Annotated in this window: 97 protein-coding genes, 1 tRNA gene and 2 pseudogenes (1 of these 100 cut by a window edge); 55 read left to right on the top strand and 45 right to left on the bottom strand. The window is 65.1% G+C overall.

Going from position 1 to position 105,698, the window contains the following annotated elements; all coding sequences use genetic code 11:
- A pseudogene (locus tag AC5RT4_RS07800) lies at positions 1-715 on the bottom strand (pyruvate dehydrogenase (acetyl-transferring), homodimeric type); the annotation flags it as partial.
- 305 nt (positions 716-1,020) lie between these two features.
- On the opposite strand from AC5RT4_RS07800, the gene AC5RT4_RS07795 reads away from it, so the two are divergent.
- The 3 genes from AC5RT4_RS07795 to AC5RT4_RS07785 are packed head-to-tail and all read left to right on the top strand — an operon-like array spanning position 1,021 to position 4,166.
- The gene (locus AC5RT4_RS07795) at positions 1,021-2,589 is read left to right on the top strand and encodes an NCS1 family nucleobase:cation symporter-1 (RefSeq protein ID WP_494105377.1); all 1,569 of its coding nucleotides are present in this window, start codon (positions 1,021-1,023) and stop codon (positions 2,587-2,589) included.
- 14 nt (positions 2,590-2,603) lie between these two features.
- Positions 2,604-3,347, top strand: coding sequence for an aspartate/glutamate racemase family protein (locus AC5RT4_RS07790; RefSeq protein WP_494105376.1), 744 nt, complete (start codon positions 2,604-2,606; stop codon positions 3,345-3,347).
- Positions 3,348-3,404: 57 nt separating this feature from the next.
- On the top strand, positions 3,405-4,166 hold the full coding sequence (locus AC5RT4_RS07785) for an SDR family oxidoreductase (protein WP_494105375.1): 762 nt from the start codon (positions 3,405-3,407) through the stop codon (positions 4,164-4,166).
- 3 nt (positions 4,167-4,169) lie between these two features.
- On the opposite strand, the gene AC5RT4_RS07780 is transcribed toward AC5RT4_RS07785, so the two are convergent.
- The 3 genes from AC5RT4_RS07780 to AC5RT4_RS07770 all read right to left on the bottom strand — a co-directional run bounded on the left by AC5RT4_RS07780 (position 4,170) and on the right by AC5RT4_RS07770 (position 7,282).
- Complete coding sequence (locus AC5RT4_RS07780) at positions 4,170-4,547, bottom strand: sterol carrier family protein (RefSeq protein WP_494105374.1); 378 nt, start codon at positions 4,545-4,547, stop codon at positions 4,170-4,172.
- A 113-nt stretch (positions 4,548-4,660) separates the two neighbouring features.
- Entirely contained in the window at positions 4,661-5,677 is a 1,017-nt protein-coding gene (locus AC5RT4_RS07775) for an asparaginase (RefSeq protein ID WP_494105373.1), read from the bottom strand.
- A 36-nt stretch (positions 5,678-5,713) separates the two neighbouring features.
- Positions 5,714-7,282 (bottom strand): molybdopterin-dependent oxidoreductase, encoded by a 1,569-nt coding sequence (locus AC5RT4_RS07770; protein WP_494105372.1) that lies wholly within the window; start codon positions 7,280-7,282, stop codon positions 5,714-5,716.
- A 94-nt stretch (positions 7,283-7,376) separates the two neighbouring features.
- Between AC5RT4_RS07770 and purD the strand changes: the two genes are divergently transcribed.
- A complete protein-coding gene (purD, locus tag AC5RT4_RS07765) occupies positions 7,377-8,693 on the top strand; it encodes a phosphoribosylamine--glycine ligase (protein WP_494041736.1) in 1,317 nt (438 codons plus the stop codon).
- A gap of 1 nt (position 8,694) precedes the next feature.
- A complete protein-coding gene (locus tag AC5RT4_RS07760) occupies positions 8,695-9,633 on the top strand; it encodes a phosphoribosylaminoimidazolesuccinocarboxamide synthase (RefSeq protein WP_494041430.1) in 939 nt (312 codons plus the stop codon).
- 46 nt (positions 9,634-9,679) lie between these two features.
- On the opposite strand, the gene AC5RT4_RS07755 is transcribed toward AC5RT4_RS07760, so the two are convergent.
- The 6 genes from AC5RT4_RS07755 to AC5RT4_RS07730 form a co-directional block, all read right to left on the bottom strand.
- Positions 9,680-10,945, bottom strand: a complete 1,266-nt coding sequence (locus AC5RT4_RS07755; RefSeq protein WP_494041431.1) for a helix-turn-helix domain-containing protein — start codon at positions 10,943-10,945, stop codon at positions 9,680-9,682.
- Between the two features lie 490 nt (positions 10,946-11,435).
- Positions 11,436-11,512 (bottom strand) — tRNA-Pro (locus tag AC5RT4_RS07750).
- A 75-nt stretch (positions 11,513-11,587) separates the two neighbouring features.
- Complete coding sequence (locus AC5RT4_RS07745; RefSeq protein ID WP_494041432.1) at positions 11,588-13,414, bottom strand: ABC transporter ATP-binding protein; 1,827 nt, start codon at positions 13,412-13,414, stop codon at positions 11,588-11,590.
- Complete coding sequence (locus AC5RT4_RS07740) at positions 13,411-15,228, bottom strand: ABC transporter ATP-binding protein (protein WP_494041433.1); 1,818 nt, start codon at positions 15,226-15,228, stop codon at positions 13,411-13,413. The genes AC5RT4_RS07745 and AC5RT4_RS07740 overlap by 4 nt, the downstream gene beginning before the upstream one ends.
- Positions 15,229-15,357: 129 nt before the next feature.
- On the bottom strand, positions 15,358-16,305 hold the full coding sequence (locus tag AC5RT4_RS07735; protein WP_494041434.1) for a metallophosphoesterase: 948 nt from the start codon (positions 16,303-16,305) through the stop codon (positions 15,358-15,360).
- 4 nt (positions 16,306-16,309) lie between these two features.
- Positions 16,310-18,628: a transglycosylase domain-containing protein gene (locus AC5RT4_RS07730; RefSeq protein WP_494105371.1), complete on the bottom strand. Its 2,319-nt coding sequence runs from the start codon at positions 18,626-18,628 to the stop codon at positions 16,310-16,312.
- A gap of 37 nt (positions 18,629-18,665) precedes the next feature.
- Between AC5RT4_RS07730 and sp36 the strand changes: the two genes are divergently transcribed.
- Genes sp36 through AC5RT4_RS07715 form a run of 3 tightly spaced genes read left to right on the top strand, consistent with a single transcriptional unit; the run spans position 18,666 to position 20,283 of the window.
- Positions 18,666-18,821: a Sp36 family protein gene (gene sp36, locus AC5RT4_RS07725; RefSeq protein ID WP_003797879.1), complete on the top strand. Its 156-nt coding sequence runs from the start codon at positions 18,666-18,668 to the stop codon at positions 18,819-18,821.
- A gap of 1 nt (position 18,822) precedes the next feature.
- Positions 18,823-19,356, top strand: coding sequence for a RidA family protein (locus AC5RT4_RS07720; protein ID WP_494041436.1), 534 nt, complete (start codon positions 18,823-18,825; stop codon positions 19,354-19,356).
- 15 nt (positions 19,357-19,371) lie between these two features.
- A complete protein-coding gene (locus tag AC5RT4_RS07715) occupies positions 19,372-20,283 on the top strand; it encodes an NUDIX hydrolase (RefSeq protein ID WP_494041437.1) in 912 nt (303 codons plus the stop codon).
- Here the strand turns inward: AC5RT4_RS07715 and AC5RT4_RS07710 are convergent.
- The 4 genes from AC5RT4_RS07710 to AC5RT4_RS07695 all read right to left on the bottom strand — a co-directional run bounded on the left by AC5RT4_RS07710 (position 20,280) and on the right by AC5RT4_RS07695 (position 22,994).
- Entirely contained in the window at positions 20,280-20,462 is a 183-nt protein-coding gene (locus AC5RT4_RS07710; protein ID WP_494041438.1) for a hypothetical protein, read from the bottom strand. The genes AC5RT4_RS07715 and AC5RT4_RS07710 overlap by 4 nt on opposite strands.
- Before the next feature lie 152 nt (positions 20,463-20,614).
- Positions 20,615-21,415, bottom strand: coding sequence for an IS3 family transposase (locus tag AC5RT4_RS07705; RefSeq protein ID WP_494105387.1), 801 nt, complete (start codon positions 21,413-21,415; stop codon positions 20,615-20,617).
- A 50-nt stretch (positions 21,416-21,465) separates the two neighbouring features.
- On the bottom strand, positions 21,466-21,792 hold the full coding sequence (locus AC5RT4_RS07700; RefSeq protein ID WP_494041439.1) for a transposase: 327 nt from the start codon (positions 21,790-21,792) through the stop codon (positions 21,466-21,468).
- A gap of 524 nt (positions 21,793-22,316) precedes the next feature.
- Positions 22,317-22,994: a Crp/Fnr family transcriptional regulator gene (locus AC5RT4_RS07695; RefSeq protein WP_009359192.1), complete on the bottom strand. Its 678-nt coding sequence runs from the start codon at positions 22,992-22,994 to the stop codon at positions 22,317-22,319.
- A 184-nt stretch (positions 22,995-23,178) separates the two neighbouring features.
- On the opposite strand from AC5RT4_RS07695, the gene AC5RT4_RS07690 reads away from it, so the two are divergent.
- Entirely contained in the window at positions 23,179-24,363 is a 1,185-nt protein-coding gene (locus AC5RT4_RS07690) for a MarP family serine protease (protein ID WP_494041440.1), read from the top strand.
- A 4-nt stretch (positions 24,364-24,367) separates the two neighbouring features.
- On the opposite strand, the gene aroQ is transcribed toward AC5RT4_RS07690, so the two are convergent.
- The 4 genes from aroQ to AC5RT4_RS07670 all read right to left on the bottom strand — a co-directional run bounded on the left by aroQ (position 24,368) and on the right by AC5RT4_RS07670 (position 27,989).
- Positions 24,368-24,826 (bottom strand): type II 3-dehydroquinate dehydratase, encoded by a 459-nt coding sequence (gene aroQ, locus AC5RT4_RS07685; RefSeq protein WP_494041441.1) that lies wholly within the window; start codon positions 24,824-24,826, stop codon positions 24,368-24,370.
- 106 nt (positions 24,827-24,932) lie between these two features.
- Entirely contained in the window at positions 24,933-25,721 is a 789-nt protein-coding gene (locus AC5RT4_RS07680; RefSeq protein WP_494041442.1) for a DeoR/GlpR family DNA-binding transcription regulator, read from the bottom strand.
- Between the two features lie 95 nt (positions 25,722-25,816).
- Positions 25,817-27,826, bottom strand: a complete 2,010-nt coding sequence (gene acs / locus AC5RT4_RS07675; protein ID WP_494105386.1) for an acetate--CoA ligase — start codon at positions 27,824-27,826, stop codon at positions 25,817-25,819.
- 10 nt (positions 27,827-27,836) lie between these two features.
- A complete protein-coding gene (locus AC5RT4_RS07670; RefSeq protein WP_494041443.1) occupies positions 27,837-27,989 on the bottom strand; it encodes a hypothetical protein in 153 nt (50 codons plus the stop codon).
- Positions 27,990-28,234: 245 nt separating this feature from the next.
- Here AC5RT4_RS07670 and AC5RT4_RS07665 point away from each other — a divergent pair, with 245 nt between their 5' ends.
- The 3 genes from AC5RT4_RS07665 to AC5RT4_RS07655 all read left to right on the top strand — a co-directional run bounded on the left by AC5RT4_RS07665 (position 28,235) and on the right by AC5RT4_RS07655 (position 31,092).
- On the top strand, positions 28,235-29,557 hold the full coding sequence (locus AC5RT4_RS07665) for a reticulon family protein (protein ID WP_494105370.1): 1,323 nt from the start codon (positions 28,235-28,237) through the stop codon (positions 29,555-29,557).
- 66 nt (positions 29,558-29,623) lie between these two features.
- On the top strand, positions 29,624-30,418 hold the full coding sequence (gene nth, locus AC5RT4_RS07660) for an endonuclease III (RefSeq protein WP_494105385.1): 795 nt from the start codon (positions 29,624-29,626) through the stop codon (positions 30,416-30,418).
- On the top strand, positions 30,415-31,092 hold the full coding sequence (locus tag AC5RT4_RS07655) for an NUDIX hydrolase (RefSeq protein ID WP_494105369.1): 678 nt from the start codon (positions 30,415-30,417) through the stop codon (positions 31,090-31,092). The genes nth and AC5RT4_RS07655 overlap by 4 nt, the downstream gene beginning before the upstream one ends.
- Before the next feature lie 66 nt (positions 31,093-31,158).
- Here AC5RT4_RS07655 and AC5RT4_RS07650 read toward each other — a convergent pair whose 3' ends face one another.
- Both AC5RT4_RS07650 and AC5RT4_RS07645 read right to left on the bottom strand, forming a co-directional pair.
- Complete coding sequence (locus tag AC5RT4_RS07650; RefSeq protein WP_494041446.1) at positions 31,159-31,350, bottom strand: YegP family protein; 192 nt, start codon at positions 31,348-31,350, stop codon at positions 31,159-31,161.
- Between the two features lie 173 nt (positions 31,351-31,523).
- The gene (locus AC5RT4_RS07645; RefSeq protein ID WP_494105368.1) at positions 31,524-33,242 is read right to left on the bottom strand and encodes a bifunctional 3'-5' exonuclease/DNA polymerase; all 1,719 of its coding nucleotides are present in this window, start codon (positions 33,240-33,242) and stop codon (positions 31,524-31,526) included.
- A gap of 271 nt (positions 33,243-33,513) precedes the next feature.
- On the opposite strand from AC5RT4_RS07645, the gene ssd reads away from it, so the two are divergent.
- The 7 genes from ssd (at position 33,514) to AC5RT4_RS07610 (ending at position 38,880) form a co-directional block, all read left to right on the top strand.
- The gene (gene ssd / locus AC5RT4_RS07640; protein ID WP_494105384.1) at positions 33,514-34,578 is read left to right on the top strand and encodes a septum site-determining protein Ssd; all 1,065 of its coding nucleotides are present in this window, start codon (positions 33,514-33,516) and stop codon (positions 34,576-34,578) included.
- Entirely contained in the window at positions 34,575-35,840 is a 1,266-nt protein-coding gene (locus tag AC5RT4_RS07635; RefSeq protein ID WP_494105367.1) for a TadA family conjugal transfer-associated ATPase, read from the top strand. Before ssd ends, AC5RT4_RS07635 begins: the two co-directional genes overlap by 4 nt.
- Positions 35,837-36,697: a hypothetical protein gene (locus tag AC5RT4_RS07630; protein ID WP_494041450.1), complete on the top strand. Its 861-nt coding sequence runs from the start codon at positions 35,837-35,839 to the stop codon at positions 36,695-36,697. The genes AC5RT4_RS07635 and AC5RT4_RS07630 overlap by 4 nt, the downstream gene beginning before the upstream one ends.
- A complete protein-coding gene (locus tag AC5RT4_RS07625) occupies positions 36,694-37,314 on the top strand; it encodes a type II secretion system F family protein (protein ID WP_494041451.1) in 621 nt (206 codons plus the stop codon). Before AC5RT4_RS07630 ends, AC5RT4_RS07625 begins: the two co-directional genes overlap by 4 nt.
- A gap of 278 nt (positions 37,315-37,592) precedes the next feature.
- Positions 37,593-37,943: a DUF4244 domain-containing protein gene (locus AC5RT4_RS07620; RefSeq protein ID WP_494041452.1), complete on the top strand. Its 351-nt coding sequence runs from the start codon at positions 37,593-37,595 to the stop codon at positions 37,941-37,943.
- Positions 37,940-38,515: a TadE family type IV pilus minor pilin gene (locus AC5RT4_RS07615; RefSeq protein WP_494041453.1), complete on the top strand. Its 576-nt coding sequence runs from the start codon at positions 37,940-37,942 to the stop codon at positions 38,513-38,515. The genes AC5RT4_RS07620 and AC5RT4_RS07615 overlap by 4 nt, the downstream gene beginning before the upstream one ends.
- On the top strand, positions 38,512-38,880 hold the full coding sequence (locus tag AC5RT4_RS07610) for an Rv3654c family TadE-like protein (protein WP_494041454.1): 369 nt from the start codon (positions 38,512-38,514) through the stop codon (positions 38,878-38,880). Before AC5RT4_RS07615 ends, AC5RT4_RS07610 begins: the two co-directional genes overlap by 4 nt.
- A 65-nt stretch (positions 38,881-38,945) precedes the next feature.
- Here AC5RT4_RS07610 and AC5RT4_RS07605 read toward each other — a convergent pair whose 3' ends face one another.
- Positions 38,946-41,321, bottom strand: coding sequence for a DEAD/DEAH box helicase (locus AC5RT4_RS07605; protein WP_494105366.1), 2,376 nt, complete (start codon positions 41,319-41,321; stop codon positions 38,946-38,948).
- Between the two features lie 82 nt (positions 41,322-41,403).
- On the bottom strand, positions 41,404-42,096 hold the full coding sequence (locus tag AC5RT4_RS07600) for a GNAT family N-acetyltransferase (protein ID WP_494041456.1): 693 nt from the start codon (positions 42,094-42,096) through the stop codon (positions 41,404-41,406).
- A 170-nt stretch (positions 42,097-42,266) separates the two neighbouring features.
- On the opposite strand from AC5RT4_RS07600, the gene trhO reads away from it, so the two are divergent.
- Positions 42,267-43,160 carry an oxygen-dependent tRNA uridine(34) hydroxylase TrhO gene (gene trhO, locus AC5RT4_RS07595; protein ID WP_494105365.1) on the top strand — a complete coding sequence of 298 codons (894 nt, stop codon included), beginning with the start codon at positions 42,267-42,269 and terminating at the stop codon, positions 43,158-43,160.
- A 67-nt stretch (positions 43,161-43,227) separates the two neighbouring features.
- Here trhO and AC5RT4_RS07590 read toward each other — a convergent pair whose 3' ends face one another.
- Both AC5RT4_RS07590 and AC5RT4_RS07585 read right to left on the bottom strand, forming a co-directional pair.
- Positions 43,228-43,776, bottom strand: coding sequence for a DUF6023 family protein (locus tag AC5RT4_RS07590; protein WP_494105364.1), 549 nt, complete (start codon positions 43,774-43,776; stop codon positions 43,228-43,230).
- 62 nt (positions 43,777-43,838) lie between these two features.
- Positions 43,839-44,315, bottom strand: coding sequence for a DUF6023 family protein (locus AC5RT4_RS07585; protein ID WP_494105363.1), 477 nt, complete (start codon positions 44,313-44,315; stop codon positions 43,839-43,841).
- A 67-nt stretch (positions 44,316-44,382) separates the two neighbouring features.
- On the opposite strand from AC5RT4_RS07585, the gene AC5RT4_RS07580 reads away from it, so the two are divergent.
- From AC5RT4_RS07580 to proC, 5 genes are all read left to right on the top strand, one after another.
- Positions 44,383-46,044, top strand: coding sequence for a DUF7059 domain-containing protein (locus tag AC5RT4_RS07580; RefSeq protein WP_494105362.1), 1,662 nt, complete (start codon positions 44,383-44,385; stop codon positions 46,042-46,044).
- Between the two features lie 124 nt (positions 46,045-46,168).
- Positions 46,169-48,895, top strand: coding sequence for a type I DNA topoisomerase (gene topA / locus AC5RT4_RS07575; protein WP_494105361.1), 2,727 nt, complete (start codon positions 46,169-46,171; stop codon positions 48,893-48,895).
- Between the two features lie 61 nt (positions 48,896-48,956).
- Positions 48,957-49,409 (top strand): SseB family protein, encoded by a 453-nt coding sequence (locus AC5RT4_RS07570; protein ID WP_494105360.1) that lies wholly within the window; start codon positions 48,957-48,959, stop codon positions 49,407-49,409.
- A 71-nt stretch (positions 49,410-49,480) separates the two neighbouring features.
- Positions 49,481-50,467, top strand: a complete 987-nt coding sequence (locus AC5RT4_RS07565; RefSeq protein WP_494105359.1) for a Ppx/GppA phosphatase family protein — start codon at positions 49,481-49,483, stop codon at positions 50,465-50,467.
- 288 nt (positions 50,468-50,755) lie between these two features.
- On the top strand, positions 50,756-51,589 hold the full coding sequence (gene proC, locus AC5RT4_RS07560; RefSeq protein WP_494105358.1) for a pyrroline-5-carboxylate reductase: 834 nt from the start codon (positions 50,756-50,758) through the stop codon (positions 51,587-51,589).
- Here proC and AC5RT4_RS07555 read toward each other — a convergent pair.
- Together AC5RT4_RS07555 and AC5RT4_RS07550 are read right to left on the bottom strand one after the other, a co-directional pair.
- Entirely contained in the window at positions 51,586-52,224 is a 639-nt protein-coding gene (locus tag AC5RT4_RS07555; RefSeq protein ID WP_172801511.1) for a potassium channel family protein, read from the bottom strand. The genes proC and AC5RT4_RS07555 overlap by 4 nt on opposite strands.
- Positions 52,225-52,264: 40 nt before the next feature.
- Positions 52,265-53,695 carry a TrkH family potassium uptake protein gene (locus AC5RT4_RS07550; RefSeq protein ID WP_494041465.1) on the bottom strand — a complete coding sequence of 477 codons (1,431 nt, stop codon included), beginning with the start codon at positions 53,693-53,695 and terminating at the stop codon, positions 52,265-52,267.
- A gap of 104 nt (positions 53,696-53,799) precedes the next feature.
- Between AC5RT4_RS07550 and AC5RT4_RS07545 the strand changes: the two genes are divergently transcribed.
- Together AC5RT4_RS07545 and AC5RT4_RS07540 are read left to right on the top strand one after the other, a co-directional pair.
- Positions 53,800-55,011 (top strand): acetoin utilization protein AcuC, encoded by a 1,212-nt coding sequence (locus AC5RT4_RS07545; RefSeq protein ID WP_494105357.1) that lies wholly within the window; start codon positions 53,800-53,802, stop codon positions 55,009-55,011.
- Positions 55,012-55,089: 78 nt separating this feature from the next.
- Positions 55,090-55,680: an ArsR/SmtB family transcription factor gene (locus tag AC5RT4_RS07540; RefSeq protein WP_494041467.1), complete on the top strand. Its 591-nt coding sequence runs from the start codon at positions 55,090-55,092 to the stop codon at positions 55,678-55,680.
- Positions 55,681-55,704: 24 nt separating this feature from the next.
- Here the strand turns inward: AC5RT4_RS07540 and AC5RT4_RS07535 are convergent, their stop codons facing one another.
- On the bottom strand, positions 55,705-57,048 hold the full coding sequence (locus tag AC5RT4_RS07535) for an alpha-hydroxy acid oxidase (protein WP_494041468.1): 1,344 nt from the start codon (positions 57,046-57,048) through the stop codon (positions 55,705-55,707).
- A gap of 107 nt (positions 57,049-57,155) precedes the next feature.
- Here AC5RT4_RS07535 and AC5RT4_RS07530 point away from each other — a divergent pair, with 107 nt between their 5' ends.
- Positions 57,156-57,866, top strand: a complete 711-nt coding sequence (locus tag AC5RT4_RS07530; RefSeq protein ID WP_494105356.1) for a FadR/GntR family transcriptional regulator — start codon at positions 57,156-57,158, stop codon at positions 57,864-57,866.
- Between the two features lie 24 nt (positions 57,867-57,890).
- Here AC5RT4_RS07530 and AC5RT4_RS07525 read toward each other — a convergent pair whose 3' ends face one another.
- Positions 57,891-60,389, bottom strand: coding sequence for a beta-glucosidase family protein (locus AC5RT4_RS07525; RefSeq protein WP_494105355.1), 2,499 nt, complete (start codon positions 60,387-60,389; stop codon positions 57,891-57,893).
- Positions 60,390-61,694 (bottom strand): MFS transporter, encoded by a 1,305-nt coding sequence (locus AC5RT4_RS07520; RefSeq protein ID WP_494105354.1) that lies wholly within the window; start codon positions 61,692-61,694, stop codon positions 60,390-60,392. It lies immediately after the preceding gene.
- Positions 61,695-61,803: 109 nt separating this feature from the next.
- Between AC5RT4_RS07520 and AC5RT4_RS07515 the strand changes: the two genes are divergently transcribed.
- Positions 61,804-62,409: a TetR/AcrR family transcriptional regulator gene (locus AC5RT4_RS07515; RefSeq protein ID WP_494105353.1), complete on the top strand. Its 606-nt coding sequence runs from the start codon at positions 61,804-61,806 to the stop codon at positions 62,407-62,409.
- Here the strand turns inward: AC5RT4_RS07515 and AC5RT4_RS07510 are convergent.
- Complete coding sequence (locus tag AC5RT4_RS07510) at positions 62,406-63,440, bottom strand: LacI family DNA-binding transcriptional regulator (protein WP_494105352.1); 1,035 nt, start codon at positions 63,438-63,440, stop codon at positions 62,406-62,408. The genes AC5RT4_RS07515 and AC5RT4_RS07510 overlap by 4 nt on opposite strands.
- A gap of 364 nt (positions 63,441-63,804) precedes the next feature.
- On the opposite strand from AC5RT4_RS07510, the gene AC5RT4_RS07505 reads away from it, so the two are divergent.
- The 5 genes from AC5RT4_RS07505 (at position 63,805) to AC5RT4_RS07485 (ending at position 69,784) form a co-directional block, all read left to right on the top strand.
- A complete protein-coding gene (locus AC5RT4_RS07505) occupies positions 63,805-65,244 on the top strand; it encodes a Gfo/Idh/MocA family oxidoreductase (RefSeq protein ID WP_494105351.1) in 1,440 nt (479 codons plus the stop codon).
- Between the two features lie 34 nt (positions 65,245-65,278).
- Positions 65,279-66,244 (top strand): NAD-dependent epimerase/dehydratase family protein, encoded by a 966-nt coding sequence (locus tag AC5RT4_RS07500; protein ID WP_494105350.1) that lies wholly within the window; start codon positions 65,279-65,281, stop codon positions 66,242-66,244.
- Complete coding sequence (locus AC5RT4_RS07495) at positions 66,241-67,146, top strand: 5-dehydro-4-deoxyglucarate dehydratase (protein WP_494105349.1); 906 nt, start codon at positions 66,241-66,243, stop codon at positions 67,144-67,146. Before AC5RT4_RS07500 ends, AC5RT4_RS07495 begins: the two co-directional genes overlap by 4 nt.
- Positions 67,146-68,249, top strand: a complete 1,104-nt coding sequence (locus AC5RT4_RS07490; protein WP_494105348.1) for a mandelate racemase/muconate lactonizing enzyme family protein — start codon at positions 67,146-67,148, stop codon at positions 68,247-68,249. The genes AC5RT4_RS07495 and AC5RT4_RS07490 overlap by 1 nt, the downstream gene beginning before the upstream one ends.
- Before the next feature lie 80 nt (positions 68,250-68,329).
- Entirely contained in the window at positions 68,330-69,784 is a 1,455-nt protein-coding gene (locus tag AC5RT4_RS07485; protein WP_494105347.1) for an aldehyde dehydrogenase (NADP(+)), read from the top strand.
- Between the two features lie 114 nt (positions 69,785-69,898).
- On the opposite strand, the gene AC5RT4_RS07480 is transcribed toward AC5RT4_RS07485, so the two are convergent.
- From AC5RT4_RS07480 to AC5RT4_RS07470, 3 genes are read right to left on the bottom strand one after another with little or no spacing between them, the layout of a single operon-like run.
- Positions 69,899-71,020, bottom strand: a complete 1,122-nt coding sequence (locus AC5RT4_RS07480; RefSeq protein ID WP_494105383.1) for a M24 family metallopeptidase — start codon at positions 71,018-71,020, stop codon at positions 69,899-69,901.
- A gap of 53 nt (positions 71,021-71,073) precedes the next feature.
- On the bottom strand, positions 71,074-73,203 hold the full coding sequence (locus AC5RT4_RS07475; protein ID WP_494105346.1) for a DUF6807 family protein: 2,130 nt from the start codon (positions 73,201-73,203) through the stop codon (positions 71,074-71,076).
- Positions 73,203-74,426 carry an acetylxylan esterase gene (locus AC5RT4_RS07470; protein WP_494105345.1) on the bottom strand — a complete coding sequence of 408 codons (1,224 nt, stop codon included), beginning with the start codon at positions 74,424-74,426 and terminating at the stop codon, positions 73,203-73,205. The genes AC5RT4_RS07475 and AC5RT4_RS07470 overlap by 1 nt, the downstream gene beginning before the upstream one ends.
- A 512-nt stretch (positions 74,427-74,938) precedes the next feature.
- Between AC5RT4_RS07470 and AC5RT4_RS07465 the strand changes: the two genes are divergently transcribed.
- From AC5RT4_RS07465 to AC5RT4_RS07455, 3 genes are all read left to right on the top strand, one after another.
- Entirely contained in the window at positions 74,939-75,883 is a 945-nt protein-coding gene (locus AC5RT4_RS07465; RefSeq protein WP_494041477.1) for a carbohydrate ABC transporter permease, read from the top strand.
- Entirely contained in the window at positions 75,873-76,820 is a 948-nt protein-coding gene (locus AC5RT4_RS07460; RefSeq protein ID WP_494105344.1) for a carbohydrate ABC transporter permease, read from the top strand. The genes AC5RT4_RS07465 and AC5RT4_RS07460 overlap by 11 nt, the downstream gene beginning before the upstream one ends.
- 254 nt (positions 76,821-77,074) lie before the next feature.
- The gene (locus tag AC5RT4_RS07455; RefSeq protein ID WP_494105343.1) at positions 77,075-78,433 is read left to right on the top strand and encodes an ABC transporter substrate-binding protein; all 1,359 of its coding nucleotides are present in this window, start codon (positions 77,075-77,077) and stop codon (positions 78,431-78,433) included.
- A 363-nt stretch (positions 78,434-78,796) separates the two neighbouring features.
- Here the strand turns inward: AC5RT4_RS07455 and AC5RT4_RS07450 are convergent, their stop codons facing one another.
- Entirely contained in the window at positions 78,797-80,812 is a 2,016-nt protein-coding gene (locus AC5RT4_RS07450; protein WP_494105342.1) for a beta-galactosidase, read from the bottom strand.
- A 176-nt stretch (positions 80,813-80,988) separates the two neighbouring features.
- Here AC5RT4_RS07450 and AC5RT4_RS07445 point away from each other — a divergent pair, with 176 nt between their 5' ends.
- Genes AC5RT4_RS07445 through AC5RT4_RS07425 form a run of 5 tightly spaced genes read left to right on the top strand, consistent with a single transcriptional unit; the run spans position 80,989 to position 86,178 of the window.
- Positions 80,989-82,281, top strand: a complete 1,293-nt coding sequence (locus AC5RT4_RS07445; protein WP_494041481.1) for an ABC transporter substrate-binding protein — start codon at positions 80,989-80,991, stop codon at positions 82,279-82,281.
- A gap of 46 nt (positions 82,282-82,327) precedes the next feature.
- Positions 82,328-83,281 (top strand): carbohydrate ABC transporter permease, encoded by a 954-nt coding sequence (locus tag AC5RT4_RS07440; RefSeq protein ID WP_494041482.1) that lies wholly within the window; start codon positions 82,328-82,330, stop codon positions 83,279-83,281.
- Positions 83,278-84,195: a carbohydrate ABC transporter permease gene (locus AC5RT4_RS07435; RefSeq protein WP_494041483.1), complete on the top strand. Its 918-nt coding sequence runs from the start codon at positions 83,278-83,280 to the stop codon at positions 84,193-84,195. Before AC5RT4_RS07440 ends, AC5RT4_RS07435 begins: the two co-directional genes overlap by 4 nt.
- Before the next feature lie 18 nt (positions 84,196-84,213).
- Positions 84,214-84,843, top strand: a complete 630-nt coding sequence (locus AC5RT4_RS07430; protein WP_494105341.1) for a Poxvirus protein I5 — start codon at positions 84,214-84,216, stop codon at positions 84,841-84,843.
- Positions 84,844-84,894: 51 nt separating this feature from the next.
- Positions 84,895-86,178 (top strand): MFS transporter, encoded by a 1,284-nt coding sequence (locus tag AC5RT4_RS07425; RefSeq protein ID WP_494105340.1) that lies wholly within the window; start codon positions 84,895-84,897, stop codon positions 86,176-86,178.
- A gap of 47 nt (positions 86,179-86,225) precedes the next feature.
- Here AC5RT4_RS07425 and AC5RT4_RS07420 read toward each other — a convergent pair whose 3' ends face one another.
- The 6 genes and pseudogenes from AC5RT4_RS07420 to AC5RT4_RS07395 all read right to left on the bottom strand — a co-directional run bounded on the left by AC5RT4_RS07420 (position 86,226) and on the right by AC5RT4_RS07395 (position 89,946).
- Positions 86,226-87,491 (bottom strand): Gfo/Idh/MocA family protein, encoded by a 1,266-nt coding sequence (locus tag AC5RT4_RS07420; protein ID WP_494105339.1) that lies wholly within the window; start codon positions 87,489-87,491, stop codon positions 86,226-86,228.
- A gap of 168 nt (positions 87,492-87,659) precedes the next feature.
- Complete coding sequence (locus AC5RT4_RS07415; protein ID WP_494105382.1) at positions 87,660-88,355, bottom strand: alpha/beta hydrolase; 696 nt, start codon at positions 88,353-88,355, stop codon at positions 87,660-87,662.
- 21 nt (positions 88,356-88,376) lie between these two features.
- A pseudogene (locus tag AC5RT4_RS07410) lies at positions 88,377-88,436 on the bottom strand (twin-arginine translocation signal domain-containing protein); the annotation flags it as partial.
- Between the two features lie 19 nt (positions 88,437-88,455).
- Positions 88,456-88,953: a hypothetical protein gene (locus AC5RT4_RS07405; protein ID WP_494041487.1), complete on the bottom strand. Its 498-nt coding sequence runs from the start codon at positions 88,951-88,953 to the stop codon at positions 88,456-88,458.
- Between the two features lie 91 nt (positions 88,954-89,044).
- Positions 89,045-89,254, bottom strand: a complete 210-nt coding sequence (locus tag AC5RT4_RS07400; protein WP_494105338.1) for a hypothetical protein — start codon at positions 89,252-89,254, stop codon at positions 89,045-89,047.
- Positions 89,255-89,331: 77 nt separating this feature from the next.
- Entirely contained in the window at positions 89,332-89,946 is a 615-nt protein-coding gene (locus AC5RT4_RS07395; protein WP_494041489.1) for an AAA family ATPase, read from the bottom strand.
- Between the two features lie 131 nt (positions 89,947-90,077).
- Here AC5RT4_RS07395 and AC5RT4_RS07390 point away from each other — a divergent pair, with 131 nt between their 5' ends.
- The gene (locus tag AC5RT4_RS07390) at positions 90,078-90,461 is read left to right on the top strand and encodes a DUF7793 family protein (RefSeq protein ID WP_494105337.1); all 384 of its coding nucleotides are present in this window, start codon (positions 90,078-90,080) and stop codon (positions 90,459-90,461) included.
- A 24-nt stretch (positions 90,462-90,485) separates the two neighbouring features.
- Here AC5RT4_RS07390 and AC5RT4_RS07385 read toward each other — a convergent pair whose 3' ends face one another.
- Positions 90,486-91,508, bottom strand: a complete 1,023-nt coding sequence (locus AC5RT4_RS07385) for a LacI family DNA-binding transcriptional regulator (RefSeq protein WP_494105336.1) — start codon at positions 91,506-91,508, stop codon at positions 90,486-90,488.
- 150 nt (positions 91,509-91,658) lie between these two features.
- On the opposite strand from AC5RT4_RS07385, the gene AC5RT4_RS07380 reads away from it, so the two are divergent.
- The 8 genes from AC5RT4_RS07380 to AC5RT4_RS07345 all read left to right on the top strand — a co-directional run bounded on the left by AC5RT4_RS07380 (position 91,659) and on the right by AC5RT4_RS07345 (position 100,363).
- Positions 91,659-92,006, top strand: a complete 348-nt coding sequence (locus AC5RT4_RS07380) for an L-rhamnose mutarotase (protein ID WP_494041492.1) — start codon at positions 91,659-91,661, stop codon at positions 92,004-92,006.
- 108 nt (positions 92,007-92,114) lie between these two features.
- Entirely contained in the window at positions 92,115-93,281 is a 1,167-nt protein-coding gene (gene rhaI, locus AC5RT4_RS07375; protein WP_494105335.1) for an L-rhamnose isomerase, read from the top strand.
- A 2-nt stretch (positions 93,282-93,283) separates the two neighbouring features.
- Complete coding sequence (locus AC5RT4_RS07370) at positions 93,284-95,335, top strand: bifunctional aldolase/short-chain dehydrogenase (RefSeq protein ID WP_494041494.1); 2,052 nt, start codon at positions 93,284-93,286, stop codon at positions 95,333-95,335.
- Positions 95,332-96,801: a rhamnulokinase gene (locus AC5RT4_RS07365; RefSeq protein WP_494105334.1), complete on the top strand. Its 1,470-nt coding sequence runs from the start codon at positions 95,332-95,334 to the stop codon at positions 96,799-96,801. Before AC5RT4_RS07370 ends, AC5RT4_RS07365 begins: the two co-directional genes overlap by 4 nt.
- A gap of 234 nt (positions 96,802-97,035) precedes the next feature.
- A complete protein-coding gene (locus AC5RT4_RS07360; protein WP_494041496.1) occupies positions 97,036-98,364 on the top strand; it encodes a glycoside-pentoside-hexuronide (GPH):cation symporter in 1,329 nt (442 codons plus the stop codon).
- Between the two features lie 212 nt (positions 98,365-98,576).
- The gene (locus AC5RT4_RS07355; protein ID WP_494105333.1) at positions 98,577-99,701 is read left to right on the top strand and encodes a 3-deoxy-7-phosphoheptulonate synthase; all 1,125 of its coding nucleotides are present in this window, start codon (positions 98,577-98,579) and stop codon (positions 99,699-99,701) included.
- A gap of 159 nt (positions 99,702-99,860) precedes the next feature.
- Complete coding sequence (locus AC5RT4_RS07350) at positions 99,861-100,073, top strand: helix-turn-helix domain-containing protein (RefSeq protein WP_494041498.1); 213 nt, start codon at positions 99,861-99,863, stop codon at positions 100,071-100,073.
- 191 nt (positions 100,074-100,264) lie between these two features.
- Complete coding sequence (locus AC5RT4_RS07345) at positions 100,265-100,363, top strand: 30S ribosomal protein bS22 (protein ID WP_003792170.1); 99 nt, start codon at positions 100,265-100,267, stop codon at positions 100,361-100,363.
- 76 nt (positions 100,364-100,439) lie between these two features.
- Here AC5RT4_RS07345 and AC5RT4_RS07340 read toward each other — a convergent pair whose 3' ends face one another.
- Positions 100,440-101,258, bottom strand: coding sequence for an HAD family hydrolase (locus AC5RT4_RS07340; protein WP_494105332.1), 819 nt, complete (start codon positions 101,256-101,258; stop codon positions 100,440-100,442).
- Between the two features lie 83 nt (positions 101,259-101,341).
- Here AC5RT4_RS07340 and AC5RT4_RS07335 point away from each other — a divergent pair, with 83 nt between their 5' ends.
- Together AC5RT4_RS07335 and AC5RT4_RS07330 are read left to right on the top strand one after the other, a co-directional pair.
- Positions 101,342-101,596, top strand: a complete 255-nt coding sequence (locus tag AC5RT4_RS07335) for a glutaredoxin family protein (RefSeq protein WP_494041500.1) — start codon at positions 101,342-101,344, stop codon at positions 101,594-101,596.
- A gap of 103 nt (positions 101,597-101,699) precedes the next feature.
- Positions 101,700-102,404 (top strand): redox-sensing transcriptional repressor Rex, encoded by a 705-nt coding sequence (locus AC5RT4_RS07330; RefSeq protein WP_494041501.1) that lies wholly within the window; start codon positions 101,700-101,702, stop codon positions 102,402-102,404.
- A 50-nt stretch (positions 102,405-102,454) separates the two neighbouring features.
- Here the strand turns inward: AC5RT4_RS07330 and AC5RT4_RS07325 are convergent, their stop codons facing one another.
- The 3 genes from AC5RT4_RS07325 to AC5RT4_RS07315 all read right to left on the bottom strand — a co-directional run bounded on the left by AC5RT4_RS07325 (position 102,455) and on the right by AC5RT4_RS07315 (position 104,491).
- The gene (locus tag AC5RT4_RS07325; protein ID WP_494041502.1) at positions 102,455-103,234 is read right to left on the bottom strand and encodes a hypothetical protein; all 780 of its coding nucleotides are present in this window, start codon (positions 103,232-103,234) and stop codon (positions 102,455-102,457) included.
- Positions 103,235-103,369: 135 nt separating this feature from the next.
- Entirely contained in the window at positions 103,370-103,840 is a 471-nt protein-coding gene (locus AC5RT4_RS07320) for a hypothetical protein (protein WP_494041503.1), read from the bottom strand.
- A 102-nt stretch (positions 103,841-103,942) separates the two neighbouring features.
- Positions 103,943-104,491 carry a YceI family protein gene (locus tag AC5RT4_RS07315; RefSeq protein WP_494105331.1) on the bottom strand — a complete coding sequence of 183 codons (549 nt, stop codon included), beginning with the start codon at positions 104,489-104,491 and terminating at the stop codon, positions 103,943-103,945.
- 210 nt (positions 104,492-104,701) lie between these two features.
- Between AC5RT4_RS07315 and AC5RT4_RS07310 the strand changes: the two genes are divergently transcribed.
- Positions 104,702-105,382, top strand: a complete 681-nt coding sequence (locus tag AC5RT4_RS07310) for a histidine phosphatase family protein (RefSeq protein ID WP_494105330.1) — start codon at positions 104,702-104,704, stop codon at positions 105,380-105,382.
- Positions 105,383-105,384: 2 nt separating this feature from the next.
- A protein-coding gene (locus AC5RT4_RS07305) for a TlpA family protein disulfide reductase (protein ID WP_494105329.1) crosses the window boundary here: on the top strand, positions 105,385-105,698 show its 5' end (the start). 325 nt of this gene lie beyond the right edge of the window; only the first 314 of its 639 coding nucleotides appear in the window; the start codon lies at positions 105,385-105,387; its stop codon lies off the right edge, out of view.

Here is a 105,698-nt window from a genome sequence, read left to right as displayed (position 1 = left end):
AGACCTGCTGGTCACTGGTGTCCTTCAGGCCCCGGTTGTGCAGGTACCGGTTGGACTGGGCCTGGTAGATCGCGTTCATCGGCCCGATGCCCATGGAAACGGTGGGGAATTCCCAGAAGTCCGGCATCAGGCGCGGGTGCGGGTAGGAGGACAGGGCGTGCCCGGCCCGGGACTTTTCCTGCCGGAACCCGTCCAGGTCCTCCTCCGAAAGCCGGCCTTCCATGAACGCCCTGGCGTACATGCCGGGGGAGGCGTGGCCCTGGAAGAAGACCTGGTCCCCGCCGCCGGGGTGGTCCTTGCCACGGAAGAAGTGGTTAAACCCGACCTCGTACAGGGTCGCGGCCCCGGCGTAGGTGGAAATGTGCCCGCCCACGCCGATGTTCGCCCGCTGCGCACGGTGAACCATCACCGCAGCGTTCCAGCGCATGTACGCCCGGTAGCGGCGCTCGAACTCCTCATTGCCCGGGAACTCCGCTTCCTGGTCCACCGGGATCGTGTTCACATAATCGGTAGTGGTCACCATCGGCACCCCGACGCTCTGCGCACCGGCACGCTGCAACAGGCTCCGCATGATGTATTGGGCACGCTCGGTACCCTGTTCCCTGATCAATGAATCCAGGGACTCAACCCACTCGGCGGTCTCTTCCGGATCACGATCAGGCAGCTGGTTAGTCAACCCGCTGAGGATATGGGAGGTATCTTCTCCTGCAGCCACGGGAGCCTCATTTCATCATCGAATGGCCCTTGTTTTCATATTGTGAGAAAACAATCTTGCAATACGAGATTAGGACGGTTGGGGATGCGCGGTCAACACGACAGGGCCTCCCAATGCCGCGCGGATAACAAAGAACCGCTGCCAACCAATTGTGACCGGCGCGGAGGTCGGGGCATCTTGACCAAGGGTGACCCAGGTCATACTCTTATTTCACCATTCAATATCTCGATTCCGCAATGTGGAATAGAAGACTGGCCCCTAGCGCCGTCCTTACCACTGCGGATCCTCCCAGAATTGAGACCCTTATGCAGACCCCTCCGCCGGTCGGCGTCGACGCAGCTCCACACCTGACAGCGCCGTCAGTTGCCTCCGCCCACCCTTCCCTTAGCGTTGAAGCTCTCTGCGACTCAGCCAGCGCAGCATCCGGCCAAGCCATCAGCCCCACCCTTTATAACGTAGATCTTGCTCCCACTAAGCGCGCCGGCCGCAGCTGGTCGGGCTACAGCATCTTCACCCTCTGGGCCAACGACGTGCACAGCCTTGGCAACTATGCCTTCGCCATTGGGCTCTTCGCCCTGGGCCTGGGGGGATGGCAGATCCTCCTGGCACTCGCCATTGGTGCAGCACTGCTGTTCGGCCTCCTGAATCTATCCGGCTTCATGGGCGTGAAAACCGGCGTTCCGTTCCCGGTGATGAGCCGGATCAGTTTCGGAATCAGGGGCGCCCAAATCGCCGCCCTCCTGCGCGGCGCCGTGGCTATTGCCTGGTTCGGCATCCAGACCTACCTCGCCTCGGTCGTCTTCCGCGTCATGCTTGTAGCGATGTTTCCGCCCCTTGCCGCCATGGACAAGGACTCCATACTGGGCCTCTCCACCCTGGGCTGGATTGCGTTCGTCATCCTTTGGGTCGTCCAGCTGGTCATCGTCAGTTTCGGCATGGAAATGATCCGCAAGTACGAGGCGTTCGCGGGTCCCGTCATCCTGGCCACCATGGCAGCCATCGCTGTCTGGATATTCATCGAGGCCGGCGGTGCCATCGCGTGGTCCTCCAACAACGCCCTCGAAGGGCCCGAGATGTGGCTCACCATCTTTGCCGGCGGCTCCCTATGGGTTTCCATCTACGGCACCTTTGTCCTGAACTTCTGTGACTTCACCCGCTCCGCCGTCTCGAAAAAGGCTGTTGTGCGCGGAAATTTTTGGGGCATCCCCATCAACATGCTCGTCTTCGGCGCCATCGTAGTGGTGATGGCCGGAGGGCAGTTCAAAATCAACGGCACCATCATCCAAAGCCCGTCCGACATCGTCCAGACCATTCCCAATACGTTTTTCCTTGTGCTGGCCTGCCTCGCCCTGCTGATCCTGACCATCGCGGTTAATCTCATGGCGAACTTCGTGGCCCCGGTCTACGCCCTGACCAACCTGTTCCCCAGACGGCTGAACTTCCGTAAGGCGGCCATCGTCAGCGCCGTTATAGGCCTGGTCATCCTGCCTTGGAACCTCTACAACAACCCCTTGGTCATCGTGTACTTCCTGGGCGGCCTCGGCGCCCTCCTCGGCCCGCTGTTCGGCGTCGTTATGGCTGATTACTGGCTGATCCGCCGCGGCAGGGTCAACGTTCCGGAGCTCTACACTGCCTCGCCGGCCGGAACCTACTACTACAGGAACGGCGTGAACCCCCGCGCCATCATCGCCATGGTGCCGGCAGCCGTCGTGGCGCTGCTGATTGCGTTTGTCCCGGCGCTGGCGGCAGCGGCACCCTTCGCGTGGTTCTTTGCGGCAGGGATCGCAGCAGCTGTGTATTTCTTCATCGCGGACCGCTCCCAGCGGCTGGAAGACCGCGACGGCGAGGCCATTGCCATCGCCAGCACCCACTGACTAAGGAAACTTCGATGCGCATACTCGTTGCGAACGTCAACACCACCGCGTCCATGACGGACTCCATCGCTGCCTCAGCCCGGAACATCGCCGCCCCCGGCACGGAAATCGTTGGCATAACGCCACGGTTCGGCGCGGACTCCTGCGAAGGAAACTTTGAAAGCTACCTGGCCGCCATCGCCGTAATGGATGCCGTGACCCGTTACCCGGAACCGTTCGACGCTGTAGTACAGGCAGGGTACGGGGAGCACGGACGTGAAGGGCTGCAGGAGTTGCTGGACGTTCCGGTGGTGGACATCACCGAGGCAGCAGCCAGCACCGCCATGTTCCTGGGCCACAAGTACTCCGTGGTCACCACCCTGGACCGGACCGTTCCGCTCATCGAGGACCGACTCAAGCTTGCCGGGCTGGATGCCCGCTGCGCCTCGGTGCGGGCCAGCGGCATGGCAGTCCTGGAACTTGAGGAAGAACCCGAACGGGCAGTGGAAGCCATCATCAACCAGGCGATGCTGGCCGTGAGCCAGGACAAAGCGGAAGTTATTGTGCTTGGCTGCGGCGGCATGGCCGGCTTGGACGAACAGATCAGGCAACGTGCGGGCGTCCCGGTGGTGGACGGCGTGGCGTCCGCCGTAGCCATCGCCGAATCCCTCGTCCGCATGCGCTTGTCCACATCCAAAGTCCGGACCTACGCTGCACCGCGGCCCAAGACCGTCATAGGCTGGCCGCTCAACAACACAGGCGTGCCGGCTTCGCTGTAGGCGGCAACCCCTTACATTGGGGCAAAGGTGCTGCGCAGCGGCCAGGAGGAGAAGAGCTTGAACCAACCCCAGCCCCCCGAACGCGTTGCCGTGGTCACTGGAGCAGGATCCGGCATCGGCCGGGCAGTGGCCCGCCTCCTCCTGGCTGATGGTTTCGCCGTCGCCCTTGCCGGGCGGCGCGAACAGCAACTGGTGGAGACGGCCGACGGCCACCGAAACGCACTTCCGGTGACCTGCGACGTCACCCGGCCCGACGACGTCGAGCAGCTTTTCGAGGCCACCCGCCGGCAGTGGGGCCGGGTGGACCTGCTGTTCAACAACGCCGGCATCTTTGGGCCGGCGGCCAGCGTGGACGAGATTTCGCTGGCCGACTGGGATGCCACCGTGGCGGTGAACCTCACCGGCTCGATGCTGTGTGCTGCGGCCGCCGTGCGGGCCATGAAGTCGCAGGATCCGCAGGGCGGCCGGATCATCAACAACGGTTCCATCTCCGCGCACTCGCCCCGGCCCCGGACAGTGGCTTATGCCGTCACGAAGCACGCCCTGACCGGACTGACTAAAAGCATCGAGCTGGACGGCCGGGACTACGGCATCACCTGCGGGCAGATCGACATCGGCAACACGGCCACGGAGATCATGGACACCATCGGTGTGGGGGACGGGGCGCTCCAGGCGGATGGCAGCCGCCGGGTTGAACCCACTTTTCCCGTTGAGGATGCAGCCCGGGCAGTGCTGATGATGGCCAACATGCCGGCCTCTGCCAGCGTGGGGTCAGTAGTGGTGACGGCTGCGGGCATGCCGTTTATCGGCCGCGGCTGAACCCTAGAGGGGGAAGAGCGCCGAAAGGTCCGCGCGCAGGCCTGAAGCGGCCACCTTGCCCGCCGCCACTGCCTCGCCCCAGCTCAACTCGCCGGTCACCATCGCAAGCCAGGTGGCGGCGTCGCACTCAATCACGTTCGGCGGGGTGCCGCGCGTGTGCCGCGGCCCCTCCACGCACTGCGTAACGCCGAAGGGCGGGACCCGCACCTCCACCGAATTGCCCGGCGCCCGCGCGGTGACTTCCTCAAGCGTGTACCTCACTGCCGTGGCCAAAAGTGCCCGCGGGACCTGAACGTTCGACGACGGCTCCGCGGCCTTACGCCACGCCTCCACCGCAGCGGCGCCCTCTTCGATATCGATCCGACGGCGGGCAACAGGCATGTTTCCGGCTTTCTTACGGTGCGGGTTATCTGGGGACGGCCATCAGGCTACCGCGCCAAGGCTTTGCGACAGAATCAGCGCGGGTACCACGGGAAAATCTGTGGGTACTTTCCTCAATCCAGCAGCGCCGAAACCGCCGGGCCCAGCCTGATCTGCCCCACGGGACGGCCGCCGCCCAGCACCGGCTCCACCACTTTCTCCAAAACGCTAGCAACCCCCGGGATTTCCACGGCGCCGGCCGCTGCGAGAAGCGTCAGGGCCACCAGGGAAGTGGCCCTGGTATTCCCGTCCAGTATCTTGACGGCCACGGAAACACCCTGCGGCGTGGCCATGGCGAGGACACCTTCGGCACCCACCTTGGCGATGACCTCCAGCTCGTCCATCACCAGGGTGTTGGCCTCACCCAGGCCCTGGACCGCCCACGGGTAATCAAGCATCGACGTCGCGATGGTGGCGGCACGGGCGCTGAAACTTTGGTCGCCGGGCGCCTTGGCCAACTGGGAGAAACCCCGTGCCAGCCCCTTGAGGGAAACCGCCGCCACAGGCGCACCGCAGCCGTCGATCCCTAGGTGCGCGATCTTCTCGCCCGTGTACTCCTCGATAACCGTGCGGACCCGCTGCTGCAGAGGGTGGTTGGGCTCCAGGTAGCTGTCGGTGTCCCAGCCGTTTTCCGTGCAGGCCCACAGGAAAGCTGCGTGTTTGCCGGAACAGTTGAACGCCAGCCTGGACTTGCCGCGCTCGGAGCGCACCAGCCAGTTGCGCGCCGTTTCATCCTGCGGCCAGGCCTCGGGGCACTGCAGTTGGTCCTCCCGTACACCGGCGGCCTTGAGCATCCCGGACACCACGTCCATATGGTCCAGGGAACCCACATGGCTCGCGCAGGCGAGGGCAACCTGGGCGCCGCGGAGGGGCACCCCGGACTGCATCGAGGCCAGTGCCTGGAATGGCTTCAGGGCTGACCTGGCGAAAATAGGGGTGTTGATGTCGCCAAGCTCCGTGACCACTGTCCCGTCCGCCGCCAGAAGGACGGCGGAGCCGATGTGGCGGGACTCCACGAAGCCGCTGCGCTCAATCACGGCCAGTTCGACGGCGGAGTCCACGGTGAAGGTGGCGTGCGGATTATGCGGCATGGTGCCAGTCTATGGGCCTGCCTGCCGGTTGGCGGGCTACTCCACGGTGACCATGACCGACTGCCAGCCGGAGGCACCGTCCGGAACGGGATCCGCCCGCTGGTCCGTCTGCACCTCACCGGACCCGTCCGTGGCACGGACTTTGATGTAATGGGGCCCGGGTGTGGCGTCCCACTCATAGGACCACTGGCGCCACGTCACCAGGGATGCCTCGGTGGACAGGTCAGCTGCCACCCAGTCCCCGTTGTCGATCTGGATCTCCACCTTGGTAATACCGCGCGTTTGGGCCCAGGCCGTGCCGCCGACGGCGACCTTTCCGGCCGGGACTTTCGCGAAGGACTTGGGGACGTCCACGCGGGCCATGGTCTTGATGGGTCCGCGCTCCGACCATCCGCGCTCGGTCCAGTAGGCCCTGTTGTCTGCGAACCTGGTGACTTCGAGGTCCACCACCCACTTGGTCGCGGAGACGAACCCGTACAGTCCCGGAACCACCATCCGTACCGGGTAGCCGTGTTCGAGCGGGAGCGGCTCGTCGTTCATGCCGATGGCCAGCATGGCGTCACGGTCGTCCTGCAGGACCTCGAGCGGGGTGGAGGCGCTGAAGCCGTCGATGGAGGTTGAAAGCACCATGTCCGCCCCATCCTTCGGCTTTGCCCGCTTCAACACCTCGCGGATGGGCAGGCCCAGCCATTTGGCATTGCCCGCGAGATTCCCGCCCACGGGGTTGGATACACAGGTGAGCGTGACGTGCGATTCGATGAGCTCGGCGTCGAGCAGGTCCTGGAACGTGAGCCGGACTTCTTCCTCCACCAGCCCGTGCACGCGAAGCTCCCACTCGTCCGCATTGATCTCCGGGACGCTGAGCGCCGTGTCAATGCGGTAGAACTCGCCGTTGGGCGTCACCCACGGGGCCACGCCCGGCACCGGTGACTGGACTCCGGCCGAAACCGCTGCAGCGGGCTTTGCCGGTGCGGGAAGCTGCAAGGCGTCCCGCGCCTGCGCGATGTTGCTGCGGGCTGCACTCAGGAGGCGGCCGCCGGCAGCGGCAATTCCGGCCGCGGCTGCGGTAATCCCCGCTGCGGCGAAGAAGCGACGGCGGCTGGTCCCGGCGACGTCCCTGGCAAGGTCAGCGTCAACCCCCGGCCGAACCGCCGGCTTCCGCAGCAGCACAATCAGGAACCGCAGGGCGGCCAGGCCGGCGAGTGTCCCCACCAGCGAAGGGACAGCATCAGCAGGCCCCACGCCTGCCCGGGTCAGCACACTGGCAATAATCACCGCACCCATGAACAGGACCCCCAAAACCCCCAACGCCCACCGCCTGTATGCCACCACGCCCAGCACGCACGCCAGGACGGCGATAGTCAGGCCCATGCCCACGAAGAGCGCGGCCTTGTCATTAGTGCCGAATGTGGCGATCGCAAAATCCTTCAGCCAGGACGGCGTGAAGTCAATGAACGTCGAACCCAGCGCGAACAAGGGTGTGGCGCGCGCGGTGAAGAAGGCTCCCACGAGCTCAGCCACGGCCAGGACGACGGCGGCAGACACCATACCTGCCAGCGCTGCCATGGTGGTGGGATTTTTGAGCCGGTTCCGAAGCTTTTCCATGGCATAGGTTCGGAGCGGACCGGCCTGGGGATTGTTTTTCCGGGACTGACACAGCTTAGGACCGGGCAGGGTGCACAAAGTACCCTTGGAGACTGTGAAGGTACTCGTCATCGGCCCCGGAGGCCGCGAACACGCTATTGTCCGCTCCCTGCTCGCCGATCCCAACGTGTCCGAGGTCCACGCAGCTCCCGGCAATGCGGGTATCAGCAAGTTGGTTCCCACCTACAACATCAACAGCAACGATCCCGACGCCGTCGCCGCCCTTGCCACCAGGCTGGCCGTGGACCTCGTGGTGGTCGGCCCGGAAGCGCCGCTGGCAGCTGGAGTCTCCGACGCCGTCCGTGAAGCCGGCATTCCGGTCTTCGGTCCCAGCAAGGCGGCCGCGCAGCTCGAAGCGTCAAAGGCGTTTGCCAAGGAAATCATGGCGGAGGCCGGCGTGCCCACAGCCATGGCGATGGTGGCCACGAACACTGAGGAAGCGGCTTCTGCCCTGGACACCTTCGGCGCACCCTACGTGGTGAAGGACGACGGACTCGCTGCCGGCAAGGGTGTGGTGGTCACCAGGAACCGGGACGAAGCCATGGCGCACGCGCAGTCCTGCTTCGACGCCGGCGGCTCGGTGGTCATCGAGGAGTTCCTGGACGGTCCCGAGGTCTCCCTCTTTGTCTTCTGCGACGGCCACAACACGGTGGCGCTGTCACCGGCCCAGGACTTCAAGCGGATCTTCGACAATGACGAAGGGCCCAACACCGGTGGAATGGGCGCGTACACCCCCTTGGAGTGGGCCCCTGAAGGCCTTGTCCAGGAGGTCATCGACCGGGTAGCCCAACCCACGGTCAACGAGATGGCCAGCCGCGGCACCCCGTTCGTGGGCGTGCTGTTCGTGGGGCTCGCGCTGACTTCGCGCGGCACCCGCGTCATCGAATTCAACGTCCGTTTCGGCGATCCCGAAACCCAGGCCGTGCTGGCCCGGCTCAAGACGCCCCTCGGCGCCCTGCTGCTCGCAGCCGCTAAGGGCGAACTGGACAAGGCGGAAGAGCTGCGCTGGGCAAAGGAGACAGCCGTCGCAGTCGTCGTCGCATCGGAGAACTACCCTGGCACCCCACGCACCGGCGACCGGATCCGCGGGCTGAAAAAGGTGGAAGAGCTGGAAGGCGTGCACGTGATCCACGCAGGCACCTCCTTTGACGAGTACGGCAAAGTGGTTTCAGCCGGGGGCCGCGTGCTCGCTGTCGTCGCGCTGGGCAGCGACCTGGTGGAAGCGCGTGAAAGAGCATACGACGGTGTGGAGCTGGTTCAGCTGGAAGGCTCGCAGTTCCGGACGGACATCGGTGGCAAGGCTGCCCGTGGCGAGATCAAGGTCCCGTCCGCGTCGACCAGATCCCTGCCTGTAACGAAAGCGAAGGCTTAGCATGAGCGACAATCCTGCAGCACGCGGATTCAAAACTACTGCCCTGGACCTGCCGGGCTGGACGCACGTCTACTCCGGCAAAGTCCGTGACCTCTACGAACCGGCCGACGATTCGGTCCGGCAGCGGGTGGGCCGGGACTGCGTGCTGGTGGTGGCCAGTGACCGGATCAGTGCCTTCGACCATGTCCTCACCAGCGAGATTCCGGACAAGGGGCGGATCCTTACCCAGCTGAGCCTGTGGTGGTTCGACCAGCTGGACGTTGAGCACCACGTCCTGGCCTCAACAGTGGAGGACGGTGTGCCGGCCGCCGTGGAGGGCCGCGCAATGATCTGCAAGAAGCTGGACATGTTCCCGGTGGAGTGCATTGCCCGCGGCTACCTCACGGGCTCGGGCCTGCTGGAGTACAACGCCGCCGGGACAGTGTGCGGCATCCCGCTGCCCGAAGGCCTGGTGGACGGTTCGCGCCTGGAGCGGGCCATCTTCACCCCGTCAGCCAAGGCCGAGGTGGGCGAGCATGACGAGAACATCACGTATGACGCCGTCGTGGCCATGGTGGGCGACGACATCGCCGGGCGGCTGAGCCAGCTCACCCTGGAGATTTACACCAAGGCCGAGGAGATTGCGCGCGAACGGGGCATCATCCTCGCCGACACCAAGGTGGAGTTCGGTTACGACGCCGTCTCCGGCTCCATCACCCTGGGCGATGAGGTCCTGACGCCTGATTCATCACGGTTCTGGGACGCTGCTACGTACCAGCCGGGACAGGCGCAGCCGTCCTATGACAAGCAGTACGTCCGGGACTGGCTGACATCGGTTGAATCCGGCTGGGACAAGGCTTCCGATACCGTTCCGCCGGCGCTGCCTGCTGACGTTGTTGACCGGACGCGCAGCCGCTACGTGGAGGCCTTCGAGAAACTGACCGGGCGGACGTTCGCCTGATCCCTTCGCCGGACGGAGCCCAGCTGCTCCCGGCGGATGGTGCTGCCTAACTGGCCTTGGCGCCTGCCGCCGCCCTTTCTTGAGTCAGCCTTATCTCCAGGATCGCGTCTAGGGCTTGTTGGACGAGGTCCTGGGCTCCGGCTGAACTGAAGGCTTTTTGCGCTTCATGAAGGAAGGTCATTGCTTCGTTCAACTCACCGGCCGCCTTGAGTGATTTGCCGAGCAAGAGCGAAACCTCGCCCGCTGTGTGCTTGGCGAGGGCATCAGGCTGCCCGTGAATTTCACGGAGCTTTTCGATAGCCGCAACGATGTCGCCCGTCAGGTAGAGCCACCGCGCTCGGATGAACGCAACCTCCAACTCATCGCTTTTTGTACCACCCACTATGGAGAACGCTAGTTCGGCGCGCTCGATTGCTGACAGTGTCTCGGGTTCAACAATCCCGGACTGAAGGCGTACCGCAGCGGACGCTTTATTGAACCTGGCCCACATTTCGATGTCGTTGGCCGGGGAGAGGAGCTTCGCTGCCCGTTCATGTTGCTTGACGCCCTCGGTGTAGTCGTGCCGCATGAAGGCGACATTGCCCACGACCCAGGCTACTTCGCCGGCAAGCTGCGCCATGGCATGTTCATCTACCTGGGAGATGAGCTGGCGGCAGTATTTCCAGGCCTCATCCAGCCGGCCGCTTTCTGCCAAGACGCCGATAAGGACCCGCAAAGCGCCCGTGACGACTGTGGAACTCGTTGGCATTTGCTCCGCCAGCTTCGTTGCTTCCATTGCCTGGTCCACAGCGGCTGAGAGTTGGCCCTTCCGTTGCAGCACGGCGGACAGCATCTGCAATGCACGGACGCCCAGTCCTACAGACTCCCTGGCCATAGGATGCTCCACCAGGCGCTCGACAATCTGCTGGCAGTCCTGCAAGTCACCGTGTCTTAACAAACATTCGGCCTGCATGTAAGTCATATTCCACCAGGCGCTGGTGTTGCGGCCCTCAAGCGCCAATTTTGCTGCGGTTGCTGCATGGCTTGCTGCCAATGGATAGTCCCTGAGGTCCCAAGCCTGCCGGGCGTAGAGGCCCGCAAGGACGTACTCAGCGTCACTGGCGGTGACGGGTTGACTCCAGGCTTCCAGCGCCTTAGGTGCAAGCTCAAGCCGCCGGGCCAATTCCTCGATAACCTCGGCCGTGGGTTCCCGCCGGCCTGTCTCGAGCAGTGAGATATAGCTGGGTGAATACAGGTCCTTGCCCAGTTCGGCCTGTGTCAGTCCTCGTTCGAGCCGCTCCGCGCGCAGCTTCTCGCCGAATCCGTTGCCCACGGGATTCCTCCTCTTCTGCACAGCCTTTTTAAATCACGTGCTTGACAGTCCCTGTGGAAAACATTTTACAATGGGTGTCAACAAGGACAGTGCTGGCTTTGTAACGAATCCGACTCGTATAGAGGAACTAATATGTTGAAGAAGATTGCAGCCGCCGCCGCTTTAGCTGGGGCTCTGGCTTTCTCTGCTGCGGCTCCGGCCGTACTGTCAGCCGGTTCCCCGGCGGATGGCACAAGCATCAGTGCACGCACCGGCAACTGGCCCAACCCGGTGTCAGAGCCGGTCAAAAAGGATAAGAGCACGGACACCGCGTACATTACGTACACGGGCAACTGGCCTAACCCAGTCTAATAGCTTTCCTCATAACAGGAGGCGAGGGAAGGCCCTGGAGCATCTGCTCCGGGGCCTTTCCCTTTACCGCAAAGTTACCGTCGCGCCGGGCAGTCGCCGATGCAAAAAGAGGGCCTCCGTGTGGAGACCCTCTTCTGTTTGGTCGGGATGACAGGATTTGAACCTGCGACCTCTTCGTCCCGAACGAAGCGCGCTACCAAGCTGCGCTACATCCCGATCCGCTGCAAAAGCAACTTTACAAGGATAGCCGATGCGGGTCCCTGATGCGAAATCCGCAGCAGCCGCTGCCGGTCAGACCAGCGAGTCCTTCCAGGCGCCGTGCAGGTCGGCGAAGCGTCCGCCGCCGTCGATGAGTTCTGCCGGCGAACCGTCTTCAACAATCCGGCCGTCATGTACCACCAGCACCCGGTCCGCCGTCTCGACGGTGGAGAGCCGGTGCGCGATGATCAGCGCGGTCCTTCTGGCAGCATCTGTATTAGCCAGGAGCCGGGCCAGGCCGGTCTGCACCAGTCTCTCCGAAGGAATGTCCAGCGAGGACGTTGCCTCATCCAGGATAAGCACGGCCGGGCGGGCCAGGAACGCCCTGGCGAAGCTGATGAGCTGGCGCTGGCCCGAGGACACCCGGCCGCCGCGCTTGTTGACATCCGTGTCGTAGCCCTTCGGGAGCTCAAGGATGAACTCGTGCGCGCCGACTGCCTTGGCTGCTTCCTCAATTTCGGCCCGGGACGCTTCCGGCCGGCCCAGGGCAATGTTGTCTGCCACCGAACCGCTGAACAGGAAAGCCTCCTGGGTGACCATGACGACGTTCCGCCTCAGGTCTGTGGTGCTAAGGCTGCGGAGATCCACGCCATCAAGGGTGAGGGAACCGGAGGACACATCGTAAAACCGGGCGATCAACTTCGCCAGCGTGGATTTTCCGGCTCCCGTCTGGCCCACGAGGGCAACGGTTTGGCCCGCCGGGATGTGCAGGTTCAGCTGGGGGACGATCAACGGCCCGTCCCCGTAGCGGAATTCCACATCCTTGAAGGCGATAGCCCCTTGGGCACTCTTCAGTGCCACAGGATTCTCGGGCGGCCGGACCGTGGGAATCTCCTCAAGGAGTCCGGACACCTTTTCCAGCGCTGCCTGTGCGCTCTGGAACGAGTTGTAAAACATGGCCATCTGGTCCACGGGCTGGAAAAATCTTTTGGTGGAGAGGATGAGCGCCAGCAGCACACCCACCGCAAGATCGCCGGTGAGGACGCGGAATCCGCCGAAGAGCAGCACCACGGCAACGCAGACGTTGCCGATCAGCACCAGTCCCGGCTGGAAAATCCCGTTGAGGTTGATGGAGCGGACGGTAGCGAGGCGGTAGTCCTCCGCGAGCTTCCCGTAGCTCTGGGCATTCTCCCGCTCCTTGCGGAACGCCTTCACTGCCCGGATGCCGGTCATAGTTTCCACGAAGTGCACGATCAGCCGGGCGGACACCACCCGGGATTCACGGAACGCGATCTGGGAGTGCTTCTGGTACCAGCGGGCCAGGAAAAACATCGGCACCCCCGCGGCCAGCACCAGCAGGCCGCTGCGCCAGTCAAGGGCGAACACGGTAATCGCGGTGAAGATCATAAACAGCAGGCCGGACGCCAGTGAGCTGACTCCGGAATCCAGAAGCTCACGGAGGGCTTCCAGGTCTGAGGTCTGCCGGGCAATGATCCGGCCGGACGTGTATTTCTCGTGGAACTCAAGGCTCAGCCGCTGGGTGTGCCGGAAGACCCGGAGGCGCAGGTCCAGCAGCATGGCCTGGCTCAACCTCGCCGTGGACGTCACGTACAGGGCGGTGAGTCCCGCCGTCGCAATTGCGGCAAGCAGGTAGGCGACGCCGGTGAGCACCAGGGGCAGGTTGTCACCGGCCCGCAGGGCGGGCAGTGCGTGGTCAATGCCAAAGGCGATCAGTGCCGGACCTGCCACCCGGGCCGCCTGGGAGAGGACCACCGTGGCTATGGTCAGCCAGAACCGCAGCCGTACAGGGCGGATGAGGGAACGCAGCAGTGCCAGCGACCGTCGTCGTACGGCTTTGCTGTCGCTTTTGCTCAGGTGCGCGTTGTCTTCGTTGGCGGTACCGAAGGTTGCCGTGCTCATCGGGTCACTTCCTCTGCCTGGATTCCGGCATCTTTGAGTTCCGACAGCTCGGAGTCCAGGTCTCGCGGTTCCTGGTCAAGGCTTGCGATGACGTAGCGGTAGTGGTCGTTGTCCGCCAGAAGCTCTGTATGGGTACCCACGGCAGTGATGCGGCCTTCTTCCAGCAGGGCCACCCGGTCTGCCAACGCCACCGTGGACGGCCGATGGGCCACGATCAGAGTGGTGGTGTCTTTCAGCACGGCGCGGAGCCGTGTTTCGACAAGTTCCTCGGTGTGGACATCCAGGGCGGACAGCGGATCGTCCAGCACCAGCACACGCGGGCGTGCGGCGATGGCCCGGGCCAGGGCGATGCGCTGCCGCTGCCCGCCGGACAGGCTGAGGCCTTCCTCGCCGATGAGGGTGTCCAGGCCCTCGGGCAAGGAGTAGGCGAAGTGCGCCTGGGCCACGTCCAGCGCCTCCTCGAGGACCGCCTCGGTGCGGACCGGGGCGCCCAGGAGGACGTTGTCGCGGACCGAACTGGAGAACAGGGTGGTGTCCTCGAAGGCGACTCCGACGATGCGGCGGAGTTCCTCCACGTCGAATTCCCGCAGGTCCACGCCGTCGATGGTGATGGAGCCGTCCGTGACGTCATACAGGCGGGGGACGAGCTGGATCAGGGCGCTCTTGCCGCTTCCGGTGATGCCTACCAGGGCCATGGTTTCGCCGGGCCGGAGGTTAAGGTTGATCTCCTTCAGGATCGGCTTGTCCGGAGCGTCTTCAAAGGCGAAGGTGGCGCTGTTGAAGCGGAGGGCGCCGGCGAGCTGGCTGGGCCGCCGGGGCTCCGGGGGACTGGTGATGCTGTTGGCCGTGTCCATGACTTCGAAGTGACGGTCGACGGCGCTTTTGGCGGTCAGGGCCATGGCCAGCAGCATGCCGGAGAACTCAACGGGGGAGGCGATGACGGCTGCCGTAGCAAAGAAAGCCACCAGCGCGCCGATGCTCAGCTGGCCGCTGGCGCACAGCATCACGCCCACTACCAGTCCGGCGCCAAGGGCGAGTTCGGGCAGCAGGGTGACCACCAGGGTGAAGGTTGCCTGCTGTCGCGCCTTGTCGATCTCCGTTTGGCGCAGTTCTTCTGCTTGTTCCTCGAAGTTCTCAAGGGCTTCCCGGCTGCGTCCGAAGGCCTTGAGGACGCGAATCCCGTGGACGGACTCCTCAACGGTGGTGGCAAGGTCGCCGGCCTGGTCCTGGCCGCGGCGCGCCACCCTGCTGAAGCGGGTCCGGAACCGGAAGCTGTAAGCCATGATGGGCACGGCGGCGGCCAGGAAAATGAGGGCCAGCTGCCAGCTCATGGCGAACATGACCCCGATGCCGATAATGACCGTAAGGGTGGTGACCACCAGCATGATCGCACCGAAGGCCATCCAGCGGCGCAGCAAGTTCAGGTCCGTCATGGCACGGGAGAGCAGTTGGCCGGACCCCCAGCGGTCGTGGAAGGAGACGGTCAGGTCCTGCAGGTGGTCATACAGCGAAACCCGCAGCCCGGTCTCCACCGAAGTGGCAGGGTTGATGACGAACTGCCGGCGAAGGGCCACCAGCCCGGCTTCCGCCACACCGAGCACCAGGATGACGGCGGCCGGAATCCAGACCGCTTCTGGGGTGCCTCCCGGCTGGAGGGATTCATTGATGAGGACCCGCAGCACCTGGGGGATGGCCAGGGCAACAACGCTGGCCAGGAGTGCGCACAGAAGCCCCAGAAGAAGCCGGGGGATGATCGGCCGGACATGGGGGTAGAGACGGCTGATGGATCGAAAAAATGAAGTTTGCTTGGCCATGCCCGCTTCTCGGCTCTAAAACGAATGTAGTTTCCCGTAGCAACTACCCTATGTCATGGCGTGAGCTGATTCACAGGCACGTGCGCTGCGCTCAGGGGTTGGCCATTCACAGCGCTGCGCGGTAAGCAGTCAGTTGGGCGAGGTAAGGGTGAGCAGGACCGCTTCGGGCTTGCATGCGATGCGGACCGGGGCGAAGCGGGAGGTACCGATACCGCCCGAGACGTTCACCGGCGTCGTACTTCCGTTGCTCTGCCAGTCATTGAGTCCCTTGGCGCGCCAGGTGGGAAGGTCGCAGTTGGAGACGATGGCGCCGTAGCCGGGGAGGCACAGCTGGCCGCCGTGGGTGTGGCCGGCGAGCAGGAGGTCCGCGCCGTCCTCGGTGAAGTGGTCCAGCACGCGCTGGTAGGGGGCGTGGACGACGGCGACCTTCAGGTGGGGCGTGGCGTTTTGGTTGACAGTGCCCCGGGGCCAGCCCGCGTAGCGTTCGCGATCCAGGTGGGGATCATCCACGCCCGAGAAATCAAAGCGTATGCCCTTCAGGACCACGGACTGGTGACGGTTGGTCAGATCCACCCAGCCACCCATGCCAAAGCCCGAACGCAGCCGTGGCCAGTCCAGCACCACGGGCTTTGGCTTTGCCTTCGACGGCCCCCGGAGGTACGCAGCGGGGTTCTTCAGGCTGGGGGCGAAGTAGTCATTCGAGCCGGGGACAAAGACGCCGGGGAATTCCAGGAGGGGGCGGAGGGCCTGCAAAAGCGGATCCACGGCCTTGGCGTGGCTGAGGTTGTCCCCGGTGTTGACCACCAAATCGGGTTCAAGGCCGGCCAGGGATTCCAGCCAGGCGGCCTTCTTCTTTTGCCCGGGGACAAAGTGGATGTCGCTCAGGTGGAGGACGCGGAACGGCGCCTGCCCGGCGGGGAGGATGTCCAGCGTCTCTTCGCGGAGGACGAACTGGTTCTTCTCCCACAGGCCATACCCGAAGGCGGCCATTCCCGCCGCGGTCCCGGCTCCTGCGGTTACGGCAAAGCCGCGCCCGATGCTCCGGGCGCGGCTGGCCAATGCACTGGTTGAGGTCATCGGGCTAATCGTCATTGTTTTCGTTTCCGTTGCCGTTCCCATTGTTGCTCGGGGCGGGAGCGGGGACCGGCTGTGTGGCGGCCGGCGCCGGAGCAGGCGCCTGGGGGGCCTGCGGGGCAGTGGTTGCGGGAGTCCGCGCAGTGGTACCGCCGCCGCCTCCGTTCAAGAGGTTGCCGGGCGGTGCGGGGAAGGGCTCGGTACCGAACGCAGGTGCAACCCGGGACATGAAGTTGGAGAACATGGGCCCGGCGATCATGTAACCGTCGATGCCCTTGTAGAACTTCCCGTTGACTGTGATGTTCTGGCCAGAGCGGTCCTGGGCACCCAGTGCGTCACCGAACCAGGCAGCCGTGGCCAAACCGGTGGTGTGTCCAACAACCCAGGTGGATCCGTTGTTGTTGGACGTACCGGTCTTCGCGCCGATCGGGAAATTGGTGCGGGTGGAGATCCGGGGTTGGATCAACGAACCGGATCCACGGTTGAGGACTTCCTGCAGGGCATAGTTCACGCCGCGGGCAACTTCCGGCTTTACCGCGTCCCGGCAGCTGGTGGACTGTGCCGGGAGTTGCTTCCCGGTCTGGTCCGTGACGGATGTGATGGCGATGGCCTCGCAGAATTTGCCGTCGTTCGCAAAGGTGGCAAAGGCGCTGGCCATGGTCAGCGGCGCGGTCTGGGTGGAACCCAGCAGGTTGGCCAGCGTGGACATGTTGATCTTCGGGTTCGGGTCACCGTCGGCCGGAAGCCCGCCGTGGAGACCTGTTGCGTCAACAATCTTCTGGATGCCGCAGAAGTCCAGCTGCGAGGCCGAAGCGAAGGTGACGGTGTTGATGGAGTTGTAGAGGCCCTCGAGGACAGACAGGGGCCGGTACCACTGCGGCTCGGCGTTCTGCAGGTCATCGGCAGCACCCAGGGTTTTCTGCGCGGTGTTGTAGGCACCGGTGACCTGGCCGCAGGAGTTGCGCCACGGGAAGTTCAACGGGTACCGGCGCTGGGCTGCGTTGACCACGGTGTTCATGGACTTGCCCTCGTTGAGCCACTCCGCGAACGTGAACGGCTTCATGGTGGAGCCAGGCTGTGCGCCGCCCAGGCCGTTAAGGTCGTTGCCGTCCTTGTCCAGCTTGTCCACGTTGAAGTTCACCTGCGAATCGAAGGAGCCTTCTGCCGGCAGGAACGTGGTGTTCTGGGCCATCGAGACAATTTTGCCGCTGTTGGGCTGCACGGAAACCATGGCCGCGCCCCACTTGTCCGGGTTGGCGCCGGCGGAAGCGTTGACCTGCTCCTGGGCTACTGCCTGTGCGTTGGGGTCCAGTGTGGTGGTAATGGTCAGGCCGCCACCGTAGATGAGGCGCTTCCGCTCATCGAGTTCTGCGCCGTAAGCAGGGTTGTTCTCCAGCAAGTGGAGGACGTAGTCACAGAAGTAGGGAGCGGTGGAAGCGTACGCGCAGCCCTGCTTGGGCTGGGTCACCTTGGTTTCCACGGGAGTGGCGACAGCGGCGTCGTGGTCGGCCTGGGTGATCTTTCCCTGGCTCAGCATCAGGCTCAACACCAGGTCGCGGCGCTGCTTGGCGTTCTCGGGGTTGTTGATGGGGTCGAATGCAGAAGGGCTGTTGACCAGCCCGGCCAGGAGCGCGGCCTGGGGCAGGTTAAGGTCCTTGGCGGTGGTGCTGAAGAAAAAGCGGGACGCGGCTTCGATGCCGTAGGCGTCACGGTTGAAGAAGACGATGTTCAGGTAGCCCTCAAGGATCTGCTCCTTGCTGAACTCCTTTTCCAGGGCGATGGCGAGCTTCATTTCGCGAAGCTTGTCGCCCACACCCTTGTTCACGCCATTGAGTTTGATGTCCTCGTCCCGGCCCTCTGCGGCGAGGTTGGAGTTGAGGACGTTGTTTACGTACTGCTGCGTAATGGTTGAGGCGCCCTGCCGGTTACCGCGTGCGGTGCTGACCACTGCGCGGAGGATACCCGTGGTGTCCACCCCGCCGTGCTCATAAAAACGGCTGTCCTCGACGGCGATGACAGCCTCTTTAACGAAGGGCGAGATCTGGTCCAAGGCAACCTTGGTGCGGTTTTCCTTGTAGACGCTGGCGATCTCGCTGCCGTCCGCGGCCAGGATGCGGGTGGTCTGGTTGGGCGGATCAACCTTCAGCTCCGCCGGGAGGGTGTCGAAGAACTCGATCGAACCGCTGGCTGCGCTGCCTGAAACCGCTGCCGCGGGGACCAGCAGGCCAGCTACCAGGACACCGCAAATAGCACTCACGCCAAGGAAGACTAGGATCTTTCCAAGGGTGGTGGCAGTGTCGAATAATGGGTTCTTACGAGTCGCCATGTTTTCCACTTTACCGGCAAGGACTAGTCTTTCTCTCATGACCAAATGGGAGTACGCCACGATTCCGCTCATCATCCATGCCACAAAGCAGATTCTGGACCAGTGGGGAGATGACGGCTGGGAGCTTGTCCAGGTAGTCCCCGGGCCAGACGGAAACGGCCTTGTTGCCTACCTGAAGAGGGAGAAGCAGTAGCATGAGCGCCTCTGCAGAAGCCCATTCCGGCACCTCCGCCGCTCCAGTTTCGGCCGTTGAGCAGCGCCTCGCCGAGCTGGGAATCACACTTCCTGAAGTTGCCGCACCGGTAGCCTCCTACGTCCCGGCAGTTATTTCCGGCAGCCACGTCTACACCTCCGGCCAGCTGCCCTTCGTCAACGGCAAGCTCGAAGCCACCGGCAAGGTCTCCGTCGGTACCGAAGGCTTTGCGGACGAACCCACCGTTTCCCCTGAGGATGCGCAGCGGTTCGCCGGAATCTGTGCCGTGAACGCGCTGGCGGCTGTGAAAAGCGTCATCGGGGACCTGGACCGGATTACGCGCATCGTCAAGGTTGTGGGATTCGTCTCCTCCGACCCCTCCTTCACCGGGCAGCCCGGTGTCATCAACGGTGCCTCGGAACTGCTGGGCCGCGTCCTCGGTGACGCAGGCCAGCACGCCCGCTCCGCCGTCGGCGTTTCAGTCCTGCCGCTCGACTCTCCGGTGGAAGTCGAACTGATCGCAGAATTCAGCTAGGACCGGTCGCTTCCTTTGCCTCAGCTCGCCCGACGACTGTTTGCCCTGCCCCAGGATCTTGAAGGGGCAGCGCAGAGCTGGCTCGAACACGGCGAACGGACCCCGCGGGCCGCACGGCTCGCCTCCTCCGTTGTCCTGCTGCGTGATTCCCCCACCGGCCTGGAAACATGGCTGGGCTACCGGCCCGGCTCCTCGCCGCTGGGGGTTCTCGCGTTCCCCGGCGGGTCCCTCGACGCTGCCGACGACGACCCCGTCGGCTGGCTGGGCCCCTCGCCGCAGCAGTGGGCTGAGCAAATGGGAACGGACGACGTCGGGCTGGCGCGGCGCCACGTGCTGGGCGCCATCCGGGAACTGTTCGAGGAAACCGGCCTACTGCTGGCCGGTGCCGACATGGCAAGCACTGTCGAGGCCACGTCCACGCCGGAGTACATGCGCGCGCGCCTTGCTGTCGCCGAGCAGGAAAAGACCTTTCCGGAGGTCCTGGCCAAGCGCGGGCTTTCTGTCCGGACAGACCTGCTCAAGTCCCTCGTGAACTGGCGCAGCCCGGATTTCGCACACCGCAGGTTCGACACCCGCTACTTTGCCGCCACTGTGCCCCTGAACCAGCAGCCCACGCTGCTGGAAGGCAAAGGCGTGTGGGGCAGATGGGTGAACGCGGCCAGCGTCATCGCCGGGCGTAACACCACAGAACTCGGCGACGAGGTGGAACAGGAAAACACCGTGGGCCGCACCCTCGGCGAGCTCCTGGTGCCCGGTTCCGAAATCATGCTGGAAAAGATGGCTGCGGCCAACGGTTGCATTGCTTATCTCAGCTACAAACGCAAGGCCCACGTGTACCAGCCGCGGCTCGTGGAAGAAGACGGAAGGCTGCAGCTCGAAGTCGAAGCCGCGAAGACCGTCGCGGGGGACCCCCAGCGCGAACGCTAGATCCGGCGGAGCGTGGAGTACGGGCGGCTGGGAAGGTTTCCGGCGGTCCACGGCTGGATGGACGGTTCGAGCGGGATCTGCCCACGGCCGTCCTTGACCACCAGGACCACCGTGCCGACCACCGCGGCAACTGACGCCAGGGCCAACACGATCAGCACAACAGCCATAGCTACGGACATCGCCATGCACCTCTAGGCCCAATTTTACCGCTCAAGAACCACGGTGGTCCTCGTAGCCGTAGCTAATGTCCGCCGTCGCAGCCCTCCAGGTCCACTCCGACGCTCTCTCATTTTGAACTGGTCCCCTGAGGTTGGACTGGCTAAGTGGGATTCTAGGCCGCGAGGGCCTGGGCCCGGTATTGCACCGGGCTCAGGCCCTTGAGCTTTGTGGAGATTCTTTCGTTGTTGTACCAGCGGATGTACTCGTTCAGCGCCGTTGCCAGGGCCTCGGTGCTCAGGAACCGGACGCGGTGGAAGAGTTCTTCCTTGAGGTGGCCGAAGAAGTTCTCCATCACCGCGTTGTCGTAGCAGTTGCCCTTTCGGGACATCGACTGGACAGCGCCGGCGTCCTTGAGGAGGGTTCGCCAGGTGAGGTGCTGGTATTGGATGCCTTGGTCCGATTGCACGAGCGGCTGCTGGCCGGGCTCGAGGCAGGCCAGAGCCTCCTTCAGCGACGTGTTCGTAAGCGCCAGGTTCGGGGACGTGCTGATGGCGTGGGAGATGATCTGCCGGTCGAAGAGGTCCATGACCGGGGAGAGGTAGAGCTTCCGGTCCCCGACGCTGAATTCGGTCACGTCGGTCACCCACTTCTGGTTCGGGGCATCGGCCTCGAACTGCCGATTCAGTAGGTTTGGGGCAATCCTGCCCTGATCGCCCTGGTATGAGTTGTAGCGCTTCCTGCGCCGGACCTTGCAGAGCAGCTGAAGTGAGCGCATCAGTTTCAGCACGGTCTTCTTCGCAACCGTCCACCCTTGCTTGAGTAGCTCCGTATGGATCCGCCGGTGCCCGTACCGGCCATGGTTCGTTTCGAAGATCTCCGTGACCGCCGCTTGAAGCTTCTCTTTCGGGTCCGGGGCCTGGAGACGGGCCTGGTGATAGAAGAACGTTGAGCGGGCCAGGCCCGCGATCTCCAGCAGGACCGGGAGAGGGTAGTCAGCCTTGAGGGAAACGACGGCCTGGACCTTCAGTGTCGTCCCTGATCCCTCAAGGCCCGCAGTTTTCCCAGGTACGCCACCTCCGCGTGGAGCCGCTCGTTCTCCCGGCGCAACCGTTCCAGTTCAGATAACTCGGCCGGTGGAGGTGGGGCCGCGGACTTCGCCGGCCTGCCTTTGGCCTTGGGACGCAATGCCTCCGCACCATCACGGCGATACGCCCGGACCCACTTTTGCAGCACCTGACGCGAGGACAAGCCCGCCTCCACAGCCAGGTCCGGGCCGGTCTCACCCGCGAGGAACCGCTCCACTAACGCCAGCTTGAACTCAAACGAGTACGACTTTGCCGGCTTACTCACCAGCACTCCTTGACCATGAATCCTCCACCGCCCATACAGTGCCCTGACCGGCACACAAGGCGCCTCAAGCAAACGAGCCGCAGCCCGGTACCCAACGCCCTTCTCAAACCACGCTACCGCGGCCTCACGCTGGACCTCAGACAAAGAACTATTAGCACGCATGAAACTGCTCCCCGGAAGTCGAAAACTGAATTTCTCAGTCCAACTTCAGGAGAGCAGTTCATTTCGGCAAGTTTTCCTGCGACGCTCTCTCATTTGCGGCAGGTTTTCCTGCGACGCTCTCTCACTACCGGAAATCATCAAGCAGGATCGGATAGAGGGTTGCCTGGAAAGCCGCATTGAGTGATAGAGGGTTGCCTAGAACGCGGCATTGAGTGATAGAGCGTTGCCTGGAAAGCGGCATTGAGTGGTAGAGGGTTGGCCCTGAAGGAGCGGGTGGGGTGCACCCTGCCGCGGGTGCCGGCTTTCGGGCGGCCGCGGGCATGCAAAAGGGCCGCCCCGGAGGGCGGCCCTGTGCGGTAGGACTAGCGGGAGCGCTGACGGAGGCGCTGCATGTCCAGGATGACGACGGCGCGGGCTTCCAGGCGCAGCCAGCCGCGCTGGACGAACTCGGCGAGGGCCTTGTTCACGGTTTCCCGGGAGGCGCCGACGAGCTGGGCCAGCTCTTCCTGGGTGAGCTCGTGCGCGACCAGGACGCCATCGGTCGCGGGCCTGCCGAAGCGGTCAGCCAGGTCCAGGAGGGCCTTGGCGACGCGGCCGGGAACATCGGAGAACACCAGGTCGGACAGGGAGTCGTTGGTGCGGCGCAGCCGGCGGGCCAGGGCCTGCAGGAGCTGGGCGGAGACCTCCGGGCGGGTGCGCAGCAGGTTGTTCAGGCTTTCGTTCTTCAGCCCGGCCAGGCGGGTTTCGGACACAGCGGTGGCGGTGGCAGTGCGCGGGCTGGGATCAAAAAGGGCCATTTCGCCGAAGAGCTCACCCGGGCCGAGGATGGCAAGGAGGGATTCCCGGCCGTCCGGGGAGGTGCGGCCGAGCTTCACCTTGCCCGAGACGATGAAGTAGAGCTGGTCGCCCTGGTCACCCTCGCGGAAAACCGAAGCACCGCGGGAAAGGTCCACCTCGGTAAGCTCGTCCGTCAGCAGACGGAATGCGTCGTCGTCGAGCGTGGCGAAAAGTGGTGCTCGGCGCAGTACCTCGATGTCCATAAAATCTCCTGAATAAAAGTGTCGGCTGTGGCGCTTGTGCCATTGTTTCAGAATTTTCAAGGTTCTGTGACGAACTTGGCAGCCAAAACGCCCAAGCGGAGGGCGCCCTGGGGGAAGCGAACCCACAGAAGATTGCCAGCCTGCGCCACTAGAATGTGCTTACAACTGCTTATAAGGAGCCTTAGTGGTCGGCTTGACTGTCCTGGACCTGGTCCTGATCCTGGTGCTGCTGTCCTACCTGATCTACGGCCTGCGGAACGGGTTCCTTGTCACAGTGGGCGGCATCGCCGGATTCGCTGCAGGAGCGGTGGCGGCGTTCTTCGCGGTCCCCCTGGTGAGCGGCTTCGTGGAGGACTCCGGGTGGAGGCTTACCGCCATCATTGCCGCCGCCGTCGCGCTGGTGGTTCTGGGGCATGGCCTCGGCACGATGATGGGCCGGCAGATCCGTGGCGCAGTCCGAATTCCGCCTCTCCGGGCCGTGGACCGGCTGGTGGGCGGTGCAGCCAACGTCGCCGTCGCCGCACTGGTCATGTCCATGCTGGCCTTCAGCGTCAGCTCCCTCGGTGTCCCCTTTGTTTCCCAGCAGTTGGCAGAATCGCGGGTCATCCGATTCATTGACGGCCTGACGCCGGATCCGGTGAAGGCCACCATGGCCCAGCTGCGTTCAACAGTGATCGGCAACGGTATTCCTACCCTGATTGAGGGACTGGACCAGGGCCCGACCATGCCTGTGCCGGATGCCAGCACCGACACCCCAGCCCTGAACAGGGCTGCCGAATCCGTCCTGAGAATTGCCGGCACCGCCTACCAGTGCGGCCAGAACCAGACAGGGACAGGCTTCGTTGTTTCCGAAGACCGCGTAGTAACAAATGCGCACGTGGTGGCGGGCGTGTCACAGCCCGTCGTGGAGATGCCCGCCGGTGGCGCAATGCCCGGGCGGGTGGTCTACTTCGACACCCGGCATGACCTCGCGGTGCTGGCGGTGGACGACCTGCCTGCCCAGCCGCTGCCCCTGAGCGCCGACCTGCCCAACGGAAGCCCGGCCGCGTTCGCAGGCTACCCGCATGGCGGCCCCTTCCAGTCCCGGCCGGCCACCGTCCAGGACATCACCACGGTGCTGGTACCGGATATCTATGGCACCAACCCCTCGCCGGAAGAAATTTACCGGCTGGCCGGAAACGTCCAGCCCGGGAACTCCGGCGGCCCGCTGCTGACCACCGAAGGACAGGTGGCCGGAGTCATCTTCGCCAAGGCAACGTCGGACGCCGAGATGGGTTTTGCGATCACCATGGACGACTTGAACCCGGTGGCAGCGCAGGCGCCGTCACTGAGTGCGCCCGTTTCCTCCGGGCAGTGCATCCAAAAGTAGCTGCTTACAGGACTTCAGCGAGGTAGTCGATGGCCAGCTTGTAGCCGAACACGCCCGCGCCCACGATCACGGCCGAGCAGACCGGCGAGAGGAACGAGTGGTGCCGGAACTCCTCGCGCTGGTGCACGTTGGTGATGTGCACTTCCACTGCCGGCAGCTGCACTGCCGCCAGGGCATCACGGAGGGCAACGGACGTGTGGGTGAAGGCGCCGGCGTTCAGGACAATGCCGACGGCGGAACCTCGGGCTGCGTGAATGGTGTCCAGCAGGACGCCCTCATGGTTCGACTGAACGCACTCAGCCGCGAACCCATGCCCCTCTGCGGTCCGGGCAGCCAGTTCTTCCACGTCAGCCAGGGTGGACGTGCCGTACTTTTCCGGTTCACGGGTGCCCAGGAGATTCAGGTTGGGTCCGTTAATTACCAGGATGGTTCCGCGGCTGGCTGATGCAGAGGGTTCGGTCATGCGTGCAAATCTATCGGGTAGGCCCGGTTGCCGTGCATTTTTACGTCTCAGTACCCGAGGGCTGCTTCAGCGAGGTAATCCTGCGGGTGCGCCTGATCCTTTCCGGCTAAACCTCCGCAAGCCGCAGCCGGCCCACCCGCTCCTGGAGGACGCGCTGCGCTTCGGCACCGAGACCTGGATCGCTGATGACTTCGTCCACCTCCTCGAGTGAAGCAATGGAGCTGATGCCCAGCAGACCCCATTTGGTGTGGTCAGCCAGCACCACGGTTTTGCGGGCGGCTGCCACGAATGCCCGGTCCGTTTCGGCTTCGAGCAGGTTGGGAGTTGTAAATCCGGCGGTGGCATCCATGCCGTGGACCCCAAGGAACAGCAGGTCCAGGTGCAGCTGCTTCAGCGCACCGGTGGCAATGGGCCCCACCAGGGCGTCCGACGGCGTGCGCTCGCCGCCGATGAGGATCACCGTGGAGGCAGCGCCGCTGGACCCTGCGGAGGGGCTGTGATGGAACAGGTCTGCGATGCGCACCGAGTTGGTCACCACAGTGATCCGTGGCCCGTTGGTCAGTTCCTTGGCCAGCGCCCACGTGGTGGTTCCGGCGCTCAGCCCCACCGCCATGCCTTCCTGGACCAGGCCGGCTGCTTCCAAGGCGATGGCGCGTTTCTCGGCGGTCAGCTGCGTCGATTTCAGCTCGAACCCGGGCTCGTGCGCGCCGGCGTCCCCCGGAAGTTTGGCGCCGCCGTGGATCCGCTCCAGCTTCCCGCCCTCTTCGAGCAATTCGATGTCCCGGCGCACGGTCATCAATGAAACACCGAGTTGCTGGGCAAGGTCGGAGACCCGCACAACACGCTCACGCTGCAGAGCCTCCAGGATGGCCTGATGGCGCGCGACGGCGAGCATTCCGATGGATCCTTCGATGCTGGGTGGACTGGTCTGCTCCCAGTCTAGGGCCGGCCCGGTGGAGGGGAGGTTGACTGCCTCCCCTCCACCGTCTCCTACTTTCGAAGCGACTGCGCGATCTGCTGCATGATCGTGGGGTCGGAGAGGGTGGTGGCGTCGCCCGGGTCGCGGCCTTCGGCGACGTCCTTGAGGAGGCGCCGCATGATCTTGCCGGAGCGGGTCTTGGGCAGTTCCGGAACCACGAGGATGTTCTTCGGTTTGGCGATGGGGCCAATTTCCTTGCCCACGTGGTTACGGAGTTCCTGGACGGTTTCGTCACCGTTGTTGGCGGCGTCCCCACGCAGGATGACAAACGCGACGACGGCCTGTCCGGTGGTCTCGTCAGAGGCGCCCACGACCGCGGCTTCGGCCACGGCAGGATGGGACACCAGGGCGGATTCGATTTCGGTCGTGGACAGACGGTGGCCGGAGATGTTCATGACGTCGTCCACGCGGCCCAGGAGCCAGATGTCGCCGTCTTCGTCTTTTTTGGCGCCGTCCCCGGCGAAGTACATGTTTTCGAACCGGGACCAGTAGGTGTCCTTGAACCGTTCCGGGTCGCCCCAGATGCCGCGGAGCATGGCGGGCCACGGCTCGCGGATCACCAGGAAGCCGCCGTGTCCGTCCGGTACGGATTCGCCCATCTCATCCACCACGTCCACGGCGATGCCGGGCAGCGGGACCTGCGCGGAACCCGGCTTGGCTGCGGTGACGCCGGGAAGCGGGGCGATCATCTGCGCGCCGGTCTCGGTCTGCCACCAGGTGTCCACGATAGGAGTCCGGTCCCCGCCGATGACCTTCCGGTACCACATCCAGGCCTCAGGGTTGATGGGTTCGCCCACGGACCCGAGCACGCGCAGAGAGGACAGGTCGTACTTGTCCGGGATCTCCCGGCCCCACTTCATGAAGGTGCGGATGGCGGTGGGCGCGGTGTAGAGGATGGAGACCTTGTACTTTTCCACGATCTCCCACCAGCGGCCCTGGTGCGGGGAGTCCGGGGTGCCTTCGTACATCACCTGGGTGGCGCCGTTGATGAGCGGTGCGTAGGTGACGTAGGAGTGGCCGGTGACCCAGCCGACGTCGGCCGTGCACCAGTAAACGTCCGTGTCCGGGTGCAGGTCGAACACTGCCTTGTGCGTGTATGCGGTTTGGGTGAGGTAGCCGCCGGTGGTGTGCAGGATGCCTTTCGGCTTGCCGGTGGTGCCGGAGGTGTAGAGGATGAACAACGGGTGCTCGGAGTCGTGGCCGACGGCGGTGTGCTCGGTGGAGGCGGCCTCGACGGTGTCCGCCCACCAGTGGTCCCGGCCCTCATGCCAGTCAACGTCCTGGCCGTTGCGCTTGACCACCACCACGTTCTGGACCGTATGGCCGTCATTGGCGAGGGCGTCGTCGACGGCGGTCTTCAGTGCGCTGGGCTTGCCGCGGCGGTAGGTGCCGTCAGCGGTGACCACGAGCTTGGCCTCGGCGTCCTCGATCCTGGACCGCAGCGCGTCGGCAGAAAAGCCCCCGAACACCACCGAGTGCACCGCCCCGATCCGGGCGCAGGCCAGCAGCGTGATGACGGCTTCGGGGATCATGGGCAGGTAGACAGCTACGCGGTCACCCTTAACGACGCCGAGGGACTCGAAGGCATTGGCTGCTTTCTTCACCTCTTCGGTCAACTGCGCGTAGGTGTAGGTGCGGGTATCGCCTGGCTCGCCCTCGAAGTGGATGGCTACCCGGTCGCCGCGCCCGTTCTCCACGTGCCGGTCCAGCGCGTTGTAGGCGGCGTTGACCTCGCCACCCACGAACCACTTCGCGAAGGGCGGGTTGGACCAGTCAAGCGCCTGGTCAAAGTCCTTGCTCCAGGTCAAAAGCTCCCGGGCCTGCTTGGCCCAGAACGCGGGACGATCGGCGTCGGCCTCCTGGTATTCGCCGGCGCTGACAACAGCGTTGGCCGCAAATTCAGGACTTGGCGGGAATGCGCGGGTCTCGTGAAGCAGGTTTTCAAAGGCGTCGCCCTGCTGGCTGTTCTTCCCTGTACCTGCTGAATCGGTGGCCGTGGAGCTAGAAGTGTCCTGGGACATGTGAACCTCATCATTCATCGATCTTTGCTGCGCGGAGATCCGCCGTCGGGCCGGGTTCTGCCGCCTGCACGACGCCGGGCACCTGCTGGTCAGGGAGTTCCGCAAAGAGCTGTTCCGGAATCAAGACTAGTGCTTGCCCGGCGAGCGATGTGTGCAGTGTCACAGCTAAGCCCGCGAACGGCATTTATTAAGCGATGAATGGTACGCGCGCCCGGCCTCAGGCAGCCGTCCGGCGCCGCGCCCAGCTAGTGATCAGTCAGGCTGTTGACTAGGCTGAGATGGAATTGTGACTTCACTGCGGACCGTCCTTTCCACGCCAGGCAAGAGCCCGGGACGGGCAGGAACCGCTGTACGACGGCACGGTTTCGGGGTTACGAGCCCCGGTGCCGCCACGCTAAGGAGAACAGAATGAACCAGCAGAGTTTCGGCCAGAAATCTGGCCCCGACACAGAGGCAGGCTCCAGCGCCACCGGCGCCGGTCCGGCTTCGGGCGCCGGCCGGCAGGCTTCAACCGTGGTCAAGGGCGGCGCGAAGGCCCACCAGACGGTGCTGGGTCCGTTCACCGTCCGCGACCTGGCCGTGTTCGCCGCCACCGTCATCCTGTTCGTCGCTTCCCTGCTCCCCATCTTCGGCGGACGGTACAACCTGTGGAACCTGAACAACCTCTTCTTCCTGGGCCTGGGCATCGTCCTGCCGTTGGCCGTGAGCGCACTCTTCGCCGCGCGGCGGCTGGCGCCGGGCACAAGGATCCGGATCGGTTCGCTGTCCATTGACCAGTTCGCCTCGGTGGTTGCGTCCTTCGCCGTTGCCTTCTTCTTCCTGTCCGTGGCCGGAGCCTACGTTCCCAGCCTTCTGGTGGGCCTGATCGGCGCCGTGGTGCTTTTCGCTGTAACGGTCCTGGGCCGGTTCCTTCCGTATATCTCCCCGGACTTCCAGGACCGTGCCGACGCCCCGGCCCATGTGGTGGCCCGCGAAGCTGCCGTCCCTGCACAGAAGCCGCGGGCGCCCAAACCGCCCAAGACTGACTCCGGCAAAGCAGACTCCGGCAAGGCTGTGGCCACGTCCGCCAACGCGACCTCAGGCGGAGGGCTGTTCACCGGTGCCGGCGCCGGTTCTTCCGCAGTGCAGAGCGGCACTTCACACCATGCGCCCGCAACAGCAGCGGTTCCCACCGCCGGAGTCGGCACCCAGGCTACGGGCACCGCTCCGGTTTCCAGCGGAGCCTCCAGCCTCGCCTCCGCAGGCGACCCGGGGCCGGCAACCCAGGCTGCCGACGTCGTCCGTCCCTCTGCTGCCCCGGCGGCCGAAGAGACACAGCTGGGAGACATCCCTGCTGCAGGTGCCGCTGCAGCCCACCGGCCTGCTGCCCACCAGCCTGCCGCAAACCACGACGGCGGGGCCTCGGTTGCGGCCGCGGCTCAAGGCACGTGGGAGCCGCCCGCTGCCACTGCGGTGCACCAGCAGGTCCGCGTCGAAGAGCCTATCGGGGCGACGGTGGACCCCTCGAGCCGGCCGGAGCAAGTGGAGGAACAGCCCATCCACGAGGCATTCTGGTTTGCTGTGGCGCAGCACCGTACCGCCTTCGACCCACGCACCGGAGCCCCCGCTTTTGTTATCGAGCCCGGTGGCTGGGTGCTTGCGCTCGAAGATCGCGGGCAAGAGTTCCTGGTCCAGCACACCGACGGGCGGCTGGGCGTGCTGCGCGATCTCAGCAATATCGAGCGCGGCTAACACATGGCCTCGCCCCGGGGTCCAAAGGCCGGCGGAGCGGCAGCACCCGCCGGCCCCGCTGGCGGCATGCCCGCAGTCTCCGGGGAGTCGATGCTTGGCCTGAAGCGGCGGGCAAGGCGCATCAACAGGGCGTTGGCCGAGAAGTACCCCTACGCGCACGCGGAGCTCGATTTCCGCAATCCGTTCGAGCTGTTGGTGGCTACTGTCCTGTCGGCACAGACCACCGACGTCACCGTCAACCAGATCACTCCGCTGCTGTTTGCCCGGTTTCCGGACGCAAGGTCCATGGCGGAAGCGGACCCGGCGACGATCGAAGAGATCATCAAGCCCACGGGCTTTTTTCGGGCCAAGACACGGAACCTCCTGGCGTTGTGCACCCGTGTGGTGGACGAGTACAACGGCGTGGTGCCCGGGCGGCTGGAGGATCTGGTGACGTTACCGGGCGTGGGGCGGAAGACGGCCAACGTGGTGCTGGGCAACGCCTTCGGGATCCCCGGCATCACGGTGGACACCCACTTTGGCCGCCTTGCCCGCCGGTTTGGCTGGACCCGGTCCGAGGACCCGGTCCAGATCGAGTACGACGTCGCCGAGCTTTTCGACAAGCGGGACTGGACCATGCTGTCGCACCGGGTGGTATTCCACGGGCGCCGGGTGTGCCATTCCCGGAAACCTGCCTGCGGCGCCTGCCCCGTGGCGAACTGGTGCCCCAGCTACGGCCTGGGCGAAACGGATCCCGCCAAGGCGGCCAACCTGCTCAAATACGAACTCGCGCCCGGCAACGAAGCCCTGTTGTCACAACTGCTGGCCGAAACGGACAGGGCCGCCGAAATCAGGATGGAATCCCAAAAGAGGGCACCTTGAGCGCCCGTGACGACCTGATCGCCCTGGCCCGCAGGGCGGCCGCCGGTTCTGCTGACTCCCCTGACCCCCTCTGGGCCGCGCTCACCGTTGATCCGCAACTGGCACGCAGGGCTGCGGTCCTGATGCTTTTTGGTGCCCTGGATGACGTTCCGGCCGTTTCCGGGAAACCGCTGGCACCGGCAGACCTTGACGTCCTGCTCCTGGAGCGGGCCCACACCCTGGGGTCCCATCCCGGACAGGTGGCGTTTCCGGGCGGCAGCATTGACGCCCTGGAAACGCCGGTTCAGGCAGCCTTGCGCGAGGCGGAAGAGGAAACTGGCCTCGACTCGGACGGTGTTGAAGTCCTTGGAACCCTGCAGGAGCTCGGCCTCGCCCACAGCAACTTCCTTGTCACCCCGGTGCTGGGGTGGTGGCGGTCGCCCTCGCCTGTCCATGTGGTGGACTACGCCGAGTCCGCCCAGGTGTTCCGGGTGCCCGTGCGGGACCTGGTGGATCCGGACAACAGGGTTATGGCCACCGTCCACCGGGCCGGGCGTACTTTCGACAGCCCCGCTTTCACCGTCAACGGTGTGGTGGTGTGGGGGTTTACCGGAATTGTTTTGAACGGCCTCTTTGAACAGTTGGGCTGGGCCGTGCCGTGGGACAGAAGCCGGGTCCATCCAATGGGTGTGTGACGTTCACGGACCGGGGGATCCGTCCGGTTGCCGGTATCGCCTTGCGTCCTTCCGCCTCGGCCGGTGTCAGGCCTGCTGTTTGCGCAGATCCACTACTACTCCGGTGGCCGCATTTTCGCGCATGGCGTTGATGCCCTCCAACACTGTGTTGAGGGACTTGAAGTTTGGTGAAACGGCAACGATGTTGCCTTCCCCGTCCGTCAGCCGAAGCCGGTACGACTCGTCCCCTACCCGATGAATTTCAAACCTGCCCGCCATAAGCCGGACCTCCCCTTGGTGTGCTTCGTTGCATCAACCTTCGGACCGATCTGTTTCAGTCACCAAGAGACTGTAACCCGCGTCACCGCGCCCCCGCGAGCTACTGCCGGGTAGATTACTTCCCTCGACATGCTGCTCGGCGGGGCCTGGTTCTGCGTATTCCGGGCGTGGTCCTACTTTGCGTGGTCGTAGGAATCCACTACCGCCACACTGATTGGAAATTCCACGGGAACAGGTCCGAACAGGAGGTTCTTGGCCGCGCTGGCGGCGTCCTCGATTGCCTTGATACACGCACCCACCAGGTGCTCAGGCGCGTGAACCATCACTTCGTCGTGGAGGAAGAAGACCAGCTCCGGCCTGACCGGACCTTCCCCGCCGACGGTGCGCAACCGGCGTCGTAATTCCGCGAGCCAGCACGCAGCCCAGTCCGCCGCGGAGCCCTGTACCACGAAGTTCCGCGTGAAGCGCCCCCTGGAACGGGCAAGCGAATCCGCCCGCTGCTGCTCCTCCGCCGACGACGACCGCTGGCTCTGGAACCACCGTTCCGACGGCGGCGGGCTGCTGCGGCCCAGCCTGGTGGTGACGGTTCCGCCGGATTCACCGGCGCGGGCGGCCTGTTCCACAAAATCAACGGCGCGGGGATAGATCCTGGCGAGCTGGGGCATGAGGCGTCCGGCTTCACCGGAAGTGGCTCCGTACATTGCCCCCAGCAGCGCCATCTTCGCTTTTGCCCGATCGCCGCCGAACCCTTTGGCGGCGATGCCCGCGTAGAGGTCCTGGTTCCTCGCGGCCTCGGCCATGGTTGAGTCCTTGGCCAGCGCCACCAGGACACGGGGCTCAAGCTGTGATGCGTCCGCGACGATGAGCTTGCAGCCGGGGTCGGCGTGGACGGCGCCGCGGATCTGGCGCGGTATCTGCAGGGCGCCGCCGCCCCTGGACGCCCAGCGGCCTGAAACCACGCCGCCCACCACGTACTCGGGGCGGAACCGGCCGCCGGACACCCAGGCATCCAGCCATGCCCAGCCGTTGGCCGCGTGCAGCCGCGAAAGCTTTTTGTAGGCCAGCAGCGGGGCGATGGCGGGGTGCGTGGATTCCTTCAGCTCCCATTGCCGGGTGCTTTTCACCTCAATCCCGTTCCGGTGCAGGGCGCGCATCAGGTCCTGCGGGGAATCGGGGTTCAGGGTTGGCGCGTTCAACAGGTTGCGCAGTTCAAGGTTCAGGGCCTCGAGCTTTGCCGGGCGATGGCCCATGGGCGGACGGGGGCCGAGGTAACCGGCCAGGATTTGCTCATGGAGGTCCTCCCGCCAGGGCACTCCGGCGTGCTGCATCTCAGCGGCAATCATGGCGCTGGCAGATTCGGCGGCCAGGAGAAGCTGAAGCCGGTTTCGCTGGTTCTCCTCGCCGCTGACGGAAGCGAGGGCGGCCTGCTGGGCGGCGTATTCTTCCCGGAGGTCCCCGAGGGTATGCCGGGGTCCGGCGTCGGTGTCAGGATTTTCGAAAAGGGCGTCCTGTTCCGGTGGCGGCGGAGGCGGCTGCAGGGCCCGGGGCGGTTGTTGCGGATCGTCGAGGGTGACCTGGTCCGCGTTTGCCGCGTATTCGGTGTGGGCGGTGAACTGTGAGTGCGCCAGGATGTTGCCGCACAGGCTCAGGTCGTGGCAGCGGTCCAGTTCCGCCCCGGCCGCCAGCAGCGCCGGGTACCAGTCCTGTGTCCGGTGCCAGATCCAGCGGGGATGCTGCCCGCCCTGCGGCCGGCGTTCCAGGTCCTTGACGACGGCGGGAAGTTCCCGTGCGGGAACGGGGCGGGGTTCAGGGTTGGATGGATGGGGGTGGCCCGTTTGGGTGAGTTCCTGCAGGACCGCGCCCTGGGGGTGGGCGGCCAGCAGGAGATACATGCTCCAATTCTGCCTTGTCTTTGGAGTGGTGAGGTCCTGATGACTCTTCCTGCACAAGGCTGCTGTCTAAACCGGGTTGTGCACATACGGCTTGCCTTCCTTATCCGCCGGCCGCCCGTCCGGGGACAGTGGTTCCATGAGCAGGCACCAGCTGACCCCATCCGATTCTGATCCCGGCCGGTCCGGGCCCCCGTCCCGGCGGCTTCCTGTTGAGCTCCCGCAGACTGGTCCGGCCCGGCCCGGGAGTCAAGGAGGGAGCGGCGCGGCCTGGCTGCCGGACGGCGCGGAAGAGGTACTGCTGGTTACCTCGTCGGCCTTGTTGCGGGCCGAAGTGGAGCGTATCGTCGCCGCGGCCGGTGCCCACCTTCGTGTGGTGGCCGATGCCCTCGAGGGTGGCAGGTACTGGGACGGGGCTGCGGCAGTTCTGGTGGGCAGCGACATCCGGGAGCTCCCGCCACGCCGGCGCGCACCAGCCGTCCTGGTGGGCCTGGACGGTGAAGGGGACAGCTTATGGCACCTGGCGGCAGCACTGGGAGCGGAGCGGGTGGCGGTACTGCCGGATGCCGCAGCATGGCTCGCCGATCACCTGAGCCGGTCCCGGTCGCCCGGTCCCGGCGGCATGGTCCTCGGGGTAACCGGCGGGTGCGGCGGCGCCGGAGCCACCACTGCCGCCGTTTGGGTGGCCCAGGCGGCCGCCGGGATGGGAGCGCGCGTACTGCTGGTTGACGGCGACCCGTGGGGCGGCGGACTGGAACTGGCTATTGCAGCGGAAGAGAGCCCCGGGCTGCGCTGGCCTGATCTTTCTGAAGCCCGCGGCAGCATCGATCCCGGCCAGCTGTCGGATTCGCTTCCGGTTGCCGGAGGGTTCTCGTTCCTGTCCTGGCCGGCCAGCCGGGAACAGCCCCCTCCCGTGGCGGCCGCCACCACCGCCGGAGTCCTTGACGCCGCACGCCGCGGCTACGAGCTGGTTGTTGTCGACATCGGCAGGGGAACGGGGCCGCTGCAGGCCTATGCCTGGGACTGCGACCGCATCATGATGGTGGTTCCCGCCCAGCTGAAGGCCGCCGTCGCAGCGGTGCGTCTGATGCAGGAGTTTCCGCCGATTGAGTCCACACTTTTGGTCCGTGGCAGGCCTGGTGCGGCGCTGGACGGATCACTTCTTTCCGAGGCCATCGGGCTTCCCGTGCAGGGACGGGTGCCGGAGCTCCGTGGTGTCAGTGCGGCAATGGAATCCGGCCGGCTCCTGGACCTGGGCAGGCGGCGGTGCGTCCGGCGTTTTGCTGCATCGGTGCTCGATGCCCTCGGGGACGACTTGGCGGCAGAGGAACTCGGATGAAGCAGCAGCCGTCCCCGCATGGAGCGGGAGCCGCGGACGGACTGCGGCGGCGGGCCCGGAACATGGAGGCCCAACGCCGTGATCTGCGGCGGGAGGGGCGCCTTCCGGTTGATTCCGGATTGCTGGAATCGGTCCGGGAGTCCATGATGGCGGACGCCGGGGTGGTGACTCCTTCGCGGGTGGCAGCGGCGGTACAGGCCACTGGCAAGCTGCTGGGCACGGCCGGTTCACTCGCGGCGGTGGAGCGGATCAGCGCCGAGCTAAACGGGTTGGGGCCCCTGCAGCAGCTCACGCGGGATCCGGCAGTGACCGATATTTTCGTCAACGCACCGGAATCCGTTTGGGTGGATCGTGGCCGTGGCATTGAACGTGTCTCTGTGGTTTTCACAGACGAGGCCCAGCTGCGGGCGCTTGCCTGCAGGCTGGTCGCTGCGGGAGGGAGGCGCCTGGATGACGGCTCGCCCTGCGTGGACGTGCGGTTGCCGGGAGGTTACCGCGTCCACGCCGTCCTGCCGCCGGTGTCCACTGCGGGCACCCTGCTCAGCGTCAGGATCCGCCGGGAGCGGGTGTTCACCATGGAGGAACTGCAGGCCGCGGGACTGTTCGGGCCGTTCGTCAAGGAAGTCCTGGAGAAAGTACTGGAGCATCGGCTCAGTTTCCTGATCAGTGGCGCCACGGGATCCGGCAAGACCACCCTGCTGTCCACCTTGCTGGGGCTTTGTGCCCGGGAGGAGAGGCTGGTCCTCATAGAAGATGCCTCCGAGCTGAACCCCGTCCATCCTCACGTGGTTTCCCTTGAGTCCCGCCACGGGAATCTTGAGGGCGGCGGGGAGGTGGGCTTGGGTGAGCTTGTCCGGCAGGCCCTGCGCATGAGGCCGGACCGGCTGGTGGTCGGGGAATGCCGGGGGGCCGAGGTGCGGGAACTGCTGACTGCGATGAACACCGGCCACAGCGGCGGGGGCGGAACCATCCATGCGAACACTGCCACCGCGGTTCCGGCCCGCCTGACAGCGCTTGGTGCGCTGGCAGGGTTGAGCCCGGACGGGGTGCGTCTTCAGGCAGCCAGTGCCCTTGATGTGGTGATTCATGTCGAGAGGACCAGCCGGGGCAGGCAAGTGTCCTGCATTGGCCTGATTGACGACGGCCCCGGCGGCCTGCGTGTCCTACCGGCGCTGGAAATCCATGCAGCGGTTTCCGTTCCCGGCCAGGGATGGCCGGCCCTCGCATCCCGGCTTGGACTCGATCCGGGGGAGCAGCTGTGACAGTTGTTCTTGCCGGCGTCCTGGTGCTGGCGGTGGTATTGGTTCTTTGCCCGCCGCAGGGCGCGGCATCGAGGTTTCGCCGCGCAACTGGTGGTCCTGCGCATACAGCGCCTGATGTTGGCTGGCCGGGGCGGATCCGGCAGGTCAGGGCTGGAGTCGGGAAAGCGGCAACATCCGCTGCCGGGGTACCCATGACGGTCGTGGTTCAGCAATTGGCTGCACTGCTCAAGGGAGGGCGCACCCCCGCCCGGCTTTGGGACGAGCTGTGGTTTGTCTATGGCGCTGCACGGCCCGGATCGCACGGCCCGGCCAGGCTCGGACCTGGCTCGGGGCAAGACCAGGTGCCGGCGCCGGGGGCGGTACAAGCGGCAGGGGTGCCCGCCCGCGGCTTAACCACCGGGTCGGTTGTAATGCTGGCAGCAGCCCGGGCAGCTGCCGGGGCGGGGACCCCGGTATCGGAGGCCATCCGCCGCTCTTTGCCGGCAGTCTTCCCGCGGCCCAACAGGGAGTTCCGCATCTGGTCGGAACTGGCAGCGTGTTTCGACATCGCAGAAGCAAGCGGTTGTCCCCTGGCCGACGTGCTCACCAGGTTCGCGGCGCAGCTTGAGGTCGAGGACGACGCCGATGCTGCCCGGCAAACCGCCTTGGCCGGGCCCAAGGCCACGGTCACTTTGTTGACCTGGCTTCCGCTCATGGGACTGGGCCTTGGAATCGCCCTCGGCGTGGACCCGCTGGCGATATTGCTGGGCACTCCGCTGGGGCTCGCAGCGCTCGCGGCCGGCGTGGCGCTGACCGTTGCGGGTAGGGTGTGGTCCGCCAGGCTGGTTGCCGCTGCGGCCGGCGGGGGATTGCCGTGACGGGTCCTCTTGTTCTGGCAGCCGCGCTTTTTCTTACCCTGGCCGCTGTGGCTGGTCTCCTGAGTCCCCACGGAGGCAGGGCACGGAAGCGGCTGCTCAACCTGGAGCCGCGGGGGGCCTCTGGCCGGGACACCGGTTCACGGGAGGCGGACGGGCGGACCCGGAACCGGGCCGGTCCCGATGGCCTGAAGGACACCGCCATGATGCTCGAACTGGTGGCGGCGATGCTGGATGCAGGCTCTGGCATAGGGCGCTCACTCGAACTGGTGACGGCCTCTGCTTCCGCACACTACAGCGACTCCCTCCGGCCGGTTGTTTCGGCGCTCGCGATCGGTGCCGACTGGGAGACTGCCTGGCGCAGCTCGGCTGTCCGGCTTCCCGAGATTCTGGAGCTGCGGGATGCATTGGGGTTTGCGGCACTGACCGGGGCCCCGTCGTCCGCAATTCTGTACGCCCAGGCCGCGAGGCTCCGCCGGGAAAGGTTTCGTGCCGCGGAGAAGCGGGCGGCCTCGCTGGGCGTGAAGCTGGTGGTCCCGCTGGGGCTGTGTTCGCTGCCGGCCTTCATCTGCCTGGGCGTTGTACCCGTTCTGCTCGCCCTGGTGCCGTCCGGTCAGTAATACCGCGAGGCCTTCGGGCCAGTAACACCGCGGTGCCTTCCGGCCAATGACGCCCTGGTCCCGTCCGGCCAGTAACCGGAACAGCATGCCCGGCAGATCAAGCCAGACAGCCGGAGGGACGGCTCCGGCCGTACTGGCATGGTCCGCTCTTTCCCTCCACAGAGGGGAACCCAGATGGCTTTTCCACTTACACAAGCGCGGGCCTTATCGCTTCGAGCGCGCCGCGGAAGAGTCGAAGCAGCCGGCAACCCTGCCGGCCAACCGAAAGGAAACACCACATGTCCATCAACCAGGACCGCCACTTCGCCACCGGAACTGCAGCGCTCGCAGCAGCCCGATCAAACACTAAACGGCGCTTCAGCGGCGGCGGGCCCCTTTACTCCCGACAGGCCGTCACCCCTCCATTGCCGGCAAACGTCGTCGAGCTCTACCCCGGAGCAGCTGCCGCCGGTCATCGTTTGGGCGCCCGCCGGTTGCTGGGGTCGGAAGCGGGGATGGCCACCGCTGAATACGCCATCACCACTCTCGCGGCTGTCGGCTTTGCCGGGCTGCTGGTCTTCATCCTTCGCAGCGAGGAAGTGCGGGGGTTCCTGCTGAACCTGATCCGCACGGCGCTGGCCTTGCCATGACCGGCGTCCCGGACCTGCTGCAACGTTGGCTGCCCCCAGGTCCGGGCAGCCGGACGGCTCCGGCGCTGCAGGCCGGAGCGGCTGCTGGTCGCGCGGCGGTAGACCGTTGCCCCAGTGGCGGCCTCCTGCGGTTGGCAGATCGCTGCAACAGCCACAGCACCAGCAGCTGCAACGGCCACAGCACCAGCAGCTGCAGCCGCAGCCGCAGCCGCAGCAGCAAGCCCGCAGCGTCCCGCGGTGCGGTCACCGCAGAGTTCGCTGTAACACTGCCAGCCGTCCTGCTGCTGCTTGCCATGCTCCTCGCGGGTGCGGCGGCCGGTATTACCCAACTGCGGCTGGAAGAGGGAGCGCGGGCCGGCGCCCGGGCACTGGCGCGTGGTGATGATTCCGCCACTGTGCAGAAGGTTGTCCGGACCCTCTCAGGAGCGTCAGCCTCGGCGGTAGTTGCAACAGAGGGTGAGTGGCTCAGCGTGACGGTCACAGACCGGGTAGGCGGCCCACTAGGGGCCTCTGTTCCCTGGACCCTTACCGCCCGCGCTTCAACGCGCAGCGAAACGGCAGCAGCAAGTTGACGGCGGGTGCAGGCCAGGGCACGGACAGCCGGGAACGCGGATCCGGAAGTGTCCTGGCCGCGGGACTGGCTTTTGTCATCATGATGGCCATAGTGCTGTTGCTGCTTTTGGCCCAGTCAGCCGTGATGGCCAGCAGGGCGGCTGCGGCGGCTGATCTTGCTGCCCTCGCCGGGGCTGACGCCTTGCGCGGCATCACGGACGGGGACCCTTGCGCGGTGGCTGCGGAGGTCGCTGCCCGGCATGCGGCCGCCCTTCGCAGCTGCTCGGAGGGAGAGGGAAGCACCCTCGAAGTCATGACTGAGCTTTCGGCCAGCTCCATCCTGGGTGCAGCAAGCGCCCGTGCCCGGGCAGGACCTCCCCCCTAACGGACGGTCCTTCCGGAGGCCGCCCGGGCTGAAGCACGGGAACCTTCCTCGGGCTGGGCTCCGGATCAGCGCCCGGCGTCCACGCTGACTTCGCTGGCATCGGCGGCGTTCTTCAGCAGAACATCGAGCAGGGTGACCGCGGCTGCTTTGTCCAGGGGGTTGTTTTTGTTCCCACACTTGGGCGACTGAACACAGGAAGGACAGCCGGATTCGCATTCGCAGGCCTTGATGGCGTCCCGTGTAGCGGCAAGCCATGTCTGCGCCTTGTCGAATCCGCGTTCGGCAAAACCGGCCCCGCCGGGGTGCCCGTCATACACGAAGATGGTGGGCACTCCGGTGTCGGCATGCAGGGCAGTTGATACCCCGCCGATGTCCCAGCGGTCACTGGACGCCACCAGGGGAAGGAGACCGATGGCTGCGTGTTCTGCGGCGTGCAGTGCACCCGGGAACTGGGCTTCAATCAGTCCGGCCGCGGTGAGGGAACGGTTGTCCACCAGGAACCACACTGCCTTGGTGAAGAGTTCCCGGGCGCCGAGGTCAAGCGGTTCCTCACCGAGGATCTCGTTGGAAATCAGGGCCTTTCTTTGAAAGGAGACCACCTGCGTGGTGACTTTAACGTCGCCGAAGTGCAGAGAAACGTCGCCCCATCTGGCCGTGCGCTGGGTTTCCAGCACCTCAATCTGCGTCACGTCCCGTGCCGTGGTGTAGTAGTCCGGGTTGGCGCGACGGACTACTACACAATGGTCGTCCTCGTTGAGGTCCTCCACCACGTAGCTGTCGCCCTGGTGGATGTAGACCGCACCGGTGTGCGCCTGGTAGTGGGTCTGGGGAGAGTCCATCGTTCCGAGGAGGGAGCCAGTATCAGCGTCGACAATGCTCACCGGGCCGCCGCCGTCAGCCCGCAGGTTTACCATTGCCGCGGCGCTCTGGGAATGGGTCCAGAACCAGCCCGCAGGCCGGTGGCGAAGATATCCCTGAGCTGCCAGGCGGTCCAGGAGCCTCTCGGCGGTGCTTCCGAACAGGTCAAGCTCGCCGGCACCGAGCGGAAGTTCGGCCGCGGCCGCGCACAGGTGCGGTCCCAGCACGTACGGGTTCGACGGATCGAAGACAGTCGCTTCAACCGAGACGTCGAAGATTGCCTCCGGGTGGTTCACCAGGAAGGTATCCAGTGGATCGTCACTTGCCACAAAGGCCGCGATCGCGTCCTGTCCTGCCCTGCCTGCCCGCCCGATCTGCTGGAACAGCGAGGCTCTGGTCCCTGGCCAGCCGGCCACCAGAACAGCGTCCAGCCCGGAAATGTCGATGCCCAACTCCAAAGCGGAGGTGCTTGAAACACCCAGGAGCCGACCGGAACGGAGCGCTTTCTCCACAGCCCGGCGTTCTTCAGGAAGGTATCCGGAACGGTAGGCAGCCACACGCTGCGGCAGGCTGGGATCCACTTCGTCCAGCAGGCGTTTGGTGATGGACGAGATCGTCTCGGCTCCGCGCCGGGATTTGATGAAGGCTATGGTGCGGATCTGCGCTGACACCAGGTTGGCGAGCAGGTCCGCAGTTTCAGCAACAGCGGTGCGCCGCTCCTTAGCGCCGTTCTCGCCCTTCACCTCGGTCAAGGCAGGTTCCCAAAAGGCAACCGTGGTGGCGCCGTGCGGTGAGCCGTCCTCCGAGACCGCCTTGACGGGTGCCCCGATAAGCCGGGAGAAGGAAACTTCAGGGTCCGAAGCCGTCGCGGAGGCTGCGATGAAGACAGGTTCGGGAAAGGCTGACCCTGCTCCGTAGTACGCGCAGATCCGCCGCAGCCGGCGCATCAGGTTGGCTACGTGCGAGCCGAAAACGCCGCGGTAGCTGTGGGCCTCGTCAATGATGACATAGCGGAGGCGGCGGAAAAACCCAGCCCACCAGGCGTGGTTCGGAAGTATGCCAAAGTGCAGCATGTCAGGATTGGCCAGGATGAGGTTCGCGTGGTCGCGGATCCACCGCCGGGAAGCCGGGTCGGTGTCGCCGTCGTAGGTTTCCGCCCGGACGGTGGGCAGCTTCAACGCCCTGATTGCGTTCAACTGGTCAGCTGCGAGTGCCTTGGTGGGGGACAGGTAAAGGGCCACCGCGCCGTCGTCGTGGATCTTTCCCGGGTCGGCAAGAACGCGCAGTTCGGAGCGGTGGATGGCATCCAGCGCCGGCATCTGATAGGCGAGAGACTTTCCGGAAGCGGTTCCGGTAGCAACGACAACATGCTCTCCGCCGTGGGCAATGTCCGCCGCTTCCACCTGGTGGCGGTAGGGCTTGTGGACACCCAGCAACCCGTAGGCGGCCACCAGATCCGGGTGAACCCACTCCGGCCACTGCCCGTGGATGGCTTTCCGGGCGGGGATGGTCCGGACATGACGCAGCTGCTCCGGGTCCGGGCCGCGGCCCAGCAGGGGTATCAGCGAGTCGTGGGGGTTCACCCCAATATTGTTTCACCCCGGGGCTTACCGGCAGGCCCGGTTCGCCGTCGGTGTAACCGGCGAGGCGGGCCTGGGGCCGGGGTTAACTCAGCGAGAGATCGGCCCCGTCGCGGGATGACGAGAGCATCAGCACGCGCGAGACGGTGGTCCAGCCAAGGTGGGAATACAACTTCTGGCCGTCGAGGGAAGCCAGCAGCAGACCTGTTTGGACATCATGTTCGAATGCCTGCGCCGCCAGTGCGCGCATGATGAAGCTTCCCAGACCACGCCGCTGGAAGGCCGGTTCGGTAATGATTTTGTCGAACACTGCGGTATCGCCCACCACAAAAACGCGGCCGCTGGCTGCAAGGGTCTCCCCGGAACGGACAACAGCGTAATGCACGCCGTCCTGCATCGACGTTGTCAGGGCCAGGTCATCGTCGGACAGCCAGGGATCCTCGGCATCCTGGGTTTCCATGTCCACAATCATCATGGCCTGGGAGTCGGAGGTGACGTTCAAACCATGCTGCAGGGCAAGGACCGAATAGCGGGCGAGGTCGTTGCTCAGGATGGTCAGACCCCTCGCCGGCACTTCCGCAGTCTTTGCAGCTAGGGCTGCAAACTCCGCATCCGTAGGCTCGGATGCGAACAACTCCCACTCGCCGGTGGTGTCGGCCCGTAGCGCGGCGGGGAAGCGGCCTTCGGCGGACGTCCGGTAGCCGCGGCAGCCTGCCCAGCCGGCGACCCATACTTCGAGAAGGCCAGTGATGTCATTAACCATGGTTTCCGGGCTCATGGGATGAGACTATTCCAGCGCAGTCACAAGCAACAGGGGTAGGCAGGGCGGGAGGCCCGGTGCTTATGCAATTGTGATGCGCCGTCACAATGGACGCAGTGACGGTTCACTGCCGTCCGTGAAATACGGGCAGGCGGGCTGCCGGAATCGCAGCCGGTAACCTTAAATACGTGGCTTTGAACCGAATTGTGCTTTTTTACGGCTTTACCCCCATCGCTGATCCGGACGCTGTGCGGCTCTGGCAGCGCGCCCTCTGCGAGAAGCTGGGACTTACCGGGCGGATCATCATTTCCAAGGACGGCATTAACGCCACGGTGGGCGGCGAGATCGGCGCCGTCAAGCAGTACGTCAAGACCACCCGGGAATACGAGGGTTTCCATGGCATCGACGTTAAATGGTCCGACGGCGGTGCGGAGGACTTTCCCCGGCTCAGCGTTAAGGTGCGGGATGAGATTGTCTCGTTCGGCGCGCCAGGTGAACTCCAGGTGGACGCCAACGGCGTAGTGGGCGGCGGCGTGCACCTTAAGCCCGAAGAACTGCACGAACTGGTCGATGCGAAAAAGCAGGACGGCGAAGAGGTGGTTTTCTTTGACGGCAGGAACGCCTTCGAAGCCCAGATCGGCCGGTTCAAGGACGCAGTGGTCCCGGATGTCGCCACGACCCACGACTTCATCAAGGAGCTCGAATCCGGCAAGTACGACTCCCTCAAAGACAAGCCCGTGGTTACCTACTGCACCGGCGGCATCCGCTGCGAGGTGCTTTCCAGCCTGATGGTCAACCGCGGGTTTAAGGAGGTGTACCAGCTGGACGGCGGCATTGTCCGGTACGGCGAAACCTTCAAGGACCAGGGCCTGTGGGAAGGCTCGCTGTACGTGTTCGATAAGCGCATGCACCTCGAGTTCAGCGAGGACGCCAAGACCATCGGGCAATGCACCCGCTGCGCGGCGCCCACCAGCAAATTCGAGAACTGCTCCAACCCCAGTTGCCGCACCCTCACCCTGTATTGTGCCGACTGCGCTTCCAGCCCGGAAACCCTGCTGTGCCCGGAAGGCTGCTCCGCTTAGGGACCACCAGCCCGCGTCCCCGGGACTTACCCCACGGCAAACGAACGGGCATCGCACAGGACATGCGTCACAGGCGCCGGAGGCGGTAGGCGTAATTGGCGCCCGTCCTGGACTCCACCGTGATGCTCAAAGCTGTCTCCGCGGAAAGATAAATGACGTTCTCGCGGTTCACCCCGCACCGCAGCCCCAGCTCCACCAGCGTCAGCGAGTCGCTCTTTACCGTGAAGGTCACCCGCCGCTGGCTTCGGCAGGTCAGCGCGAGTGCGTACGTGCCGGTTCCCACCACGGCTGTGTTTTCAGTCCGGACTTCGCCTGCCGCCAGGAGCCCGGCACCGGCATGCACCACCGGATGCCCGGTCTCCGGCAGGGTTCGGGCCACCCAGGCGCCAAGCTCGGCTTCACTGACGGGCTCGCGCTGCAGCGGATCCCGGGTAAACACCGGCGCCGGGGCCACCGTTTCCCCCGCGTCGGCCGCGCCGCTCCAGCTCCGGCCGTCGTCGTACGTGTATTCACAGCCGCCCAGCGCCAGGCCGGCCGCCAGCACAACACCGAGAACGGCGGCGGCCGCCGGATTCCGCGTCTGCCGCGCACGGACTGACCGCCCCTGAAAAGGCACGGAGCACGTCCGCACTCTGGGCATAGTCCGACTGTATGCCCGGACGCCGCCGCGGACCAGACTTATTCTGCGGGCGCCAGTTGGTATGCGTAGATCAAGGGGGAGTCCACGCTGGAGGTGCTGACTTCCAGCCTCCCCGACTGCGGCAATGTGATTTTGGTGATTTCCCGGCTGCCGTTGCAGGCCGCACCGGCGTCCACCACAGCTTCCCCGTCCAGGGATACCGCAAAGAAGGCCTTGCCCCCGCCCTCGCAGGTGGCCGTCAGGGTATACCGGCCGGCCGGTACGTCGGCCGCCTCCTGAACGGTGCGGTCCCGGTTGAGTATCTTGCCGGCATCTTCGATGACGGTGCCGGAACCTGTGGGCAGTGCAGTAGCGCGCCACTGCGGAACGTCCGCGTTTTCGATCGAGACCACGGGCGAGCACCCCGCCAGCACCAATGCAGCGATACCCGCCGGCGCACAGGCAGTAAGCAGGGAACGCTGCGGGCGGGCGGGCTGCTTCCGGGCGCACGGAAGGCTGGAAGGCAGTGGAGGCATACCTCCACGCTACCGCCTTGGCCCCAGCCCCGGTTCCCAGCTCCCGGTGCCGGACTAAACTTGGGCAGTGCCTAAATCCCCATATGAGTTCACCGACGGCAACACCCCCGACGCTCCCCGCAGCGACCTTCCGGAGCTGCTCACCGCACTTGCCGCTGACCTGCGCCTGGTGGGTTACACGCTCGACGGTGTGGCCGGGCTCCTCGGCGAACCGGCCTACGGTGCGCTGAACCGGGACCAGCTCATTCCGGCCCTGCTGGCTGCCGACCGGGCTGTGCAGCGGGACGGGGGCAACGCGGCGCTCGCCGCCGTCGTCCGTCTCTGGCTGCTCGCCGAGCCGCAGGCAAGTGCAACGCTCGACGCCGCCCTGCCGGGCATTCGCGCCGAGGGCCTGCAGGAGCTGGGGCTGGTGGAGCCCGTTCCTGGCAGTCCGCTCCTGGCAGCCAAGGCTGACCTCCGGCCCTACGGCTGGGAGGGCACCGAGGATGACACCGCAGGCGGCAGCGGCGGGGCGGAACTGTGGGTGGCCAGCGACTTGGCGGCACACCAGCAGGAAGGCGTTCTCCGCCACGACCACGTTCTGGGCATCGGGCAGGCGTCCACCACCCTGGTGCAGACCACGTTCCGGCAGCACACCGAGCGGGCACTGGACCTGGGGACGGGATGCGGCATCCAGGCCTTCCACCTGCTGCACCATTGCGGGCACGTCACAGCTACCGACATTTCTGAACGCGCCCTGGCCTTTACCAGGTTCAACATCCTGCTAAACGCCGTGGCGCTGTCCGTGGATCCGGCCCGGCTGGAGGACAGGGTGAGCCTGCGCCTGGGTTCGCTCCTGGAGCCCGTGGCGGGCGAGGAATTCGGCCTGGTGGTCTCCAACCCGCCCTTCGTCATCACACCGCGGAGCGCGGGGGAGGAAGCGTCAGAGCAGTTTACCTATCGCGACGGCGGCCTTCCGGGTGATGAGATTGTGGCAGCCCTCGTGGCCGGGCTGCCGGCTGTGCTCGCTCCCGGCGGAACGGCGCAAATGCTTGGAAACTGGGAAGTGCAGGCCGGCGCCGCCTGGCAGGAGCGCCCTCAAGGCTGGGTGCCCGCCGGGACGGACGCCTGGTTCATCCAGCGCGAGACGGTGGGCCCGGAGGAGTACGCCGAGACCTGGCTGCGTGACGCGTCCGAGGGCCGGGACCGGCAACACTACAAGGAGGCCTACGCCGCCTACCTCGAAGACTTCGAGTCACGCAACGTGGCGGGGATCGGTTTCGGGATGGTGCTGCTCCGGCGCCCCCTTGACCCGGCGCAGGCCGCTTTCAACCGGTTTGAGGAAATCACTTACCCCATTGAGCAGCCGATCGGGCCCCACTTGGGTGCGGCGCTGAACCGCCAGGACTGGCTGGCTGCCAACAGCGTCAGCGACGCGCACCTGCTGGTTGCGGACGATGTCACCGAGGAACGCCACCAACGGCCCGGCGCCGAGCACCCCGGCGTAATCCTGCTTCGGCAGGGCGCCGGCCTGCGCCGGACGAACCTCCTCAGCACCGAACTCGTCGGGTTTGTTTCGGCCTGCGACGGCGACCTGTCCGCCGGGCAGATAGCCGGTGCGCTGGAGGCGCTGCTGGGCGGCGGCGTGGTGGGGGAGGAAGGGTTCGACGCCGGCTCCTTCCGGCGCGGTTTGCTCGCCGACGTGGCCAATCTGGTTCGCGATGGGTTCCTGATTCCGGCCGGGGATTAAGACGCGGAGGGCCTTCCGGGTAACCCCCTTGTTTTCCACATGAATGCGCACAATTCTTCAAAATATGGTGAACTAGGCCAGTATGGGCGCATCTGCCCGAGCAACCTTTTTCTGTAGGAGCACCGTGCCAAGCAAGGCCAAAACCGGCAAGAAACTCGTGATTGTGGAGTCTCCGGCCAAGAGCAAGACCATCGCCAAGTACCTGGGCGAGGGCTTCATCGTAGAGGCCTCCATTGGTCACATCCGCGACCTGCCGCAGCCGTCCGAACTCCCTGCCGAACTGAAGAAAACCTCGGTAGGCAAGTTCGCCGTCGACATTGACCACGACTTCAAGCCCTACTACGTGGTGTCCCCGGACAAAAAGAAAAAGGTGACCGAGCTCAAGGCTGCGCTCAAGGACGCCGACGAACTTTATCTCGCGACCGATGGGGACCGCGAGGGCGAAGCCATCGCGTGGCACCTGCTGGAAGTGCTCAAGCCCAAGGTACCGGTATACCGGATGACGTTCGGCGAAATTACCAAGGAAGCCATCCAGCGCGCCATGGGCAACCTGCGCGATGTCGATTCGGCGTTGGTGGACGCCCAGGAGACCCGCCGTGTCCTGGACCGCCTGTACGGCTACGAGATCTCCCCGGTGCTGTGGCGCAAGGTGGCGCGCGGGCTTTCCGCCGGCCGCGTGCAGTCCGTGGTCACCCGTATGGTGGTGGACCGCGAACGTGAGCGGATGGCCTTCACAGCCGCCTCCTACTGGGACCTCACCGGCCAGTTCGGCGCCGACGCTGGCTCCTTCAAAGCGAAGCTTGCCAGCGTTGACGGCTCCAAGGTGGCTACCGGCCGTGACTTCAACGACGACGGCGTTCTGACGTCCAAGAACGTCGCCCACCTTAACGAGGAGCTCGCAACGTCCCTGGCGGCTGGGCTGCAGGACGCAGAGTTCCGCGTCCGTTCCGTTGACACCAAGCCGTACACCCGCCGGCCGGCTGCGCCGTTCACCACCTCCACGCTGCAGCAGGAAGCCGGCCGTAAGCTGCGCTTTTCCTCCAAGAGCACCATGCAGATCGCCCAGCGCCTGTACGAAAACGGCTACATCACCTATATGCGTACGGACTCCTCCGCGCTCAGTGACGAGGCCGTGACTGCTGCCCGGCGGCAGGCTTCCGAACTGTACGGCCCCGAGTACATCCCGGGATCTCCCCGCGTCTACTCCAACAAGGCAGCAAACGCGCAGGAAGCCCACGAGGCCATCCGTCCCGCGGGTGACTCCTTCCGGACCCCCGCGCAGGTGGCCAAGCAGCTTTCGGGTGACGAGTTCCGGCTTTACGAGTTGATCTGGAAGCGGACCGTCGCGTCCCAGATGGCTGACGCCAAGGGTTCGACGGCGACCATCCGCCTTGGTGCGGTGGCCTCCGACGGGCGGGACGCCGAGTTCTCCGCGTCCGGCACCGTGATCACTTTCCCCGGCTTCCTCGCCGCTTACGAGGAAGGCAAGGACGAGACCCGCGGCGACGACGACTCGGATGAAGCCCGCCGCCTCCCCAACGTCACGAAGGGCGATGCGCTCAAGGCCTCGGACATCATCGCAGTTGGCCACGAAACCTCACCGCCGCCGCGTTACACCGAAGCCTCGCTGACGGCGGAACTGGAAAAGAAGGGCATCGGACGCCCGTCCACGTACGCGTCCACCATCTCCACCATCCAGGACCGCGGCTACGTCCGGAAACAGGGCTCCGCGTTGGTCCCGAGCTGGATCGCCTTCTCGGTCATCCGGCTGCTGGAGCAGCACTTCAGCGACTACGTGGACTACGAGTTCACCGCGGACATGGAAGGCGACCTGGACAAGATCGCCAACGGCCAGGCTGCGGGTGCTTCCTGGCTGCGGCACTTCTACTTCGGCGAGGACACGGACCCGGGCCTGCTGAGCATCGTCAACAACCTCGGTGAAATCGACGCGCGGGAGATCAACTCCATTCCCATCACGGACGAAATCACGCTCAGGGTGGGCAAGTTCGGCCCGTACCTTGAGAGCTCCGCCGCCACCGTGGACCCGAAGACCGGGGAGATCGTGGAGTCGCCCCGGGCGAACGTCCCGGAAGACCTCGCCCCGGACGAACTTACTGCCGCCAAGGCCATCGAGTTGATGGAGACCGCCGCTCCCGAGGAACGCGTGCTGGGCACCGACCCCCATACGGGACACACCGTCGTTGCCAAGAACGGCCGCTACGGCGCCTACGTCACCGAAGTCATCCCCGAGATGACGGAGGAACAGATCGCCAACCAGCCGGTGGAGTACTACAAAAACGGCAAGCCCAAACCGCCCAAGAAGCCGGTCAAGGCCAAGCCGCGGACCGGTTCGCTGTTCAAGTCCATGACGGTGGACTCCGTGACCCTTGATGAGGCACTGCAGCTGATGAGCCTTCCGCGTGCGCTGGGTGAGGACGCCGAAGGCAACCTCATCACCGTGCAGAACGGCCGGTTTGGTCCGTACCTGAAGAAGGGGACGGACTCCCGGTCCATCGGGTCCGAGGAGGAAATCTTCACCATCACGCTGGAGCAGGCACTGGAGATCTACTCCCAGCCCAAGCAGCGCGGTGCACGGGCGGCCGTGCCTCCACTTGCGGAGTTCGGCCCGGACCCGGTGTCGGAAAAGAACATCGTGGTGAAGGAAGGCCGCTTCGGCCCGTACATCACCGACGGCATCACCAACATCACCGTTCCGCGGGCCACCGCCCTGGAGGAACTGACGCGTGAACAGGCTGTGGAGCTCCTTGCGGAGAAGCGTGCCAAGGGGCCGGTCAAGCGCACCGCCACGCGCAAGGCTCCTGCCAAGAAGAAGGCCACGGCGAAGAAGTAGGGTGGCCCGGCGGGTGGTGAGGGGAATTGCGCCGTGGTCCGCCGCGTGATCATGTAGGTGTATGACCGAACAGCCTGCGCACATCGATCCCCAGCCGCTGAACGACCTTGAGGAGAAGCTCGCCCAGGGCGGACAGCCTGATGCCAGCCCCGTGGACGTCATCCTGTCCTTCCTGAACAGCGAGGTCTACATCGTCAGCTCGGACGGCATCGAGGGCGAGGATTCCCAGGTGGAGCCGCTGGTCCTTGCCAATGCCGACGGCGATCCCGTCCTGGCTGTCTTCTCGCACCCGAGCCGCGTTGACCAGCAGTACCTGGACGCAGCGCCGAACGTCCTCGGCACCCAGGGCGCTGCCATCATCGCCAACATCGGCGAAGAACTCGGCATGGTCATCAACCCGGGCGCCGCCTACGGTTTCGAGGTCAACCCCGAAGGCATTGCCAACATCAAGCGCGATTTCAAGCGTGCCGACGAGCTCCCCGACGGCGACCCCTCGGGCCCGGCCGAAAACTGACACTTCCCCTGAGTCGCCAGACATGACGTGCCGGTTGGGCCGGAACCGCCGGACCGGGGAATAATGGCAGCATGCGGCTAGGCGTCCTCGATATCGGGTCCAACACTGTCCACCTCCTACTGGTGGATGCCCACCCCGGCGCGCGGCCAGTGCCGTTCGCGTCGCACAAGCGTCCGCTCTCCCTGGTCCAGTATCTGGAGGCGGACGGCAGCATCAGCGATACCGGGCAGCATGAGCTCACGGAGTTCGTGCTTGAGGCGTGGGAATTCGCGGCCCGGCACAAGGCCGAGGACCTTCTGGCCTTTTGTACCTCCGCCATCCGCGAGGCCACCAACGGCCCCGAAGTCCTGGCCCGGGTCAAGCACGAAACGACTGTCACACTGCAGGAACTCACGGGCAGCGAGGAAGCGTCCATGACCTTCTTCGCCGTCCGGCGCTGGCACGGCTGGGGCGCCGGCCCCATCCTGAACCTGGATATCGGCGGCGGCTCTTTCGAGATGGCCTTCGGCCAGGACGAACTGCCGGAGGTTGCCACGTCTGTGCCTCTCGGTGCCAGCCGGCTCACCCGGGACTGGCTGACCGAGGACCCGCCCTCGGCGAAGAGCGTCAAAGAGCTGCGGCGCTACATTCAAGCCACGCTCAAGCCCGCTGTCCGCGAATTCGATGGGCTGGGCCGGGCCAACCTGGTAGCAGGGACCTCGAAAACCTTCCGGTCCCTCGCCCGGATCGCGGGCGCGGCCCCCAGCACTGCCGGCCCCTACGTCAAGCGCGAGCTGTACGGGTCCGATCTAGGGGTCTGGGCGCAGCGCATCTCGGCCATGAGCGCGGAAGACCGGCTCCACCTGCCGGGCGTTTCAGAAGCCCGGGCACACCAGTTGCTTGCCGGAGCGCTGGTGGCGGAGGCGGCCCTGGAGCTCTTTAAGTTCAAGAAAATCAGGATCTGCCCGTGGGCACTCCGCGAGGGCTTGATCCTTCGCCGCCTCGACCAGCTGGTGTTCTCCGGGCCGCTGGAGCCTGCGCCGCACGTCGCCCCCGCGGCCATCGGCGCAACGGTCTAACAAAGCCGCAAGACGGAACCGGCGCTTAAAGGCGGAAGCACCGGCGGCCGCGACAGGAAAATGGGGGAAAACCTGTTACGTACGCCGGTGCCCTGGCAGGCATCCCCATGCCTGCCGCATCACTCGCACCCTCAATGAGGTAACAACAACTCTAGGGACAGCACTTGTGAGGAAGCTGCGCCCAACATGTGAGCAACCTGTGAACGCTTTTTCGGAAGTTCCCGGTTAGGGGATTTTGCTGCTGGATATGTTTGGGCGCGGCCTGGTGTGAACTGCAATGATGGAGCCATGAGCAACCGAATCGCCTTTCTTGGCTGTGGGTCCATGAACGAAGCCATCCTTAGCGGTCTGCTGGAAGCCGGGACGGACCCGGCCGACATCGTGGCCACCGTCCGCCGCGCGGAGCGGGCCGCGGAGCTGGCGGAGCGCCACCACGGCGTCACCGCGATCGCAGGCGAGGAGGAACCGGACAACAACAAGCAGGCCGCCAAGGGGTCCGCCGTCGTGATTCTGGGCGTGAAGCCGGCCGGCATTACGGACCTGGCGCGGGAAATCAGCGGCGCCCTTGCGCCGGACGCCGTGGTGGTCAGCGTTGCCGCGGCCGTGTCCATAGCCCAGCTGGAAGCGGCGCTTCCGGCCGGGCAGCCCGTCATCCGCACCATGCCCAACACTCCTGCCAAGCTGGGACGCGGTGTTGTCTCTGTCTCGCCGGGCTCCAACTGCACTTCCGGGCAGCTCCAAAAGGTCAAGGGCATCCTGCAGGGCGCGGGGACCGTCGTCGAAGTTCCCGAGGAACAGGTGGACGCGCTGTCGGCCATCAGCGGCTCGGGACCGGCCTACGCGTTCTATCTTGCCGAGGCCATGGCCGCAGCAGGGGAGGAACTGGGCCTGGACGCGGAGCTCTCCCTGCTCCTGGCCCGGGAAACGGTGGCGGGCGCCGGATTCATGCTGGCCGAGCCGGGCGCGGACCCCTCGGCGCTGCGCAAAGCAGTGACCAGCCCCAACGGCACCACGGAACGGGCCATCGCCACCTTCGACGAGCGGGGCATCCCGTCCATCATCGCCGCCGGTGCCCGCGCGGCGGCTGACCGCGCCGCGGAGATCACCAAACAGCTCGGCTAGGGGCGGGCGGCAAACCGCTCGAGCAGGTCCACGTGGCCGGAGACAATCAACATGTCCCGGGAGGACACCTTGGTTTCGGGCCTGGCATACGTGAAGTCCTCGCCGGGGGACTTGACGCCCACAATCGTCACCCCGTATTTGGACCGGACCTTGGACTCGTCCAGGGTAAACCCGACGGTCTCGCGCGGCGGGTACATTTTCACGATGGCGAAGTCGTCGTCGAACTCGATAAAGTCCAGCATGCGCCCGGACACCAGGTGTGCTGCGCGGACGCCGGCGTCGGCTTCCGGGTAGATCACGTGGTTCGCGCCGATGCGGGTGAGGATTTTGCCGTGGGAAGGCGTGATGGCCTTCACCCAGAGGTGTTCGATGCCAAGATCCACCAGGTTCACCGTAATGAGCACCGAGGATTCGATGGACGTGCCGACGCCTACGACGGCGGAGCTGAACTCCTGAGCACCGAGCTGGCGGAGGGCATCGATGTTGGTGGCGTCGGCCTCCACCACGTGCGTAAGGAGCGGCGCCCACTTCTGCACAAGGGTCCGGTCCCGTTCGATGGCGAGCACTTCGCGGCCCTGCTTCACGAGCTGCTCAGCCGTGGAGGAACCAAAGCGGCCCAGCCCAATGACCAGCACCGGGGCATTATGGGCGGGGCGCCTGGGGGCGTCTGGGGAACTAGCCAATGATGGGCCTCTCTTCGGGATAGTGGTACAGCTGGCTGCGCTGGCGCAGGGCCAGGGCGGCGGCAAGGGTCACGGTGCCCACGCGGCCCATGAACATCAGAGCGGTCAGGACATAAACACCCGACGGCGGCAGCTCGGCACTGAGGTTGGTGCTCAGGCCCACCGTGGCGAAGGCGGAGATGGTTTCGAACAGGACGCGGTCCAAAGACGCTCCACTGATCTGGAGCAGCAGGAACGCGGACACGGAAACCAAGGTGGCTCCTGCAACAATGACCGAGATGGCAACCCGCATGGTGCCCTGCGGAATGGTCCTGCCGTAGACCTTCACGTCGGCGTCACCGCGGGCTTCCGCCACGATGGCCAAAAACATCACGGCGATGGTGGTCACTTTGATGCCGCCCGCCGTCGAGGCTGAACCGCCGCCGGCAAACATCAGTGCGTCGGTCAGGAGCATGGTGGTGGACTCCATCTGGTTCTGGTCCACCAGGTTGAATCCGCCGGACCGCGTCATCACCGACGCGAAGAGCGCATGGGTGAACTTTTCCCCCAAATCCATCCTGCCGATGGTGCGGCTGTTGTCCCACTCCATCAGCCCCCACAGGAACGTTCCTGCCAGGAGCAGTATGAAGGAGACCTGAATGGTGAGCTTGGTGTGCAGGTTCCACTTTTTCCAGTTCAGGCCGTTCTGCTGCAGGACCATCACCACGGGAAAGCCGAGGCTGCCCAGGAACACGCCCAGCATCAGGGGGACGAGGATCCACAGGTCCGTTTCGTAGGGAACGATGCCGTCCGAATGCGGCGTGAAACCGGCGTTGTTGAAGGCTGAAATGGCGTAGAAGATACCATGCCACACGGACTGCCAGAAGGGTTCGCCCAGGGTGAGGAACCGCGGGATCAGGGCAAGCGCAAGGATGGCTTCGATGACCACGGACGTGGTGATGACGATCCGCAGCAGGGTACCCACCTCGCCCAGCCGGCCTGCGTTGTTCATCGATTCGGCAGCAATGATTTTTCCGCGGACCCCAAGGCGCTTGCTCACCATCAACGCCAGCAGCGATGCGAGTGTCAGCGTTCCAAGGCCACCGATGAATATGCCGACCAGGATTACCAGCTGCCCGAAGAAGGACCAGTGCACCGCTGTCGAAACAACCGTCAGGCCGGTGACGCAGACCGCCGAGACGGCCGTGAACAAAGCCTGGTGCGGCGGCGTGACGACGCCGGCGGCCGAGGAGATGGGCAGGGACAGCAGGAACGTGAACACAAGACACACCGCAGCGAACGCGCTCAGGGCAAGCCTGGCGGGCGACGTGTTGGCAATATCGTCGATGAAGTCGCGGAGCTGTGTAAGAACCCAGAGGCCCTCCCGCTCCTGCGCGGGATGCCAGCTGGCCGGGTTCCGGGGCCTCGACTGGCTTTGCGTCATGTGTGGCTTTTCCTCGGTTTGTTTGGCTTCCCTCAGTAGTAAACCACTTATGCCCGCGTAATGGCCGGGCAGGAACGGGTGCAGGCTCGGGTAGCCTGTGATTGATGACATATTTGCCCGGTCTTAGCAAGCCCGCGCCGCCGACGACGGTGGTGTGGGGCGCTGACATGACCGCTTACAACTTCGGTCCGGGGCACCCGATGGCGCCCGAACGGATGGACCTCACGGCCCGCCTTGCGCAAAGCCTGGGACTTTTCGACCTGGAGCACCTGGCAGTGGCAGCGCCGGAGATCGCCACCGACGGCGAGCTGGAGTCCGTGCATTCGGCCGAATTCGTGGCCGCGGTCCGCAGGGTCAGTGAGGACCCCTACGCGGCGGACGAGCTCCGGGGCCTGGGAACTGAGGACGATCCCGCTTTTGCCGGCATGCATGAGGCCGCAGCGAGGCTGGCGGGCGGCTCCCTGCTGGCCGCTACCCAGATCCTGGAGGGATCAACCCTGCACGCGGTGAACTTCGGCGGCGGCATGCACCACGCCGCCCGTGACAAGGCCAGCGGGTTCTGCATCTACAACGATGCCGCGCTTGCTGTGCAGAAACTGCTCGACGGCGGCATCCGCAAAGTGGCGTACATCGACGTCGACGCCCACCACGGGGATGGGACGGAAAGCATCTTCTGGGACGACCCCCGGGTACTCACCTTGTCCTTGCACGAGAGCGGACTCACATTGTTCCCCGGGACCGGCTTCGCCAATGAAATCGGCGGACCCAACGCGGAGGGGACTGCGGTCAACATCGCCTTGCCGTCAGGGACAGGAGACGCCGGCTGGCTTAGGGCCTTCCATGCCGTGGTGCCCCAACTGGTGGCAGCGTTCGAGCCCGAGGTGATCGTGAGCCAGCACGGCTGTGATTCGCACCGGACGGACCCGCTCACGCACCTCAACCTCAGTGTTGACGGGCAGCGGGAGGCGGCAACCGCCGTCGGGAATCTTGCCGCCCGCTACTGCGGCAACCGCTGGATTGCCACCGGCGGTGGCGGGTACAACGTGCTGCACGTGGTGCCCAGATCCTGGAGCCACCTGATCGCCATTGCCGCGGGCAGGCCGGTACCGCTGCGGACGGCCGTTCCCGAGGACTGGCGAAGGTACGTCGAGGAAAAGTTCGGCGCCGCCACCCCCGGGCTGATGGGCGACGACGTGGAGCTGTGGTGGCGGTCTTGGGAAGTGGGGTTTGATCCTAACGACGCCGTGGACCGCACCGTTATGGCCACCCGCAAGGCAGTCTTTCCGCTGCACGGACTTGATCCCTGGTTCGACTAACGGAATTCTCCTCCACGTGCCCCGTGCCGGGCGAAATAGTTGATGCCTTTCGAGGCATATGTCGCTAGGGTGGGAGGCATGGTGACAGACGACGTATTTGCCGTCATTGCGGAATCGACCCGTCGGGACATCCTGACCTCCCTTCGATCAGGGGACAAGGCTGTCGGGGAGCTCGTGGAGGAATTGGCGGCGAGCCAGCCCACCATTTCCAAGCACCTGAAGGTCCTGCGGGAAGCCCAGCTGGTGAGCATGCGCGCCCAGGGCCAGAAGCGCTACTACGCGCTGAACCGCAAGCCGCTGGAGGGGATTGCCAGCTGGCTCGAAACATTCGACGTCGGCGCCGCGGCTTCCGCTCCGCCGGCACCTGCAACTGTTGCCTCGACCCCGGATGGGGATTCTCCGGCTCCTGCCTCTCCGGCTCCTGCCTCTACTGCGCGGGAAGACCTCACAGCCGACGCAGTGGCCGCTGACGCTGTCTCCGCCGGAGTGCTGGCGCCGGACGGCACCGACCTGAGTCCCGCCGTCGTCATTCCGGGCGGAACTGTTGCCCCGCTCAGCGATGACAGCGTGCCCCAGCAGATCGGCCGGACCGTGGGCCGGGCGGCCACCAAGGCAGCCGACCTGCTGGCGAACCTGCCCAACCTCCCCAAGTTCGGCCGGAAAAAGTAGCCCCTTAAGTCAACTCAGCGGCGCCTACTTGTTGAGCAGCCGCACGTGCTCCGGGGTCAGTTCGGAGATTTTGCTGACACCCAGCAGGGCCATGGTGCGGGCCATGTCCTTTTCGAGGATCTGGATGGTGCGGTCAACGCCGGCGCGGCCGCCCGCCATCAGGCCGTAGAGGTAGGCGCGGCCGATCAGTGTGAAGTCCGCGCCGAGGGCCAGGGCCGCCACGATGTCGGCACCGCTCATGATGCCGGTGTCCAGCATGATCGCGGCGTCGGTGTTGTCCGCGGTGAATGCCTGCTTGACCTCTGGGAGCAGGTGGAACGGAATGGGGGCCCGGTCCAGCTGGCGGCCGCCGTGGTTGGAAAGAATTATGCCGTCTGCGCCATGGTCGACCACCCGGCGGGCGTCCTCGACGGTCTGGATGCCCTTGACCACCAGCTTGCCCTTCCAGGTCTCGCGCAGCCAGTCCAGGTCCTCGAAGGTGAGGGTGGGGTCGAACATGGAGTTGATCAGGTCGGCAACGGTGCCCGTGTAGCGGGACAGCGATGCGAACGTAAGCGGCTCGTGGGTGAGGAAGTTGAACCACCAGGCCGGGCGGTAGGAGGCGTCCAAAACGGTCTTGATGGTGAGCGCCGGCGGGATGGTCATGCCGTTGCGGACGTCGCGGAGCCGGGCGCCGGCCACCGCCGTGTCCACGGTAACCATCAGGGTGTCGTTGCCGGCTTTGGCGGCCCGCTCGATGAGTTCCAGCGAGCGGTCGCGGTCCGTCCACAGGTAAAGCTGGAACCAGTTGCGGCCGTTCGGGGCCGCTGCTGCCACGTCCTCAATGGAAGCGGTGCCCATGGTGGAGAGCGTGTAGGGGATTCCGGCGGCTTCAGCAGCCTGGGACCCGGCGTACTCCCCTTCGGACTGCATCATGCGGGTGAAGCCGGTGGGGGCGATGCCCACCGGGAGGCGGGACGGCTTGCCGAGGATTTCCGTGGTCAGGTCGATGGCGGAGACGTTCCGCAGGATGCCCGGACGGAATTCGATGTCCAGGAAGGCCTGGCGGGCCCGGCGAAGGGTGATTTCCTCTTCGGCTGCGCCGTCGGTGTAATCAAAGGGTGCCTGCGGGGTGCGGCGCTTGGCGATGTCCCGCAGTTCCCACACCGTGCTGGCGCGCTTGATCCGGGCTTCTTTGCTGAACTCCGGCTTCTTGAACTGCATCAGGGGAGCCAGGTCCGAGTACTTGGGGATTCGGCGCTTCAGTGCCGCGGGGACGGCGGAAGCAGCGCCTGCCGGGGTCACGGCAGCTGCCGGCGTTGCCGGAACATCCGCGGCCTCCGGAGCAGGCGTGAGCTCCGGGTTATGGGGCTGAATGGTGTGGGTCATGGCATCCTCCGTTGGGCCGGTGACAGGTCTTGCCATCGGGCAAGCCGTTCTGTGGTCTAACCACACTGTAGGCCATGTGGTCCAACCACATCAACTACCATTGCCTCATGAAAACCCATCAGCTTGTCCTGGCCTGGATAGAGAATGAGCTCTCGGAGGGGCGGCTGGCTGTGGGCGGCCGATTGCCGGCCGAGCGTTCCCTCGCTGAGCAGCTGCAGGTATCACGCACCTCTGTCCGGGAAGCCATCCGGATCCTTGAAGCCATGGGCGTAGTACGGGCGGGGGTAGGGTCCGGGCCGGAGGCGGGAACGGTTGTCATTTCGGATCCGACGGCGGCATTGGGTTCTGCGCTGCGGCTGCACGTTGCCACCCAGCACCTTCCCGTGGCGGACATCGTGGAGACGCGCATGCTCCTCGAGTCGTGGGCGGTGTCGCATGCCAAGCCTGGCGCGCCGGAACTAGCAGGCGCAGCAAGGCTGCTGGACCAGATGGATGCGGAAGCGGTGGCGGTCGATGAGTTCCTGGCCCTGGACGTCCGTTTCCACCTCGCCCTCGCCGACGCCGCGGGCAATGCCGTGGTCAGCGCCATGATGGGGTCGCTGCGTGAATCCATTACCGGCTACGCATCCCGGCTCACTGCCAACCTTCCGGACTGGGATGCCACTGCCGCCCGCCTGCGGGCTGAGCATCACAGCATATTGGCCGCTGTGCAGGGTAACGACGGCGTGCGGGCGGCCAAGCTGGTCGCTGCCCATATCGAGGGGTACTACAAGGAGGCCGGGCTGGCTTCCGGCGGTCCGGAGCCAGCCCGGCCGTAGCGCGGGGTGTGCGGGGAAGTGCTGTTAGCGCAGGTCGATGTCCATCGCCTGGAAATCATCTGCCGAGTGGCGGCCCACGAGGATCCGGAACGTGCCCGGCTCAAATTGCCAGCCGCCGTCGTAATGGGCGAAGGACCGGGCCGGAAGCTGGATCTCAACACTCTCCGTGCCGCCCGGCGCCAGGTGCGTTCCCGCGTACCCTGCCAGCCACCGGACGGGGCGTTCCACCGCGGTTTCCGTGCGCTCCAGGTACACCTGGACCACTTCGCGGCCGGAGCGGTTGCCGGTATTGCGGACTGGAACGTGAACCGTAACATCATTGCCGGCCTGCACCGATTGGGGTGCATGCGGAGCGCACAGCTCAAAGGAGGTGTAGCCGAGTCCGTAGCCAAAGGGCAGGGCCGGGGCGGCACCGCCTTCGGCCTGCTGCTTGAGCCAGGCCCGGTAGCCGACGTGGATGCCTTCGGAGTAGACCACCTTTCCGTCCACCGGGGTGGTGTTGAGCACGGGCACGTCCTCAAGTGCGGCGGGCCAGGTGGTGGGCAGGCGGCCGCCGGGTTCCTCGGCGCCGAGCAGGATGTCCGCAATGGCGCGGCCGAATTCCTGGCCGCCGAACCACCCGAGCAGGACTGCTCCCACTTTGTCGAGCCACGGCATTAGGACCGGCGAGCCGGAGTTCACCACGACTACTGTGCGCGGGTTGGCGGCGGCGACAGCTTCCACCAGTTGGTTCTGGTGGCCGGGGAGGTCCAAATCCTTGCGGTCGAAGCCCTCGGATTCGATGGCGGCGCTGGTTCCGACCACCACAACGGCAACGTCGGCGGCCTTGGCGGCCTCCACTGCGGCGTCAATTTCGGCCTGTGCGTCATCCACCACGGTTTCCTCACCAAGGAGGATGGCGGTGAACGGGATGACCTGCTGCTTCGGCAGTTCGTAGACAGCCTCGATCCGAACGCTTTCACCGGCAGCAGTTTCCACGGCGTGTACCGTCTTGGGAGGATCGAAGAGGGCTGCTCCGAGCACGTCGGTGTCATCCTCGATTTCACCGTTGAACACTTCTTCGCCCTTGAGCGCGAGCTGGATGTGACCGACGGTGCCGACGCCCAGGTGGTGGAGGCCCGCCGTAGGGGCGGTCCACTCCGCTTCCATGCGGATGGTGGCAGCACCCTCCGGAATACCGACGCCAAACCAGATGAGGTGCGATGCCAGCCGGTCCTCCCCCGAGATTACTGAGCCGTCCTCCGCCAGGAAGGTCACCCGCATGCCGGGAACTGCGGATACCGGGTTGTGCAGGGAGGTGCGGGGGAAGGCCTGCAGCCCTTCGGCCACCTTCGCGCCGCGCGCGTAGCTGACGCTGACGCCTTCCGGCAGCGCTTCGCGGAGCCCGTCCAGGGGCGAAACCGTGTACTTGGGCATGACGGTGGCGCTGCCGCCGCCCTGGGTGCGGGCTTCCTCGGCGTTGTGTCCGCTGACCGCGATGCTGGTGAGTGCCGATGGATTGAGGGGCAGCAGCGCGTCCCTGTTGCGGACCAGGACCGCGCCGCGGACGGCCACTTCACGGGCGGCGGCGGCCGCGTTGAGCGGTGCCGGCAGTTCCGTAACGGCGGGGGTGACTCCTTCGAGGGAACCTACGCGGGCGGCGAGCCGGAGGATGCGGATGACCTTCTCAAGGATGGCGGCACGGCTGACGCGCCCCTCATTCACTGCTGCCAGCAGCTTGGGGCCCCAGTGTCCTACCGGTCCCGGCATCTCCAGGTCCTGGTTTGCGTTCGCCGCCTCGACAGAGCGGACGCCCGTCCAGTCTGAAACGACCACGCCGTCAAAGCCCCATTCGGTGGACAGCGGCGTCTTCAGGAGCTCGTTCTCACTGGCCGTGGTGCCGTTGATGGAGTTGTAGGAGCTCATGACCAGCCAGGCGCGGGCGTCGGTGATGGCGTCCTCGAAGGCGGCCAGGTACAGCTCGCGCAGAGGACGCTCGTCAACCACGGAATCGGCGGTGAAACGGTCCGTCTCGGCCTCGTTGGCAAGGTAGTGCTTGGGGGTGGCGCCGACGCCCATCGATTGGACGCCCGCAACGTACCCCGCAGCTACGGTTGCGGTCAGTCGGGGGTCCTCACTCATGCACTCAAAGTGCCGGCCGCCCAGCGGGGAGCGGTGAAGGTTGATGGTGGGCCCGAGTACGGCGTGCACGCCCTTGCGGCGGGCTTCCTGGCCCAGGACCTGTCCGTAGCGGTGCGCCAATTCCACGCTCCACGTTGCGGACAGCGCGGACGAGGACGGTAGTGAGACGGAGTCGTGGCGCTCATCGAAGTCTTCGCCCCGGACGCCGGAAGGACCGTCGGAGAGGACAACCCGGGACAGGCCGATCGAGGGAAGGGCATGGGTGGCCCATACATCGGCGCCGGTCAGCAACTGGATCTGCTGCTCGAGCGGAAGGCTTTCGGCGAGCTCGCGGATGCGCGCTTCAGCGTCCGGGGAACCGGCGGCCGGTGCCGTGACAGCTGGGGAAAGGGTGGGGTTCATTTACTTGACTCCTTTGATGCGGGTGACGAGAACGGCGCCGATGATGCCGACGACGGCCCCGCTGATGAAGAGGGCGGGGTAACCACCCAGCGTGATCACAGGCAGCGCAAGGGCGGGCACCAGTGACTGGGGCAGTGCCTGGGCGATGTTGAAGACGCCGAAGGTCTTCGCGTTCTCGCTCTGGTCCTTGGGCAGCAGGTCTGCGATCAGGGCGACGTCAACAGCTCCGAAGCAGCCCAGGCCGAGACCGGCAACAGCCTGGCCAACAAGGACCTGGTCGGTGGTGGTGCTGGTGGCGATGATGATCAGGCCGGCCATCAGGATGATCGCCGATGCGATAACCATTCCCTTGCGCTTGCCGATCTTGTCGCTGATCCAGCCGCCCGCGAGGCTGCTGATAACGGTGCCGGCCGCGCTGACCAGGGTTGCCTGGAAGACCAGGCCGGTGACATCTGCTTCAGGAACTTTGAGGTGGTCGATGAAGAAATACGGCAGGTAGAGCAGACCTGCGCAGTAGCCCATGTACACCAGGAATTTGGTGAACCAGGCCCATCCCAGCCCCGGGTAGGCGCGGGGGTTGAAGTAAAAGGACCCGGCGATTTCCTTTAGGTTCAGCGGTGCAGGCTTCTGAGTAAGGACTCGGTCCTTGAAGGTGAAGGCAAACGCGATCGCGATAGCTGTTCCTACGGCACCCGGCACGACCGCCATCTGAAAGGCGTTGTCGAAGAGCTGGGCGAAGTAGGCTGCGGCCACCAGACCGATCGGCAGTGTCATTCCAATCAGGCCGGACAGGCGTCCGCGCTCGGCCGGGGCCGTCTGGTCCGGCAAGGTTGCTACCAGCGCCGCCAGCGCAGCGTTGAAGCTCAGCTGCGCCAGGATCCAGGCCGCCAGCACGCTGGGGACGTTTGTGGCTGACCCGAGCAGGACCAGGGAACCCATGCCCACGATGGATCCACCGATGATCCAGGGTTTGCGCATGCCGAACCTGGACGTGGTGCGGTCGCTCAGCCGGCCGAAGAACGGGTTGGCTAACAGGGCGATCAAGGCGCCGACACCAGCTACCAGACTGAGCGCGCCGGCGCGGGTCTCCGGCGTGGTGATCTCTGCGACCTTGATGGCCAGCACCACCAGTGCCGGGGCCAGAACGGCCATCCACAGACCTGCACTGGCGATCGGCATGCCAATCACATAGGCGCGGGGTGTCCTGGTGGGTGTTCCCGGGGAGGGAACGGTTGAAACATTGCTGCTGGAAGAACCGCGTACAGGCGGTGCTGCGGAATCTTCGATAGTGGTCTCGTTGGCCAAGTTGCCTCCTGACAAAAAAGTGACCCTCCGTTGGGTCCCGAAACGATGGTACCGACAAAAACCGAGTCTGACTAGATTTTTTCCAACGGTGGTGAAATAGACTTGCCAGATGCCTTCATCAAAGCCCCGTGGCCAGTACGCAAAAGGGGCGGAACGCCGCGAGCAGATCATCCAGACCGCAACCGACGTTTTCGCCACCGAAGGCTTTGAAGGGACGGCCTTGAAGCGGGTGGCAGAGCTGGTGGGAGTAAAGGAAGCCACCCTTTTCCACTACTTCCGGGGCAAGCAGGAGTTGCTCACGGCAGTGCTGGCGGAACGGGACCGGCGTGGAGTTGCGGACAGCGATGAGGATGAAGTCGGTTTGGGGTTGCTGGTGCCGGTCGCCGAACGGAACCGTCGGGAGCCGGGCCTCACCACGCTCTATGCCGTGGCATCAGCCACTGCCAACGATCCCGGGCATGATTCGCACGGGTACTTCCAGGAGCGTTATGCCATGCTGGTGGAAACCCTGGGCGAGGATATTGAACGACGCCAGGCCGCCGGAGAGGTGCGCCGCGACCTCCCGCCAACGGCGCTTGCGCGGTTAGTGGTGGCTGTCTTTGACGGACTGCAGCTGCAGTGGCTTTATGACAAAGAGGTTGACATGGCAGAGGGGCTCGCCCAGTTCGTGGACGTGCTCATGAAACCCCCGGCCCAGTCCTTGCCGGGCGTTTAGCCGTGAACCGTTGAACGGGGAGCCTTGGCCGGGCCGCTGCTGGCCCGCACTTGGAGGCGCGGCTGGTAACGGCTGCCGGGCGCGGCATTGTCTTCCTTGCGGATCAGCGCGCGCAGCTGGTGCCAGGCCTGCTCGCCCAGTTCAGTAATGGGAACGGCGGCCGTGGTGAGGGCGGGGGTGGTGTATTTGGCAAACGGGATGTCGTCGAACCCGGTCACCGAGATGTCGCCGGGAACGTCGAGGCCCCGTTCGTGCAGCCCGCTCATCAGGCCCATGGCCACCAGGTCATTGAAGGCAAGAATTCCGGTGGCGCCGCTTTCCAGTACGGCGTCTACGGCGTCGTGCCCGGTGTCAAAGTCCGAACCGCCTTCAAGCATCCGGACGTCCACCTGCGGATGGGCCGCCTTGAACGCCTCCAGGCCCTGGAGTCGCATGCCGTTGGAAGCACTTCGCGGCGGCCCCGCCAGGAATGCCAGGCGGGTGTGGCCCAGGTCCACCAGGTGCTCTGCGATGTCCTGAACCCCCCGCCCGTAATCCACCACCAGGCTGGGTACCCCCGCGGCTGACGTGGTGCGGTTGATCAGCACCAGGGGGTGGAGCGAGGGTGCAATCTCCTCCAGTTCTGAATCGCTCATGCGCGGTGCACACAGGACTAGGCCATCGCACCGCCGGCGGGCCTCCCCGGCGAGGATTGTTTCTTCGCTGGACACCTCAAAGGAATCGGCTATTAGAACGCGGTAACCGTCCTGGGCGGCAGCCCGGCTCAGTCCGCGCAGGATTGCCTGGAACGTGGGGTTCGCCAGGTCCGGCACGACGATGCCGATGGTGTCGGTCTTGCCCAGGGCCAGGCTGCGGCCCACCGGGTTGGGCTGGTACTTCAACTCCGCCGCCGCAGCCCGGACCCGGGACGCGATGTCCGGGTCAACAGTGAAGTTGCCGTTCATGACACGGGACACCGTGGCATGGGACACCCCAGCCTTGACCGCCACGTCCGCGATCCCGATCCTGCCGGTTGCCGATCTCCTGGCCATGACGGTCCCTTCTTCAACTCGGCGGGGGTCCAGCCCTGCGCCGATGTGCTGCCTGTGGGCAGGTTCTGCCGCCTGTGCCGGCGGGGTATTGAAAGAAAGCATATACCGGTGCGGGAAAGCGATTTCTACTCCTTTCCCGAGTTTTCCCACAACTTTCAGGTCGTGGGGCCGAGCCGCGCCGGTTCAGCGCAGCAGAAACCGTTTTCTCCCGCCATTGATAATGGTTGACGGATACGTGCCCAGGTTGGTACAAACATATTAGGAACGTGAGAAAACGCTTTCTTGCGCGATGCAGGATTGCGCTCCGCTTCGAACCCAGAGGCCGCCGGATCGGCCGGGTAACAGCTTTGGAAAGGGACCCTTCATGGTCAACACACCCGAATCAACTACTGCCGGAGAGGCCTCACCAGCCGCCGCCCACGCCGCTGTCGGGGCCGCAGGACGGAGCGGTAAAGCGCGGATTGCCTTGATCGGCACCGGCGGCCGTTCCGAGATGTATATCCGCGCCATCTTCGGCAAGCACGCTGAGACCGCCGAGCTGGTGGCGTTCTCCGACGTGAACCCCGGCCGCGTGGAGTTTTACCAAAAGCTCATCCAGGAACTTGGTGCGCCGGGTCCTGTGGCGTCGTTCGACCCCACGGAACTTACCGCGTTCATCCAGCACAACAACATCGACCGCGTTGTAGTGACCACGCCGGACTACACGCACGCTGACTACATCGTTGAGTCACTCCGCGCAGGGGCCGACGTCGTCGTTGAAAAGCCCCTCACCATTGACGCCGAGGGCTGCCGCCGCATCACCCAGGCTGTGCACGAAACGGGCCGCAACGTGGTGGTCACCTTCAACTACCGCTACTCGCCGCGCAACAGCGCCCTCAAGGAAACCATCCAGAGCGGCGTGATCGGCAAGGTCACGTCCATCGACTTCAGCTGGGTCCTGGACACGGTTCACGGTGCGGACTACTTCCGCCGCTGGCACCGGGAGAAGAAGAACTCCGGCGGCCTGCTGATCCACAAGGCCTCCCACCACTTCGACCTCGTTAACTGGTGGATCGACGACGTCCCCGTGCGGGTATTCGCCTCCGGCGGCCTGAAGTTCTACGGTGACAAGAACGCCGCCGAGCGCGGCCTTGGTCCCCGTCCCGAACGCGGCACGCCCGACGCCGACGCGCCGGCCACCGCCGAAAAGGATCCCTTCACGCTGGACCTGCGGGAGGACGAGCGGCTCAAGGCCCTGTTCCTGGACAACGAGCACTTCGACGGCTACCGCCGTGACCAGGACGTCTTCACCGGCGGCATCACCATTGAGGACAACCTCGCGCTGGTGGTGGAGTACGGGGGCGGCCCGCGCCTGAGCTATTCACTGAACGCCCACAGCCCGTGGGAGGGCTACCGCGTAGCGGTCAACGGCACCGAAGGCCGTGCCGAACTGGAGGTCGTGGAACGCGCAGCGGTCCACTCCAGCACGGACAAGAAGACCGTGGTGGACCCGAGCGCAACACCCATCGAAGAGAATGACGCCATCCGCCGTAATGGTGAACGCCTCGTGGTCCAGCGTCACTGGGAAGCCGCCTATGAGGTGCCGATTGTTAACGGAGAAGGCGGCCACGGCGGCGGTGACGAGCTCCTCCTCTCGGATCTCTTCAACGGCCCGGGCGAGGACCCGCTGGGACGCCCCTCCGGCTACCTGGACGGGCTGCGCTCGGTCTCGGTGGGCATCGCCGGCAACCGCTCCCTTGAGTCCTCCCTGCCTGTGCGCATCGAGGACCTGGACCTCGGCGTCGACCTCCGCCGCGGCAACTGACTCCTGCCAAGGAAACCCGAACGAAGGAACAACCATGAGCAGGATCTTTGTCACCGGCGGCTCCGGCCGCCTGGGCCGCAGCGTGGTGGCCGGGCTCGCCGAAAAGGGCCACCACGTCATCTCGGTGGACCGCGACGCCGTTCCGGCTGACCAGCTGCCCGCCGGCGTCGTGCAGGAAACCGCCGACCTCCTCGCCCCGGGCGAGGCGCTCCGCCTCCTGCGGGAAACTACGCCCGACGCCGTCATCCACCTTGCGGCAATAGCGGTGCCGTTCAGCGCGCCCGAGGAGGTCATCTTCGGCACGAACACGCGGCTCGCCTTTGCCGTCATCAGTGCTGCGACCGAAGTCGGCGTGCCGAAGATCGTGACCGCCAGCAGCCCCACGGTGCTCGGTTACGGCTCGCCCGCGGGTTGGCTGCCGCCGTCGTTCCCGCTGGATGAGCGGACCCCGCCGCGGCCCTGGAACGCCTACGCGCTGTCCAAGCTGATTGCCGAGCAGACCGTGCAGACATTCGCTGCCGCACAGGGTGAAAAGATCCGCTACGCGGCCTTCCGCCCCTGCTTCGTCATCTCACCGGAGGAATGGGCAGGCGCGCCGACGCAGCAGGGCCACACCCTGGCCGAACGGCTGGCGGATCCTTCCCTGTCTGCACCCGCCCTGTTCAACTACGTGGATGCACGGGACGTGGCGGACTTCCTAGACCTTCTGCTGGCGAAAATGCCGTCCATCCCCAACGGAGAGACCTTTTTTGTTGGAGCCGCAGATGCCCTGGCCACCGCTTCGCTGGCGGAACTGATGCCCAGGTTCCTGCCCGGAAGCGAAGCCCTCAGTGCAGGGCTTACCGGCACCAGCCCGGCATTCTCCATCGCCAAAGCACAGGAACTCCTGGGCTGGCACCCCACGCGCAGTTGGCGTACCGAACTCAAGTCCCGCCCCACCCTCAACGACGAGAACTCCGCGCTGGTCAATGCCGGCAGCGGAGCCAAGGAGACCCCATGAAATTCGACGGCGTACTGTTCTTTCCCGTCACCCCGTTCACCGCCAGTGGTGCCGTTGATGTGGAACTGCTCAAGGAACACATCAGCTCCCGGCTCCCGTTCGGCCCCGGCGGCGTTTTCCCCGCCTGCGGCACCGGCGAATTCCACGCCCTCAGCCTTGACGAGGTACGCACCGTGGTGACGGCCGCCGTCGAGGTTGTTGCCGGAAAGGTGCCCGTAGTAGCCGGCGCCGGGGGACCGCTTGGCCACGCCCTGGCGGCCGCCCGCGTTGCCGAGGAAGCCGGCGCCGATGCCCTCCTGGTCCTGCCGCCGTACCTCGTCACGGGACCCACCGACGGGCTCGTGGCGTACATCGAGGCGGTGGCCGGCGCCAGCAGCCTGCCGGTGATTGTTTACCACCGGGGCAACGCCAAGTTCACCGCTGATTCGATGGCCAGGCTGGCCGACAACCCGAAGGTCATCGGCTTCAAGGACGGCCTCGGCGATGTTGGGCTCGCCCAGGAGATCGTCTCCGCAGTGCGCGCCGCCGGACGGGATGACTTTGCCTTCTTCAACGGCCTGCTCACCGCCGAGCTTACCCAGGGCGCCTACCGCGGCCTGGGCATCCCGCTATACTCCTCTGCTGCGTTTGCCATGGCCCCGGAAATCGCCAAGGCCTACTACGACGCCTACAGTTCAGGAGACGAGGACCGCCGCAATGCCCTGCTGGAAGGGTTCTACGCGCCCCTGGTCCGCCTGCGTGACCAGACCCCCGGCTTCGGCGTTTCACTGATCAAGGCGGGCCTGCGGCTCGGTGGACTTCCCGTCGGCTCTGTGCGCCCGCCGCTGGTGGACCCCACCGAGGAGCAGCTGGTGCAGCTGAAGGCCATCCTTGCCAAGGGCTACGAGCTGGCCGGCCGCTGATGGGCGCCCCCGCAGCTGTTGCTGTCCGGACCGGCCCGCGAATCACGGGCCTATCCACCCGGCTCATCACGGTTCCGCTGCGCCGCAGCTGGGGTGCTGAGGCGCCGGAAAACCACGTGATCGTCACGGAAATACAAACGGACGACGGCGGTGCGGGGCATGGTTTTTCCTGGACGCCCACCATCGGCCCCCATGCCGTGAAAGCCCTGCTGGACCACGACATTGCACCGTTCATCGCCGGGCTGCCGGCTAACCCCGAAGTGGTCTGGGACGCCGTGTGGAAACGGCTGCACGAGGCAGGCGGCGGGGGACTGACCACCATTGCCATGGCCGGGGTGGACCTGGCGCTGTGGGACCTCCAGGCCTCCCGGGCTAATACCTCCCTCACCGGACTCCTGGGCCAGCGCCACGAGTCCGCGGAGGTGTACGGCTCCGGAGTGAACCTGCACTACACCCTCGAAGAGCTGGTAGCCCAGACCCGGCGGTGGGTTGCGGCCGGGCACCGGGCAGTGAAAATCAAGGTAGGCAAGCCCGACATCCGCGAGGATGCCGAGCGCGTCGCCGCGGTCCGCTCCGTCCTGGGCCCGGACCGGAAACTGATGATTGACGCCAACCAGCGCTGGGACCTGCCAACTACGCTCAAAGCACTGGACGTCCTGGCCGGCTTCGGCCTGGAGTGGCTCGAGGAGCCCATCCGGGCGGACGACCTCTGGGCGTACCGCAGGCTCCGCAAGCACTCGCCGGTGCCGATCGCCCTTGGTGAAAACCTGCACACCATCTACCGCTTCCGGGATTTCATAGAAGCGGAGGCGGTGGACATCATTCAGCCGAACATCATCCGGGTGGGTGGCATCACACCGTTCCGGCGCATTGTGGAGCTTGCCCGGACCAACAGCATTAAGGTTCTGCCGCACCTGCTCCCTGAGCTGTCCGGCCAGCTGGCCTTGACGCTTGCCGAGCCAACCCTGGTGGAGGACGTGGAGGAGGCATCCTTTGAGCAGCTGGGGATCCTGGCCGGCCCGTCGCCGGTCCGGTTCAGCGATAGTCGGCTGACGCTTACCGACCAGCCCGGGCTCGGCTTCCGCTTCCACGGTGCGGGATAGCAGGCCAGCGCAGGCTGAGCGGCATGCCCGCCGACCACGGCAGACCCTATGAATCCAGCAACAAAGAACAGGTACCCCAAGTGACAACTGCAACCCTTTCCCTGTCCGGGCTGACGGCCGCCGCCACAGAAGCAGCCAAAATCTCGGCCGCAGCCTCCGACGCCGAACGCGCCGCGTGGCTCACCGCGGTGGCTGACGCGCTTGATGCCAACGCCGCGGAGCTGGTGGAGATCGCTGATTCCGAGACGAGCCTGGGGGCACCCCGCCTCACCGGCGAAGTGGCCAGGACCACCGGCCAGCTGCGCCTGTTCGCCCGCGTGATCACGGAGGGTTCCTACCTGGAAGCCGTGATCGACCACGCGGATCCCAACTCCACCCCGCCCAAGCCCGACCTGCGCCGCATCCTGCGCCCCATCGGCCCCGTGGCGGTGTTCTCCGCGTCAAACTTCCCGTTCGCCTTCTCGGTGGTTGGTGGCGACACTGCCTCAGCGCTGGCCGTAGGCTGCCCAGTGATCGTCAAGGCCCACTCCGGCCACCTGCGCCTCTCGGAGCGGACCGCCAAGATAGCCGCCGATGCACTGCGTGCAGCCGGTGCCCCCGAAGGCATCTTCGCCCTGGTCACCGGCCGCGAGGTGGGAACCGCGCTGGTGCAGGATCCCGCCATCAAGGCGGTGGGCTTCACGGGTTCCATCCCCGGCGGCCGGGCGCTCTTCGACCTCGCAACATCGCGCCCGGAGCCCATCCCGTTCTACGGTGAACTCGGCAGCCTGAACCCGGTGGTTGTCACAGAGGCGGCCCTGGCGGAGCGGTCCGGGCAGCTGGCGGAGGGCCTGGCAGCGTCCTTCACCCTTGGCGCCGGACAGTTCTGCACCAAGCCAGGGCTGGTCTTCATACCGGCAGGAACTGACTTTGCCGCCAAAGTGGCGGCTGCCAGCAAGGGCAAGCCCGCCCTGGGAATGCTGACCAGCCGGATCGCCGAGGCGTACCCCGACGGCCTGCGCAGCTTCGCTGCAGTGGAGGGCGTGAATGTGGTCAGCGGCAGCGTGGACCAAAATGCCGTGACGGATGGGGCGGCCCCGGTGGTCTTCTCCACCTCGGCGGCCAAGGTCCTGGAGCGTCCCGAGGAACTGCTGGAGGAGTGCTTCGGCCCTACTACCATGCTCATTGAATACACGGACCGGGAGGAACTCACCGCAGTCCTGGCCAAGGTGCCCGGCAGCCTAACCGCCACGGTCCACGCCCAGCCCGGCGAGGACGTAGCGGCCCTTTTGGAGCAGCTGTCCAGCCTCGCCGGCCGCGTTCTCTTCGACGGTTGGCCTACCGGTGTGGCAGTGAACTGGGCACAGCAGCACGGCGGCCCCTACCCGGCCACCACCTCGCTGTTCACCTCGGTAGGCGCGACGGCGGTCCGCCGGTTCCAGCGTCCGGTTGCCTACCAGGATGCGCCCGAGACGGTCCTGCACCCGGCCCTGCACGAGGGCAACCCGCTGCGTATTCCGCGCCGCGTCGACGGGGAACTCGTACTGCCCCAGTGACGCTCTCTCACTTAATGTCGGTTTAACCAAAACGCTCTCTCAGTCGGTGCCGGGACTACGGCTACGACTGAGAGAGCGTTTTGTGTTTTCCTGCAGTATCTGCAAGAGCGTTGCCTACAGCTGGAGGGTACCCGGCCGTGCCAGCCCGTTGACGGTGTCAACCGGCCACCGCGGATCCACCGTGAGGACCTGCAGGCCCGATTCGGTGAGCTGGACCGTGTCCTCGATCTTGACGCCAGGGCCTGACGGGTTCCAGGTGAAGGCCTGGTTGGGGACCACCGTGTCCGTGGCGGCCGCCGTGACGCGGGGGTCGCGGCCTGCATACCCGGCCGGTCCGCCCTGATGGTGCTGTTCCCACTGCCCGGCGCCGAAACCATGCCGCAGGTAGGCTGCCTGGATCTCGCTGAAAATGCGGTCCAGCCGGGTGCCGGGTACGGTGGCGTCGAAAATGTCGGCTTCCACGGCGGCGATCCGGGCCTCGGCGTCGTGCTCTTCCGGGGTGCCGGCGTCGAACCTTACCCAGCGGGTGATGTTGGCCACGAGGCCGTCCCTGCGTGCGCACACCACGGCCATGGCGCGGCGGCCCAAGGGCGAGTGGGTGGCCAGCGGGTGCCGGAAACCGCTGCGGCTGCTCCCGTTGCACAGCAGGACCAAGGGCTCGGCGCCGGCGGCGACAACCCTGGCGGCCAGGGCAGATACCAGCTCAAATTCGGTGGTTTCGGGGCGGGCCGCGGAGAGGACGTCCGTCATGATGGCTGCGACGTCGGCGCTGAGGCCGGAATAGCGTGCGCTCTCGGCCGGGAGCAGCTGCTGGCGGGCTGCGCGCAGCTCAGCGGCTACTGCTGCTTCGGCCAGCGGTGTGGAACCTCCGGCAGTGCCGACGGCGGCCGTTGCCTCGTGCAGGTTGCCGTACCAGGGCACCGAATGGAGGGTTACCCCGGATGGCAGTTCTTCGGCGGCGATGCGCCCGGCCTCGTTGTTGAACGTGACCAGGTGGTCGGCGTCGCGGTCCACGAGGATTGCCGCGATGGGATCACCGGCCAGGCTGATGTGCATGCGGCTGCCGTCCAAGTACCAGGTCAGTGCCGTGTTGGTGGTGAGCAGCAGGGAATCCTGGCCCTTGGCGTCGAGGATATCGAGCACACGGCGCCGTTTGATGGCGCGGTCCGCTACGGAGGCGGGGGCCACACGGAGGGCTGGAGCCGGAACGGGTTCTGTTGGAACCGGGTCCAGCATCGCAGTCCCGCTCCCTCTGCCCGGAAGCTGTGAGCTGTCTGCTGTTGTCTGGCTCATGAACGGTTCCCCTGCCGGTTGATCAATGCTTCGATGTCTGCTGTGCCCAGAATGCCGTCGGCCACAAAAACGGTGATGCTGCGCTGCACTGGAACGCCCGGTTCAGCGATGACGGGGGTATCCCAGGCCAAGGACTGGCCCACCCCCGGGTAACCGTCCACCCGGACGAACCAGGGGTCGGTGGAACCTTCGGCGGCTACAAAAACGAGGGTGGCGCTGCCGTTTGGTGTGCCGTCCCCATCTGACCCGTCGTGGAGATCCCCGGCCGCGAACTTTCCGGCCCAAGCCAGCCATGGCGACACGGAGCCGTGCACCCCGGCTTCCCCGGCGCCGGCGGACGTCCACACCTTGCCACCGTCACAAGCGGGCAGCCGCCAGAAGAATCCGCCGTACCCGCCTTCGTGCCGGCCGTTCGAGCCGGGGCTGCCCAGGCTGACTGGCCGGTCACCGGCAGGGGAGAGGGCGAAATGCAGGGACAGCTGCCAAGCGGACGAGCTGAGGCCGGACCACGTCCAGGTCCGGTCCTCAACCAAAACCGGGATGCCGTCGGGGCCGTTCCAGTTCAGGGTCTCCTGCAGCCGTCCTCCCTGGCCGCCAGACCCGGTGTCTGTTTCTGCAATGGATAGCTCCGTGCTGCTGATGGTGCCATGGTCCGCGCGCCAGACATACTGGCCTGCCTCCCGGGTATAGGTCCGGCCGCCCCAGAAGTTGACGCCGTCCACATCCTGCAGGGCCACCCCCACACCTAGATGCCACACGTGGTCCAGCGGCTGGTGGTCCGTCACCACGGTGCCCTGGAGGGTCCGGACCGGGTGCAGGTAAGGACGCGGTGAAGAAATGGCGCGAATGCGGCGGCCGTCCTGGTACTCCGCCACCGGCTTGCCGTCCAGCGTCAACGTCCGGACCGAGGACAGTTCCCGGGCCCACGGCACGCCCAGCTCAGCGAACGTGGCCTGCGCCTTGACGGCCCGCTCGATCAAGGGGCCAATTCCCTGCACTACCGGATGGGCGTCGTCGCCGTCGCCTTCCCATGTGATGTGGTCCGGGCTGATGGCCTGCGGGGCGGGCGCGGTGCGGATGGCCTCCAAAACCTTGGTGAACGCGCCGGTCTCTTCCAATGAGCACAGCAACGGGGCGCCCGTGGACCGGGCCTCCAAAAGGTTTTCCAGCAGATCGCTGCGGCCAAAAGTTTCCCGGCGCTCGCCGCCGGCAGTGGTGATGACCACCTCGTCCTCGGTGTAAAAAAACGTGATCTCGCCCCTGGTTCCGTGCATAGTGACGGAGGGCGGCTCCTGCACCGGGGCACACAGAGTCAGTCCGCAAAGCAGCGTGGTGCCCCCGGTGGTTCGGACGCGGATGATGGAGGTGTCGTCGCTTTGAGTCCCGTGCGCCCGGTACAGGTCCGTCTCCACCGACTCCACGTCCGCGAGCGTGTGTGCCCCGGCCATGCGGAGGGCGGTGGCCACGGCGTGGGCCAGTGCGTTGGTAGCCACACCGTCCACCACATCGATGCCGTCGAGGCTCCGCTTTCCGGCCCACCGGGAACGTTTGAAATAGGCCTTGTTCCGCACCCACTGGCCTGTGGCGCTTAAGCCGAGGACATCACCAATTCTGCCGGCTTTCACCAGGTTCCTGATGGCAGGCAACGCGTGGGACCCGAGGCTCTGGAAGCCCACCTGGACCAGCCGCCCGCCAGCGCCGGCAGCTGCCAACACCTGATCAAACTGGCTGAGGGACGCCACCGGCGGCTTCTCCACGTAAACGTCCTTGCCGGCAGCCAAGGCCGCGAGGGCCAGGGGTGCGTGCGTCTGGATGGGTGTGGCAAGAATAACGACGTCGACACCCGGGTCCGCTGCCAGCAGCTGCGCCAGGTCATCGAAGACAGCTACCGGCCCGGCAAGCTGTCCTTCCGCCGGCGGATTGGGATCGGCCACCGCCACCAACTTCAGGGCGCCGGCTTCCTCGAGCCGGGCCAAATTGGCAAGATGGCGTTCCCCGAAACCATGGACGCCCACCAGGGCTATCCGCGGAAGAGCCGACGGTTCGGAAGCTGCCGCCTCAGTGCCTGGAGCAGTCTGGCCGGCCGGGCGGGTGAGATTCTCCGCGGTGGCGGACTGTTGAGTCATCAGGTTGTTCCTTGAGGGCCGAAGGTGGTTTGGAAGTCATTGGTGCCGGCAGTTGCGGCGCCGGACGCGTTGCGCTGCCCGCGGTGCAGCGCGGCGGACAGGAAGTCGAGCGCTTCCTCCTGCATAGGGGCCGTGAAAGCGTGGCCGCCCGGCCAGAAGCTTCCGGTGTAGCTCCCATGCGGGTGCAGCGACTCCAGGATGCGGTGGGCTTCGCGCATGCCGTCCTCGGGAAACAACTCATCGGCCAGGGCGTACTGAACCAGGAGTTGGCTGGCCTCCGAACTTGCCGTGAGCTCCGGCCAGTCACCCAGGCGCCACAATCCCGGCGTCTGCAGCAGCCAGGAATGGGCGTCCAGGTGGGCTGGAAGAAGTGACTGGAAAGTGGTCATCATGCACGTCACCACGTAGCTGCGGATCCGTGGACTGAGCGCGGCAAGCGCCAGGGAGCGGCCACCGCCACCGGAGAACCCGATGCAGCCCAGCCGGTCCTGGTCCACGCCGGGCAGTCCGGCGAGGACCTCCAGGGCAGCCAGGTCGTCATGGGCCACCATGCCGGCCAGGCTGGTGCCCAGCAGGCCGGCCGTCTTGGCCACAGTTTCCTCGTGGAACGCAGCGGCGGCGTTGTATTCATCCGCATCGGAAGGCACGACGCCGTCCTCCCGCCACCGGGCCTGCCTCGCCGCAAGGGCCGAAGCGGTCCGCCACGGGGGAGTGGAGAGGTCGAACCGGCGGCTGCCCCAGGCGAAGGTGTCGTGGGCGAGGACGGCGAAGCCCCGCCGGGCGACTTCGGTGGCGAGGGCACGCCCGTCGTAGTGCCCTGCCCGTGCGTTTTGCGCGGAAGGATGGGACTCCGGAAGCTCCACCAGCCGGTCCGCGCCGCCGAATTTGTTCCCGCCGTGGCAGTGCAGGGCAAGGACGCCGGGCAGGGCATGCGTACTGCCGGCCGGCCTTATCAGCCAGGCGGTTGTCCGGGGGCCGAAACCCACCTCCCAGCTGAGCTGGGAGGTGGTGACGCCGTCGTACGTCTCCTGCCAGTGCACTCTCACGTCCGGTCGCTGCGGCGCGCCCGGCACCCCGAGCGCGTCTGCCAGTTCCTGCGCCGCCGGAGTGGCGGCCTGGTACCGGGGGCGTTGCTGAGTGTAGGCAGGCCAGTCCCCGTAACCGGGGATGGCGCTGGGCCGCGCCGGCCGGGCATCGATGGCCGGTGGAGCGAGACTGTTCAATGGCCTGCCTCCTGTACTCAAGTTGTTGTAGGGGTAGCGCTGCGTGGCTGGCCCACGTTGCCAATATTCCGGCTGCTCTTCCGCAGCCAGTCGAAGCCGGCGCCAAGCTGCAACGTGTACGGTCAGCCTTAGCGACTTGTCGGAGACTAACATCAGTGTCCTGTCCCTCAGCGTGCGTTCTCGCGTCGGTCTGCACACGATGCAGAAAGCGGTTTCTCAAAAACTAACAAAGGGCTATACAAGAGTCAAGAAAGCGTTTACTTTGGTACGGAGCCGCATTTGAATCCGGACCACCGACAAGGCGGAAACACCGGATGATCGCCACTCCTGGTCCACTTCTGACAGAAGCGCAGCCGGAGTGGCGCGCGTCCCCAAATCGCCCGGCGATACCAAAACGTGGAGGCCACGATGACCAAAGGAGACCACATGGCCGCTAAGCACATACCCAGGGCACCGCGCCCGGCTGGAAAGCCGGCTGCAGCGGGCCTGCCGTACGGAACGGGGTTGCCGCAGTGAGCGCCATCAGTGAACTCAGCTCTATCTCCCGGCGGAAGGGTAAAGCCACAGCTGAGGAGAAGAAGGCCAACAGCCGCGATAACAAGGCGGCCTACATCTTCCTGCTGCCGTGGCTGGTGGGCCTGATCGCGATCACCATCGGCCCCATGCTGATGTCCCTTTACTTGTCCTTCACGGACTACAACCTCCTTCAGCCGCCCGAATGGGTCGGGCTGGATAACTTCACCCGGATGCTCACCGACGCGCGGCTGCACAACTCGCTCGGGGTGACCTTCGCCTACGTATTCATCGGTGTCCCGCTCCAGCTCGCCGTGGCGCTGTTGATCGCTTTGGTCCTGGATAAGGGCCTGCGCGGACTGCCGTTTTACCGCTCGGTGTTCTATTTGCCGTCCCTGTTGGGCGGGTCCGTAGCCGTTGCCATCCTGTGGAAGCAGATCTTCGGCACCACCGGCCTGGTCAACCAGGTATTGGCGATGTTCGGCATCCAGGGTCCGGGCTGGATCTCAGATCCGAGCACCGCTCTTGGTTCCATCATTCTGCTGCACGTGTGGACCTTCGGTGCCCCCATGATCATTTTCCTGGCCGGGCTGCGGCAGATCCCCACGATGTACTACGAGGCCGCGAAGGTTGACGGCGCCACTACCCTCCAGCAGTTCTGGCGGATTACCCTGCCGATGCTGAGCCCGATCATCTTCTTCAACCTGGTGCTGCAGATCATCGGTTCGTTCCAGTCGTTCACCCAGGCGTTCATCGTCTCCGGCGGCAACGGCGGGCCCTCGGACTCCACGATGTTCTTCACCCTGTATCTCTACCAAAAGGGCTTCGGGCAGTTCGATATGGGCTACGCCTCCGCGATGGCCTGGCTCCTGCTGGTCATCATCGGCATCTTCACCGCCATCAACTTCATCGCTTCTAAGTATTGGGTTTTCTATGACGACTAACCTGGAGATGCTGCCCACCGCGGACAAGAAGTCCGCCGGTCCCGGCAAGCCAACGCACCGCCGCAAGCCCAAAGTCCGTGAGTCCCGCGGCACCCTGGCCTTCAGCCGGGCCCAGCGCAGCAAAGCACTGATGAAACACGCCATCCTCATCCTGGCCGGGGTACTGATGATTTACCCGCTGCTGTGGATGGTGGTGTCCTCGCTGCGTCCCAACGAACTGATCTTCCGCGAGCCTGGCCTGTGGCTGAACAGCCTGGAGATGAGTAACTACACCTCAGGCTGGTCGGCCCTGACCCACCCCTTCGGGCACTACATGATCAACTCCGCCATCGTGGTGATCGGCTCGATCCTGGGCAACCTGATTTCCTGCTCGATGGCCGCCTACGCCTTTGCCCGGCTGCAGTTCACTGCCAAGAAGCTGCTGTTCGGCATCATGCTGCTGACCATCATGCTCCCGTTCCACGTGGTGATCGTCCCGCAGTACATCCTGTTCTCGCAGATCGGCTGGGTAAACACTTTTTGGCCGCTGATCGTGCCCAAGCTGCTGGCAACCGAAGCGTTCTTCGTCTTCCTGATGGTCCAGTTCATCCGCGGCATTCCCCGCGAACTGGACGAAGCCGCCAGGATTGACGGCGCTGGCCACCCCCGCATCTTCCTGCGCGTCATCCTGCCCCTGATGGTCCCGGCCCTGGCCACCACCACCATCTTCACCTTCATCTGGACCTGGAACGACTTCTTCGGCGCCTTGATCTACCTGACGGACCCGGACATGTTCACCGTCCCCGTTGCACTCCGGGCTTTCGTGGACTCACAGTCCGCCACGAGCTGGGGCTCCCTGTTCGCCATGTCCATCGTGTCCCTCCTGCCCGTTTTCCTGGTCTTCCTCTTCGGCCAGCGGTTCCTCATCAAGGGCATCGCCACCACAGGCATCAAATAGCCCTTACCGGGTTGGCCTTGGCCGGCAGGCTACTGCCGGCCAAGGTGTGGTGGACGCGCCCGGGGTACTCAGCGGGCCATCTGCAACCACCCAAAACAGTCGACAGAAACTCCTTGTAAGACAAGTTCAGGACTTGTAGTATTAGCTCCAGAAAGCGGTTTCCCGCCTTCACGCTTTCCCTCCCGCTCCTGGTTCGTTCCTCATCATCCCCTCGCACCTGATCAACCCATGATCAAAGAAGATCGGAGTACCCAGTGCCGCTTTATCCCCGCCCTGCGTCTGCTGCCAAGCCATCGGCAGATACACCGTCCAAGGGCGCACGCCGTCCGCTACGTAAGACCGGCCTCGTAGCAGCGGCTGCCGCCGTCGTTATGGCCCTGAGTGCCTGTGGCGGGGGAGCAGCTTCCGAGAGCGCCGATGGACCCGTCGAGCTGCGCTTCTCCTGGTGGGGAGGCGACAAGCGTGCCCAGCTGACCCAGGAAGCCATCAAGCAGTTCGAGGCCGAAAACCCGAACATCAAGATCAAGCCCGAGTTCGGCGACTGGAGCGGTTATTGGGACAAGCTGGCCACCCAGGTGGCCGCGAATGATGCGCCGGACATCATCCAGATGGACGAGAAGTACATCACCGAGTATTCCAGCCGCGGTGCCCTCCTTGACCTTTCCAAGTACGAGATCGATACCTCCAAGCTCGACGAAGCGGCCCTCAACGCCGGCAAGAGCGAGGACGGACTGACCGGCATTGCGGCAGGCATCAACGCCGCCACCATCCTGGCCAACCCGAAGGTCTTCGAAGCTGCCGGTGTCCCGCTGCCCGACGACTCCAAGTGGACCTGGGACGACTTCGAAAAAATTGCCACCGAAATCACGGAGAAGTCCCCGAAGGGTACATACGGCGCCGCCGCCTACGGCACCGATGAGGCTTCCCTCGGTGTTTGGCTCCGCCAGAACGGCAAGTCCCTGTACACCTCCGAGGGCAAGCTGGGCTTTGAACCGAGCGACATCGCCGAATGGTGGGAATTTCTGAAGCAGCTCAGCGAGAACAAAGCGGTCCCCACAGCGTCCGAGGTAGTGGAAGCTGAAGCCGCTCCGCTTGACCAGTCCGGACTTGCCACCGGCAAGAACGGCATGGCCTTCTGGTGGTCCAACCAGGCTCCTGCTTTGGAAAAGGCATCCGGGGCCGACTTGAAGATCCTGCGCTTCCCCACCAAAACCGGATCCGCCGCTGATGCCGGACTTTGGTACAAAGCATCACAGTTCTGGTCAGCTTCCTCACGCACCAAGCACCCGGAGGAAACCGCAAAGTTCATCAACTTCCTCACCAACAACGTCAAAGCCGGCGAAACCCTCCTCGCCGACCGCGGCGTGTACCCGAACTCAGATGTCCGTGCAGCGATCGAATCCAAGCTGACCCCTGCGGACGTCAAGGTGGTCAAGTTCATCGACCAGATCAAGGATGAGCTTGGTGAGGCCCCCGCGCCGCCGCCGAAGGGTGCCGGTGCCATCCAGGAAATCATCAAGCGCTACACCTCCGAAGTTCTCTTCGAACGGCTCTCCACGGAGGAAGCGGGCAAGAAGGCACACGCCGAGATGGCGTCCGCTATCAGCAGCTAGATTTCACGCAGCCAACAACACCGCTTTGGACGTTGTGGGGGATGCCTCCCCCATAACGTCCGACGGCGGGCGGCAGCTCCGTCCCGGTGGGAACCTTTGGGTTCCTGCCGGGACGGAGTTGTTTAAGGGCGGCCGCTACGGCCACGGAGACCAGTTCCCTAGGTGGAAAACATGACGTCATGCCATCTCGCCTAAGTTTGCCTGGTGGCGGGTGCCTGGTGCCTGGTGCCTGGTGGCTGGTGGGAAGAGGCAGCGGAGGAAGCGCCGTCGTCGGACGTACGATCTCTCAAGAACGCCCGAGGATGGCGCAGGGCGCCACCCCAGGAACCAGAAGCGTGTGCAGTGGCGCCCCAGCAGTAAGGGTCAGTCCTCGGCAATCACCACAACGCTGCCGGCAGGCACAACCCCATCAAACGGCTGGTCGGAGAGCAGGTTTACGCCGGAAACCTGCACTGCACCGGCCGTACGGGAGTGATTGATGGCGAACAGGAAGCTGCGGCCGTCCTCCGAGCGCCGCCGGACCACCTCTACGCCCGGATCGGCAACGGCCGCGGGAATGACGCCGGATTCCTCCAGCAGTCGGTCCACGACCGCGTCGATACCGTCCCGGTCCGGGAACGTGGCGAGGTACCACGCGGCCCCGTCGCCCACCGGGCGCCGGGTCAGCGACGGCACGCCCTCCAGGGGATATTCAGTGAAGGTCTGGACCGCTTCGGCGCCGGCGAGGTGTACATGCTCGCTCCAGATGGAAGAAACGCCGCCGTCGCTCAGTTTCAGCTGCCCGCCGGCCAGCAACGGGTGGAATTCCTCCACACGAACCCCCAACAGTTCCCGGAACGCGCCCGGGTAGCCGCCGAGCCGCACATGGTCCTTCTCGTCCACGATCCCGCTGAAGTAGCTCACCATTACGGTGGCGCCGCCAGCAGCGGCCGCGGCCACGTTGGCAGCGGCTGCATCGGTGACCGAGTACAGGGTGCACACCAGGACGAGGTCATAACTCTCAAGCGCGGCGGACGGGTGGACCAGATCCACGGACACGCCACGCAGGAATAATGACCGGTGGAAGGCGCGCAGAAGGTCCAGGTACTTCACGTCCTGGCTCGGCTTGGAGTCGATTTCACTCGCCCACCAGGCCTCGTAGTCGAACACAATTGCCGCCCGCGCTTCGACCCGTGACCCGCGCACCGGTGCCAGCCGCTTAAGGGCAGCGCCGAGGTCAACCACCTCGCGCCACACGCGGGTCTCCCGCCCGGCGTGCGGCACCATGGCCGAGTGGAACTTCTCCGAGCCCGCGAAGCTCTGCCGCCACTGGAAGAACATCACCGCATCGGCCCCGCGTGCCACATGGGCCAGCGAGTTGCGCAGCATTTCCCCCGGCATCTTGGGCTGGTTGCGCGGCTGCCAGTTGACGGCCGACGTCGAATGTTCCATCAGGATCCACGGGTCGCCGCCCGCAATGCCGCGGGTGAGGTCCGCACTGAACGCCAGTTCGATCTGCCGTTCAGGATCGGCGGCCACAAGGTAGTGGTCGTTGGCAATAACGTCCAGGTCCTTGGCCCAGTCAAAGTAGTCCATGGACTTGGTGGCACTGGAGGCCATGAGGTTGGTGGTGCACGGGACCCCGGGAGTCACCTCGCGGAGGACGGCAACAAGATCACGGTAGAAATCCATAAGGACCCAGGAGTTGAAGCGCTGGAAGTCCAGCTGCTGGCCCGGGTTCAGGGTGGACGGGGCAACTCCGGGCGGCAGGATCTCCTCGAAGGACCCGTAGTTCTGGGACCAGAAAGCTGTGCCCCAGGCTGCGTTGAGCGCGGCGATGCTTCCATAGCGCCGCTCCAGCCAGGAGCGGAAAGCGGCAGCGTCTTCTTCGGCGTAAAACTCTGAGATGTGGCAGCCCAGCTCGTTGTCCACGTGCCAAAGCGCCAAAGCCGGATGGTCCTTGTAGCGCTCCGCCAGCACGCGGGTGATGCCGCGTGCGTAGCGGCGGTAAACGGCCGACGACGGCGAGTAGTGCCGCCGCGAGCCCGGTCCCAGCACGGTTCCGTCCGCCGTGACGGGCAGGATCTCCGGATGCTTCCGTACCAGCCAGGCCGGGGGAGCGGCCGTGGCGGTAGCCAGGGCCACCTTCACGCCGATACCGGCGAGGTTGTCCATCACCTCGTCCAGCCAACCGAAATCGTACTTGCCCTCTTCGGGCTCCAGCAGTGCCCAGGAAAAGATGCCGACACTGAGGAAGCTCACTCTGGCTTCCTGCATCAGCTCCAGGTCTTCCAACCGGACGCTGACCGGCCACTGTTCGGGGTTGTAGTCGCCCCCGTAGGCAATACCTTCGATGTTGTTCCAGACGCTGGCCGGGCTGGTGGTTTCCTGCAAAGTCATGGGACTCCTTTGTCTGCTGGGAGGATGTATCTGGCTGGAAGTTCAGTTCTCTGGAAAACGCTTGCCCATTTTCGGGAATGCCGATATTGTATCGTTTCAGAAGCCGTGTAAGCCAGCTCACTACTCGCGTGTAGGTCGGGCGATTGGGGTTGCACACATCGAGCAAGGAGGCTCTCATGATCAACAGAAGGAATTTCCTCACCACCGTAGCCGTAGGCACCGCATCTGCCGCGGCGCTGGCGGCCTGTGGAACAGGCGCCAGCACCAGCGCCGGCGAGACCGGCTCGGCCGAGAAGCCGGTCACCATCAACTACACCTGGTGGGGCAATGACGACCGCGCAGAGCGTACCCGCAAGGCCATCGCACTGTTCGAGTCGAAGAACCCGGACATCAAGGTCAATGGAAACTTCACCGACTTCGCCGGTTACTGGCAGAAGCGTGCCACCGAGGCCGCCGGTGGCGGCCTGCCGGACGTCATGCAGTGGGACCTCTCCTACCTGCGCGATTACGGCCAGCGCAACCAGCTCCTGGACCTCGGCACCGTCAACATCAACACGGACGCGTTTGAGAAGTCCCTTCTGCCTTCGGGCCAGATCAAGGGCAAGACCTACGGCATCCCCACCAGCACCAACGCCTTCGCCGTTTACTACGATCCCGCCAAGCTGGCATCCCTGGGCATCGCTGAGCCCACCGGCAAGTGGACCTACAAGGAATTCAACGACTTCCTCACCGAGGTAGGCACCAAGAGCAACGGCGCCCTGTTTGGTTCCACCGACTACACCGGTATCTGGTGGATGTTCAACATCTGGCTCCGCCAGAACAACATCGAGGCCTTCACGGAAGACGGCAAGCTCGGCTTCACCAAGGACGACATGAAGAAGTGGTGGAACACCACCGCCGGCCTCCGTGGCACTCCCGCCATCGCTTCCGAGGAACGCGTCACCCAGCTGGCGCCGAAGTCCGCCTTCGGTTCAAACGTCACCGCCTCGGAAGTCACCTGGGACAACTTCATGGCCGGCTACCTTGCGGACAGCGGCGCGAAGGAACTCAAGCTTGTTCCCGTTCCGTCTGATGACGCGGACAACCTGGGCCTGTTCCTGAAGCCGTCCATGCTGATGGTTGCCAGCGCCAAGACCAAGTTCAAGGATGCTGCCGCCCGCTTCATCGACTTCATGGTCAACGACCCCGAGGTGGGCCAGATCTTCAAGACCTCCCGCGGTGTGCCGGCGTCCAAGACCCAGCGGGACGGCACCACCTTCGAAGGTACCGACAAGCTCGTGGTGGACTACGAGAAGTCCATCGAGCAGTACCTCAAGGACGCGCCCGAGCCGCCCATCGTCGGTTTCGGAACCCTTGAAGCTTCCTTCAAGCGCGTCAGCTCGGACCTGAACTACGGCAAGCTGACCATCGACGGTGCAGCGGACGCCTGGTTCAAGGAAGCCGAAGACCTCATCAAGCAGAACGCCTGAGCAGCGTATTGTCTGCCCGACGATCACAAACTGACGGATTGAACTCGTGACTCAAAGCCCAACATTGAGCAGGCGTTCGGCGTCCTCCACTCCCACGCTGCCGCGCAAGTCGCGGCAGCGCGGGGCGGATGCCCGAGCCGGCTACACCTTCCTGCTGCCCTGGCTGCTGGGATTCATCGCCCTCACTGTTGGGCCCATGATTTCCTCGCTCTACCTGTCCTTTACCAACTACAACCTTTTCGATCCGCCCAAGTGGATCGGCCTGGAGAACTACACCACCCTCTTCCAGGACGAACGGTTCCTGCAGTCCGTGGGCGTGACCGTGGGCTACGTGGTGTTCGGTACCCCGCTCAAGCTCGCCGCGGCACTGGCAGTGGCCATGCTGCTGAACAGCAAGCGACGCGGACAGGGCTTTTACCGCTCCGCGTTCTACGCCCCGTCCCTGATCGGAGCCTCCGTCTCCATCGCCATCGTTTGGAAGGCCATGTTCGGCGACGCCGGTCCGGTGGACCAGGGCCTGTCCTTCTTCGGGATCAACCTCGGCGGCTGGGTGGGCAACCCGTCCATGACCATGCCGATGTTCATCCTGCTGACCGTCTGGCAGTTCGGTGCCCCGATGGTGATCTTCCTGGCCGGCCTCAAGCAGATCCCGGCGGACCTCTACGAGGCTGCTTCCATGGATGGTGCAGGCCCGGTACGTAAGTTCTTCAACATCACCTGGCCCATGCTCTCCCCGGTGATCTTCTTCAACCTGCTGATGGAAACCATCCACGCGTTCCAGATCTTCGCCTCGGCCTACATCATCTCCAACGGTGAAGGCGGCCCGGCCGGTTCCACCCTCTTCTACACCCTCTACCTGTACCTGCGGGGCTTCAGCGACTTCCGGATGGGCTACGCCTCAGCGATGGCCTGGCTCCTGGTGATCGTCGTCGGCATCATCACCCTGATCTTCTTCCGCACGTCCAAGTCCTGGGTCCACTACAGCGGTGATGCAAAATGACAACCATGGCAACCCCCACCCAGTCCATCCCGGACGCGCAGGTGCCGCACTACAACCCGAAGTCTGAATCTGTCGGGGCCAAGCGGGCCAAGAGCACCCTCTTCCATGTGGTGGCCCTCGGACTGACTGCAGTGGTCCTGTACCCGGGCCTGTGGATGATCGCCTCCTCGTTCAAGCCAAACTCCGAGATCGGCGGCGCGAACACCTCGCTGTGGTCGAGCAACTTCAGCTTCGATAACTTCGTCACGGCCATGGAAGGCATTGGCGGGGTATCCACCCTGCAGTTCTTCACCAACTCGCTGATCCTGGCCATCGGCGCCGTAGTGGGAACCATCCTTTCTGCGAGCGTGTCAGCGTATGCGTTTGCCCGGATCAAGTTCCCCGGCCGCAGTATCTTCTTCGGCATGATGATCGCCACCCTGCTCCTGCCGTTCCACGTGGTGATCATTCCGCAGTACATCGTGTTCCAGCAGCTCGGCCTGGTGGACACCTACGTGCCGCTGCTGATCGGAAAGTTCCTCGCCGCCGACGCGTTCTTCGTGTTCCTCATGGTCCAGTTCATGCGCAACCTGCCCGGTGAGCTGGACGAGGCCGCAAGGATCGACGGCGCCGGCCACGTCCGGATCTTCACCTCCATCATGCTGCCGCTGATGAAGCCGGCCCTGATCTCCACCTCGATCTTCTCCTTCATCTGGAGCTGGAACGACTTCCTTGGCCCGCTGCTCTACCTGAACACCCCGGAAAAGTACCCGCTGCCCCTGGCCCTGCGGCTCTTCGTGGACCAGACCCAGTCCTCGGACTACGGCGCCATGATCGCCATGTCCGTCCTGGCCCTGCTGCCGGTACTGATCTTCTTCCTGGTGTTCCAGCGCTACATCGTCGAAGGCGTCTCCACCCAGGGCCTCAAGGGCTGACGGAAACCGAGACAGAAAATGAGTGTCATGGACAGCACCACCCCAGCCCCCGACCACCACGAACCCGTTCCGGTGAACCGCTTCGCGCTGTTCTCCGAGACCCTCCTGGCCGGAGTGCTGGTGCTGGTGCTGTCCATTCCCTTGGTGACCATCCCCGCCGCGTACGCGGCGGGGATCACCCACCTGGAACGGCACCTTTCGGGCCGCGACGATTCCGTCCGCGGCCTCTGGGACACCTTCAAGGCTGCCCTGCCCGGCAGCTGGAAGCTGGGAATTACGACGGCGGTTGCCGCCGTCGTGATTGTCCTTAACCTCTTACTCGCTTGGGTGGGGCAGTTGCCGGGCCGGGAAGTGGTCCTGCCGGCCACCCTGGTCCTTGCTGCCGGGGCCGCGATCCTTCTCCTGCGCACCACAGCCGCATGGGCTGACTTTGCCGGCTCCCGGGCCGAGGCCGGCAGCGCCTGGGGCTCCGCACTCGCGACCGGCCAGGCACTGTCCCTCAACGACTGGACCGGGTCCCTCCTGCTCGCCGCTGCGCTCTTCGGGGCAGTGGTGTTCGTCTGGATGCTTGCCGCACTCTTCGTGGTGGTTCCCGGCACCCTGATCCTCGCCGCCGCAGCGGTGAAACTGCGGTCCACCCGCGCCTGAACAGCTGCGAACACCCCTGGTTTGCCCATTCCTATTTGAGTTGAGTCCGACGTGTCTTCCGACCGCCAGCGTTCCGAACAGTCCCTCATCCCTTCGACGGGCCAACCCCCGTGGTACCAGCCCCTGAAGCAGCGCAACTACCGCCTCTTCCTGGCTCTGGTGTTCACCGGCGGCGTGGGGGTGTGGATGCAACGGCTGGCCCAGGACTGGCTGGTGCTGCAGCTGACCGGCAGCCCCGCCGCCGTAGGCGTGGCAGTTGCCCTGCAGTTCCTTCCGATGCTGATTGTGGGGCCCCTCAGCGGCCTGCTCGTGGACATGTTTCCGAAACGCCGCATCATGATGGTCTGCCAGGCTGTCATCGCCTTCCTCGCCGTCGCCCTCGCCGCGTGGGCTGCGAGCGGGACCATTACCGTTTGGGCTGTTTATGCCAGTTGCGTGGCGTTGGGCCTGACATCGGCCATCAACCAGCCTGCCATTGCCGTGTTCGTCAATGAAGTCGTCGGCGACGCCGCCCTCAGGCCCGCTATCGGCATCAACAACGCGATCGGCCAACTGGGAGCGATGGCAGGGCCCGCGCTGGCTGGAATAGTAATCTCGCAAGTTGGTTTAGCCGCGGCGTTTGCCGCCAACGCACTGCTGTGCCTGCTTGTACTGTCCCTGATCGCCGCCATCCGCCCGGCCGAGCTGCATCCGAGTATCCCGGCCGAACGGGGCCGGGGCCAGCTCCTGGCCGGGTTCCGCTACGTCCGCGAACGGCCCTCGCTGCTGCTGATCATTGCCCTGGCCGGGCTCCTGGGCATGTTCGGCATGAACGGGCCCGTGGTGCTGGCCGCTTTCGCCGAACGCGTGTGGCACAACGGGGTTGAGGGATTCGGGCTGTTCAACACCGTGAGTGCGCTCGGCGCCCTTGCCGGTGCACTGCTGGCAGCGCGCCTGCGGAGCCTGGGCCGGAAGGGGATAGTGCTCGCCGCAGGCTTTTTTGGCCTCACCCAGCTGGTTGCGGCCCTGATGCCCAACCTTCTCCTCTTCACGGTGATGCTGGTGGTGGTGGGCCTGATGACCCTGCTGTTCCTGACCAGCGCCGCCACCGCCGTGCAGCTGGAGGCCGGCCCGGAAATCCGGGGCCGCGTTATGGCCCTGTACCTGCCCCTGCTCCTGGGCGGGCATGCCCTGGGCGGCCTGCTGGCTGGCTGGTTGACGGAGCAGTTCGGGGTGCGCCTGGGGCTCGTGGCCACCGGCGCGCTGGGCATGCTGTCCGCAGCGGTGATCGGGTTGCTGCTGTGGTTGAATTCCCGCCGCAACGGCCCCTCGCCTTCATCCGCCACGAAGCCGTAGTCTGTCGCGCGGGTCCGCGACCGGTCAGCCGCGGGGTGCCGGACAAGTCAGGAGACTGGCAGCTCGAAGGAGTGGGGTGCCGTTACAGCCCAGGACAACCCCAGTTCACTGAACGTGGCATGCTGCCCGGTGGCATGCTCCAAGGCCTCCTCAATGCCGGTCACCACCGCATGCGCGGCATCTCCCTCGCCCTCCCACCGGACGTACGCCTCCTTGATGGGCGCCGGCAAGGGCGCGGTGCGGATGGCTTCCAGGACAAGCATAAAAGCGCCGCTGTGCAGGAGCGGGCTGATCAGCGGAGCGCCGCTGTTGCGGTGGGACAGCAGGTTTTCCGTCAGGTCGTCCCGCCCGAGGATCTCTTCCGAACGCCCCTCCGCTGTTTCCACTGTGAGGCGGTCCTCGGTGTAGTGGAAGACGGCCCTGCCTTTTGAGCCCTGAAGGGTAATGTAAGGCTCCACGGACTCCGTGGCGCAGAGCGTGAGCGCGCAGGTGATGGGCAGTCCGGAGCTGGTCCGGATCCGGATCACGGAGGTATCGTCCGATTCGATCTGGTTGGCGCGGTAAAGCTCGGTTTCCAGGGAAGCGATGTCCGCAGTGGTGCGGGCCCCGGCGATCCTTAGGGCTGTGGCCACCGCATGCGCCAGCGGATTGGTGGCAACGCCGTCCACCACGTCCACGCCGTCAATGGTCCGCTTCCCCGCCCAGCGGGACCTCTTGTAGTAGGCCCGGTCCCGGACCCAGCGGCCGGTAGCCGAGATGCCCTGGAGGGTACCGATGGTTCCGTCCGCGAGGAGCTTTTCGACGGCTGTGAGCGCATGGGAGCCCAGGCTTTGAAACCCGATCTGGACACTCCGGCCGTTGGCTGCGGCGGCATCGCACAGCTGGTGGAAGTCCGCCAGCGACGCGACCGGCGGCTTTTCCAGGTAGAGGTCTGCCGCCGTCGCCAGTGCTGCCAGGCCAAGCGGGGCATGGGTCTGAATGGGCGTGGCAACGATAATGACATCCAGCCCGCTGGTCCCGGCCAGCAGTTCGGCCAATGCCGGAAACACAATGGTCGTCCCGGGGACTGAGCCGGGAGCAGGGGGATTGGGGTCAGCGACGGCAACGAGTTCGACGACGCCGGCCGCCTGAAGGCGTTCCAGGTTGCGCAGGTGATGCGTGCCGAAGCCGTGGACGCCTACCAGCGCCACCCGTGCAGCAGGCGCGGGAGGGTGCTCCGCGCCGGCTCCGGTGGAAGCTTGCAGGGCTGCGGTCACTGATGCGTGGTGGTCCCCGCGCATGGTCGTGGCGACTGTGCCGGTTCGCGTTTCCATGGTGCTCCAATCCGCCCGGACAGGGCACGTGTAGTAGCGCCAGTGCGGCAAGCGCTTTCCCGGTACTAGTGTGCGGCAGGAACACCCCCCGCGTCCAGCTTCTGCAACTTGTGCACGAAGGCTCTTTGCGGCGTACCGGAACCTGGTGGAGCAGCCCTGGCGGTGTCCTTACTTTCGCCAACCCAGCCAGTTGACGGCTTCCAGGGCAATGCGCGCTGGTACGGTGTGCGGGCCGGGGAACTCCCGGTAGGTGACGTCGTAGCCGTCGGACTGAAGCACGGGCACCAGGCGGCGGCTGGTGCGGTCGATCGGCAGGACGGCGTCGTTGTCTCCGTGCGAAACGAAGATTCGGGGCCTGCCGGTGCGTGGGACCGGGGGGACAAATCCCGGTGAGAAGGCGAGGACCCTGGAAAACAGTTCGCCATTGGCCAAACCAAGGGCCAGTGCGTAGGAAGCCCCGTCCGAAAAACCCGCCACGGCGACTTGGCCCGGTTCCACCGAAACCAGTTGGAAGATCCGTTCGAGGGCCCGGTTGATGGTTCGTACGTCAGGGCCGAAGGCGCCTCTGATGCCGTCCCACGTTGGAGCCCGGGATGAGGGTGCAGCTAAAACGATGCCTTCTGTTTCTGCGTGGGCGGACAGCAGCGCCAAGCCTCCCGCAGCTTCGCCGCCGGCTCCGTGGAGCAGGAGGATAAGTGGAGCCGGCTGGCCGGTCCGCAACCCGGACGGAACATAGAGCACGGTGTCCCGCACAGGTTCCAGGCCCAGAACCTGCTCCCCGCCGGCAGGCGGCTGCCCTGGCCCGCTTCCTGGCCGCGCAGGCAAGGCCGCGGAATTCAGTGCCGTTTCCTTGTGACGTTCCATTTCTTCTCCTGAACAGGCCGGCAGCGCCGCAGCCAACGCCACCGCTCCCGCCCCCAGCAGGAAACTGCGTCGGGAAGGCACGATTCAGCCACCGCCCGCCCTAATGGCTGGTGGTTCCTTTGCGGGACTCGAGCAGGGGCGGGATCCAGCGGTCCGCGGCGACACCCGTAGCAATGGAGTAGACGGCTTTATGCAGCACATCAACAGCCTGCTCCCGGGGAGTCCAGGTGGTGGGAGGAGCCCCCATGCCGGTGGCATTTTCAAGGGTCTGGTCAAAGGCGAGCCGTACAGCAGTGTGCTTGGTGTTGGCCAGGGTACCCCGGATCCCTGTTGCGGCCCACATGCCGCGGAGTGATCCCAAAACTGCCCCGGTACCCCAGTGCATAACGTGGTTCCACACCAAAGGTTTCTCCGCCTGTCCGGGAGTCCTGCCCAGCAGCGCGAGGAGAGTCCGCGCCGGCACGTAGGAATTGGGCCGCTTGGTGACAAGCTGTTCGGCCTTCTCGGCGGCTGTCATCGCCGCTACTCCGGCAAGGCCGCACACCGCACCCCTGCCGGCGGCCGCCAGCAGTCGCCGTCCCCTTGATCCATGCTGCATGTGTTGCTCCAATCCGCCTCGGGTACGTATACGGTTCCGCTGGTACGTACCCAGCAGGGCGGAACCCCTAACCTCCAAAGGCAGGCCGGGGTCAGGCCGCGGCTTCCAAAGATAGTTCCTGGACCGCGGACTCCAGGGCATCCATATCGAACCAGGCGGCGGGCATGACTTCATGGATGAAGGCATCAAAGTCAAAGGGGTGGCAGTGCCCGCCGTGGTTCCAGTAGAGGATCCAGAGATCGATCAGGCCGAGGTCCTTGCGCTGCAGCAGGTGTCTGGCTGTGTGCCGCAGGTCATCCATAACCAATCCTTGCTTCTGCTACCCCCGCGCCACAAGGGCAGCCGCGGTGTTGGCCACAAGAGATTTCCGGCGCGGCGTTACTCGGGGAGGGCCGCCGAAGAGGGCAATGCCCCGGCGATGATCTGCTGCAGCTGCTGCGCACTGCTTGCAACGCTGCCGCCGGCGTCAATAACGGCAAAGCTTGGGTACCAGGGCAGCTCCAGGTAGGCCTTCCGGAACCGCTGGAGGTCCTCCAGGTGTTCCTGGTCTTCAGCCCTAAGGGCAATCCGTTCGTACGCCAGCTCCGCCGGAATGTCGAAGTACACCACTGCCTGCGCCCTGGGCAGTACCCCCAGCAGGGCTTCGAGCATCCGGCGGCGACGGATGCCGCGGGCTTTCCGCAGTGCCAGCTGGCAGTACAAATGCCTGTCCATGATGACCAGCCCGTCAAAGCGCGCTGCGCGCAGGTGGTTGATCAGGACGTTGAAGACCCGGACAACGGTTTCAAGGACGTCCGCCAGTTGCACAGGCAGGGGCACGTGAAAGCGGTGGGCCAGGGCAGAGATGGTTTTCCGCCCCGAGTAGTTGCCCAGGACCAGTACGGGCGTCCGTGGGAAAAGTTCCTTCACTGCCTGTGCGGCAGATGTTTTACCTGCACCATCAATTCCCAGCACGACAATAAGGGCGGATGGTCGCCTCGCTCGTTGTGTCATGTCTCTTTCTTACAAGGGTGCACTGTGCCTGCGGTTCGGGGAGCCTGTGGGCGGGCTGTGAGAAGAGGCAACAGCGCTGCCCGGTCAAATAGGAGCAGAATAGGTGAGTCTGCACTGGGAGGGAGACTGGCATGGAGCCGGTAGTGGTCAATGGTGGCAAGGGCACAGTGGAGTTGCGCTCCGATGGCGTCATCCACCTTATCTGGGAGCCGCAAGTCCGCATAGAACATCATGACGCCCAGGCGGCCATGGCGGCTGTGAACGAGATAGCAGGTGACAGCACTTTCCCGATGTTGGTGGACATGGCCACCACGGAAAACGTCACCAGGGCGGCCCGTTCGGTGTTCTCCGTCCCCTGTGCGGCGAACCGGATCGCGCTGCTGGGTTCCAGCCCGGTGGACAGGATCCTGGCGAACTTTTTCCTGGGCGTGCACGTTCCGCCGTGCCCCACCCGCTTCTTCACCTCCAGGACGGACTCCATGCAGTGGCTGCAGCAGGCCGGCTCGGTGTCTTGAATTAGTCCGCCCCAAAGCAGCCGGTCAGCCCGCCGGCTTTGCGGCCGTGCTCTGCCGGACCACCAGTTCCGGGGTGAAGATGACCGCGCGGTGCCGGGGGTACTGGGCTTCGACTTCTTCAGCCAGGAGTTCGATTGCCGTCCTCCCGAGGGCCTCGGTGGGCTGCCGGATGGAGGAGAGCGGAACCACGGCGGAGGCGGCGAAGTCAATATCGTCGTAGCCGATCAACGCAATGTCCTGCGGTATCCGGAAGGTGTGCGTCATGGCGAGCGACTGCATAACGCCGAGCGCCAGGAGGTCGTTTGTGCAAAAAATTCCATCGGGGAGCTCGCCGCGCTCCCGCTCCACCAGCGAATTGCCGACGCTTCGGCCGGCCAGGACGGTCTGGCCCTCGGAGACCAGCACCTCCAGCGTCGCCTCCGGCTCCTCCTTCACCGCCCGCTGGGCGCCCTGCAACCGGTCCGCCACCTGCCGGATGGACGTGGAGCCGCCCACAAAGGCGAGCCGACGACGGCCGGTATCCAGCAGGTGCCGGGCGGCCAGGTACCCGCCGGCGTCGTCATCAACGGCCACGGAACTGAACTTTTCCTCGTCAGCGAGCCGGTCCACCAGCACGGTGGGCACGCCGCGCTCGCGGAGGAGGTTCAGACGCTCGGTGACATCGCCCACGGGGGAAATCAGGAGGCCCTGGACGCGCTGCTCCTGGAAGAGGTCGATGTAGTTGGCCTCCCGGCCGGCGTCGTGCCCGCTGTCGCCCAGCAGCACCGCGCTGCCCTGGAGGGCGGCGGCATCTTCGGCCGCCCGGACCACAGAGGTGAAGAACGGGTTTCCCACGTCCAGGACGATCAGGCCAATGGTGCGGCTGTGGCCGGCTCGGAGCTGGCGGGCGGCATCGTTGCGCACGAAACCCAGTTCGTCAATGGCGCGCAGCACCCGTTCCTTGGTCCTCTGCGAGACCCTGTCCGGGTAATTCAGGACATTCGAAACCGTGCCTACCGCCACACCGGCATGGGTTGCTACGTCCTTGATGCTGGCTGAGCGGTTCATGATTCTCCGTGCTTGTGGGCCGGGCAAGTGCGCTTCCCGGTTCTACCGAAGAACAGGGCCAGGAATGCTTGACACCTGCTCAAGTACAAGAGTACGTTGAATCGTAACAATGAAACGATTCAAAGATTTGCGAGTTCAGGAGAGTTCCACATGAGGGTGTGCTTCCGTTCCTCCGTCCAGCCGGCGTTAATGGACGAATACCGCCGCCGCCATGCTGCCGTGTGGCCGGAGATGCTGCGGGCCCTTAAGGAAGCTGGCTGGAACAACTACTCGCTTTTCCTCGGCGAAGACGGGCTCCTTATTGGCTACCTGGAATGCGACGACTTCGACGCCGCCCGGTCCCGCATGGCCCTCGCGGACGTCAACGCCCGTTGGCAGGCGGAAATGGCCAAGCTTTTCGAAAACACCGACCAGGCGCCCGACGAGGGGTTCCAGGTCCTCGAGGAAGTCTTCAATCTCGACAGCCAGCTGGCGGCGGCAGAGTCCTCCGCACGCTGACATCCACCGGGCTCTCCAGCAGCGGGACCGCACCGGGAAACGTCAACACCAACCAGACCACAGCAACAAGACCACAGCCCAACAAGACACGGGGAAAGAACCACCATCATGAATAACGTAGCAACGGCGCTGGGCAGGCTCGAGGAGCTTGCCATCGAGGTCCCCTCGTGGGCTTATGGAAATTCCGGTACCCGGTTCAAGGTTTTCGGGACGCCCGGCACCCCGCGCACCGTGCAGGAAAAGCTTGCGGATGCGGCGAAGGTGCACGAGCTGACCGGTCTGGCACCCACTGTTGCCTTGCACATCCCGTGGGACAAGGTGGACGACTACGCCGCCTTGAAGGAATACGCCGCGGGGCTGGGCGTGGGCCTTGGCACCATCAACTCCAACACCTTCCAGGATGATGAATACAAGTTCGGGTCGCTGACGTCCTCGAACGAGACGGTGCGCCGGCGCGCCATCGACCACCACCTGGACTGCATCGACATCATGCACGCCACGGGGTCGAAGGACCTGAAGATCTGGCTTGCTGATGGCACCAACTACCCGGGCCAGGATGACATCCGCGGCCGCCAGGACCGCCTGGCCGAATCCCTGCAGGAAATCTACGCCGCCCTGGGCGCCGGGCAGCGCCTGGTGCTCGAATACAAGTTCTTCGAGCCCGCTTTCTATCACACCGATGTTCCGGACTGGGGCACTTCATTCGCCCAGACCCTCGCGCTCGGTGAGAAGGCGTTTGTCTGCCTCGACACCGGACACCACGCTCCCGGCACCAACATTGAGTTCATCGTGATGCAGCTGCTGCGCCTGGGCAAGCTCGGCTCGTTCGACTTCAACTCCCGCTTCTACGCTGATGATGACCTGATTGTCGGTGCGGCTGACCCGTTCCAGCTGTTCCGCATCATGCACGAAGTGATCCGGGGCGGCGGCTACGGCAAGGATTCGGGCGTGGCGCTCATGCTGGACCAGTGCCACAACCTGGAGGAAAAGATCCCCGGCCAGATCCGGTCCGTCCTGAATGTCCAGGAAATGACCGCCCGCGCCCTGCTGGTGGATACGGAGGCCCTTGCAGAAGCGCAGCGCTCCGGGGACGTCCTGGCCGCCAACGGCATCTTCAACGACGCCTTCTACACCGACGTCCGCCCGGTCCTTGCCGAGTGGCGCGAATCCCGCGGCCTCCCCGCGGACCCGCTGGCAGCGTTCAAGGCCAGCGGTTACCAGAAGAAGATCAACGAGGACCGCGTGGGCGGCCAGCAAGCCGGATGGGGCGCATAAGCATGACCATGCAGAACACAGGCAACAAGACTGTTGAAGACCTGATTTCGCGTTCCAACCGCCTGGGTGCGGACAAGCGGAACACCAACTTCGCCGGTGGCAACACCTCCGCCAAAGGCGCGGAGAAGGACCCGGTCACGGGTGAGGACGTCCAGCTGCTGTGGGTCAAGGGCTCCGGCGGGGATCTCGGCACACTCAAGGCGGAGAACCTTGCCGTTTTGCGCCTGGACCGGCTCAACGCGCTGAAGAACGTCTACCCCGGCGTTGAGCGTGAAGACGAGATGGTGGCAGCGTTCGATTACTGCCTGCACGGCAAGGGCGGCGCAGCGCCGTCCATCGACACCGCCATGCACGGCCTGGTGGACGCCGCGCACGTGGACCACCTGCACCCGGACTCCGGCATTGCCATCGCCACTGCTGTGGACGGCGAGACCCTGACCACCAAGATCTTCGGCAACAAGGTGGTCTGGGTTCCCTGGCGCCGCCCCGGGTTCCAGCTGGGCCTGGACATCGCCGCGATCAAGGAAGCCAACCCGCAGGCCATCGGCACGATCCTGGGCGGACACGGCATCACCGCCTGGGGCGCCACCAGCGAAGAAGCCGAGCAGAACTCGCTGTGGATCATTGAACAGGCCGAGAAGTACATCGAGGAAAACGGCAAGGCCGAACCCTTCGGCGCCAAGCTCCCGGGCTACGCAGCACTGCCGGAGGCAGGGCGGCGCGCCAAGGCCGCAGCCCTGGCACCCGTCATCCGCGGCCTGGCCTCCACAGACAAACCGCAGCTGGGGCACTTCAGCGATGACGCCGTCGTACTGGAATACCTTGAAGCCGCCGAACATCCGCGCCTGGGCGCCCTTGGCACCTCCTGCCCGGACCACTTCCTGCGCACCAAGGTCAAGCCGCTGATCCTGGACCTGCCCGCGGACGCCTCGGTCGAGGACTCAATCGCACGGCTCACAGAACTTCACACGGCCTACCGTGAGGATTACCAGGCGTACTACGACCGCCACGCAGACCAGGACAGCCCGGCGCTGCGCGGCGCGGACCCGGCCATCGTGCTGGTCCCCGGCGTGGGTATGTTCTCCTTCGGCGCGAACAAGCAGACGGCCCGCGTTGCCGGCGAGTTCTACATCAACGCGATCAACGTGATGCGCGGCGCCGAGGCGATCTCCACTTACGCCCCCATCGAGGAATCCGAGAAGTTCCGAATCGAATACTGGGCGCTGGAGGAAGCCAAGCTGGCACGGATGCCCAAGCCCAAGTCCCACGCAACCCGCATCGCCCTTGTCACGGGCGCGGCGTCCGGCATCGGCAAGGCCATCGCCACCCGCCTTGCCGCCGAAGGTGCCTGCGTGGTCATCGCTGACTTGAACCTGGAGAACGCGGAGAAGGTTGCCGAAGAGCTTGGCGGCCCGGATGTTGCCATCGGTGTCCAGGCTGACGTCACCGACGAAGCCCAGGTTGCTGCCGCCATCGACGCCGCTGTGCTGGCCTTCGGGGGTGTGGACCTGGTGGTCAACAACGCCGGCCTGTCCATCTCTAAGCCGTTGCTGGAAACCACCGAAAAGGACTGGGACCTGCAGCACAACGTCATGGCCAAGGGCTCCTTCCTGGTGGCCAAGGCCGCCGCGAAGGTCATGATTGCCCAGGGCCTGGGCGGGGACATCATCTACATCTCCTCGAAGAACTCCGTGTTCGCCGGCCCGAACAACATCGCCTACTCCGCCACCAAGGCGGACCAGGCCCACCAGGTCCGCCTGCTCGCCGCCGAACTCGGTGAGCACGGCATCCGCGTCAACGGCATCAACCCCGACGGCGTGGTCCGCGGCTCCGGCATCTTCGCCGGCGGCTGGGGCGCCAAGCGTGCCGCGGTGTATGGCGTGGACGAGGAGAAACTGGGCGAGTACTACGCCCAGCGCACCTTGCTCAAGCGCGAGGTCCTGCCCGAGCACGTGGCCAACGCCGCCGCCGTCCTCACCAGCAACGAACTGTCACACACCACCGGCCTGCACATCCCCGTGGACGCCGGAGTGGCTGCAGCCTTCCTGCGATGAGCACATCCCTCACTGGTGTCGACGGCGGCAGCACCTTTGCCGCCGTCGACATTGGCGCCTCCTCCGGCCGGATCATCCTGGGCCGGGTCAGCGGCGGCAGCGTCGCCCTGGAAGTTGTGCACCGCTTTCCCAACGGCGTGGTGCAGATCGACGGCGGCTTGCGCTGGGACTTCAACGCCCTGTTCGCTGAGGTGCTTGAAGGACTCCATGCCGCGGCCGCCGTCGCTGCCGTGCAGGGCGAAAGCATTGCCAGCATCGGCATTGACACCTGGGCGGTGGACTACGGCCTGGTGGACGTGAACGGAAAGCTGGTTGCCCAGCCGTTCAGCTACCGGGACGACCGCAGCAGGGCAGCGGTCGAGTCCGTGCACCGGAAGCTGGACCCTGCACGCCTGTACGGCACCACCGGGCTGCAGTTCCTGCAGTTCAACACCATTTACCAGCTGGCCGCCGAGAAGAACCTCGACGGCCTTCAGGCGCTGCTCATCCCTGACCTGATTGCCTTCCTTCTGACCGGGGTCCGCCGTACCGAGGCCACCAACGCCTCCACCACCGGCCTCTTTGACGCCGTCGCGGGGGAGTGGGCCACTGAATTCCTCACCGCCCTGGGCCTGCGGAAGGATCTGTTCCCACCGCTGATCCAGCCCGGCGAAACTGTCGGCACCCTCCTGCCGGCCATGGCCGCCCAGGTGGGACTGCCGCAGGACACAAAGGTGGTGGCTGTCGGGTCGCACGACACCGCCTCAGCCGTTGCTGCCGTCCCCGCGACAGCGGACAAGGACGGGGAGAACTTCGCCTACATCTCCTCCGGTACCTGGTCACTGGTGGGGCTCGAACTCAAACACCCCGTCCTCACTGAGGCCAGCCGCGAAGCGAACTTCACCAACGAACGCGGCGTGGACGGCACCGTCCGCTACCTGCGCAACATGGGTGGACTCTGGCTCCTCAGCGAGTGCCAACGGACGTGGGCGCAGGAAGGGTTCCGGCCCGATCTCACCGCCCTGCTGGTCGCAGCGGCCGCACTGCCACCGGGCGGGCCGCAAATCAATCCGGACGATCCCTGCTTCATCGCCCCGGACGGCATGCCCGAGCGCATCCTGGCCTCTGTGCGCCGTGCAGGTGATGTACTGCCGGACGATCCGGCTGCCATCACCCGCTGCATCATGGACAGCCTGGCCGCCGGCTATGCCCGCACCATTCGCGACGCCGAGCGTCTCGCTGACCGTTCTGTGGATGTGGTGCACGTGGTGGGTGGCGGTTCGCAGAACCGGTTGCTTTGCCAGCTCACCGCGGACGCCACCGGCAGGAAGGTGGTTGCAGGGCCTGTGGAAGCGACGGCGCTTGGCAATGTCCTGGTGCAAGCCCGCGCTGCGGGTGCCGTTGACGGCGGCCTTGGTGAACTCCGGTCCCTGGTGGCGGCCAGCAGTCCTCTGCAGGTCTTCGTGCCGGAGCTCTCGCGGCTGTAGCCTCAGGTGATACCGCTCGCCCCGGTTTCGCCGCCACTCTTCCGTCCCGGCGCGCCACCGTGACCGGTACAAATCCATCCTCGCGGTCCTGCACTATTCCGATGGCGCAACAACCATGAAGGCGGCCAGGAACACCACCAGACGAGGCAGGTGCTGTTTCGACGCAAAGTATTGGGGTAAGTTCCTCCTGTTGGCCCGAGAAAACGGTTTCTGGGCGGTGGGACCAAGGACGCAATGAAGAAACTCAGCAGGCTCAGCGTTTTCGGCTATGGAGCCGGCGACGCTGCGAACAGCATGATCATCAGCACCGGGAACATGTTCCTGCTGGTGTACTACACCGACGTGGCGGGCATTGGGGCGGCGGCGGCAGGAACACTGCTGCTGGTGGCGCGGATTTTTAACGCCTTCACGGACGTGGCCGCCGGCCGCATCGTAGACCGCGTCCACAGTAGACGTTGGGGGAAATTCCGCCCGTTTTTGATGTTCGGGTTCGTTCCCCTGCTGCTGAGCGTGGCGGTGTTTCATGTCCCGGACGTCGATCCGGCCATGAAACTGCTCTACGCGTCCTGCACCTACGGACTGGTCTGCCTTACCTACAGCATGGTCAACGTCCCCTACGGCTGCCTGGTGGGCGCCATGACCCAGGAGGCCAAAGACCGCGCCAGGCTCGGCGGCGCCCGGACCATTGGCGGCTTGTCGGTAGGAGCCACCCTCGGCTTCTTTGTCGCGCCGCTCCTTGGGGCCGGCCAGGACATGCAGCAGATCTTCACGTGGCTTACCCTGGCCTTCGCCGTCCTGGGCTCGCTCCTGTACATCTTCACGGGCACCGTCTGCGTTGAGCAGGTTCCCGGAAACGTCCCCAAAATCACGCTTGCCCAGAGCATTGCGGCACTGAAGGCAAATTCCCCGCTGGTGATTCTCTGCGTCAGCTCTGTCCTTTTTGTCACCGGAACCTCGGCCACTGGCGCCTCCCAGTTCTACTACCTCCGCGATGTCCTGTCCCGGGTAGACCTGTTTCCCGTCATGGCCGCCGCGCAAGTAGTCATCACCCTTACGCTGGCCGTGCTGATTCCGCGGCCCGTGGCACGGTGGGGCAAGCGCGCGGTCTACAGCGTCGGCGGGGGATTCGGGGCGCTGGGCGGCGTGCTGGTTTTCCTGGCCCCGGCGGACGCGCCACTGCTCGGCCTGGCGGGCCTCGTCCTGGGGCTCCTCGCTTCAGCTTCCGTCAGCATCGTTACGTGGGCGCTGATCGCCGACACCGTGGAATACGGGGAGTGGAAAACCGGCGTCCGGGTCCAAGGCATCAACTACGCGCTCCTGGCCGCCACCAGAAAACTGGGCATGGGTTTCGGCGCCGGCCTCGTAGCCTTCTCCCTGGCGTGGGGCGGCTACGCCTCGGGCACGGCGCAGCAGTCCGACGCCGCAACCCTGGCCATCAAGGCCGCGGCGGGACTGCTGCCCGGAATTCTGGTGCTGGCATCCGTGGGGATCATGTACTGGTACCAACTGACCGACCAAAAGCACGCGGAACTCGTGGCGGGCATGTCCCGTGACGCAACGTAACACTTGGCGGCCGCGGGGGCCTGCGGTTATGGTTCTAGGCATGACAAACCGTTGGTATGCGTATTTTTCGTTGGCTCTGGAGGGGCCCGCGTCTAACTGACACGCATCCAACTTTCCTTCAGAGCCAACAGGGCAGAGATCATTCTCTGCCCTTCGCCGTTTCTCCGGCGGGTTCTGACTGGGCCCGCTCCTATCTGGAACAGGACCCGAACATGAACACCGCAACAGCCCCCGCAAATACCACTGCCGCCACGACGGCAAAGTCAACGTCCAACCTGCGCGTCAGCGAATTCACCGCGCTGCCCACTCCGCAGGAACTCATCACCGAACTGCCGCTGGACGCTCAGGTGGCGGACGTCGTCGAACGGGGACGCGACGAAGTGCGCGCCATCATGGACGGCGTGGACGACCGCCTGCTGGTGATTGTGGGTCCTTGCTCCATCCACGATCCCGAGGCAGGGCTGGAGTACGCACGGCGGCTGGCCGGCCAGGCCGCAAAGCACAAGGAAGACCTGCTGATCGTGATGCGGACCTACTTCGAGAAGCCCCGCACCACGGTGGGCTGGAAGGGCCTGATCAACGATCCGCGGCTGGACGGCAGCCACGACATGGTCACCGGACTCCGGACGGCACGGAAATTCCTGCAGCAGGTCACCGCCCTCGGGCTCCCCACCGCCACGGAGTTCCTTGAACCGATCAGCCCGCAGTACATGGCAGACCTCATCTCCTGGGGAGCAATCGGGGCCCGCACCACCGAAAGCCAGATCCACCGGCAGCTTGCCTCCGGCCTCTCCATGCCCATTGGCTTCAAGAACGGTACCGACGGCGATCTCCAGGTCGCCATCGACGCCTGCGGTGCGGCCGCGGCGGTCCAGTCTTTCCTCGGCATCGACGGTGACGGCCGGGCCGCACTGGTGGCCACCGCCGGAAACCCGGACACCCACGTGATCCTCCGCGGCGGACGCAAGGGGCCCAACTACTCTGCCGCAGATGTCGAGACCGCTTCGGCCAAGCTGGCGGGCAAGCAGCTGAACCCACGCCTGATCATTGACGCCAGCCACGCCAACAGCGGCAAAAGCCACCACCGCCAGGCCGAGGTGGCGCTGGAGATCGGCGACCAGCTCGAGGACGGCGGCGCGTCGGGTCAGGCCATCGCAGGGGTCATGCTGGAAAGCTTCCTGATAGGCGGAGCCCAGAACCTCGACGTTGCCGGGCACGCAGCCGGCCGGTCGGAGCTCGTGTACGGGCAGAGCGTGACGGACGCGTGCATGGACTGGGACGTTTCGCTCTCAGTGCTGGACCGGCTGGCAGCCTCCGCGCGCAAGCGCAGGAGGTAAGCGCCCGAGCAAATTGAGGGCTGTCCAGTCTTTCACATTGGTCACAGGAACATCTAGAGTATCTAGAAGTGGTTGGTGGATGGCTCAGCATCGGATACACCGCATTGGCACGTACCTGGGGTCACTGTTGTCCATCCGTCAGCAAAGGAAAATAGGGAAATGTCGGCAGAACAGAACTTTTCCACCGCAAAGTTCCTGACCGTGGCTGAAGTAGCCCAGGTCATGCGCGTCTCCAAAATGACCGTCTACCGGCTGGTCCACTCCGGCGACATGCCGGCTGTGCGCTTCGGCCGTTCATACCGGGTACCCGAAACCGCCGTGGAACAGTACCTCAAAGGCGCCGTAGTGGACGGGCACACGGAAACCGCCTGAGGCCTTGGCGTCGCAAAAGCCGTATTTCCGCCGGTGGGAGGCCGTCCGGTCAGAAGCCCCTCCCGATAGGCGTTACCCTGTTAAGGAACGTTTTACGTCATTGTAAGAATCTGTCAGTTGTTCAGTTCGTAGCTCTGTCCACGAACACTTTCCATCAGACAGGTACTGCATCTAGTTTGTGAGGAACTTTCGTGGGTTCAGTTATTAAGAAGCGTCGCAAGCGTATGGCCAAGAAGAAGCACCGCAAGCTGCTTCGCAAGACCCGTCACCAGCGCCGCAACAAGAAGTAGAGATACTTCGAACAGCGTGGAAATGCCCGTCGCCTTCCGAGGCGGCGGGCTTTCCATTTTAAAGGCAGGCCACGACTCAGATCCGGGGGCCGCGGATGCGGCCAAAGCCTTTCCAGACTCCGTAGACGGCGCCGCAGGCGGTGGCCGCCTTTAGCCCGAAGGTGGCCGCGCGGCGGCCGGAACGGAAGTCGTAGACGGGCCAGTTGTTGTCGCGGGCGTGGCGGCGCAGGCGGGCGTCCGGGTTGATGGCCACCGGGTGGCCCACCAGGGTGAGCAGCGGAATGTCGTTGTAGGAGTCGCTGTAGGCCCAGCAGCCTTTGAGGTCGAGCTCCTCGGCGTCGGCGATTGCCTGGACGGCCAGGGCCTTGGCGGAGCCGTGCAGGATGTCTCCCACCAAACGGCCGGTGTACATGCCCTCGGAAATCTCCCCGACGGTTCCCAGTGCTCCGGTCAGTCCCAGGCGGGTCGAAATCACGGTGGCAACTTCGATGGGGGTCGCCGTGACCAGCCAGACCCGCCGTCCCACGCGGAGGTGCTGCTCGGCCAGTGCCTTGGCGCCGGGCCAGATCCGGGAAACGATCATTTCGTCGTAGACCTCTTCGCCGAGGGCCTTGACGTCGTCCACCGTGATGCCGGCGGCCAGTGTCAGTGCGGAGTCGCGGACTGCGTGGACGTCGTCCATGTTCTCACCGCGGGCCACGAACTTGAACTGCTTCCAGGCAAACCCGGCGGCCTGGGCAAGCGTAAAGGCTCCGCGCTGGTGCATCTTGCGGGCTACGTGGAAGAGGCTGGCGCCGCGCATGAGGGTGTTGTCCACATCGAAGAACGCTGCCTCGCCGGGCTGCGGCGCCACAACCGGCTTGGTGACTACGGCGACGTATTTCTCCTCGGGCATAAAGCCGAGTCTAGTCAATAGGCAGAGGGCAGAGGGCAGGCGGCGGCGTCGCCGGCCCCGGACAACGGGGCTACGGTTAAGCCATGGCCACACCACGCGTCGTCCTGATCACCAAAGCTGACTGCCACCTCTGCGAAGAAGCGCGCGGCGCCGTCGGCCGGGTGACTGCCTCGCTGGGGCTTGAGTGGACGGAAGAGCTGGTGGACCACCAGCCGGAACTGCGAGACCGCTACGCCGAAGAAATTCCGGTGGTGCTGGTGGACGGCGTGCAGCGGGACTTCTGGAAGATCGATGAAGTCCGGCTGGAACGCGTGCTTCAGCGGGCCATGGCGCAATAGGGATTCAGTACCGTGAGCGCGCATGTCCCATGGACAGCTGCTTTGTTGGCATTGGCCGGAGGGCTCTAGAGTGGAGTCACAACGCGATGCGAGGGAGGGGCTGGTGGCTTCGCTGGATCCAACTCCCCAGGCTGTCCCGGATCTTCCGGACACCACGGGTACGCCGGCCAAACAGATTCCACCCGCAGCGGTGGCCCGGCTGACGCTCTACCTGCGTGCCTTGAACACCCTGCTCGCCGAGGGAGTGGAACGCGTCTCCTCGGAATCCCTTGCCGAAGCCTCAGGCGTCAGTTCAGCTACCTTGCGCAAGGACCTCTCCCACGTGGGCTCCTACGGGACCCGCGGCGTCGGGTACGAGGTGCAGTACCTCAGCCGCCACATCGCCGCTGCGCTCGGGCTGACGCACGACTGGAAGGTCGCCATCGTAGGCGCGGGCAACCTTGGCAAGGCCCTGGCACGGTACGGCGGCTTCGAATCGCGGGGGTTCGACGTCGTTGCCATCTTTGACGCCGACCAGATGGTGGTGGGCAACGAAGTGGGATGGCTGCGCGTCAGTGACGTGGCCGACCTGGAAACAGTGCTGCACCGCACCGGGGCAAACATGGTGGTGCTGGCGCTGCCGGCCGCCGTCGCACAGGATGTCTGCGACCGAGTGGTGGCCGCCGGTGTCCGCAGTGTCCTGAGCTTCGCGCCCGTGATGCTCCAGGTGCCGGAGGGGGTTAACCTCCGCAAGGTGGACATGGCCACAGAACTGCAGATCCTGGCTTACCACGCACAGCGGGCGCAGGCCCCGGGGCAGACCGCCTAGGCTTCAAGCGGTTCCGGGACCCACGCCCGCTGGTGCGGGAAGTGTGCGGTTTATCGGCCGTAGGGGTTGCCCATGCCGCCGCCGTAAGGGTTGGCGAAAGGCTGCCGCTTCTGGAAGTACGGGGCGGCTGCCGGCAGGTAGAGCAGGACGATGGCGGCGATCCCCAGGAGGGTGCCGAGGGTTCCGAAACTCGGGACACCGAAAAGGCCGAAGATGGACAGCGCCGCAAAGACGGTACCCAGGATGCGGGCCCAGTTTTTTCCTTTGCGGATGAAGAAGGCCACCAACAGGTAGAGCCCTGCGCCCAGGATCGCGAACACCACCAGGGTGCCGGCGATGACGCCCTTGATGTCCTCGTATGAGACGCCCGCTCCGGAGCCCTCCACCTGCTGCTCAAAGGTCTGACGGAACACCGGGTCGTCCAGCTGCGTGAGTCCGGTGAGCATGGAGATGACGAAGATCGCGGCGGAGGCGATCAGCAGCCAGAAAGAGATGTTGACCAGTTGCGGCACTCCGTTGCTGCCCGTGGGCTGCGGCTGCTCCGACGGGTACTGGGCGTAGGGGGACTGGCCGTATGGCTGCTGCCCGTACGGCTGCTGGCCAAAGCCCGGAGCCTGCGGCGGGTTCTGGCCATACTGCGGAGTGTTTTCCCCATACTGTGGTGCGCCGGACTGGCCGTACTGCGGCGGGTTCTGCCCGTATTGCGGCGGGTTTTGCCCGTACTGCGGAGCGTTTTGGCCGTACTGCGGCGGATTCTGCCCGTAACGCGGCTGCTGGTTGCCCTGCTCCGGATCGTTGGGCACGGGAGGCGGGACGGGAGGGTTACTCATGGGCTGTCCTTTGGCGTGTCGGGTTCTGGTAGGCTGCCGGGTTTCGGTCCTCTGCCCTACCCCCAGCATGGCTTAAGTCCACCGTACCCCCGCACGGGCAGCAGATGAGTCATTCGAGGGAGGTATTCAGCCCTGTTAGCGGCTGCGTTCCCGGCCTTCGTTTCCCACCGCGGCAAACCAGGCCTGCGGGTTGGGCAGCCAGAGCAGGACCGTTGCCGTCAGGCTGATCAGGAAGCCGGCCCAGTTGCCGCCCTGGCCAACGCCCATCGCCACATTGGTAAGGGCCAAAAGCAGGGTGACGCCCGTCAACACCGTGAGGGCCAGCCGGGCCCACTGCTTTCCCTCTTTCATCTTGAGCGCAAAGACGATCTGCGCGGCCCCGACGGCGGCCGCCAGCAGCATGAGCAGGAGAACCCCAACCGCCGCACCGGGTGCTGCGGCAAAAAGCACCAGCGAGGCAAGCATGCCCAGCATTCCGCCAAGAAGGCCCAGCAGTCCGCCGACGAACCAGATCCAGAACGAGACTTTGAGCTCGGTGGGGAGCCCGGCCACCGAGAACATGCCGGCGAAACCGTTGCGGGGCCTGGTGCTGTCAAAGTTGCTCATGGCCATCACTGTAGCCCTGGGCCTGCAGGGCGGGCTTAATTGGTAGCGCCCCGGTGCCGGCTGAAGCCGGTGCCGGGGCGCCGTCAGTCAGGTGCGCAGGAACTACGCTGCGGGAGCGATGAAGGCGAGTTCGAGGTTGATGGCAACCTTGTCGCTCACCAGGACACCGCCGGTTTCGAGGACGGCGTTCCAGGTCAGGCCGAAGTCCTTGCGGCTGATGGTGGTCTCAGCGGAGACACCGGCGCGGGTGTTGCCGAACGGGTCCACGGCCACACCGTTGAACTCGGTCTCCAGGGTGACGGGGCGGGTGACACCCTTGATGGTGAGGTCGCCGGTCAGTTCGTAGCTGGTGCCCTTGGCGACGAGTCCGTTGGAGACGAAGGACATCTCGGGGAACGTCTCGACATCGAAGAAGTCTTCACCGCGGACGTGGCCGTCGCGGTTGGCGTCACCGGAGTCGAAGCTTGCCGTCTGGACGGTGGCGTTGATCCGGGTGTCTGCCACGTCCTGGCCGAGTTCCAGGGTTGCTGCTGCTTCCTTGAACTGGCCGCGGACCTTGCTGATTCCGGCGTGGCGGACGGTGAAGCCGATTTCGCTGTGGGAATTGTCCAGGGTCCAGGTGCCGGTGGTGACGTCTGCGGGAAGTGCCATGATGTTGCTCCTTGAGGTGTTCGCTTGTTCCATGGTGTTGAAACTTCATCTATTGAAGTATCAACTAACTGCTGCATCCAGTATAAACATGCATTTGCATCTTTTGTTCCCCGCTTCGGAACATTTCTTCAAGAACTTTGGTTCTACTCTTTGTAGAAAGCATGCGCAGAAGATTTCGGATCGCACGCCATCTTTGAGAAACTGGTAAACATGCCCCAAGCCACTGTCCACCTGCTCCGCCACGGCGAGGTCCATAATCCCGACGGCGTTTTGTACGGAAGGCTGCCCGAATTCCACCTCTCGGAACTGGGGCAGGAGATGGCACGCACCCTCGCTGAGCACTTCCGGCAGCGCGCCGACAACGGTGCCCGCATCACTTACCTTGCCGCCTCGCCGCTGGACCGTGCGCAGGAAACTGCCCGGCCGACGTCGGACGCCCTGCACCTGCAAATCCATACGGAGGAGCGGATCATCGAGGCAGAGAATTACTTCGAGGGCATGAAGGTCTCCAAGGCCGAACTGCGCAGGCCCAAGCACTGGCCGCGGCTGGTCAACCCCCTCCGGCCATCATGGGGCGAGCCCTACAAGCAGCAGGCGGCAAGAGTCATGGAAGCGGCGCAGGAAGCGCGCCTGCTCGCTATCGAACTGGCTGCCGGCGACTTCGGGGCAGAAGGCCCGGAAGCAATTATGGTCAGCCACCAGCTTCCCATCTGGGCTACCCGGCTCAGCGCGGAAGGCAAGCCGCTGTGGCACGATCCGCGCAAGCGCGAGTGCACGCTCACCTCCATCACGTCACTGGTGTTCGATGACGACGGCACCCTTGTGCGCGTCAAATACAGCGAACCCGCGGCGTCCCTTCTTCCTGGTGCGGCGAGCACCCCTGGAGCCTAGAAGTGACTGACAGTTCCACCACCAGGGGCAGGCCCGGCCTGCCCGTCACCTCCCGCCGCAGCGTACTCGCTGCCGGTGGCCTCGCCCTGACCGCGCTCACCCTGGGCCTTTCGGCCTGTGCCCAGGAGGACGCCCTCGCAGAGCAGGCAAGGGCCGGGGACAACAAGAACTACGTGGCCGGCGACGGCTCCGTCACGGAGTTCGCTGGCAGCGACCGGAAGTCCGCCGTCCAGATCAACGGCACGCTGTTCAACGGCACGGCGGTTGCGCCTGCCGACTTCCAGGGCAAGGTCACCGTCCTGAATTTCTGGTTCGC

It is taken from the genome of Arthrobacter sp. sptzw42 (assembly GCF_059089685.1).
Note: the sequence above shows the minus strand (reverse complement) of the source record. Positions and strands in the feature narration are given on the sequence as shown.

Coding starts and splice junctions, on each gene's coding strand:
- AC5RT4_RS07540 (WP_494041467.1), top strand. CDS start 55,090: ATGGTGACAGACGACGTATTTGCCGTCATTGCGGAATCGACCCGTCGG.
- AC5RT4_RS07320 (WP_494041503.1), bottom strand. CDS start 103,840: ATGAGCAACTTTGACAGCACCAGGCCCCGCAACGGTTTCGCCGGCATG.
- AC5RT4_RS07790 (WP_494105376.1), top strand. CDS start 2,604: ATGCGCATACTCGTTGCGAACGTCAACACCACCGCGTCCATGACGGAC.
- AC5RT4_RS07490 (WP_494105348.1), top strand. CDS start 67,146: ATGGGCGCCCCCGCAGCTGTTGCTGTCCGGACCGGCCCGCGAATCACG.
- AC5RT4_RS07720 (WP_494041436.1), top strand. CDS start 18,823: ATGAGCGCCTCTGCAGAAGCCCATTCCGGCACCTCCGCCGCTCCAGTT.
- proC (WP_494105358.1), top strand. CDS start 50,756: ATGAGCAACCGAATCGCCTTTCTTGGCTGTGGGTCCATGAACGAAGCC.
- AC5RT4_RS07415 (WP_494105382.1), bottom strand. CDS start 88,355: ATGGAACGTCACAAGGAAACGGCACTGAATTCCGCGGCCTTGCCTGCG.
- AC5RT4_RS07475 (WP_494105346.1), bottom strand. CDS start 73,203: ATGACTCAACAGTCCGCCACCGCGGAGAATCTCACCCGCCCGGCCGGC.
- AC5RT4_RS07570 (WP_494105360.1), top strand. CDS start 48,957: ATGACCGAACAGCCTGCGCACATCGATCCCCAGCCGCTGAACGACCTT.
- AC5RT4_RS07620 (WP_494041452.1), top strand. CDS start 37,593: ATGTCCATCAACCAGGACCGCCACTTCGCCACCGGAACTGCAGCGCTC.
- AC5RT4_RS07745 (WP_494041432.1), bottom strand. CDS start 13,414: ATGAGCACGGCAACCTTCGGTACCGCCAACGAAGACAACGCGCACCTG.
- AC5RT4_RS07545 (WP_494105357.1), top strand. CDS start 53,800: ATGACATATTTGCCCGGTCTTAGCAAGCCCGCGCCGCCGACGACGGTG.
- AC5RT4_RS07650 (WP_494041446.1), bottom strand. CDS start 31,350: ATGGCGGGCAGGTTTGAAATTCATCGGGTAGGGGACGAGTCGTACCGG.
- AC5RT4_RS07635 (WP_494105367.1), top strand. CDS start 34,575: ATGAAGCAGCAGCCGTCCCCGCATGGAGCGGGAGCCGCGGACGGACTG.
- AC5RT4_RS07550 (WP_494041465.1), bottom strand. CDS start 53,695: ATGACGCAAAGCCAGTCGAGGCCCCGGAACCCGGCCAGCTGGCATCCC.
- AC5RT4_RS07365 (WP_494105334.1), top strand. CDS start 95,332: ATGAGCACATCCCTCACTGGTGTCGACGGCGGCAGCACCTTTGCCGCC.
- AC5RT4_RS07340 (WP_494105332.1), bottom strand. CDS start 101,258: ATGCCCGAGGAGAAATACGTCGCCGTAGTCACCAAGCCGGTTGTGGCG.
- AC5RT4_RS07385 (WP_494105336.1), bottom strand. CDS start 91,508: ATGAACCGCTCAGCCAGCATCAAGGACGTAGCAACCCATGCCGGTGTG.
- AC5RT4_RS07435 (WP_494041483.1), top strand. CDS start 83,278: ATGACAACCATGGCAACCCCCACCCAGTCCATCCCGGACGCGCAGGTG.
- AC5RT4_RS07585 (WP_494105363.1), bottom strand. CDS start 44,315: ATGCCTCCACTGCCTTCCAGCCTTCCGTGCGCCCGGAAGCAGCCCGCC.
- AC5RT4_RS07695 (WP_009359192.1), bottom strand. CDS start 22,994: ATGGACATCGAGGTACTGCGCCGAGCACCACTTTTCGCCACGCTCGAC.
- AC5RT4_RS07525 (WP_494105355.1), bottom strand. CDS start 60,389: ATGAACCCCACCCTTTCCCCAGCTGTCACGGCACCGGCCGCCGGTTCC.
- AC5RT4_RS07740 (WP_494041433.1), bottom strand. CDS start 15,228: ATGGCCAAGCAAACTTCATTTTTTCGATCCATCAGCCGTCTCTACCCC.
- AC5RT4_RS07355 (WP_494105333.1), top strand. CDS start 98,577: ATGAACACCGCAACAGCCCCCGCAAATACCACTGCCGCCACGACGGCA.
- AC5RT4_RS07495 (WP_494105349.1), top strand. CDS start 66,241: ATGAAATTCGACGGCGTACTGTTCTTTCCCGTCACCCCGTTCACCGCC.
- AC5RT4_RS07565 (WP_494105359.1), top strand. CDS start 49,481: ATGCGGCTAGGCGTCCTCGATATCGGGTCCAACACTGTCCACCTCCTA.
- AC5RT4_RS07315 (WP_494105331.1), bottom strand. CDS start 104,491: ATGGCACTTCCCGCAGACGTCACCACCGGCACCTGGACCCTGGACAAT.
- AC5RT4_RS07350 (WP_494041498.1), top strand. CDS start 99,861: ATGTCGGCAGAACAGAACTTTTCCACCGCAAAGTTCCTGACCGTGGCT.
- AC5RT4_RS07760 (WP_494041430.1), top strand. CDS start 8,695: ATGAGCGACAATCCTGCAGCACGCGGATTCAAAACTACTGCCCTGGAC.
- AC5RT4_RS07390 (WP_494105337.1), top strand. CDS start 90,078: ATGGAGCCGGTAGTGGTCAATGGTGGCAAGGGCACAGTGGAGTTGCGC.
- AC5RT4_RS07615 (WP_494041453.1), top strand. CDS start 37,940: ATGACCGGCGTCCCGGACCTGCTGCAACGTTGGCTGCCCCCAGGTCCG.
- AC5RT4_RS07370 (WP_494041494.1), top strand. CDS start 93,284: ATGACCATGCAGAACACAGGCAACAAGACTGTTGAAGACCTGATTTCG.
- AC5RT4_RS07380 (WP_494041492.1), top strand. CDS start 91,659: ATGAGGGTGTGCTTCCGTTCCTCCGTCCAGCCGGCGTTAATGGACGAA.
- AC5RT4_RS07325 (WP_494041502.1), bottom strand. CDS start 103,234: ATGAGTAACCCTCCCGTCCCGCCTCCCGTGCCCAACGATCCGGAGCAG.
- AC5RT4_RS07735 (WP_494041434.1), bottom strand. CDS start 16,305: ATGACCTCAACCAGTGCATTGGCCAGCCGCGCCCGGAGCATCGGGCGC.
- AC5RT4_RS07780 (WP_494105374.1), bottom strand. CDS start 4,547: ATGCCTGTTGCCCGCCGTCGGATCGATATCGAAGAGGGCGCCGCTGCG.
- AC5RT4_RS07335 (WP_494041500.1), top strand. CDS start 101,342: ATGGCCACACCACGCGTCGTCCTGATCACCAAAGCTGACTGCCACCTC.
- AC5RT4_RS07445 (WP_494041481.1), top strand. CDS start 80,989: ATGATCAACAGAAGGAATTTCCTCACCACCGTAGCCGTAGGCACCGCA.
- AC5RT4_RS07405 (WP_494041487.1), bottom strand. CDS start 88,953: ATGCAGCATGGATCAAGGGGACGGCGACTGCTGGCGGCCGCCGGCAGG.
- AC5RT4_RS07530 (WP_494105356.1), top strand. CDS start 57,156: ATGAAAACCCATCAGCTTGTCCTGGCCTGGATAGAGAATGAGCTCTCG.
- AC5RT4_RS07450 (WP_494105342.1), bottom strand. CDS start 80,812: ATGACTTTGCAGGAAACCACCAGCCCGGCCAGCGTCTGGAACAACATC.
- AC5RT4_RS07770 (WP_494105372.1), bottom strand. CDS start 7,282: ATGGAAAAGCTTCGGAACCGGCTCAAAAATCCCACCACCATGGCAGCG.
- AC5RT4_RS07680 (WP_494041442.1), bottom strand. CDS start 25,721: ATGCTCGCCGTCGCGCGCCATCAGGCCATCCTGGAGGCTCTGCAGCGT.
- AC5RT4_RS07645 (WP_494105368.1), bottom strand. CDS start 33,242: ATGTATCTCCTGCTGGCCGCCCACCCCCAGGGCGCGGTCCTGCAGGAA.
- rhaI (WP_494105335.1), top strand. CDS start 92,115: ATGAATAACGTAGCAACGGCGCTGGGCAGGCTCGAGGAGCTTGCCATC.
- AC5RT4_RS07420 (WP_494105339.1), bottom strand. CDS start 87,491: ATGGAAACGCGAACCGGCACAGTCGCCACGACCATGCGCGGGGACCAC.
- AC5RT4_RS07730 (WP_494105371.1), bottom strand. CDS start 18,628: ATGGCGACTCGTAAGAACCCATTATTCGACACTGCCACCACCCTTGGA.
- AC5RT4_RS07510 (WP_494105352.1), bottom strand. CDS start 63,440: ATGGCCAGGAGATCGGCAACCGGCAGGATCGGGATCGCGGACGTGGCG.
- AC5RT4_RS07710 (WP_494041438.1), bottom strand. CDS start 20,462: ATGTCCGTAGCTATGGCTGTTGTGCTGATCGTGTTGGCCCTGGCGTCA.
- AC5RT4_RS07505 (WP_494105351.1), top strand. CDS start 63,805: ATGGTCAACACACCCGAATCAACTACTGCCGGAGAGGCCTCACCAGCC.
- AC5RT4_RS07480 (WP_494105383.1), bottom strand. CDS start 71,020: ATGCTGGACCCGGTTCCAACAGAACCCGTTCCGGCTCCAGCCCTCCGT.
- AC5RT4_RS07395 (WP_494041489.1), bottom strand. CDS start 89,946: ATGACACAACGAGCGAGGCGACCATCCGCCCTTATTGTCGTGCTGGGA.
- AC5RT4_RS07310 (WP_494105330.1), top strand. CDS start 104,702: ATGCCCCAAGCCACTGTCCACCTGCTCCGCCACGGCGAGGTCCATAAT.
- aroQ (WP_494041441.1), bottom strand. CDS start 24,826: ATGACCGAACCCTCTGCATCAGCCAGCCGCGGAACCATCCTGGTAATT.
- AC5RT4_RS07430 (WP_494105341.1), top strand. CDS start 84,214: ATGAGTGTCATGGACAGCACCACCCCAGCCCCCGACCACCACGAACCC.
- nth (WP_494105385.1), top strand. CDS start 29,624: ATGCCCGCAGTCTCCGGGGAGTCGATGCTTGGCCTGAAGCGGCGGGCA.
- AC5RT4_RS07775 (WP_494105373.1), bottom strand. CDS start 5,677: ATGCCGCATAATCCGCACGCCACCTTCACCGTGGACTCCGCCGTCGAA.
- acs (WP_494105386.1), bottom strand. CDS start 27,826: ATGTCCCAGGACACTTCTAGCTCCACGGCCACCGATTCAGCAGGTACA.
- AC5RT4_RS07515 (WP_494105353.1), top strand. CDS start 61,804: ATGCCTTCATCAAAGCCCCGTGGCCAGTACGCAAAAGGGGCGGAACGC.
- AC5RT4_RS07460 (WP_494105344.1), top strand. CDS start 75,873: ATGACGACTAACCTGGAGATGCTGCCCACCGCGGACAAGAAGTCCGCC.
- AC5RT4_RS07400 (WP_494105338.1), bottom strand. CDS start 89,254: ATGGATGACCTGCGGCACACAGCCAGACACCTGCTGCAGCGCAAGGAC.
- AC5RT4_RS07600 (WP_494041456.1), bottom strand. CDS start 42,096: ATGAGCCCGGAAACCATGGTTAATGACATCACTGGCCTTCTCGAAGTA.
- AC5RT4_RS07360 (WP_494041496.1), top strand. CDS start 97,036: ATGAAGAAACTCAGCAGGCTCAGCGTTTTCGGCTATGGAGCCGGCGAC.
- AC5RT4_RS07500 (WP_494105350.1), top strand. CDS start 65,279: ATGAGCAGGATCTTTGTCACCGGCGGCTCCGGCCGCCTGGGCCGCAGC.
- AC5RT4_RS07795 (WP_494105377.1), top strand. CDS start 1,021: ATGCAGACCCCTCCGCCGGTCGGCGTCGACGCAGCTCCACACCTGACA.
- sp36 (WP_003797879.1), top strand. CDS start 18,666: ATGACCAAATGGGAGTACGCCACGATTCCGCTCATCATCCATGCCACA.
- AC5RT4_RS07665 (WP_494105370.1), top strand. CDS start 28,235: ATGAACCAGCAGAGTTTCGGCCAGAAATCTGGCCCCGACACAGAGGCA.
- AC5RT4_RS07535 (WP_494041468.1), bottom strand. CDS start 57,048: ATGACCCACACCATTCAGCCCCATAACCCGGAGCTCACGCCTGCTCCG.